This window comes from Tenacibaculum profundicola (assembly GCF_057220795.1).
Genome location: NZ_CM170137.1, coordinates 3,874,974 through 3,990,316, shown reverse-complemented (window position 1 = coordinate 3,990,316; position 115,343 = coordinate 3,874,974). Strand labels below are relative to the sequence as shown.

The window sequence follows — 115,343 nt, the reverse complement described above, 5'->3', positions numbered from 1 at the left end:
TTTATGAACGCTACTGTGTATCATCATAGTTACAAAAAGCTCTTAGCTCATATCGACACGAAGCATACCGATGTATTAGACGTAGCCTATGGCTCCGGAAATATAACTCGCTATTTATTGCACAGTAGGAAAGATCTTTCAATTGTTGGTGTAGACACTTCTGAAAAGATGATTGAGTTCGCTCGAAATAACAACCAGATGGGTACCCTTAAAACTCTTGACTGTAGAGATATTAAAACCTTACGTCAAAAATTTGATGTTATCCTTTTTGGTTTTTGCTTTCCCTATATTTCTAAAGAGGATGCTCTTCAACTAATTGATGATTCGTATGAGCTACTTTATAAAAATGGTGTACTTTTCACAAGTACAATGACGGGGAACTATCAAAAAGATACTGATTTTAGGTATAGCTCTGATGGGAATAGTACAATGTTTATCCATTATCACCATGTTGATTATTTAGTAAAAGGGCTATATAACAACAATTTCAAAGTATTAGAAAATTACACAAAACAATATCAAGAAGGATCTGAAACCTCAGATATCGACTTGTTTTTAATTGGAAAAAAATGAATTCTATAAAAATATTTGCTCCTGCTACGGTAGCTAACGTTTCTTGTGGTTTTGATTCTATGGGATTTGCTATTGACACCATGGGAGATGAAATGACGTTTACAAAAACTGCTGATAAATCCGTTACCATTACACAGATTACAGGAGCGACTGGTTTAACCTTAGATCCTACCAAAAATGCAGCTGGGGTAGTCGCCTTAGCTATGTTAGAAAAACATACTGTTGATTTCGGTATTGACATTACGATGCATAAAGGTTTTGCTCCCGGAAGTGGTTTAGGTAGTAGCGCTGCCAGTGCTGGAGGTGCCGCTTTTGGTGTGAACGAGTTACTTAACAAACCTTTTTCTGCACTCGAACTAACAAAATTCGCTATGCTAGGTGAAGAGGCTGCTTGTGGCACTCCAATCGCTGATAATGTCGCTGCCGCTATTTTCGGTGGGTTCGTACTCATTAGAAATTACGATCCTTTGGACGTTGTGAGCCTTCCTGTTCCTGATGAGCTCAGACTGGTTGCGATTCATCCGCAGATAGAGGTAAAAACAAAAGACGCTCGTGAGGTGCTACCAACACATATACCTTTACAAAGTGCTATTACGCAATGGGCCAATGTTGGTGGCTTAGTAAGTGGTTTATTTACGAATGATTATCAATTAATTGCCAACTCTTTAACCGATGTTATTGTAGAGCCTGCCCGTAAACACTTAATTCCACATTTTGATATGGTGAAAAGTGAAGCGCTTAAAGCGGGGGCCTTAGGTGCTGGAATTTCTGGTTCTGGTCCTACCATTTTTGCTTTATGTAAAGGAGATAAAGTTGCCCAAAAGGTGCACCAAGCCATAGAAAATGCCTATACTGGTAAGAATATCAAATTTCATGTTTTTTCATCAAAAATAAATACGCAAGGTGTTCGCATTATAGCTTCATCATAAAAAACAACACACAAAATGAATTATTATAGTTTACATAAAAAATCACCTAAGGTTAGCTTCCAAGAAGCGGTAGTTAATGGTCTAGCTCCTGACAGAGGTTTGTATTTTCCAGAGAACATTACACCTCTTCCTAAAGAGTTTATCGACACTATTAGTGAGTACTCACATCAAGAAATCGCTTACCAGGTGATTAAACAGTTTGTGGGTGATGAAATTCCTACAAGTGTTTTACAAGATATCATTAATGAAACCTTGTCTTTTGACTTTCCATTGGTTAGTATTGAAGAAAATATACGTACACTAGAGCTTTTTCATGGGCCTACCATGGCTTTTAAAGATGTTGGCGCGCGTTTTATGGCTCGATGTTTAGGGTATTTTAATAGAAATAACAACAATAAAGTAACGGTATTGGTGGCTACTTCAGGTGATACAGGAGGTGCTGTTGCTCATGGTTTCTTGGGGGTGAAAGGTGTTGATGTTGTTATCTTATATCCCAATGGTAAAGTAAGTGATATTCAAGAAAAACAGCTAACGACTTTAGGACAAAATATTACTGCCTTAAAAGTAGACGGCGTTTTCGACGATTGTCAAGACATGGTTAAAACGGCATTTTTAGATCGTGATATCGACCGTGTTTTAACCTCTGCTAATTCAATAAATATTGCTCGTTGGTTGCCACAAATGTTCTACTTTTTCTTTGCTTATAAACAGGTTCATAAGCAACAAAAAGAAGTTGTTTTTTCGGTACCTAGCGGTAATTTCGGGAATATTTGCGCAGGGATTTTGGCGCAAAAGTTAGGCTTACCTATTAAGCATTTTGTCGCCGCAACGAATAGCAATGATACCGTTCCTAATTATTTAGAAAGCGGTGTGTACGCTCCTAAACCTTCAAAAGCGACAATTTCAAATGCCATGGATGTAGGAAACCCAAGTAATTTTATTCGTATTCAAGAACTATACAACCACGACATAGCAACGCTAAAAAATTCTTTTTCTTCTTATTCTTATACTGATGATGAAACTCGTGAAGCCATGAAAACCATTTACGACAAAAGTGGTTATATCGCTGATCCACATGGAGCTGTAGGTTATTTGGGAGTCAAAGAATACCAAAAAAACAATCCAACTGCACTTGGTATATTTTTAGAAACAGCTCACCCTATAAAGTTTTTAGATATTGTAGAAACGGTATTAGAGGTTGATATAGCCATTCCTGAGCAAATTAAATCGGTATTAGAAAAGGAAAAGAAGGCTACTGATATCAAATCATATGACGACTTAAAAGCGTTTTTAAATTTTCAAAAAATACCCTTGTAATAGGTTTCTGATTTGAAATTCCTGTATCAGAAAAATGATGATTTTTTCTTTACGAAAATTAAACATAGCTTTAGTTTATGGTTTCTATTTCTAATGAAGAAGAAGAAGAAGAAGAAAGGAAAAAAGGGTGTTTTACACCATCTTTAGGTTTAGTTACACAAGCATTTCTTTACAGTCATGTTTGTGTTTTATGCCGATTGGAATTTGAAGTCACTTCTTAATTTCTTTTCACTTATTAAAAGGCTTCATAATGACCTGTTCAACATTTTATGTTATTTTATTTCGAAATCAGGTTATTGTGTATTAATCATCCAGTAAAGTAAATAGTAATTCTGTATTATACACTTTTGCTTGTCGCAATAATGAAAGTCCTTCAATTTTTATTTGACAAGGAATATTTTCTAGTTGCCCGTTACCTTCAAAAAAATTAATATCATAATTCTGAACTTGTTGGTATTGTATACCACCCACAGTTGTATTACTATAATTACTACTACCAGATCCTGTTCTACGGATATATACTTTTAGGTTACTATCCCATTCAAAATCTGTCTTTTTTATATCAATATGCCATGAACGATAGATAGAATTCTGTACGTTATTTGGCAGGAAATTGATCGAAATTAAAACTGCATCGGCAGACGATATTATTTCAAATTGCATATCTTCTCCTGCTATCAAACTTTCACTATTACTTCCTGAAAATCCAAATCCATTTGTTTCAACCAGCATTTGAGATTGCATGCTCATTACCAAAAAGAAACTTAAAAAAATAGGTGTATTTAGTAATCGTTTTTGCTTCATTATTTACTTTTTAATTCGAAATAAGCATCATTATTTTCACTAATCATCTGATAACGTAAAAATCACAGTTAATACAGTACTATCTTCAAAACTCAATAAATCATAATTCGTAATTTTTAAATTATATTCCAATTGATGGCCATTTCCTACGCCTACATTCGTGTAGGCACCACCAATATTAGTCAATATCGTTTGAGGATATGTTTTCAAGGAAATAGTACTATTTGGTGTACCATGCTGTCCTGCTCCAGACCCAATATAACTCCCTACCAGAAGTTCCACAATTGTACCTAAAGGCACGTTACCTGAGGTGATTTGCACAGATAAACTTCTCGACGAATTGGCATCAGCAATTGATGAAGAATAATTGATCCATTTACCATCATTTACTGAAGAAGCAACAGAAATAGCTCCACCAGCACTTGTAACGGTCTCTACATTTAAAATAATAGTTTCATTACTTGGTTCTATTGCTACCAATGCAATTTCAGGTACTTCTATAGATATGGGCAACGATTCTACTTGAGTAGTTTGTGCTTCTATGCTAAATAGTTCAACAAAAAAAATAAAAATTATCAATTGTTTCATTACTCCGATTTTAGTTTTATTCTTTTCTTTTTTATATTTATTTTTCTCTCTTTATCTCTAACCTCAAAATTTACCACTTGTTTTTCGCCACTTGTCAAAGAAAGTTGTTGTCTTTTTTTAGGAAAAAAAAACTTTTTCTCATACCCCTTAGTTACAATAATTACCTCCCAATTACCCGGTTTTATTTCACTGAATGAAAAATATCCTTTGTCATTAATCATAGTATACAATACTTCTTTTCCTCTTTGTAATTTTACAATTAATTGTGGAAATTTATTCTGAAATTCTTTTGATTGAATTTGTTGGGTTCGTTTATACGTTATTCTTCCTTCGATTTTAGCAGGTTGTATTATCGTAAGGTGTGCTTCTGCTTTTTTTTGAGTAATAATCATTACTTCTACTGGGAGGTCTTCTGCTACAATTTGATTAAATTTCAAACTGGATTGATCTATGGTTAAATAATGTTTTCCTGCTGCTATATCATTAAATTCAAAATTACCATTGCTATCTGTTATCACAGAATAACCATCAAGATTAACAATAACCCCTTCCATAATCTCTGATTTTATAGAATTTATTTTCCCTAATATTCCCCCCATGTTTTTATCCTTCGATAAATGAAGATCAAAATTAAATCGATAACCTATAGAAAAATTATAGTCTTTATAACTTTCCGTTCCAGAGGGCGTGTTATAATTTCCTAAAACCTTAATAGAGTGTACCGAATTTATTCTATATCGTGCATTGAGATGTAAGAGACTCTTTTTTTTATACCTATCTTCTAGAACATAATTATTTCGAAAGCCTAAATTTATACTAAGTCTATTTTTTAATTTGTAAGTAAATTGACCACCATAAAAAAAATAACCTACACTTCCCATAGAATACCTATTAGTTTTAAAATATTCAAGAGTTCCACTAACATGAAGATTATTAAAAACATCATACTTACCATATAAAGAGGTTTCATAAGAAATACCTTTCTGGTTTTCTCTTGTTACTAGTTGGTTTGTAGAATACGATAAGGCTCCAGAAACCCATAAAAACAAGGCGTTTGTTTTATGCCTATAATTATAACGTGCAATATTTTCTTTAAAATGAAATTTTTGAATACTACTTCTATCTTTTCTATAACGATAACCTACTTTTAAACTATGTTTTTGTCTAGATTTTCTAAAATAATGTAATGTCGTATAATAGTTTTGTTGAAAGGGAGCCACTTGTAAAATTATTTCATCGGTTCCTGGATTAATAAAGCTATAGTTAGCTGAGCTAGAAACAACTAGCTTCTTACCTAGCCTAAGCAATATAGAAGACTTCAAATAGGTACTGTTACTAAAATATCCTTCAAACCCCGCTTCTGTAAATATAAAATCACTGTAAACCTCATATTTCGGTTTCTTATATAAACCATTTAACATTACTCCAATTCCTCTTTCGGCTCCTTTAAAACTTATTGCCGACTCTCCATTTAAAAACAAATACCTCTGCTTATAGTTTGCCGAGATACTACTTGCCATTGAGTTTTCACTGGAGATTACATATTCTCTATAAATAACTCCAAACTTAGTGTTCAAATAATCGGAGAATTTGTATCCTATAGCTGCCCCAAATTGACTCTTTGTTTTAGGAAAAAAAATAGGATTGTTGTAAAATGATTCGATTTTAAGACGCCCCAATTTTCTTTTATAGTAAACCCCTTTACCTAAGCGGTTCTGTTCCAGTAGTCTCGAAAACCTGAGTGCAAAATCCCCCAAACAAACTTCATTTTTCCCATACCTATAACGAATGGAGTGTCTCTTATAATTTTCAAACCTTATTAAATCAGGTTTATTGGTTCCTTTTGCTACTATTTCGATAAAGTGTTTTTCATATTTATCAATATAGCCTGTACTTGTGAAGTCGTACTGAATTACATTAAATGATTCTACACTATTGTTAAATGAAGCATAGGATATACCACCCTCAACAGGATATTTATGATATAAATTAGATCGTTTGGTAGTGCTGGGGTATACCATGATAGGTGTACTTTTAGTATAACTAATTTCTATTTCTTCTACGGTAACGACAAGATCATTAACCACTAATTTTGGCTTAATTAACTTTTCAGAAACATATTGCTCTACAGTTACGATGGATATAGAATCTATTGGTATAGTAAACTCTACTTTTCCTAAAACAATTCCTTCTCTTGATGACAACAATATGGTTTCATCAACATTCCCTCTATTATTTATTAGGTATTTACATGTAAAAGTGCTTCCAGCTCTTAAATATTTTGGTTTTTTATACAATTTCACATGAATATCATGAATTTTTTTTATAGTAACCTCATATGTTTTCGTGATCAAATTTTCCCCTAAATCGTAAACACTTATCTTCATATTTTTTTTTCCATATGTTGCTTTTAACGGCAAGGAGACCGTAAATATCATTCGTGATGCTTTTCTACTCGATAAAACAACAATAGGAGGCTTGGTAACTAGCCTCCATCCTTCAGGTAAGTCAATTTTTAACTTTGGTTTAATAGGGTACGCGTTTTTATTGGTTACTTTAAGGATAATTATATGGTGCTTTCCCGGAATAAATTCTTCGGGCATTTTTAAAATCTCTAAGCCAATATTTGTTTGCCAAAAATTAACAAATAACAACAAGCATAATAATTCTAAGAACATACAAAAATTTTATACCGCTAGTTATCTTTTACATCAACAGTTATATTAATTCCATATATATCACCTCCATAATCGGCTACCAATATACCTTCATAAGATCCTGTAGGAATATTGGTAAATTCAATTATAAAATCTTTACAACTGTGAGGATATACTTTTTTGAATACAGCTTCTGTTTTTAAAACCCTTTCTCCTTCGTCGTCAAACAACTCTAGTATAAGGGCTGGTCTCACCATGAAAATACCTTTATTCTCAAGTATTATGTTTATGACATAGCTCTTATCTTTCCATTTCTTTAATGATATCATCTTAAATTCAATTTCTGGGTTTATACGCTGACCAACGTTGGCAATAAGCTGAATACCATATCGTATTTTTGAATTAATTTGCACACCTAGCTGCTTTTCTTCACTAATTGGCTTAACCACTTCAATCATAATTACTCCCCAGAACGATCCACTATCTTCACTTATTTCATCCAAAACTTCTGGGACTTCTATTCTATAACTAAGTGTAAATTTTTCTTCAGGATCTAACACCTTTTCAGCGGTGTTGAAAGTAACCCATTTCCCAAGAGACCTGGCTAACTTTCCAATTTCCATATAGCCTGATTTTCCATCACAATTTTGAAGTAAATCCTTAAGATATATGACAATCCGTTCTTGATTATCTTTCCCTGTATTTTTTATAATGATTTCGCCAGTAATAATGGTTCCTTTATCCACGTTATGTATATGTGTTAGACCATTTAAGATACTAACACCTGCTCGACTTACATGTATGGTTAACAGCAAAACAACGGCTACAACCATGAATCTCTTAAAAATCATATGATGTGTTTTTTGGATAGTTAAATGTTTCAAAAAAAGAGTTAAATATTAATTCTGATTTGAAATTACTATAAAAGAAAATCATGTTTTTTCTTTATTCAAATTTTAAAAATTAAGCATAGCCTTAGTTGATACTTTCTTTTTCTAATTAGAAAGAAAGGGAAAAAGGGCATTTTATTACGGTAATTTTAATTTGTAAATGGTATACGTTTAATTTTAAATCAACAACTGATGTATTTCGCCCTTGTTTTGTCAGCAAAACAATGTAGTTTTCTGATATTATGAAAAAAATACTAGGAAAAAAAATAGAGACCTAAACTGACTGCCTTCAAGGTCTCTTTTCTCATTTACTTCATTCTGTTTAATTTTAATTGTCAGTAAAAGTATAGGTAATCACAAGGGTATTACTGGCATCAAAATCTAACAGTGCATACGACCCTGCAGCTGCCAAAAGCGCTAAGGTGTAGGTTAAATTATGACCTTTACTAACGCCATCACCAGTATATGAACTACCAATTCCTGTGATTAAATTCTGTGCAGATCCAGATAATGTAACTGCAGCTGTTGGCGCGCCCATTGTTCCATCTCCTGCTGCTGCATCAGATGAGGCTAATATGGTAATTGAAGTACCCGCAGGAACAGTCCCTGAAGTTATTTGAACAGTTATATCTCTCGATGGTTCTGTTGTAGTACCAACAATAGACGAATAGTTCAACCAAATAGTACTATCAGCGTCATCAGTTACCGCTGCTACCCCTGCTTCTGTAGGTGCTGTTGCTGCTAAAGCAATTGCAGTTCCTGTGGTGGATTCTAAGTCTAACAATGCAACTTCTGGAATAGTAACTGCAATGTTATGTGTGTCAACGTTATCTTCTTGGGCTTGAGTGTGCTCTATAGACCCAAAAAAGACAAACAAAAATGCTACTAATAATTTAATGTTTTTCATAATGCTCTATAATTATAGTTAATATGTTCTTCCAATATCCACTATAATACACCTTAATCCCATAAGTATTAGTCTAAGCACGATTTAACTATGTTGAATCACTTCTATTCACTGTTAATCTGAACCACATCAATAAAACACTATTTCACAGGTTTTTTATAACTTTAAATTAATCTAATCAGAAACTCAAAAACTACGCTTCATACCGATTTTAAAATAAAGTTACACAAGCATTTCCTTGCAGTCATGATCATATATCACCTATAGATCGGCATTTACGATAAACAATTATGGTCGGTAAATTAACATGAGAAATGGTATAAGTTTCTTAGCTACTTTACTTTTTCATACTTCAATGTATTACCTCTACCTACATATGAGAGTTCTAGTTGATGTTCGTTTACAGAAATAAGGTACCAACACATTTCAGATTTTGGACATGAAATATAGCGTCCGTTTTTGTTTATCATAGTCTGAGCTTGTTGAGATGCTGCAACGCAATTATCGGATACTATAAATTCTTCCTTGTTCCAGCTTACCATTCCGTTAGCATACTCTTTTCTCTGATTTCCATCAAACCACAAAATAACTGATTGATCACTCACAGATCGCCACTTTCCTTGCAATAAATCATACAGTGTTGTTTCTTCCTTTTTCTTTCTGACTTCCCTATTTCGTAACAACCATACATTCAATTTTTCAAGCGCTGTTAACTGAATATTCTTGCTTTTCGCATTGGGTGTATACCAGTTCTTAGCTCCAAAATGAGATTGAAGGTCTTTACTTTTAAATGAATGCCCGTATCTTGCAAAGATTTCATTTCTTATTAATCTCAGTTCTTTGGAGGTGTAATACGCCAAAATATTATCTAGCAAAGGTACCGTCGACGCAAAGGTATAATCGCCTTGAAGGTTTGTACTTGTGATTGGGTAGGCTTCAACTAACAAAAGTTCTAATTGCGTGCCTATATTTGAATCTGTAGTTAGCTCTTTTTCATAGAAAGTAAGGCTACGTGTTCCTTTTTTATAAGCATATCGTTTCTTTCCGATAGTTAGAACGTCTATCGGGTATTCGTATTCAAACTCAAATGCATAGGTGTTTCCTCCTTCTAAACCTGTCACATTTGGGGTGTTAGCCGCGAAAGAAATCGTGTTATTTGTTCCTTTTACCTGGTACTTTCCAGCTAGTTGATGATTAATTTTGTTTGTTACATGCATTTTATAAAGATCTGTACTCTTTTGAAGCACTCCTTTAATAGTATTATTTCTGTCTTTTAAAATAAGTAGCTCGAATCCATCCATATTCTTATATTCAAGTACATCTCCTACCTTACCAAAAGTAGGCGGAAAGTTAGTGTTTGGTGAGCTTCCTATGATCCTTGCTTTATTTTTTGTGATCCGTTTGGTGTAAAACATGGCTCCTCCTTCGTGAAGTGATCCTCCTTCAAACTGAATAGTTTCATTTGTGGTAAAACGCGATGCAAATATTTGATCTCCATCTGTCCAAGTACCTTTGAAAACTTGCGCAGATCCTAACGAAAAACAGCTAGCAAACACCATCAATAAAAGTTTTCTCATGTTTTTATTAAAATTTTGGTTATGCTTACAAGATACTAATTTTAAGGAAATATCACCTATTTTTCAAGAGGACCAACTCATCATAGCAGGACATTATTTACTATAATCAATAGATAACGAAACACATCCTTTGGTGTTTTATGTAGTAAGAAATGGCTTTTACTATAGGTATTGATCAAAACATTTGCTTTTCATATTTTTACATCATAAGAAATTCCATCTCATTAAACGATATAAAAATGAATAGGTTAACATCTTCTCTGCTCTCGACCCCAAATAGTATTTTCAAAAATAATGGCCTGTTTACATTGGTTGTTTGCTGTTTATTATTGTCGTGTGCTAAAGACAGTGCAACAAGTTTAGAATCTTCGACACCTAATACCCCTGGGTTATATACGCAAACATTAAGTTATGGTGGCGTAACTAGAGAATATCTGTTATACCTACCTACATCATATCAGCAAAACGATAGTAGCTTATATCCCCTAATGTTGAATTTTCACGGTTTTGGCTCTAGTGCGAAAGATCATCTTACCAATGCCGATATGCGTTCGTTAGCCGATTCTGAGAATTTTTTACTTGTATACCCTCAAGGAACTCTTTTAGATGGCTATCCTCATTGGAATGCAGGTCTAGATACTCCCGATAACAAGAGTAATGCCGATGATTTTGGTTTTATAGAAGCTCTCTTAAACAAGCTATCCGATGCATATACTGTAGATTCAAAAAGGATTTATGCATGTGGCTATTCAAATGGTGCTTTTTTTAGCTATGCGCTCGCCTGCTATCACAGTCATAAAATAGCAGCGATAGGTTCCGTTTCAGGAACAATGCTTGATGAGACACTCAGCAACTGTAACCCTACCCACCCTACTCCCATGGTTAACATTCACGGAACTTCTGACTTTGTGGTTCCGTACAATGGAGGTACCGGTTTAAAAGCCATTCCTGATGTTTTGAACTACTGGATAAATTATAACAATACAGCAACCGTTCCTATACTAAATACTGTGAATACTACTGGTACTACCATTGAAGAATACAAATACGGTAATGGCAATAACGGAACTAGTGTTATTCATTATAAAGTGATGAACGGAGGTCATGATTGGTTTGACCTGAATTTTAATGGCTCAAATACGAATAGTTTAATTTGGGACTTCGTTTCACAATACACAATAGACGGGCTTATTCCTTAATAATATTGTAAGCATAGCAAGATTCGAACTCTTAGGTAACTCTTGGTACCATCTATTTTTAATATGAGATCGAGTGCAGTTAAGACTTTATGGTCATTGATGATTTATACGATATATAAATAAATATTTCGCATATCTATTATTTCTTTTGTAGCTATTTTTGCGTTATAAAACTTAACCATAGCTTGGCTATGCTAAAGTTTTATGCCTTAAACTAACTTAAAATAATTCAATACCTGTATACGAAATATTTATTTATAAATCGTATTAGGCATAAACAACCTATTATTCAAAGCGATAGTATTTATTATTCTAAAATCCTTTTATTTACTCTTATTTTATCATTGGTTTACTTAATTTTTGACACTATAAACCACCTTTAAAAAAGATGGTTTTTGATAAGATTAATTACGTTGTTTTGATTTATGCCAACAATTACTAGAACGTTTTTAATCCAGGCCTTCAGCAACTATACTTGCGATTTTTCTAGTAATACTAGTAGGTGAGTTACACCAACAATTGGTTAAAGCTATCACATATATATCTTCATCAGGAAGATAAATCCCCATAGATTTAAAACCAAATATAGCTCCCCCATGCTGATAACTGAGATTCTCATTTAATCTTTTAATGTGCCACCCATACCCATAATTTATATGGTCTCCATTGTTTACATTATAATTTGTGAATGCTTTTTTTGTAGTTTTTTCATTAATCAAAGCGTGATCCTTTATCCCCTCTTGCCATTTAAACATATCGTCAACCGATGACATTAGTGAACCTGAAGAGAAAGGAATAGAGAAACTTATGTGTCGATTATTTAAATATTGGTCATTTTTTTGATTATAACCATATGCTCTATTTGGTATAATGTTTCGATGACTTGCATAAAATGAATTGCTCATATTTAACTTGTTGAAAATATGCTGTGTTACAAATTCACTATAGCTTTTTTCTGATACCAACTCAATAATATAACCAAGCAGAATGTAACCCGCATTGTTATATTCAAACTTTTCTCCAGGTTGAAAACTCACGGGTTCGTTCTTGAAAAAATTCACCATTTCTTTGGCTGTTAATTCCTTTTTCGCAATTTCATTTAATCCTTTTACTCTCGTAAAGTCTTTTATTCCAGAAGTGTGAGTTAACAAATGATGAAGAGTAATTTTATCCCCATTTGGATAATCTGGAATATATGTACTTATAGTATCGTCTACTTTAATTTTTCCTTGTTCTTCGAGTATTAAAATAGAGATAGCCGTAAACTGTTTGGTGATAGAACCTATTTCAAATATATTTTCAACTTTCATTGGTGTATTTAATTCTAGGTTTGATAATCCAAAAGCTTTTTTATAGATTGGTTTTCCTTTCCTTGAAACAAAATACACACCTCCTGTAGAATTATTAGAGTATTTTTTATTGAGTAAACTGTCAATTTTAATCTCTATTGATTGAGCATAAAATTTCGATTGTAAAATCATAGCAGCACATACAATTATTAGCTTGCTGTTTTTTAATGAATATAGTTTTTGTATCATCTTATAAAATTTGTTTACAAGACAGCTATACTGAAAATAATGTTACACAAATGGGCAAAATTTTACAATGTTGTATATGCTATACAAAGTGTATTTATATACCAAATGCATCGTTACAGGCTCAAAAAAAAACCACATAATCAACACATTATAATCAAATTTGCATTTCCAAAAAGCATATTCTTCATCTAGTTTAAAATCACAGATACAAGACTATTTTCTATTTAGTTATACAATTTACAAATTAAAATTACTGTAATAAAACGCCCTTTTCTCCTTTCTTCAACATTAGAAAAAAACTAACTATTTTGATCTCTATAAACTAAGACTGCGCTTAATTTCTATTAAGGGAAGGCTATACATTGGAAATAAAAAAAACACCTTGAAAAAAGTGTTTTTTGGTAAATGTCTATTATATACTTTATTCCTTATGTGTACAACAATCATATAGCGTTGCCCTATCGGCATGCGATATGCTTATTTATTAATTTTTTATAAGATCATAGATTATATATTTTTTGTTTTTGAGGTCAAAATTCACAAATCTAATCTTATTTTTTTGAGGTATTAGAAAATGTTTGGCTAACTTAAAATATTTTTCTAACCTTACTGTATAACCTTTAGAATCAAAATTATAGTATTTTAATTCTTTAATTTTATTTATAGGTTTTAATTCAGAATTTAGGTGCAATTCAAAAAAATTGCCCCTTCTTTTATTCTTTGACGCAGCATTAAAAAATAACATTGCCGTACCTGATAAATTAAATCCACCTGTAAAATTACCATTACTAATATTATAATTTAAATTAAACGGATTAGTATTCCACCAAAAATGACCTGAATTAGAGTTCCTAAATGTATTTTTATCAACATGTCCTATTTGTAAGACATAATCATTGTCAATAGTTTTATTCACGCCAATATATAGTTCAGCATTATAAGTTGAACCGATTACTTGAGGAAAAAAACTTTTGAAAAATTTTTTAGGCTTAAAACTACTTGTTTTATTAAATCCGTTTTGTACTACTTTGTTAACCATTCCAAAGTCAACAGTATTATATTTAAAATTTTTTATGATTTTAAAAGTTTTTAAATCATAAATATTTAAATCAGCTGTTTTGCTTTCCATGCTATATACAAATAGCAAATTATCCTTAATAAAGGAATTTAATTTTTTTATTTTTTTTTTGTTTTTTAAGTTAATTTGTTTAATCGTTGCATAGGAGTCAGGGTCAATTTTATATAACGTTATTGTTTTTCTAATTTTATTTTCTTTTACGAACATTAAATTATTATCTACATAATAAGCTCTAATTTTATTAATAAACCCTTTCTTAATGAAATTTGTATTGTCTACAAAATCTGTGTTTTTATTGTTTAAGTTATAGAGAAATTGCTTATCTTCTTCTGATAAAAACTTATAGCTGTTTATTTTAAAATTATTAGATGATTTAACGAAAGCTATTTCTAATATATTAGTGTTTTTGTTCAAAACAATAAATGTCATTTTATTATGAGAGAATATTGATTTAGGTGAGGAATCTAAAGTATTTGAAACAACTTTTTCACTAAAATAGTTAATGTCTTGTATTAATGTTTTATTTCTCCTTCGACTTATTAATGTAATTACATCATTATTTGTATGAAAAGCCAAATAGTTTGGTTTTTTTTTGGTGTTTTCTATTTTAAAACTTTTAGTAAATTTCTTCTCATTAAAAAAGTAAATGTTAGTTTGGTAAGCTTTTTCATGTATGTTTTTTTTATTAATAATTAAATGGAAAGTAATAGAATCGTTTAATGCTCCAGATAAATTAGTAATGTTCTTATAATTTTCCTCAATTTTAATTTCTCCAATTTTTTCTTGACTATTAATAGTTTTTAGATTAAAAAATAGAAATAAAAAAAATAAAAATTTTATTATAATATTGTTCTTCATAGTTTGTTAATTACTGTGTAAATTAGAGCCTAATGGGCTTCTCTATATTTTTGTTTTTCTTGTTTTACCAAATATACAAAAACACACCCCGCTTAGTCGTCTTAACTTTTTTAATAACAAACAATTTTGCGTTTTCATTCCCATAGAGTCCTCAAAATGAATGCCTTTTAAAACATTAAATCGACAATAAAACAAGATAAACCGGGTGTTAATTTCATAAAACAGTCAATTATAGATGTTACCCGTATTTGTAAACCCTACTACTTTAACACAAAAAAAGTAATTGTTCTCGGACCAAACCAGGTAACTCTTACTTCCTAGGTTGGTATAATAACAGACTTGTATTTGAAAAACGAAATCATAGCTACTGGTGATCCAAATAGACCTATGGAGTTCAATACTAGTTTAGTTATTGCTCTAATCATATTTATTCTATTGTCTTTCTTTATTAGAAAAATCGATTCTTAACCTGAATGATTACATCAATTGATTCCATTTACCATAATAAAACGTCCTTTTTCCCTTTCTATTTCAATATAAAAGATAGAGGTCAGTAGTTAGTTATTTATTAATTTTTCTATCTTATATAAAGAAAAAAACACTCATTTTCTTTTACAGTAAATTCAAACAACAACTGGTATTAGATTCTAATATTGATATGTTTATTCGTGGTTTTTGATTTAATTGTTGCCAACTTGAGTCTACGTAAAAACTCTATTTTTATTCATAACTAGAGCACATAGGGTCTAATGCGATTTACAACTAAATATTTCGCATATCTATTATTTCTTTTGTAGCTATTTTTGCGTTATAAAACTTAACCATAGCTTGGTTATGCTAAAGTTTTATGCCTTAAACTAACTTAAAATAATTCAATACCTGAATACGAAATATTTATCTGTAAATCGTATACTTACTATTTATAATTTAAAATTATAAACGATATAAATATGCGAAACTACTCTAGGCAATTGAAAATGAGATTGTGATAACTTGTAGTTTTTATTTTCAATATAAGTAAGTTTTAAAAACGATAAAAATGACAATCTTATAATATCGTTTCTGGTGTTAATTCATCGACTATACTTGGTATGATAAATGCCGATCTATAGGAAAGACATAAGCATGTCTTCAAGGAAATGATTGAATAATTTTACCCATGAATCGGCATAACAACCAACGCAAAAGCAAGATCTATTTGTAGCCTTCCCTACACCTTACTAATTCAGGATCTAGCAACACGACATATATACTTTACCTATCCGAAGTCTATATGATTAGATATTACTTGCAGTTACAAAATTGATTATTCTGTTCAATTTTCTTACCGCTATTAATTTTTAACGTACTTTTTTTCAATTTAAAACTTTCAAAATCAACTTCAAAGGTTTGATCAAGTTCCTTATCTCCGTCCCAAACAGGTGAATAATATATATCATTATGATAATACCAACCTCCCAGATATACATCTAATTCATCTTTGTATCTAATTTGTTTATTCTCTAAATCATAAATAGTCAAACCACTAATATCAGAACTCCAATCCGATATTAAATATTTCCCATTATTTGTAACAAAATATTGCCCGCCTTCGAAGCTTGAAACATTTCCTTCTGAATCAATTATTATAATTTCTCCATTATAATCTCCAAATTTTGATGCAATAAATAAATCAGGATGATTTTGTTTTTTAGAAAATGTAATTCCATAATGACTCCCAACTGGTTCAATTTCTTCATAATATATTTTATCAAAAAGTTTATTAAATTTGATAGTTCTTATTAAACCCTTACAACTAAAATCATAATTATTATCTTCAGCTTTTAATTGAAAAATAACAATTGAAATTTCTTTTAAATCATGTTTGTAAAATGATAGATTTATATTTCTATCCAAAAGTTGCCCTTTATGGAAATAGCCTTTCTTTATAAAAGAGATTCGACCTTTATGGACATAACCAATTAAACCCGATTTTAATTCTACTGTCCACCAATTTGAAACGTTGTCTTCAAAATAATTAAAATACTCTTTCTCAAAGATTTTACTTATTATTTGACTTTTAATTGATTTTTCTATACGTACATTTACAAAACCATCTTTATCATTAATTACACCTATTCTTGATTGTGAAAAACAAAATAAAGAGTTTAGCAATAGCGTTAGAAGTAATCTTTGATTTAACTTTTTCATATTACTTTTTTTACCAAATATACAAAAACAACTATTTCAACACAGATTAAAACTTTAACAACAAACAATTTAACACCTTCTTGAATTTACTCACCACAATTATGTCAAAGAACTTTTCCGTTTTTTAGGTATTGGAGAATCTACTGTTTTACTTTATTTTGTTTACTATATTTGCTCCATGATTAAGAAAATTCTAAAAATTATCTCCGGATTAATTGCCTTTATAATTTTAATAGTAAATTTAGGTCAACTCCCCAAAACCCTTATCATCTTATCTTCGCCTAATGGAATTGGTTACAAAGCAGGTTATCTTTCCGTTGCTGTATTTTTTTTTGCCCTATGTTTTTTCCTTTTTAAATTTAGTTTCAGCTCAAAGGAGTAACTACTCTTATTTTATAATTCGTTTATTAAATCTTGAACATAAAAAAACACCTTGAAAAAGGTGTTTGTGGTAAGTATATTATATGTTTTATTCCTTATGTGCCCAACAAATCATATAGCGTTAGTCTATCGGCACTCCATATACTTAGTTATTGTATACTATACTTAATAGTTTCTATTCCAGATTCCTGCGTACAATTTCTCTTCCTACTTCTCCAAAATATTCGGAGATGATTTTCTGCCATAGAACCATTCCATTTTCAGAATTAGAAAACAAAACCAATGCTCTTTTTGTTTTAGGAAGAGCTATTGCAATAGCTTTTGTTCCAAAATCACCCCCCGTATGCATAATCGCAATTTCATTATTTGGTAAGCTCGATAATAATTGCATTCCTAGATTACGGTCAATTCCTTTTTTTTCATTCACCTGAGTCTTTAAAAATTCTGAATATAAGTTGTCAGATAAACCCGCACCATTTATAATATGAATCAACAATTTTGAATAGTCATTAACCGTAGTCATAAGGTTTGCCGCAGTATTTGTCGTATAATATTTTTCAAGTTGAATACCTTTTCCATTTTCATCATGCTCAAACGCATAATCATTCTCGTTTATTTCTGGAGTCCAGTAAAAATGTGTGTCATTCATTCCAAGAGGTCTGAACAAAAGTTCTATAGCAATTTGTTTAAAAGGCTTTTTTAATTTGGTTTCAATTATTTTTCTTAAATACTCAAATCCTTCTCCCGAATACTGGAACTTAGTTCCTGGCTCAAATTCAAACGTCAATTTGCTTGATTCAGTTAGATACCTCCAATTTGGAAATCCAGATTGTTGGGATAAAATATGTCTTGTAGTAAGTTTGTTTAAAAAACGATGATTTTTAATATCTGGGTCTATGTAGTATTTTGAGATAGGCTCATCTAATTGTAAATCTCCATTTTCAATTAATTTTAAAGCTACGATTGCTGTCACTGGTTTTGTAAGAGATGCAACCTTGTAAATACTATTAGTAGAGGCAGGAACGCTTTGTTTTTGAACACCAAATGAACGCACTTGTTTTAATTTTCCTTCTTGAATATAACCAATAGAAATTGAAGGTATTTTATGTTGCTTGAGTAGGTTTTCTATTTTGATATCCTTGTCAAATAATGCCAATGGGTAATTTGCATCAAATTTTTGACCATAATCTTTATTCGGTTCTTTATGGTCGTAGCTTAAAACTCTAGATAGTTGCCACTTACCGTTGTCTAAATTCCAGAGAGATGTAAACTTAGCAATGTTTGTTAAGTATAATTCTTTGTTTGGTTCTTTGATATAAAATAAGTGAATTCCTTTTTGTATAGCTCCATAAATTTCGCCATTGTTTTTTAATGGATACACCTCTAAACTTTCTTCTACTACTTTTCTAATGGGTTTTCTATTTATATTGGAGCAAAGACTTTCTTTAAATGAGGTAAAAAATTGTTTTCTGTTTTGAATGCCATTTATATCGTGATAAAATTCAAAGTCATTAGGTATATAGGTTTCTAACAATTGAAAATTACATTTATTAAAACACTCCTCAAAAAACAAACTATCTGTTTTTTTTAATTGAATAAAAAGATCTGAATCTTTAGAAATTTGGGCATTACTAATATTAGAAAAAAGAACAAGAACGAGTGTACAAAGTAAATTTATTTGTTTCATTATTATTAATTATAATTAAGTATTAAATAATGATGCAATACTCTGAAAGTATTTGAGAATAGCGAGTGTAAATTACCTGACAATTAAGTGACAATATCCCGACACAATTATAAGAAACTGAAATTCAATTTTATACGCAAATTAGCTTTTTGGTCTAATGAAATTGTATTGAGTAGTATCATAAAAATGTTTACCAAAATAGAAGCTATTAAAACTAGCAATGTCAATTTGTTTTGTAATGAAAATAATCTACCAACAAACGGACTTAAAAGAAAAAAAACTGTGGATACGATTGTCCACAAAATTTGAACAGAAACAACTTGTTTGGTTAATGAATTAACTTCTTTTTTGTAATACATTATAAGAAGTGGTATCGCAATATTTGCAAGCGGAATAACAACAAAAGGCAAAGATGAGAGGTTTATCAATTTTATGAGTTTATAATTAAAAGAAGGTTCATCTATCTCATTTATTAACTGTTCTTTGCTCAAATTTAAAGCTTGTGCAAGCACATTTAAACTATGTCCTTTTGGTTTTGAACCAGCTTCAATTCGTTGAATTGTTCTAACCGAGAGACCTGTTTTGTTAGCTAACTCATCTTGAGTTAAATTCAATTTTGTTCTATATTTCGTTAGTTTAGACATTATTCGGTTAAAGAATAAATTTGGTAATTGATTTTCTTGTACTGCATTGTGGAATAGCCCCTAATAACCATCTCTATATTTTTGTGTTCTTTGTTCTATCAAATATACAAAAACAAAATAGCTATCAGTGCCTCCTTCATCAAACCGTACGTAAAGTTTTCCTGAATACGACTTACCCAATAGAGTTCTTCTTTGCTTTTCAAAAGTTAAAAAGGTAATTAAAGGATGCTTTTTACAAACCTAAACTCCATATAAAACAACATAAAAAGTCCGTAAAACAGATCATTACGGAGTTTTTGAGGCTGAAGTAATCATTTCATGTACAGAAACTACCACAAAAACTCCATTTCCTACAATTCTGATGTAAATCACCGATTATAATTGTTTATGGCAAATGCCGGTCTATAGATAAGCAGAACTTCAAGGAAATGGTATAACTATACCTAAGATACGGTAGGATTGAATAATTTCACTTAAGAATAGGCATAGCAACCAATGCAAAAGCAAGATCTATTTGTAGTCTTCCTTTCACCACTTACTAATTCCAGATCTAGCAACACCACATATAGCATTGACCTATCCGAAGTCTATATGATTAGATATTAGCTACCGTTTTTTTATTAATTCTTTCTTATATAAATATAGTGCTATACATAGCAATGAAATAAATATTAATACCAATGGTATCCAAGGTAACTCTACCCATAACCAACGGACTTCATTTTCATTACCGCTAAATGGAATACAAATGATTATTAAAAACATTGCGAAGTATAATAAATTACTTTTCATCTTAATATAGTTTTGATTAAAATGTGTTGTTAGCAATTTCACTATAAGTATCAGTTTGAGCAAGTAATTTAGGGTTGATAAAAGGTTGATTTTACAACCAAGCACTGACTATCAACTCTATATTTCTGATTTTAAGTCACTCCTACTTTTAATATCTAGCTTTCTATATATTTGATTAATGTGTGATTTCAGAGTGCTTTGTTCGATAAATAGTTCGGCTCTTATTTCTTTATTAGTCTTTCCCGAAATTATTAAATCATAAACTTCTTTTTGTCTCACAGTCAATCCATTTAGTAGAGAGCTAATTTCTTTACTTTCAATTTTAGACTGACTATTAATTTGATTAGAAAGTTTTGTGATTTTTCTTTTATTTATTTGAATATAGATCACAATTAAGAATGAACTAATTACTACCATTAAAAAAATAACTATCGGGTAATTGTGTAAGATTAAATTAACTTTTTCATCACTTGACCTTATTGAAACTGCTATAGATGATAATACAATAGCAGTTCCAAGAAAATAATTTTGATATTTTGATAGTATGTCTTTTAACTTCATCGCTATGACTGCGTAGAGCGGCCCCTAATAGCCATCTCTATATTTTTGTGTGTCTTGTTTTACCAAATATACAAAAACAACTATTTCAACACAGGTTAAAAATTTAACAACAAACAATTTTACACCTTCTTGAATTTACTTACCACAATTATGTCAAAGAACTTTTCCGTTTTAAGGTTTCGAAAACATAGTGATTTTCAGGTTGCTCATGGGCGTTGTACATATTTATTAAAATCTAATTTCTCATGTGAATATTTTCATCACAAGTAAATAGTGAATAATTTAGCCCCCAATAAGTTCGGAGTGTTCTTTTAAATTTCAAACTAATATATTTGAGATATGAAATACAAGAAATGGAGTTTAGCTCAGAAGTTGGAAATACTATCTAGTTCAGAAGAGATAGGTATAGTAGAAGCTTGTCGAAAGTATGGAGTTAGTACAGGTACTTTTTATAGTTGGAGAAAGAAGTTTGACCACCAAGGAGAAGCAGGTTTAAAAGTTACTTATGAGACTAAGAGTAAAGAATTAAGAGCTGCAGAAGAAGAGAATCGAGTACTCCGTAAATTACTTAGCGATAGAGAGATTGAACTAGAAGTGCAACGAGAACTTTTAAAAAAAAAGTTTGGGACGTCAGATCCAAGAAAGATTTAGTAGATCTTACTTATAAAAAGCATAAGTGTAGTAAAACTAAAATCATTAAAATGGTTGGTATGGTAGAGAGTAGTTATTATAGAGCATCTAGTGGTGGTAAGAAAGGAAATAAACCTTCTAAACTTACTTATCATAACACTAAAGGGCTGGTAGACCAAGCAGACGTTATAACTTCAATTAAAAATATTTTAAGTCATGAATTTATAGACTGTGGATATCGATTAATGTGTTCTTATTTAAAGAAAGAAGGCTATATAATAAATCATAAAAAGCTGTATCGAATAATGAAACAAGCTAATATGTTAAAATTAGAACACAGAATAAACAGAAGTGGTTCTGGTCGGAAGTTTGTGAAATATAGAAAAGTAATGACCTCACGTCCAATGGAGTGTTTAGAAATGGATATAAAGATGGTATGGATTCCTAGTGTAGGTAAAAATGCTTATTTACTCTCGATAATTGATGTACATACTCGTAGAATCTTAAAAGACTATTTTTCTTTTTCTATAAAACAACAACAAGTAATAACACTCCTTTCCCTTATGCTTGAGCAACACCAATATCCTGAAAATATTGTTATTAGAAGTGATAATGGAAGTCAATTTATAGCTAAAAGTGTTCGTGAGTACTTAGAATTAATAGGTGTGAGCCAGGAGTTTACTCATGTAGCTACACCAGAAGAAAATGCACATGTAGAAGCGTATCATGGAATACTGAAAAAAGAAGTCTTTCAACGATTTGAGTATAGAACTTTCGGAGAAATAGAACAAATACTAAAAAGGTACGTGATTTTCTATAACAACACAAGGCACCATGGGTTATTAGGAAGAATAACTCCTATGGAAAAATGGAACCAAGACAAACGCTTAATTTTAATGCAAAAAACAGTAGCTTAATTAATAATCGAAATTTAAAAGATTACTCTTGTTTTATAGGGGTCAAAACACTTACCTTTAAATCTATCCGGGGGGTTCTTATGTGGGGAATTACTGGCAACGGTTTGTGTATGGTTAGTTGCGTGTTTAAATGTACAATTTTTTCAGCTAAACAATAGCTTTATAAAAAATCACTTACCTTTGATTTAGCAAGGAATAGCAATTAACTATACGCTTTGTTACCACACGTATTTTAATTCAGTCCTATTAGTTTTTTCGTGAAATATGATTTTCAATATTTTATCGTCTAATGGCATATATAGAAATTCAATTTTCTTTTCAATAACTTCGTATTCAAATCCACCTTTAGCTTGTCCATCTCGTATTTCGCAGAGCAATTCCTCACAATTTTCCAAGGAATCACAGTTTTTTCGAATTTTTGATACTGCAATGGAATAAATATTCGGACTCATAGCGCTTCTACAAATTTCATTTATGTGATTTTCAACATTGTCTTTTTTGAGTAATATTCCTGTTTCGCCTAAAGTTCCTAGATATATATCATTTTCGTCCTTTTTAGAAATCTCAAATATTATATCTCTACTCAATTTGCCTTTATTTTCCTTACGCACATTAAATCCACCACAACAAGTATTGTATTCAAACGAAAATTTACTAGCTTCTGATATATTACAAATTATTAAATCATATTTTGAATTCGAACTATTACGAAAGAGAATGGTGTCAATCTTTTTTTCATTAGGAATAACTTTAATTGGTTTAGAACCGAAAAATAGTTTTTTTCCGTTTATAATCCATTCCATTTCCAGAGCCTTTTTATAAACTTTCTCATTATTTCCAGTTCTTTTTTTTAGGCTTGTAGTATCAGCTCTAAATTCAGCTGTTTGACTAAACAACGAAATTGAAAATAGTAGATTGAATATTATTAAAAGACTTTTTTTCATATGTGTGCTAACGGTCTAGTATAACCGTCAGTTACGGGTTTATATGCGTTAATTTTCGGTTTGGCACGGACTTTTGCAATTCCGAGTGGATTCGAACGAAGTCTAATCCGCCGTAATTGCGGTTATACATTGTTGTACATAGTGCTTTTTTCATTTTTCAAATTCCCAATACGAAGGGTTTTTTCCCTTTTGTCGCAGTTTTTAATTCCGCAGGTATTTCCCAAATATCCAATTCCGTTTTCCAATCAGTTTTATATCCTTCTCCTATTGGATCAAATTTTAGTTTTTTATTCTTAAATCCGTTTTCCTTAAATTTTTTCACAATCTTTTGCAATAAATTCCAAACAGGTTTTTCATAATCTTCGATTGTTTTCGCTGTATAGTCAAAATAGAAGTCAGGTTCCGCTCTCCAGAATATTAATGAAGCAGTTCCTTTGTCACATTTTGGGCTGTCAATTATCCAGTCCAATACAATTGTTCCATCGTCCCAGTTATAATTGTCAGCAAGGAAATATTGTTCTGCTGAATTCAGAGTTTTAAATTTCTCAAAATCAGGCATTACTTCTACATCATCATCTTCGCTCTCATTGAATGAGAATTCGATGAAATTTTTCTTAATCAGCAATATTTTATGTGGTCGGACTATCATTTTTTCCGCATTATGTACAACTAGTGTATATGCACAATTGCGCATATCTACCTTTCAAATATAAGTAAATAGGGCTGAGATTAAAATTGTTTTTAGGGTTGATTGTATATCTAGGTTTAAGTTTAACATCTAATTACTAAAATTTCATTGATTTCCCCTGTGTTTATACTTCTATATGAAATAAGTATGAATATCATCTCAAAGAATGTATCATGTTAAAAGATAATAATATGTTTACAAATAACCGTTTTATAAACGTTTATAGACGTTTATTGTAATTTACTTACCACAATTATGTCCAAGAACTTTTCCGCTTTTAAGGTATCGGAGAACCTGCTCTTTATTTATAATTTGTTTACGTGAATCTTGGACATAAAAAAACACCTCGAAAAAGGTGTTTTGTGGTAAGTGTAATTATATGTTTTATTCCTTATGTGTCCAACAATCATATAGCATTAGCCTATCGGCACGCCATATGCATAGTTATTGGGCATAGTTACTTTGATTCAAATAGTTTATTATTAGTAAATATAGATATTGATTGAATTAAAAGCTCGATTTCTTTTTGTTTTGGCTTATCAAATTGGTTTTTATACTTTTCAAATTTCTTTTGAATTTCTAAAAAAAACCGTTTTAATTCTAACATATTTTTAAACTGATATTCAGCTATAAAATCTCCAAATGGATTTTTAATTATACCGTCTAATTGTTGTTCAGCATAATACTTAGCGCCCTGAGAAAGAGTTCTATCTCTTACATTGTAGAAAATACTTGTGTGTGGTTTTGTGAATTTTCTTATGCTATCATAGTTATCATATAATTTAGGAGGTAATTCTATTATTCGATTACCTGCTTTAAGAAAAATCTTTTTCTTTACTTCCTTTACTATAAAAGGGGCTCTATATGGGGTTTTAAGTATGGAATATAGAATTTCAGTATTATTTTTTTTACTCTGAAAAGGAAGTGTTCCCTTGGTAAAAGGAGTTGTAAATCTAGCGTTTGATACTAAAGTACTATCAATTAAAATATCAATTTTTTTATTCAAATTTTTTGTTGAGAGTATTTCTAATTGCTCTTTATTCTTAAATTTAATATTAATTTGAGGGCCTAAAAAACCGTTATCCAAAAAGAATCCTTCAATAAAATCATTTTTGAAGTAGTTAGCTTCATCAAGAATAGTTATTTTTCCTTTAGTAAATAGTAATTCATCCAATTCGTTATTTTTTAGAACAAAAGGTAATTTAACTGTAAAAATGTTTTTGTCTTCTGACGTGTTAAGTTCGAATGATTTTGTTTTAGCGTAAGTTTCTAGTCTAGACTTTAATTTTTTTAATAAGCTCCCATCTTTCGGAGCTAATTTCAAACTAATAATTATTCCTCCGTTTTCATCAAACATTGTTTTAGGAGCAGGTTGAGAACAAGAGTGTAAAGTTGATAAAATAAAGAGAAATATAGTAATTTTAATAGTCATTTTTTAATTTTGTGTTTCAAATTGGTAAACTTAACTGTTTTGACCCTTATAAAACAAGAGTAATCTTTTAAATTTCGATTATTAATTAAGCTACTGTTTTTTGCATTAAAATTAAGCGTTTGTCTTGGTGCCATTTTTCCATAGGAGCTATTCTTTCTAATAGCCCATGGTGCCTTGTATTGTTATAGAAAATCATATACCTTTTTAGTATTTGGTCTATTTCTCCGAAAGTTCTATACTCAAATCGTTGAAAGACTTCTTTTATCAGTATTCCATGATACGCTTCTACATATGCATTTTCTTCTGGTGTAGCTACATGAGTAAACTCCTGATCTAAACTCCATTTCTTGTATTTCATATCTCAAATATATTAGTTTGAAATTTAAAAGAACACTCGGAACTTATTGGGGGCTAAACTAATTAGTACGTTATCAACAATCTAGATAAACAACATAAAACTGACATGTAAAATGATTTGATTTTTTCATAGTTTAAACAGTCTTAGCAATTAATTTTATACGCTGTGATGTATGTAAAGCCACACGTTCCAATTTGCACCAAAGACATACCTTACTTTCTTTTTATTCACAATTAAACCCTACATTAAAGCAAAGCTAAAGCACTTCAAAACAAGATCTTAACACCTAAAATATAGGGGACTATTTTTATTATACCGATTCCAAGGGAAAGGTGCTCGATCATACCGTATCTTAGATAAAATTGCCCTCCATAATTATATATCGGCATTTATCATAAATCATTATGATGCGTAAATTAACATCAGAAATCGTATTACCCTAAAAAACTCTGAAAAAAAGACTTAACCTGCATCTTTTTAAATCAAATCTCAATATTTCTAAGACTTCTGTGGAAATAAAATAAATCGAACTCAGAGTATTAGTTTATACCTGTTTTTTCTTTTTGGATGTAAGTACTTTCTTTATCTTAGAAAATGTGTAGTAAAATATACCTATTACAATTCCTATACAAAAATCATCCAACATCATTTGATAAGCGTCATCTCTTCCAATAATATCACTAAAGAAAATCAAGTCAAACCCTGTGTGAATAACTCCAACAGCAACCATTATTATTATAGCTAATGCTAAGCTATTTAAAAAACTTACTTTTATATTATGTTTTATAAAAAATTGATGAAATAGATAAAAAATTATGGGGATTAACATAGTACCAAAAATATTACCATACCATTGATTTTCCAATAAAGCTTTCATTGAATCAGAGATAGTATAAAAAATCCCTAGAATGATAATGATTTTAACGAAATGTCTGTTTTTTTTGCTCATGATATATATTCTTTTCCATTAGACGAAGCAAAAAGAGTTTTGTTACTGATTATGTTTTAATTAGCTGTTAAATTAATTCATTTTTTGTGCAATTTTCATCATTTTTCATGTTTAACCCGCATTATTCAATAGAAAATCCATTACAAGATGAAAACACCTTAAAATCAAGTGCTTCGATCTACTTTTTTCGTTTACCTCTCTCATAACGACGTTCTATTGCATACTTCCGGTTTACACTACTTTATCTGCACAAGATGAACTTGCAAACGCATAAGGTTTAGCTTTAAATTCAAAGCCCATACCCAAAATATACCCCATAGCTTCTTTAAGCGCTACATTTGATTGAAACTTAGGATCTGTATTAATATCCGCATGAACCTCTAAAGCCACATCGTACTTATCTAGTATATTACAGATTGCGTATGCTACTTCAACAGACATCGTAACTTCCTTTAACATACGCTCTTTAATGCGTATGTTTTTTGTTCCCTTGTAAGTTCTAATAAACATAAAACCACCTTTACCCTCTCTTAGAAACACAATAACCGTAGCATAGGCTATATAAGATTTATAAGCTTGAGAGTCTGAACCTACACAAACTTTTAATCGATAACCTAATTTTTGCTCTTTTTTAATAGCGTTTTCTATGACTTTCGTAATTGGCTGATCAAATACTTTACCGCCAAAACTCTTCCATTTTTGTTGTGCAATTTTCATCATTTTCTCTTATGTAATTAATTATTAATGCTCAAGAATAAGACATTGATGTTATATCTTCAAGGCTTCAACCTATCATATTAAACAGCTTTACCTGTATTCCTTAATTTGGGTGACTTCGGGGATCGAACCCTGTTCTCCTTATCCACAATAAGGTGTTTTACCAAATAAACTAAAGCCACCATACACACTCCTTTCTAAACATTGTCTGGAAAGCAGGATTCGAACCTACAAATTTTCCGATATTCGGAATAAACAACCAATCGTTATCTTCCCAGTTTTGCAGTACTGACGGGATTCGAACCCGCAACCTTCCGAGAGACAGTCGGACGCGCTAGCCGTTGCGCTACAGTACTATTTCTACGCCATCTTAGATTCAAATTAAGAATCATCATGATTTAAACACCTACTTCGTTCGTGCTTTCGCAAAAACAATGCTTTTGTTACCCCATCTTTGTTAATTGGGTTCGCGGCGCATTCGTGGAAGTGATAGGACTCGAACCTACATGCTTATGAAGACCAGATTTACAGTCTGGCGAGCCAACCAATTGCTCAACACTTCCTTATATCATTATTTCATTCATTAGACAAGGATGAGATCGCTGCACTTTCTTATCTAGCCTAGAATATGGATTTGCGTAATTTTCAAACAAGTTTGATTTACGCCAATCATCGAGACAAGGATGAGAATCGAACTCATAAAAAACGGATTTGCAATCCGTTGCCTTCACCTTTCAGCCACCTTGTCTTTTTTGCGGAACATAAAGGAATCAAATCATTATCATTGTTTCATGAACTTCTTCAGTCCTAAAACCTATCATACCTCTATCTACCTTTACTCCTTTCTTTAATTTGAATCATAAAAAAAGCATCTCGTTGTTAAGGAGATGCTTTTAAGCTTTTACTATGAGTTTATAATTAACTTATATCTACATATATCTCCTTTTTAAAAATGAATTGCTCATCACTACATAACAGTACATCATTTTTCGGCGAACGAAATTCGAAATGATAAGCTATAATATAGTGTGAATACTGTTTCATCTTTATTCTTTTTAAATATCTATTCTTGTGTTGTTTTAACATGGCAAAGATGACATATATTTTTTAGCTACACAAGAAATTATTTACTTTATTTCACTAAAAATCAGGTGGTTATCTTGTTTTTAAACACTAAAAACCCTGTCCGTTTTTTAACGGATTTTAAACATAATTACAAAAGTCTGTCTCTCAATTGTTTTCAGTTTTTATGGCTTTATTTTAGGTGTTTTTAGTTCAGCATTTTTAGTTACATTTTTTCATAAAAAAAGCGTCCAATGTATATTGGACGCTTGTATTTGTATTTAATTTAGTTATAATTTATTTAAAATCATTGTTGAAATTGATATACATAGCATCCTTTTCGCTTAAAATTCGGGCGAAGATCATACGAACAAAGTTCTAACTGCTTACTATGTGTGCTTTGTAAAATCATTTTTACAATTATAATTTAAATAATTTAATTTTTCTCAAAAATTCTTGTAAAACTATCTTTTTCCAATATTTCTAGTGAAAAATCATGTGTAGCTTCACCTGGTTCTTCAACAATTTCAGCACCTAATAATTCAATAATCATTTTGAATGATAATGGATTCCTCCATTGTTGATATAAAGCTCTTGTAGCCAAATTCGATATCTCTGAGTTTCCTGAAACTCTGGTGTGACCAGCTCCGAAATTTAACAATACAAACGATTGTTTTTTTCCGTCAGGTAAAAGCATTCCTAAAATTGTTTGTTTTTGAACCGATTTACATTGTATTTCGGCAAATACCTTGTTTGGGTTCATCATAAATTTCTTATCGATATCACTTCCTTTACCTATGTTTATTTTGTATTCACAGTCAGCCGATCCAAAATACACATTATTGCTCACTAAAGTAGGTACGTTTAAACCTTTACTCACATGTAAATACTCAACAGCACCAGATGGTGCCGCCGTTACATCTCCTGAATACATCAAACTCCCTTCTTCCTGTGCATAACTAGCGTTCCATCCAACTTTACCGCCAATATTTACTGCTGAAAGATCTAAATCGGTAGCTCCCCAAGAATTCTTCCAGTATATTCCCACAGCCAGTTGTTCTCCAAAGAATTTTGTTCCAGTAGGTATATTTCCTATATACATTTTCTCCGAAGTGGGTAAAGCATAATCTACATCTTCTGGTATGAATACTTTTTTATCAGACAAATCAAACCTTTGCTTTAAATAATCTAATAAAAAAAAGAAATTCATTTCATTTACATACGAAGCATCACTTTTCTTTACCCATGACTTTCCGTTTCTAACTCTATACAAAAATGCATCTTGACCATTTTTCCTTATATAACACGCATTTAATGCTTTGAATAAAGCAAATGGAGTTGCATTATTTAACCAATATATATCACCATTAGTTAACATAGTAAATGTAACTTCATTTAATGCATTTGATATCATTGGTTTGTGGTGTACTTTAGATAGCTTACTTATTTTATTAATGGTTTTTGATGCTCTATTCTTATAAGCTAAAAACAAGGGTTTAAATCTATTAAAAACTTGAGCCAATTTTTCTAATCCATATTGATTGAAAGCTTTCGATGGATTATAAGAACTGTTTTTTATTGTTTCAATTAACTCATCATTCTTTATCAGTAAAGTTGTATCTGTAGTTTTGTATAGTATGTATCTAAAAAACTCAACTACATTTTCTGGATAAACATTATATAAATCAGCAATTTTAACTATTGCTTCTTTATTTTTAATATGTGCCTTACCTGTAAAATGGTACCCGAGTTCTTCAACCAATATGGATAATACATCATCAATAGTTTCTTCTTTTAGAGCTATCCCTGACTGCAATAATGCTAAACATTTTTTTAGCATGGCATCTTTCGTATATGCCTTAATTACTTTATACGTTAACTTTATATCTGTAATAGTCAAAACCTCTGAAGGTATATAGATTTCATTCTTAAAATCACTACCATAGGTAGAGATATAATGCTTTATTTGTTCCTGAATTAAATCAAATCTTGAACTATTTTTAATTATACTCCATGACTTATGAAATGTTTTATTCAAATCATTACCATTAAGTTTATCTCTTTCGTAATAAACGCTGATTAAATCTTTTGCCCAAAGTGCATTTTTCTCTATAATAAAACCAGTTTTTGATATATAGGGTGCCGATTGTGTTTCTTTTGCTATTACTGCATTGAATAGTTTTAATGTTTTCATTTTTCATAGTTTTTGTAATTAAGGTGTTTTTTATAGCATAGGAACACCATTTACCTATTTAATTTTTAAAAGACGAAGAGTAAATAACCCATCGAGTTTGGAGTCGAACCAAAAATAGGAACTCTTTTTGTCTTTTTTACCAACGGAAAGTATGTTCGCAAGATGAATTGTATAGGAACTTTCTTTGTCGGTTATATTAGTACTTCTATTTACAAATTGAAATTCCCTCAATAAAATGCCCTTTTGCCCTTTCAACTTCCTTAGAAAAAGAAACCTTAAGCTAAGACTTATGCTGAATTCGTATAAATCATCATTTTCCTTTACATCAACTTCAAATCATAAATAATATAATAGTTCGGACAGGATTCGAACCTGCGACACACAGCTTGGACGCCTATAGGAACCATTTGTGCTCTTTAATTGCGAATAGTAATTTCTGTTGCTCTACCCACTGAGCTACCGCACTATTATGTATTTTATTAATGAACTTTTTAATATTGCCTCATCATACTCCACGTTATAATGAGGCTTTTTCTTATCATAATTTCCCCACGCAACTACTACCATTTACAAATTAACATTGTCGTAATAAAACCTCTTTTTTTTCATTTCTTCTTCATTAGAAAAAGAAACCATAAACTAAGGCTATCCTTGCTTTGTATAAAGAATAAAATGATTCTCCTTTACCGTAATTTCAAGTGATAATTAAATATAATGTCTCTTTCATAACTACACTGCAAATATTCCACAGTATTGCGCAGTCTTTTTGCGCAGTTGAAATTATTTAGACTTTTTCTTACTTTTTTCGCTTTTCTTTTTTGATACTGCCTTCTTTTTAGGCAATTTTCTTTTAATACGCTTCTCTTCTTCATCTAGGTTGTACATAAAGTCATTATTGTATACGTGCAAACGAGCTTTAGCAATATTTTTTAATGCCTTTTTATATTTCTTTTTTTGTTCGTATAAAATTGCTTTTTTTAAATATAATAAGGCTTTATCAGCTCCTTTTAAACCCAAGCCAAAATCAATTAGTTTTTCTGCTTGAATATAGTCTTCGTTCCATAGTAATACATTAATGTAATTTGGATAGATAGTAAAAGCATGGATGTTTTCTGCTAAGGCTTCTTCGTAGTATCCTTTTGCTTTTTCATAATCGCATAATTGTTCAGCATAAATACGTCCCATTAAACCCAAGGCTATTGTGTTCTTTTCATCATAGGCTAAAGCATAGGTCAATGCTTCTATCGCTTCTTCTAAATCATACGGATAAGCATCTAATGCTTTGAATATGTAATTGTTTGCTAATGTTCCCATTTTATTTTAATTGTTTCCGTAAGTCGTTTTTTAAGTGACTCCGTTTTGTTTTATACTTTTTATTTTTCTTTTCAAGTTTAAAGTCTGTTCCAGTGAACAGTTGTACTGGATGCCCTCTCTCTAAATTCAAATGATTTTTCCATCCTTGTTTCATTGTGTTTTGTAATTCCACTAAATTAAAACTTGCTACTTGCTCTTTCAGTCGTTTAACGGCAATCTTCTTGTTTTGATGCTGTGATCGACTTTCTGAAACTAACACCTGAACACTAGTGGGTATATGTTTAGCTCGTATTGCTGAGCTTACTTTATTCACATGCTGCCCACCTGGCCCTGAGCTTCTAATGGCTTGAAACTCGATGTCTTTTTCATAGATGACTAGCTCATTACTCAAAGGCAATTCAAAACAACCGATAAACCAGTTTTTTCGTTTATGGTATTTTCTAAATGTTGATTTTCCAATCCATTGGATAGTGCCTAACCAATTCTTTAAAAACAAGGATACATTTTTTCCTTTCAGTTGAATGGTGACAGATTCAATAGTACCATTTTCAATACCATTTTCTTTGTGAATTATCGTATAATCTATCTTTTCTTCAACACTTTTATGAATGAATTTATTGAGTACTTTTGCTACTACCCAAGCACATTCTGCAGGACCACGACCTGCGGTAAATTGAATTATTTTTGTTTCCATTTATTTTTTATTCCTATCATTACAAGTAAAACGAAACACTGTTTTCTCTGTGGTATATAATACCCATTTAACTCTAATGACGTATCATTAAATTAAATTGTTACTACTTCTTCCTTTCATTGCGTTTCATTCATCATAATGACAACTACTATTTTATCAATTGTACTCGATACAATTTTTATTTGTTTCTCTTTAAAAATCCACGCTGAACATATTTTGCGTTAAGGATTGAAACGACATCCTTTTTTGGCTCTTCTAAAAGAGGGGCATTACCACTATTTACAAAAAAGTAACCTTCGCAATGACCGCCAAAAAAGATATAGTGTAAAGCCTGACCCTTTGGGGAACGCCCAAGAAATACTATCTATCCATTCTTACAATTTTCGGAGTAAATGTTCCGACAACCTCCACCAGTTCTTGTTGATTACCCATCACTTTCTTAATGTTTTTATACGCCATTGGAGCTTCATCTACTCCACCGCCAATAAGATGTACTCCATTCATGTTTAATTGATGTTTAATATCACTTTTCGTAAACTTTTCTTTACATTTTCTACGTGAATGTTTTCTTCCTGCCCCGTGAGAAGCCGACTGTAAACTTTCATTATTCCCTAATCCTCTAACAATATATCCTGCGGCTGTCATAGAACCAGGAATAATTCCTAGTTCACCTTTACTGGCTGGTGTTGCACCTTTTCTATGGACAATTCGCTCTATACCATTTACCTGTTCTTTCCAAGCAAAATTGTGATGATTTTCAATTTTTGTAATCGCTTTTACTCCTAATAACTTTCCAATTCGTTTATGAATATTATCGTGACACGCCTTTGCATAATCACCCGCTAAATTCATTGCTAACCAATATTCTTGTCCGTCATGCGTATTCAAATCTAACCATGCTAAATGTTGAACATTTTTTGGCAACGGACATTGCTTGGTTGCTAAATAGGTATAGTGTTTGGCAATATTTGCCCCTAATCCGCGACTTCCGCTATGTGTTAATAAACCAATATACTCACCAATAGGTAGCTTAAATTCATTGTTTTCATCAGTTATGTTTACAATTCCGAATTCTACAAAGTGATTGCCACCCCCTGAGGTTCCTAATTGATTATATGCTTTCATTTTTAAGCGTTTTAACAATGGAATATCTTGAAACTCGCTACGTTCAAATATTTCATGATCTTGCTTTTTAGCATGTGTTTCATACATTCCGAATTTGGTATGCTCAGACAGTATATTTACCATTTGATGTTGTTTACCTTTCATATAAGATACTTTCATTGGAAATATACTAAGGGCCATTCTACAGCCAATATCTAATCCTACTCCATACGGAATTACGGCATTCTCTGTGGCTAAAACACCCCCTATGGGCAAACCATACCCTGAATGTGCATCTGGCATTAATGCGCCTTGCACTGCTATTGGTAATTTTAAAGCATCATACAATTGATATTTTGCTAAATCATCAATTTCATTTTCTCCATAAATACAAAACGGAGCTCTGGTATTACGCAATTGATGCATTTTAACTTCTACAGGTTTTACCAAACCTTCTGCAACTTTCCCCCAAATCGCATTTCCTTTGTATTTCTCAGGATGAAGCAATACGTCTTTTGCTTCTTCTAAAATGCGTTCTTTATTTTCTCTTTTCCTATATCGGTTAATTTGCCCTAAGGCGATGTTTATGCTATTGTTTTTGGGAAATCCTACATTGATTAGGTCTTTTCCCTTTAATTTTTTTCCCATATTATTTAAATTTAGTCAGTACGTTTTTTAATACCATTAACAAATTAGAAATGGTATGGCTGTAATTTTCGCATACAGCACAAGACTTAAAGTATATAACTTTATTGATAGCTCCAGAAATTGAAAACTAAACGGGAATGAATAGCATAAAAAAATCCGAAACTTTTTGGCTTCGGACTTTTCATATATAAGATCGTTATTTTTCTATGTATGAAGTAAGTCTCGAAGCATGTGTACATAAGAACCTGGTTCTATTCCTGTACTTATGTTTACTTGGTATTTGAACATGTTACTTCGGTTTAAAATGGTTTTGTTGCATAATTGCGGTGCAAACTTAGAATGTATTTTTGAATTACACAAATAAAATTTACATTTATTTAATTGACTATCAATATTTTAATTTAGAAATAAGCAATAGTAAACCTGTCCACTTTTTGTAGATGTATTAATTAACTCATACTTTGTTATGTACATTTTGCACTACACGATTCAAAGTGGGTTTCAGGTTTTATTTTTTTTATAAAAAAAAGCGTCCAAAAATTAATTTTTGGACGCTTTTACTTTTTATACTGTGAATTTCTACCTAAAAAACAACTCACGAAGTCGCTTACTTGCGTCCTGATATGTGAATTTCAGTATTGTCATAGGTTTAAATTTTGTTTTATTCTTGTATTTATAAAATATAATTGAGCGTTTTAGCTCATTGTAATCTTGTTCTTATTAGGAATGCCTATGGCATTGTAAGTATTTCTACTACTATTCCATACACATTTTTAGTCCATCCGTTAATTCTATCATGATTATTACCAATCAATAGCCCTCTTTTATCGTTTTTACCTTTTACAAGGTGTGTAAAGCAGTTTCCACGAACTTTACAATATACAATATCTCCAACTTTACATGCTGACCAATGTATTGGTTTTAGCTTTACTGGTTGTTTAGATTTTAAAAGAGGTAACATAGAATTACCTGGTTCTTTAGAAATAATGGTTTCTCCATTAGTCAATTTTTGAATTTTCCAATTCATATTACTATATTTTATAAATTATGTAACGCATTATTGTGTTACATATCTTATAAATTGATAGAAGAACCTGTCAATGAACTACTGCAAAGATGCATGAAATTTCACTAAACTTCCAAATTTTGATGATAAAACTTAGTTCTTATCGCAACTAATAACTTGTTTACCTCCTGTAAATTGGGTTGTTCTTGTAAATCGGAAGTTTCATAAACAACGTCTAAATTGGTTTTTATTTCTTCTGCTTTACGCACTAAAGTATCATATTCATGTTCAGCCTTTTTTATTGAAAGTAAAAACTCCCTGTCTTTTCGCTCAACATTTATGGTTCTTGTTTCACCTATTTCTTTTGCCATTAACAATAATCGAAAAGTATGCATCATATTTTTTGTATCGTAATTTTTATCATGTGATATATTGTTTTGATAACGTTCATCATTTCGTTTAGCTACCCAATTCCAATATTCTTTATACTTTTTGCAGTAAGATGAATATCCCTCTGCATTAAAATATAATAAGCCTATCGGTTTTTCTTCTTTAGGAATAGAACTCATGCATACTTCATTAGCATTTGATCTTGCTATTCCTTGATAAGCTAACGTTTCGTTATAAAACAAGTTATAACAGTTTTTCATTTTTGGAATTTTAGCCAATCCGCATTGGGTTTTGTCTATTGACTTTTTTGCTAAAAACGATGTTAAACTAATAGACTCTTTATCTATTCGAACAATACAAAAGTCTTCCACTGTTTTACGCTCTTTATCAACCGGGTTTACAATTTTTTTATTTAAACCTCTAGCCTTTTTTATTTGCGTAAATGCATAATTGGCAAAAGTATTTTTACATAATTTAGATAAAAAAATCTCTTTTGTCACCTCATCAAATAAGGAATGCTTATACAAAACACAATCTTCAGGAACATTCAACAACTCTAATATATTCGGATTGTTCTTTACACATAATTCAATAAATTTACGCAATTCGTAATACACAATATCATTAGTTTCATTGTTAATTTGACCTATATAATCCAATGAATAGAATTGCTCTTTAGGTAAAATAAACACCCCTCTGATATCGGTATCTGAAGTAGGTGTTTGTAAGCCATAAGCTCGACTACCACTAATACATTCAAAAATAATATGATCTGATTTTTTTAATGCTTCTAGTGTCATTTTTAAATATGTTTTAAGAAAAAGGTATTAAATTCTTCTTGATTTGCTTTGTTATTCTCTAATTCGTGCTTCAAATCGTTATTTTCTTCAATAATATATTTTACGAGCTGAATTAATTGACCACTTACTTCTTCTGTACTTTTTTCAATTTGCTTACTCTTTACTTGAATCAAATCATTAATTATATCATAATACTCAACATCAATTAACGGATACAATTCTTTAAAATATACAGGCGGTATCGTTTTCTTTTTAAGAATCCAATTTGCACACATCGCGGTACGAATTGTATAAAAAAAACTCTTAAGGGTCATTTCTTTAGTTCCCAAAGTTTCTTCAAACCCCTTGTTCATAGAATGAAAATGGTGAAATCCTGCAATAGGATTGAAGTTGTCATTCGCTAAGGTTTTCATTCCGTTTAAAAACTCTTTATCTGCTCTGTATATTTTAGGTGAGAATAACCAACCTGTGAAAGATGCATTTGACTTAGCTAATAGTCGTAAAGCCTTTCTGATATCCCAACCTGAACCGTCTAAATCATCTTGCGTCATAAATTCAATAGTATCTTTAGTTTCCCATAGATTTAGATACCAATCTCTTTTATGCTTGTATACAAAACGTATGTCATAATCGGAGTCTGGAGATGCAAAGCCCCAAGCTCTGCTCCCCGATTCCACGGCGAATAAGATATCGATATCTTTTTCACGCTCTAGGTTTAATAAGTATTCCAAAATTTTTCTTTTCATTATTTTTAATTTTAATATTCCCACCAAAGTGTTTTTCTATAGAGTGGAAACTCTATTTTATAGTTTTCAACTTGTTTTATTAAAACAGTTTTACATTTTATTATGTATTATTATCTTAAAAACCCTCTGTGCTCCCAACTATTACTTTTCCAATAAATTTTAACTGATTTTGTGCGTGTTTCTCTTACTAGATTTTGTGAAACTATAATACTTCTTGTTTGTGTATCATTTCATTTTATATTAAGTTTTTTGTTTGTTTTTAATGTATCCCTGAAGTATTTTTAATGAGTTAATCACTTTACTACATAAACTTTTATGTTGTTGTATTGGAATATGACTAGATTTTATAACTTGACTTCTATCTTCCTCTTTTTCAATTATACAATTTAAAAACCCATACCAATCTTCATTTTCTTTATAAAAATTAAATTTTGATATAACTTTTTCTGAATATATTTTAGCTTTAGTTATTACTTCTTCTTCTGTTAGATTATAATAATGGTAACTATCTGAAAGCATTCCTTCATTCAACATATAAAAATTATATAATAAATCGTATTGATAGTCCGTTTTGACATTTAGCTTAGAAATCAATTCAATTAATTGTAAAACAACTATATTGTTTTCATTTTTTAATATATTCTTTGAAGTCGAGTATATCTCTAAACAAAGTAGCTCATCATCAGAACAATTATCTTCCAATAAATCAACGATTTCCTTACTATAACCAGCTGATTTATAATCGACATTCACTAAGTCAAACAAAAGTGAATCACTTTTGAAGTCAGTCTTTTCAACCAATGCATATAGATATTTCTCAAAAGTAGCCACGTCAATTCCGTCTGTTAAAACTTGATATGCTTTTTGTTTTAGTTCTTGGTTCATTTTTAGTAGTTTCTACACGATTTACTTTCTAACTTAGGGTTATGTTTTCTACACATTACTTCTTGTTCATGTTTGAGAATACTATTTTCTTTATATATCGCTTCAATAGAACACGATAAAGGTATTATTTCATAATTTTCATTAATGGTTCTATACTTCTGTTTAATAAAAATATTTACACTTGAAATATCTGCTTCAGATAAACCTGAATTCTCTATTTTACTTGTCAATTTTTTGCTGTAATCATTAATTAAAACACTAAAACCAAAACTTTCTGGTTTTAGTGTTTTTTCTAATAAGTTTATTCTTACTTCTAAACAATTATTATCTATCATTAAAGCGTATAACCTACCAATACCCCAGTATCCATCAACATCATTGTTTCTACTAATAAAGGAATTTAACAATCCTGAAATTATGTTTTTAAATTGCCTTTTCATTTTAATTTTTTATTCCTTCTTTTATTCTTCCAAGGCGCATTCTTTTGCCAGTCACCTGCCATGATACACCCATACGGTAGTACCTCATCAATAACTTCTCCTAAATCAAACTCTTCCATTTGCCTTCTTACCGTTGCTGCATTTTTATAAGCAGAAGGCAGCTCAGTAATATCAATTTCATTAGAAAAAAAACGTATATCTAAGCCTTGAGTTTCTTCAACAAAAATTTCTTCAGTAGTTCCTGTTTTACGCTTTCTATGTTGAGTTCTACTTATATTTCTTCCTGCTCCATGTGGGGCAAACCCTAAATTGGTTTCCGTTGTTTTTCCTTCAACGATCAATACAGGTTCGCTCATGTTTAATGGAATTAAACGAGGGCCCGTAATATCAGGCATAAACTTCGGATCTAATGGAGTAGCTCCTTTCGCATGGTAAAATAAATCGCCGTCTTTAAATACAAAATTATGTTCATTCCAAAACCTATTTTCTTTTTCAACACCTAATTTTTCTAAGGTAGCATCATGTAAAACTTCATGATTCTTTTTGGTCCATTTTCTAATAATTTGTAAGGCTTCCCAATAGGCTTGTCCTTCTTCCGTATCAAACGGAATCCAAGCATTCTGTTTTAAGGTTTGTGGTGATAATTCTTTTCTAAAACGCTCCGCAACATACATGCCTCTAGTATATAAATTGGCGCCAAAACCTCTGCTTCCATGATGTGTAACCAACATGGTATTTCCGGTTTTTTTCGAAGTTCCTACAAACAAAAAATGATTTCCATCTCCTTGTGTTCCTAAATGTGATCGTGCTGATGCTATTGCTTTTTGATTGTTCAAATAGGGATTTGCTTCTATTTCTGACAGTAAATCCATCGGAAATCGAAATTGCGTATTCCTATCTCTTCCTCCTGGTCCAAAATGTGTAATGCTATGTGCCGCATCTAATACGTCTTTCGGATTGGCTTTTCCAAAATCAGTTAGCATTACCGAGCAGCAAATATCGGCACTATGCATACCTGGATGAATGGCATTTTTAGCCACTACTACGCCACCTACAGGGATAATTCCTACTGGTCCTGTAGGACAAGCATCTGGCATAATCGCGCCATTTACTAAGGTTGGTGTTTTCATTAACACTTCCATAGTTTCAATTACGGTATTCACATTGGTTTCTTCTAATTCATTTTCAGCTTTAATATTAATACTAAAATTGGCTGGATTCTCTGCTAAAGGAATTTCAGGTGCTGGTCTGAATGATTCTAAATATTCCAATACTTCTTGCTTGGTCAATTCTCTTGAATTTACATATTCAATAGCTTCTGGAAACCATTTTCCTGATTTGAAACCCATTTCGATTAGCATTTTCCCGTTGATTTTCATTTTCTTTAATTTTTAAATTGTTATACTTTTCTTTTTCTACATTTCCCCACATAAACGACGCCTTTTTCTTAATCACACTGCAAATATTTCATGCTATTGCGCAATGTTTTTGCGTAATAGAAAATATTTCCTCATTTTTATACAAAAAGATTATGGCTGCAAATAAAAACGCATTAATACGCTATAAAACTATTGATCAATGTTTACGAAATACCATGCGAAAATGGACATTAGGTGACTTAATAGATGCCTGTTCTGATGCTTTGTATGAATATGAGGACAAAGATATCTATGTTAGTAAAAGAACGGTACAGTTGGATATTCAAATGATGCGTAGTGATAAATTAGGATATAATGCTCCCATCGAAGTGTATGAGCGTAAATATTATCGGTATGCCGAAGAAGGTTATTCTATTATGAATATTCCTGTTACCGAAAATGACGTAAAAATAATGAATGATGCTATTCAAGTGTTGCGTCAGTTTAAAGATTTTTCACTGTTTAAAGAAATGGATGGGGTTTTACAGCGTTTAGAAGATTCAGTGTATTCTTCTCAAAAAAATAAACGTGCTATTATTCATTTGGATAAAAACGAGCGGTTAAAAGGATTGCATTTTATTGATCAATTATACGCTGCCATTCAACAAAAAAAAGTGCTCGACATTACCTATAAATCATTCAAGGCTCGGCAAGAGAGTCATTTTCTGGTGCATCCTCAACTACTAAAAGAATTCAATAACAGATGGTTCTTAATCGTTTATCATAAAAACGATTACATGAACTTGGCTTTGGATAGAATTATTGATATTGTAGTAAAAGAGGATGTAATTTATCTTGATAAAGATGTAGATGGTGATGAATATTTTAAAAATGTTATTGGGGTTACCGTGTCTAATTCTCGCCCCAAAAGAGTGGAGTTTTGGATCGAAAAACGTTTAGCTCCCTATGTTATTACGAAGCCTTTTCATCATACACAGCGTTTGATAAGAGAAACTGAAGACGGTGTTATTTTTAATGTTTTGGTGCAAATAAATTTTGAATTAGAACGTGTTTTGTTGGGTTATGGTGAATCTATTGAAGTATTAAAGCCTGAAAAACTAAGAATGCAGATGCATAAAAAGTTATCGGTTGCATATTCAAGATATTGTCGTACCGATTCTTAGGTAACGTACACAATCATTTCCTTCCAGTCATGCTTGTTTATATACCATCAATGGGAATAGAGAAAAGTCAGTATTAAAAATACTCTCACCTATAGATGCATTGGCATTTACCATAAACAATTATGGTCGGTGAATTAACATCAGAATTCATATTACAAATGGTTAATTCCAGAAACTGTTGAATGACAAACTTAAATTTATAATCCAGTTTAGCAAGACAGACTGTGGTTCTTTTTTAATATTATCAACTGTACAACTGTTAATTAGAGCTACTTACTCATACTCCCCTCTCATGAGGACACGATCGGTAGCCGTTACTTTGGTATTCGCTAGGGATCAAAGGCTCGTAAACCACCTTAGAAATAATATTAATTCAAAAAAAAGACTGTCTAAAAAGACAGCCTATACTTTATTTAATATTTTGGTATGGTCTATGCATATTCAAAAACACCATGTTCACTTTTGATAGTAAGCTTTTTAGTTTCCGAAGCCTCTACTTTTCCAATAATTTGAGCATCTACATGATATGATTTAGAAATTGCTATAATGTCTTCTGCCACTTCTGGCGACACATACAACTCCATTCTGTGACCACAATTAAACACCTGGTACATTTCCTTCCAATCCGTTTTTGATTGTTCTTGTATCAGTTTAAACAATGGTGGTACAGCAAACATATCATCTTTTACAATATGGTTTTTATCGATAAAGTGCAACACTTTAGTTTGTGCGCCTCCTGAGCAATGTACCATTCCATGTATAGTGTCTGATTGGTACTTTGATAAAATTTCCTTTATAATTGGCGCATAGGTTCGGGTTGGTGATAGCACCAGTTTACCAGCATCGATAGATACATTTTCAACACGGTCGGTTAACTTTGTATTTCCAGAATACACTAATTCTGATGGTACCGAAGCATCAAAACTCTCCGGGTATTTTTCTGCTAAATATTTAGCAAATACATCATGACGCGCAGAGGTCAACCCGTTACTACCCATTCCGCCATTGTATTCTTTTTCATAAGTAGCTTGTCCGAAAGAAGCCAAACCAACAATCACATCTCCTGCCTGTATATTGGCATTGTCAATAACATCTTTTCGTTTCATTCTGGCAGTTACGGTAGAATCTACTATAATGGTACGAACTAAATCACCTACATCAGCTGTTTCTCCACCAGTAGCATGAATGGTAACTCCAAATTCTTTTAATTCTTTAATTAATTCTTCTGTTCCATTAATGATATTGGAAATTACTTCCCCCGGAATCACATTTTTATTACGTCCAATTGTAGAAGACAACATGATATTATCGGTGGCTCCAACACATAGAAGATCGTCAATATTCATAATTAACGCATCTTGTGCTATTCCTTTCCAAACAGAAGCATCGCCTGTTTCCTTCCAATACATATAGGCTAAAGAACTTTTTGTTCCAGCACCATCGGCATGCATGATTAAGCAATAGTCTTCATCCTGGGTTAAATAATCTGGTACTATTTTACAAAATGCTTTTGGAAATAAGCCTTTATCAATGTTTTTAATAGCATTGTGTACATCTTCTTTAGATGCCGAAACTCCACGTTGCTCGTATCTTTTAGAAACTTCTTGACTCATGTAGTGTGTTGTTGTTTTATTGGTTGCGAAATTACTTTAAAAACAGGAAACTATCAAAGCAATTAGAATTTTAATATTTCACGGTCCTTACTCCAAAAATATTCATGAGATTCAAATAATAACTGGTAGAAGGTTATCATTACACCTCTACATGGTTTCTTTTCAGTTTTCGTGTAAAATCTTTGTAAAACATATACTTGAATCAACATCTTTATATGGCTCGTAATTCGAAATAACAGTGTACTTGTTTTTTCTATAAAGGTGAATGGCAGGGCGCATTGTTGTACTTGTTTCTAAGACAATATGATTAAACCCTAGTTCTTTAGCCCATTTTTCGAGTTCTTTTAGTATGTGTGTGGCTATATTGTTTCCTCTATATTCAGGTGTCACATACATACGTTTTATTTCTACGGTGTCTTCTGAAACGATTTTTAAAGCGCCGCAGCCTATGGGAGCTGTACCAGCATAGCATACAATTACATAGGGTAGTTTTTCTACTTTGTTAAATTGCCTAAAAAAAGCATCATCGTCGCCATTAACTCCAGAAAGGTAGGCATCGAGGTTTTTCACCAAACTAACAAAATTCTCATCAAGTGCATTGGTTCTTAAAAGTTGTATTTGGGTTGCCATCACCTGATAAATAACAATTCTCTATACTTGGTTAATGGCCATAAATTATCATCTACAAGGAGCTCTAATTTATCAGCATGGTAACGTATTTCCTCAAAATAAGGTTTTACTTTATAACAGTAGGCATCTGCGTTTTTTTGCCCGATTTGCGTATTGGCTTTTTTACGTTCTTCGGTCATTTCTTCAATTTTCGAATTGATTTCCGCAATATGATTCGATATTTTTTTGATCAAATCTATTTGTTCTTTTGCGTAAGCTTCGTAATGCTCTTCAAAAATTTCTTTGAGCCCTTTCACATTTTTAATCAACGTGTTTTGATATTGTATAGCCGTCGGTATCACATGATTTCTAGCAATATCTGCCAATACTCTACTTTCAATTTGAATACGTTTTACATACTCTTCCAGTTCTATTTCATGGCGCGCCTCTACTTCTACCCTGTTCATTACTTTCATTTCTTCAAAAAGAGAAACATTCTTTGCTGCTATTTTTGCTTTTAAGGCTTCAGGCGTTACTTTATTATTGCTCAAACCTCGCTTTTTGGCTTCTTTTTCCCAAGATTCACCATAGCCATCTCCTTCAAAACGTATTTTTTTAGATGCTTTAATGTATTCACGTAATACGTTAAACACCGCCTCATCTTTCTTTAGTTTTTTAGTTTCAACGAGTTTATCTACCTCGTTTTTAAAGTCTTTTAATTGCTTTGCTATAATCGTATTCAAAACCGTCATAGGACCTGCACAATTAGACCATGAGCCAACTGCTCTTAATTCAAATTTATTTCCGGTAAAAGCAAAAGGAGAGGTTCTATTTCTATCGGTGTTATCTAACAAGATTTCAGGAATTTTCCCAACTATATTGAGTTTTAAATCTGTTTTTTCTTGTGGTGATAGCTTTCCTTTTGTTACATTTTCTAGCTCATCAAGTACCTGCGAAAGTTGCGATCCAATAAATACCGATATAATTGCTGGAGGTGCTTCATTAGCCCCTAATCTATGATCATTACTAGCACTTGCTATAGAAGCTCTTACGAGTTCTTCGTAATCATGAACGGCTTTAATTGTGTTCACAAAAAATGTTAGGAATTGTAAATTTTTCGTAGGTGTTTTTCCAGGGCTTAAAAGGTTAACACCGGTATTGGTAGCTAGGCTCCAATTGTTGTGTTTTCCTGAACCATTAATTCCCTCAAAAGGTTTCTCATGAAATAATACCTTAAAGTGATGACGTTGCGATACCTTCTCCATAACATCCATCAATAAAGAATTGTGATCTACTGCTAGATTAGCTTCTTCAAAAATAGGTGCCAGTTCAAATTGATTGGGTGCTACTTCGTTGTGTCTGGTTTTTACAGGAATCCCCAATAACATACACTCTTGCTCTAAATCACGCATAAAGTTCATTACTCTTGATGGAATAGTTCCAAAATAATGATCATCGAGTTGTTGGCCTTTAGCCGATGAATGGCCTAAGAGGGTTCTTCCCGTCATCATGATATCGGGCCGAGTGGCTGCCAAGGCTTTGTCTATTAAAAAATATTCTTGCTCCCAACCTAAGGTTGCGTTCACCTTGGTTACGTTTTTATCAAAATACTTACATACAGCAGTAGCTGCCTCATCAACAGCCTGTAACGCTCTTAGCAATGGTGCTTTATTATCTAAAGCTTCTCCTGTGTAAGCTACAAATACCGTAGGAATACATAAAGTGGTACCATAAATAAAAGCAGGTGATGTTGGATCCCAAGCTGTATACCCTCTGGCTTCAAAGGTATTTCTAATGCCTCCATGAGGAAATGAAGAAGCATCCGGTTCTTGCTGTACTAACTGCCCTCCGTCAAATCGTTCCATAGCTCCACCACCGTCAATGGTTTCAAAAAAAGCATCGTGCTTCTCCGCGGTCGCTCCTGTTAAAGGTTGAAACCAGTGCGTATAATGAGTAGCTCCTTTAGAAAGTGCCCAATCTTTCATGCTTGTTGCAATTTGATCCGCCACTTTTCTGTCTATTTTAACACCAAATTCAATAGCATCCATCACACTTACATAGGCCTCTTTTGTCATATACTGACGCATTGTTTGCCCATTAAATACATTTTGTGCGAAAAGCTCTGAACGCCTTTTCTTTTCTTCTATAGCAATTGAACTTCTATTAAGTGCTTCCTGCAAAGCATTAAAACGAATAGCCGACATAATAATAGATTTATTTCTGAGTTCAAAAATAACAATTAAAAACAAACACCCCCTAAAAAAACACCCTTAAAACACGTTTTAACTATTTTTTTAAAAATTTACCCCTTAAAAATTTGGGGGTCATTAAAAAAATAGTGATTTTTGTACCAGATAACAACACAATACGATTATAAAAAACATATAAATCATGAATAGATCTAAATTAGAGTACATATGGCTAGATGGCTACTATCCAACTCAAAACATGAGAAGTAAAACAAAAGTTGTGGCCGACTTTAGTGGAAAATTAGAAGATTGCCCAATTTGGTCTTTCGACGGTTCTTCTACTAAACAAGCTGAAGGTGGTGATTCTGACTGCCTATTAAAGCCTGTAGCTATTTATCCAGATCCTGCTCGCGAAAATGGTTTCTTAGTAATGACGGAGGTTTTAAATGTTGACGGTGCTCCTCACCCAACAAACGCACGTGCAAAGATTGACGATAATGATAATGATTTCTGGTTTGGTTTTGAACAAGAATATTTTATCATGGATACAGATACGCAATTACCTCTAGGATTTCCTATCGGTGGATACCCAGGACCACAAGGTATGTATTACTGTTCTGTAGGGGGTAGAAATACTCATGGTAGAGATTTCGTTGAAGAGCATGCCGATTTATGTATCTCTGCAGGATTAACTTTTGAAGGAATCAACCAAGAGGTTGCTTCAGGTCAATGGGAATTCCAATTGTTCGCCAAAGGTGCTAAAAAAGCAGGTGATGAAATTTGGATTGCTCGTTACTTATTAGATCGATTGACTGAAAAATATGGTTATTATATTGAATACCACCCAAAACCAGTAAAAGGTGATTGGAATGGTTCTGGTATGCATGCGAACTTTTCAAATACTTTATTAAGAACTTGTGGTAGTAGAGAGGTTTATGAAAAAGTTTGTGAAGCTTTCCGCCCGGTAACAAAAGAACATATAGAAGTTTATGGCCAATTCAACGACCAACGTTTAACTGGTTTGCATGAAACTGCTTCAATTCACGACTTTAGTTATGGTATTTCTGATCGTGGTGCTTCAATACGTATTCCTATTATTACGGTTGAGCAAGGATGGAAAGGTTGGTTAGAAGACAGAAGACCTGCTTCTAATGCTGATCCTTATAAAGTAGCTGGTATAATTGTAGAAACGGTAAAAAAAGCTGAAGTATATAGTGAAAACACAAATGCATAACGCATGTAAACTAAGTATAACTTAGGCTTTTTTAAAGTATAAAAAATGAATCTGAATTATGCATTAGAAAATCTGTTATTTCTAAAAATAATTTGAAATTCCAATACATAACTCGGGTTAAAAAGAGACTGTGCACTGTACAGTCTTTTTTCTATTTGGCTTTATTTGTAATGATGGCACTATTCCAAAACCTGTACCTGTTCTGATGTAAAACAACACCAATGTAAAGCATGTATATTTTGTTTAGACCCCAAAGAAAAGTAAGACGTAATATACGGTATAATACGATTTATAGATAAATATTTCGTGTATAGGTATTGAATTATTTTAAGTTAGTTTAAGGCATAAAACTTTAGCATAGCCAAGCTATGGTTAAGTTTTATAACGCAAAAATAGCTACAAAAGAAATAATAGATATGCGAAATATTTATTTGTAAATCGTATAACTCCTCTTTACCTTGGAGCATACGTGAAAAACAATCGTTTTTAGTAGATACGTTTATGTTGACAAGAAATACATCAACCCTACATTGAAGACACCAGTAGCATATTCAGTGATTCATATCTGCAAAACAACATCACCTATTCAAAGGTTTCAAATCAGCATTCGTTATATAAAGTAATAGACGAAATTTAAGTTTAAACAACCGTCTAGACATAACACCTATCTCTTTAGATTACAGTATCGCAAAATATATAAATACGATATACGAAGCTAATAACAAAATACCATTAGCTCTCCCCAAACGCATTCTTTTAGGAATAAATACTAAAGGTAATATAACAAATGAGATCGCTAGCATCCAATAAATATCTTTATGTATGAGACTATACGATTCTGGTAACAATTCTACCGGAGTAATCATTGCCGTGATGCCTAATACCGCTAAAATATTAAACACATTTGACCCAATTAAATTCCCTAAAGAAATTGCTTTCTCTTTCTTTAAAACCGCTATAATAGATGCTGCTAACTCAGGTATACTGGTTCCTATTGACACCACAGTAACTCCAATAACCGCATCACTAACCCCTAGGCTTTTTGCCAAGGTTTTGGCGCCTTCAATCAACAACTCCGAACCTCCCCATAATCCAACACCTCCAATGACTAAAAACAAGATGATTTTATACACTGATAGACCATCATCTTCTTCAGGAATATCTTCTACCTCTGTGTGCTTTTGAAAACGTAATAAATAAACCAAAAAAACCACTAGTGTCACAAAAAACAATAAGCCTTCATAGAATTCTATTACTTGATCATTCACCACAAAAAAATACAGCATTACCGATGCGAGCATCATTACAGGCCAATCTGTTTTATAAAAACTCTTTTCTACATCTATAGGTGATAAAATGATGGTAATCCCTAATACCAATGCTAGGTTGGCAATATTAGACCCTATCACATTTCCTAATGCCAAGCCTGTTGCACCATCTAGCGCTGCATTCACACTTACGATTAATTCAGGAGTAGAGGTGGCAAATGAAACCACTGTCATACCAATCACAATTTTAGGAATGTTTAGTTTTAATGACAATCCTACTGCTGCCTTTAAAAGCCAGTTTCCTCCTAAAACCAGTAACACCAACCCTATAATGATATACAGAATACTCATAAATGATTATTTTTTTGCGAAGATAGGGTTTTGATACGTAAATTTATAGCTCTATTTTGTCTTAAAAGCGCATCGTTTGTTTTACTTTTTCAGCACTAATTCATCTATTTATTTTTTAGCATAAAAAATCAAAAGTGTCTTTAGACAGGCATTTTTTAACGCTATTTCCTTTACTTTTCCTAAACGCCAAAAAACCGCCCATTACTTCATTACATTTTAAAACAATAAACCAAAATAACACTAACAAAAACAAACCAAATTTAAGCAAAGAAGGTTACACTTTAAAACAAATTCCACTACATAACCTATATTTCTAAATTCAATCACATTAAATCCATTCAAAACTTTTGGTACTAATATTCCCTTTATCATATATTGAAAAAACAATTCTAGAATTCATCAATTATTATAACCAAAAACACCAGAAAAACGAATGATCACAATCATACTAAATTTAATAATACTTGCTGTAAAACTAACAACTACTATTATTAATTATCTTTTTTAATCAACTATTTAAAACCCTATTGTTATGTTAACATTTATTGGAATTTTGTTCATTATTATCGGTATCGCCACCACTATTGCCAACACTGTGATAAAAAACAATATCTATCTCAACTGGTTTACTAGAACGAGAAGTATTCAATTCACAATTATAGGCGTTATCATGAGTATTTTTACAGGTATTTTCTTTTACGCAGAACCCGGTACAGCATATGCTGTTCAATATCCTTGGGGCGACCAAAAAGCGGTTTTCAGACAAGGTATAAACACCAAAATATGGGGGCGTTTAATTCCTATTCAGTTTGAGATGCCTATCAAATATGTCATTCCTAATGACGATGGAAATCTAGGAGATCAAAGTAAATATGCTTATGTCGATAGCGCTCGTCAATGGGAATTTAACGATGCGGTAAAGGGAGAAATTGCTACTTCAATTGTTATTAGTATAGACATTTCGGATGAGACGCAATTTTTATCCGTTGCCGACAGAAATAAAACAGAAAAAAACCTGATCCGTTCTCGTATTATTCCCAATATAGACCAGTCTATAAAAAACACCTGTAAACTGATGGCCGCTCAAGATTATATTTCAGGTCAAGCGGCTGATTTTGATAGATATTTTCAAGATCAATTAGAAAACGGGATGTATGTTTTGGAAGAGTATAGAGAGAGTGAAAATCCTGAAATAATTGGCGATAGTACCGTTGTTAGAACGATACGCAACAAAGATTCTCGACAAAAACGATTCAGAATCAAGAAAAAGAATGGTGAACCCGTACGAGTACGAGGCAATTCATTAAAATCGTATGGTTTAACGGTGGTACAAGCCGTAGTTACAGAAATAGACTGGGAAGAGACTTTTGACAATCGTTTGCAATTGCAAAAGGAAGAGGTTGCGCAAACCCAGCTAGAAAAACAACAAGCCGAACGTGAATTTTACAGAGCTCAAAAAGAAAAAGCAAAAGGAGAAGCTGAAAAAGCAAAAGAACGCGCAAGGTTAGAAAAAGCACAAATACAACAAACCATTGCCGCTGAAACAGAAGCAAAAGTTGCAGAGTTTAATTTAACTAAAGAGAAAAAACAATTTGAGGTTGAGCAATACAAAGCGAAGAGTAAAAAAGTAGCTGCTGACGCTCAATACTATGAAAATGCCAAGTTAGTTAGCGCTGGATTAACCCCTCAGGAACGTGCTGAGTGGGAATATAAAACTGCCGTGGGAGTTGCTAAAGAATTGAAAGATTTAAAATTACCTTCAACATATATTGAAGGGAGTAAAACCGGAAACAGTGGGAATTTGCTACAATCATTAATTGGCGCTGAATTAGCGAAGAAAATGATGGAAAAGAAAAAATAAAAAGAGAAAGGTTTATTGCAAATGACAGAGTGATTAATTCACTCTGTTATTTATACGTTTTTTTTCGTTATTTTTGATTATAAACCAAGATTATAATGACAAGACCATTTTTTAAATTACTGGCTAAACTTAACAAAGCTCTTTTACCATCTTTCACCAAAAGAAAGCTGGATATCGCGAAAGCTTCCAAAACACAATTGGCCCTTATCGGCTGGAAAGCTTTTATTACTAAAAATTCATTAAAATAATTAAAACTGTTCCTCATGGAAGATTATATAAAAATATTTACCGGATCGGCTATTTTAGTTGATAGACTTTCTTTCTTATTAAAAGAACAAAATATCCCTTTTCTTGTTAAGAATGAAAAAGAATCAGGGCGCTTGGCTGGTTTTGGCACCACAGGTGACGCTGTAGAACTTCATATTTTTAACACTGATATAGAGCCTTCTAAATCGATCGTTGAAAATTTTAAAAAAGAAATTGAAAAATAATTTTTCAAAATTGAAAAATAGACATATATTTGCACCCGCAAAACAATGGCCTCGTAGCATAACTGAATAGTGCACTTGATTACGGCTCAAGAGGTTGCAGGTTTGAATCCTGCCGAGGTCACAAAAAACCCTTTAAAACACTGATTTTAAAGGGTTTTTATTTTTTTACTCTGCTAATATGCCGACGGAAATATCCAATATTGAATCCTAATTTTGTGTAATACATTTGTAAGTCAACACTTTTCTAACACTACGTTATGATTAGTTTGCTCTTTTCCAAACGTCTTTACCTGGGCTGACACCCCCAAACCCTCCGTTCAGATCATCGTCTGTTTATCTAAACGCCATTTCTTGTATTCCATATCTAAAATATATTAGTTTGAAATTTAAAAGAACACTCCGAACTTATTGGAGCCTACCCTTACTTTATATTTAGGTACTCGGGTGAGAGCAGGGATCTGAAATCCTATTACTCTGCAACGTCAATTATATCAAAGGTTTCAATATAAATAAAATTAGATTTAAAATTCAACATACTACTTCCACGCCTCACTTCTTAAAGCACCGATTTTAAAAGGTTTCTTTTTTTGGGTTAACACAATTATTGCTATTCTGTTTTAGATAGTACTACCTTAAAATTTTGCATAGACCTCCCCAAGTGATCCACTACTATTACATCCTCACACTTTTTTAAGATATCTTGTTCTTTTTTCTTTTTGTTTTTTACTTGTCGTTCGCTATTTCTCTAAACACATTAAGCATCGTTTCTTTTTTATCTGGCTTAGAATTTCTTAAACCTAATCTTGCAATAAAAAACATTTGTTCTCTTAGTTTCGTTATACGATCTTTATTATACTTGGTAAAAATCCCTATCCCAACAGTTAATAATGAAGCTGAAAATATTGTAGCCAAGAAATATTCAAAATCACTCAAATCTTGAAATGTATTCAAAGCCCAATAGAGATTAAATATTCCAACAGATAAAACAGATGTATGGAACACCTTAATCGATATATTTTTACGCTCATAATGAAAAGAACGAACTAAATTAAACAACGAAGGTATTACCAATAAAAATGTTACCCCTAAATGTGCTAAGTAATGCTGAAACGTTCTAAACCCCATAAACTTAAGATTACTTCTTTCTTTTTTAAATTCAGACCAAACCATCTCAGTCTGCTCCTTAATTTTAATATAAACTAAAGCAGATTCAAGGTCACTAGGAGTTTCTTTAAAAACTCCATAAGCTAAATTTCTTTTCTTTTTTAGTTCTGTATGTTCCTTTTTCAACTTGTAATATTCGCTACTATAGGACTTAGCAAATTTATGGACATAAAAAGTCAACCCACATATCAAAGAAATTAAGTAAATAAAAACAGTTTTAATATTCGTCGTCCGAATCCTCTTCATCTTCTCCTCTAAGAGTATTGTTACCTTTGTCAATTGATTGTGTATTTGCTTTAAGTAATTCTTCATGTTCTGCTGTATTATCGGTACAAGAAACAAAAGCGAAGTTCACCACGAATAATAATAAAAGTAATTTTTTCATTTTTAATGAGTTTTTAAATTAGCTCATAAAAATAAGAAAGCTATTCTTTTGTTTATGTTAATTTCATGTGTTATTTTACTTTTTACACTTAAAAACCAATAACTTAGCTAGCTCTACATTACTATTCACTCCTAATTTATCACGTATCCTAGCAAAAGTATTAACTACTGTTTTGTATGCTATTTCTTTGTTTTCAGAAATTTCCGTAAAAGTATATTCTGAAAATAAAAGGATCAAGGCCTTCTCTGCTTCCGTTAATTTTTCTTCAATCATTTTCTGCTTAATATACAGAGTCTCCATATTTTCCAAAATCGGCATTTGACTAAAATAAGTACCTCCTCCAAATATTTCAATTACCCCTTCTGTTAATTCTAAGTGACAATAAGCCTTCGTTATAAAGCCTTTAATATTTAGTTTATTCTTACAAGCTTCGATAAACGAATGTGTGTAGTGAGCTGAGACAACTAATATTTTATAATCCATATTGTTTCTAACAAAATACTTCGCTACCTCTATACCATCCATTTTCGACATCTCAATATCCAACACTATTACGTCTACATCGTTATATTTTAACCATTCGATTAGCTCCACACCATCACTTACAATTCCAACAACAGACAAACCGTCCGTTTCCAAATTTCTTTTATATGCTTCCGCTGAAACCTGATGGTCTTCTGCAATTACCACTTTAATTTCCTCCATGCTACAAATATATTTTAATAGTTTAACAGTTCCGTAGTCCAAACCCTGAGTTAAAATGTTAAAAAACAGGATATTCACCACTCTTTCTAGATCAATTACAATTATCTGTCTATGAAAATCAAATGAAGTACTTTTTTCAGGGTACATATTCACCATACCCAATCGGGTACCTATTATTTTGTCGGAGGTACTACCATTTACCATTTGAATTTACTTTAGAAAAAAATACTCGTTTTTTCTAAAGTAAATTCAAACAATAACTAATATCAATTATTAAAAAGTTAATCAAACATCCTACCGAAAATACTCGCTAATTTTAAAGGTATAGCTACTTTGTAAGATAATACATAACTAATACTCTTTTAATGACACATGTGTCATATTCTGACAGCATTGAATTAGATAACTTTGGAAAGCTTAAGAATTTACCCTCTTAAGTTCTTTTTGATAGCAATTTTCCCGTTCAATCTTTGAGCGGTTTTTTTTATTATATTAGGAAAATGACTGAATACTGTAAAAATTGCGCACCCAAATACAGTATGAACCCTTAATTACCTCTCCTACTTTGACAAGGTTGTGAAAAAAAATTTAAAAAAACATCATTCTTAAAAACTTTAAACAGAATGCTATCAACTGTAGCAAGGAGTAACTGACGCTCTTGTTAATTTTGCAACATGTACCTTAAATATTTCGCCCAAGTCCTAAAGAACGTAGGAGTGCCACATTTGAATAATGACCAATGGCGCAGATTTCAGAATATATCAGCTATAGAGTATCATATTAGTAAGATCGAGACATTAAAACATCTTAGCTCTACTGTGTTTATAGAATACAATAAAGAAAGGTCTAAACTAGATAAGCTAACTAAAAAGCTACCTCCTGAAGAATTACTCCAAGAAATGATTGAGCTTTCAAATAGTTAAGCGCCTAACAATTGCAACCTACTCTTATTTTATAATTCGTTTATTAAATCTTGAACATAAAAAAACACCTTGAAAAAGGGGTTTGTGGTAAGTATATTATATGTTTTATTCCTTATGTGCCCAACAAATCATATAGCGTTAGCCTATCGGCACGTCATATGCTTAGTTATTGTAGGTTGTTTTCTATATTAATCCTAGCTGAATAGATTCAAATACAATCTATCTCATCTCCATTTTCATCCCAACATTTTTCAGAGATAACTTTATTATTTTTCCAACTATTTTCTCTGCGCAATTGTCCATTCTCATGATATGTTTTCAAGACTCCCAACTGTTCACCCATTTTAAAATATACTTCTGCGTATAAATTTCCATCCTCAACACCGTAAACTTTCCACACCCCATGTCTTTTATCCTCTTTCATGGGTCCTTCTCCAGCTAAATGTCCTTTGGCATGATACCATTTCATTAATCCATTTGCTTTGCTATTCTTATAATATCCCTCAGTAATTAATAGATTGTTTTCATCAAACTCCCTCCATAATCCATCTTTTTTACCATCGATATATTTATTATAAACTACACTATCTTTTTGGGTTGAATTATTTACTAAAAAATTTGTATCAACAATGTCCATTTTAAAACTGGAGGTTTCTTCAGTTTTTACAACTTCAAGCAATTTTGATGACTCATTCTCTGTAGAATCTATTTGCCCTCCGCAACCAAAACAATTCATTATAACTATTGTCAAGATTTTGAAAGTATTCAGCTGACCTTTATTCATACTTAGTTTATTAATTACCGAGTAGAGCCTGATAGCTATCTCTATATTTTTGTATTACTTGTTTTACCAAATATACAAAAACAGCACAAACTTATCGTTTACCCCCTTATTATCAAATGATCAGTCAACAGGGCATATAGGGTTAGCCTATTGGGACGCCATATGCTTAGTTACCACTAAACGTTATTTAGTCACGATATATCATTATTCTTACTAATCTCATTTCATTATTTTTCATTGGCTTTATGTCAGATTCAGAGGTTTTTAGAAACAGAGGCAAAATACCATATGTTGTTGTAACTGGTTTTCCAAAATAGTATAGATCGAACTCCGTATTAATAGCAACGGGTTTTATATTCATCTTTGAGGCATCAATTTTATTTTTAGCATAAACTAATTGTTGTGATATTTCCCTGTTGATATTTCCTTTTGGATCAATTTCTTGTATCCAAACTACTTTTCCGTTATTCTTCTTTTTAGTTGTATAAAGTTTTATAAATCCAAATCCAGTTTCACTAACTTTAAACTGTTTAGGTTTATCTAAAAGAAAAGGATCTAAAAGAACTACAGTTAATACCTCTCCAGTTTTAAAATCATTATATTGAACGATTCCGTTGGATAAGTAGGAGTTTACGGCTTGTTTTTTGGGATAATCAAGTGCAAAACCTTTTTTACCATATGGATATATTTGAATTACTCTATTCTCCTCCACTTTTATTAAGCAAGGCACCTCGGTAACAAGTTCTTGATCTCTTGAAAAAGAATATTTTTTTCTAACAAAAAGATGAGCTTGAAAAAGACCATTAATAATTTTTTTAAAGTTTACATCAGGTATTTGATTATATAAACTATCAATCTGTTTAACACGTTTATTATTTCTTTTATGAAAATTTTCGGCAACTATTCTCCTTCTTTGTATTTCGTTTATAATATCATACTTCGTGATTTTTGGAAGAGATCCTGATGCCCTATCTAACTTATTAGTTTCTTTTGAATTCATTTGAAACATAGTTAGCTGCCCATTAGAATTGCTTCTAGAGCTATTTGAAGTCATGTTCTGGTTTGAATATACACTTTCCGTTCTTTCGCTTTTGTTCAACAAATATCTAGAAGTTAACTTGGTATAATCACTTACGATACCTTTTGGGTTTTGAGAATAAATAGCAGAACAAACTAGAAGTATCAAAAAAAAATAAAGTATTCTCATAGCTGTATTTAATATTTTCATAGAGTAGAACCTGATAGCCATCTCTATATTTTTTGTATTACTTGTTTTACCAAATATACAAAAAACAACCTCGTAAACACACCATAAAACCCTAAAAGCAAACATTTTAACATCTAAGTTATTTTACATAACACAATTACATTAAAAACTTTCCTGTTATTTAGGTATCCGGGTACCAACTCTTACTTTATAATTCGTTTACTTAAATCTATGACATAAAAACACACCTTGATTAAGGTGTTTGTGGTAAGTTTAATTATATGTTTAATTCCTTATGTGCCCTACAATCATATAAAGTTAGCCTATTGGAACGCCATATGCTTAGTTATTGGCTGCTGTTATTTGTCATACTATTTTTTCTACAATAATTCCTAATAATACAATCACTATCATAAAAGTTATCATACCTAAAAAGTAACTCAAAATACCTTTTAAATAATTCAATTTTTTCTTACCATTAAAAAACTGTCCGATTGTCCAAGCAGTATATATTATGGCAATGTTCGCACCATATTGTAAAACAGGATAATTACTTACCGCTTCTATAATACCAAATAATGAAAATATTAACATTGAAATCCCCATTGTGAAACATAGTAGAATGAAAATTTCATAGTAATTGTATTCGTACTTTCTAAAAAATATTTTAATCCACATAGTTATGAAAACAGCCATTAAAATATTGGCATAACCATAATTTTTTGAAATCCAATTAAACAGTTTTCCAATGACTCTATCATTCCAGTCATCAAAACGCATGTTGATATAGCCGTCCTCAAAATTCAAAAACTGTTGAGCTATTGTGTATACTACTGAGCATACAATTAAAAAAAGTATTGGTTTGACTAGCCTTTTTCTATCCTCAAGAATGAACGCCTTAACAGCACTACCTGGTCTTAAAAGTAGTTCCTTAATTGTATAAAAGATTCCTTTATCAAAATTGATAACACTACTGATTTCATTAAAAAGATATTCTCTGTCAATCCTTTTCAGTTTTCTAGGAAATCCACAGTTTGAACAAAAATCTCCATTTAATTCAGTATTACAGTGCTTACAAAGACTCACAATTCTTATTTTAAGTTTCGTTCTTTAAGAAGATTCTCAATTTCTGATTTTTTGTATTTGTCCTTGTTTACCAATTTATAAATCGCATACAAAAGAATTATTCCAAAAAAGTAACTAAAGTTACCAGCTGTAATACTGTAAATAAAAATACCTATCAAAATTCCAATTAAAGTTGCATCAATAATCTGGGTCGATTTTATTTTTTTAGATTCCTTTAATAACTCCTCGTCAGTTAATTTATTTAATTGTTTTTTATTCATTCAAATTTTGTTTGTTCTAATAGCAGCTAACTAGTATATATGTGCAATTGCGTATATTTACCTTTCAAATATATAAAAAACAGGACTGAGATTAAAAGTATTTTTAAGGTTGGCGGTATATCTAGTTTTAAGTATAATACGATTTAAGATCAAACCTTAAAAAGTTTTGTTTAATTACTTAAAACCCTATTGTCTCACAATCGTAATTATATCAACGGTTTTATCTTCCTAATCTAAAGTAAATAATATCTGAACCAGCAACGCAGTACCTATACCCTATTCGAATATGATTTGCTGTTGGAAACTGAAAAGGATTGTTTGCTCTTCGCTTAAAACAATTAAAAAAAAGAATTGTACTATTTATTTACTTGAGCATCTCCAAAAGTTTTACATCCAACGGTAAATCCTGAATACATCTTACAAATACGCAAGTATTGAAACGAACCAAGGCTTTCTATTTAACGGTTAACAGATGTTGACACTATACTATAAGGCAGAATGGTGAATATGATTAAAAAGACAAAAGCAAACAGTTCAAAAACACTTAATATACCTGAAAAACATCAAGGAGTTGATCGGTAATCGATAATTTTACCCTAAAACTATTGTGAAATTAAGGAATATATTTAAATTTGACTTCAGAAGATTTCTATTTGGAAAGTACTAAAAAACATATTGCTGTATGCTACTTGATATTTTTTATCAGTATAAAAACTATTGGTTTACATACATTTACTCATTATGAAAACAATCAGGATACTGATTGTGAACTTTGTGAATATGTTATTACGGCCAACAAAATTTCTTTTGTAACGAATGAATCTACTTTTGTTGAGTTAGCACTTCATCTTTATTCTAAAGAACAGTTGTTTTATACGTACCCTTATCAATTTGAACCAAACCAAATAGACAGTGTTCTTTTTTGCAGGCCCCCTCCAATTGGATAAAAACTACAATCTCATTTTTTAAAATACAGCTATCGAAACTTGACCCTTTTGATGGCATTAATATACATAGCATTTTTACAATGGATGTCTATTATTAATTTGTAAACCATCAACTATACTATGATAACAACGAAAAACATCACCAAAAAATATGGTGATTTTACAGCGGTAAACAACCTGTCTTTTACTGTAAAAGAAGGAGAAGTATTATGTTTACTAGGAGCAAATGGTGCAGGAAAGTCAACTACCATAAATATGTTATTGAACTTTATTCAACCAACCTCAGGAATTGCAGAAATAAACAAACTAGATGTTGTTAAAAACCCCATTAAAACAAAGAGTTTTTTAACCTATATTCCTGAAAATTTGATGTTATATCCGACATTGAGTGCGATTGAAAATTTAGATTATTTCACCAAGCTCTCAGGAAAAAAATTCGATCCGAAAGAATTGGGCTTGTATTTATCGGAAGCAGGCCTAGAAGAAGAAGCACACAAAAGACATGTAAACACCTTTTCAAAAGGTATGCGCCAAAAGGTTGGAATTGCTTTAGCCATTGCAAAAGAGTCTAAAATTTTATTGTTAGATGAGCCTACCTCTGGATTAGACCCAAAATCGAGTAACGAGTTTATCACATTACTTAGCAAAATGAAAAATGATGGAGTAGCAATACTCATGACAACGCACGATTTATTTAGAGCGAAAGAAGTAAGTACACACATAGGCATTATGCGTTCGGGCGTAATGGAAAACTACTCAAACTCTTCCGAACTTTCATTAAAAGAGTTAGAAACCATTTACCTTGATATTATGAACTTTAAAAATGTAAGTTAATTATGATAAACATAATTTTTAAAGAACTGAAAGAGCTAACGAGAGACGGTCGTTTTAAAATAACGGTGGGTATTTCTATGCTTTTATTGGTAATTGCTGCCATTACAAGCATAAATCAATATCAAAAAAACAATCGGCAATATATAGAGTCGGTTTCCAAAGAACGTACCGTTTGGGAAACACAAGGTGCGAAAAACCCACATTCGGCAGCACACTACGGAACGTATGCTTTCAAACCCCAATTTGCCTTATCATTATTTGATTATGGTGTTACCAAATACACAGGAAATTCTATTTTTTTAGAAGCCCATAACAGAAATGAAGCCTCGTTTAGTGAAGCGAGTGATCAAACCAGTTTAGCGCGTTTCGGTACCCTTTCTATCAACTTTGTACTGATTTATCTATTTCCGCTAATCATTATTTTAATGGGGTATAATTCATACACCAAAGAAGTAGAACACCAAACATTTATACTGCTAAAAAGTCAAGGTGTGCATCCCGTAAAATTGGCTTTAGGAAAGTGGTTAGCTATCTTTATTCCTATTAAAATTTTAGTTTTAATTATCTTTTTAATTATCGGCATTGTACTATCAAGTTTAGAAAATTTGGCATTTTTTAGCTGGAGTAGCTTACTTACACTTTTCATTTTGTATGTACTGTATTACTTAATCATTACAACCATTACAGTATTGATTTCTATGTGGTGTAAATCTTCTGGAATCTCATTGGTAAGTAGTTTAGTAATTTGGATTTTATTTAGTTTTATTACGCCTAAAATCGCCACAAATTTTGCAAACGAAAGCCATCCTTACCCATCTAAATCAGAATTTAACGCACGGATTGCCAAAGACAAGAAAAATGGATTAGATGGTCATAACCCCTGGAATAAAGCCGCTAAACAATTAGAATTAGCAACCTTACAGGAATACGGAGTAGACAATATTCGTCAATTACCATTTAACTATGCAGGTTATCGAATGCAAAAAGGCGAAGAACATGAGGCAAATATTTATAAAAAACACTATACTATTTTAAATGAAATAGCTACCAAACAAAATGATACCTATAAAAAATTATCGTTTTTATCGCCATTTATTCCTGTTCGATTTTTATCAATGGATATTGCCAATACAAGTGATAACTTGCACTGGAAGTTTACCAAATCTGCCGAAAAGTATCGTATTAAAAAGCAGCAGTTTTTAAATTATGATATTAAAGATAATTCAAAATTTGGTGAACGCGGTTACAAAATGAGTGCAGAAAAATTTAAAAATCTACCCAAATTTAATTTTACTCCTCCTACTCTTTCAGAAATACTAAAAGAGAACATGCAAAACGTAGTGGTTTTAATGCTTTGGTTAGTAATTCCGTTTGTAACTTTAATAATCTCTTCAAAAAGAACATAAGATATGTTTTCTAACAATTTAATATACGAAATAAAATTACTAGTAAGAAGCAATTGGCTGTTGGTTTTGCTTATCAGTATTGGTTTATTATTTGCATTTGCTACTTTCAACGGAAGGAAAAATGTAGAAAAAAGGCTTCATGACATCGCTAAAATGCAAGAAGAATTGCATAAAAAAGACAGCACAATGTTAGTGAACCTCACCAAAATTAAAGAAGGTGAAAAAGTAAATATTCCATATTGGCAATTACCATCTGAACCCATGACCATAGGTTATCGTCATCCTCGTTTGGCAATAATGCAACCTGAACCTTTATCGTTTTTAGCTACTGGACAAAGCGATATGTATACGCATTTTAAAAGCCCAACTGTTTATGGAAATAACTTTGCTTTAGATTATTCCGAAATGGTAAATCCTGTACAATTATTGTTCGGGACTTTCGATTTAGCTTTTGCTATTATCTACATTCTTCCCTTACTTATTATTGCCTTTACTTTTAATGTTTTATCTAAAGAAAAAGAATTAGGAACCTTACGATTATTGAGTGCACACCCTATTTCTGTAATTGCTTGGTTTTTGCAAAAAATGACTATTCGTTATCTTATTTTCACAGTAATTACTGTACTTACATTACTCATTAGTATTACCGTTTTTTCTTCAGATGCTTTTATGGCTACCCGTAATTTGATAAGCCTGTTTTTTTTAATTGCTGGCTATAGTTTGTTTTGGTTTGTACTAGTGTGTATTGTAAACATAAAAATTAACAACTCTTCAAAAAATGCCTTAACGTTAATTGGTCTTTGGTTACTTATCGTATTGGTACTACCTGCTACCATTAATCAAATTGGGAATTCTTTATACCCAACGCCATCACGTTTAAAAATGATTAATGAAATTCGTTTGATCAAAAAAGAAAATGAAGAAAAACAAAACGAAATTATGAGTGCGTATTTGCGAAATCATCCTGAGTTAGCACACGAAAACGACAAAGAAAAGTATGGCTTTTGGCATAATTACTTTGCGTCTCAAAAAGTGATGGAAGAAAAAACCAAGCCTTTATTGGCAGAATATGACTTACAATTGAAAAAACAACAAGAATTAGTTACCATCTTTGAGTTTTTATCACCTGCAATACTAATGCAACAATCATTGAACAAGATTGCAGGTACCTCTGAAAAACATTATAACGATTATAAAAAGCAAGTATTTGAATTTTCTGATCAATGGCGAAACTACTTAGTACCCATGTTATTTAAGCAACAAAAGTTTACGGTTAAAAACTATAAAGAGCTGCCAAAATTCATATATAAAAATAGAATTGAAAACGATGTTTGGTTAAGTATGTCCGTGATTGTTTTGATCAGTGGAGCGATATTCTTTTTATTTACAGGTAAAAAATTAAAAGATAGATCTGTACAAAAATTTGTAAGCTAAAAAATATAAGAACCATTGAATAATGAGTCGTAGCCAGTTTCATATTTCCCTTGAATTAATATTTATGAAACTGCTACCTCTTAATTAGAATGGGTATAGTTGTAGCTAAGCAAGCTTCTTTACAATAATTAACACACTGAAAACAACTACACAAATATATTATACGATTTACAAATGTTTACTTCCATAAATGAATGCAAAACTACATCGTATTCAAGTATATCTAATACCAGTTATTGTTTGAATTTAATGTCAAAGAAAATGGCAAATGGTATAAGTCTCATTAAATAGTAGTATTATAAAGCTTTAAATTTGGGGATTTCATTCTCTCTCCTATAAAAATTCATTTAGCCCTTTTTTTAGGTTCATGCAATTATACCGATTCTTAGGTAAAGTTACATAACCATTTCCTTTCAGTCATGCTTATATCTTATCTATGACTCGGCATTTACCATAAACAATTATCCTCGGCAAATTAACATCAGACGGTATTATCCCTCAACAAAAGATCCTCTTCATATACTTCTCATAGCAGAAAATTATTACAACTGAGTTGCAATAAAATTAAAATATCTATATTTGCAACTCAGTTGCATTAATAAAAGTAAATAATGACGTTGATTTTTAACAAACCTGATACTTTTAGAACATTAATTAGTGTATTATGTATGCTACCGTGTATTGTAATTCCATTACTTTCTTTGGCTATAGCAAACGAGGCATTAAAGTGGGTTTTATTACCTGTATACTTCATATTTGCATCAGCTATAGCACACATAATCATACATCAAAATTATGATCAATGCAACACCGATAAATCATGCATCAATTATGAATAAAGAACACATAGATTTTATAGGAGATAACCATATCTCTACTGACATAGAAACGCCACTAGTTCCGGATGCTTTTAAAAAATCTGATGATGAAAAAATCAAAACTATTCAACATCATTTTGGAAAAATAATGGAAGAGCTTGGTCTTGATATAACCGATGATAGTTTATCTGGCACCCCTTATCGTTTTGCTAAAATGTATGTGAAAGAATTATTTTATGGTTTAAACCCAAAGCATAAACCTAAACTCTCAACCTTCGAAAACAAGTATGGGTACCAGAAAATGCTAGTTGAACAGAATATCAATATTGACTCTGCTTGCGAGCATCATTTTTTACCTATAACAGGGCACGCTCATATCGCTTATATCCCTAAACATAAAGTAATTGGGCTTTCAAAAATAAATCGCTTGGTAGATTATTATTCTCATCGTCCTCAAGTGCAGGAAAGATTATCATTACAAATTTTTAAAGACTTACAAAATACATTAGACACAGAAGATGTCATTGTAATGATTTCTGCTAAACATTTGTGTGTTTCTTCAAGAGGAATAAAAGATAAAAATAGTTTTACTACCACAATAGAATATGGAGGGTGCTTTAATGATGAACAAATTCGAGGTGAATTTATAAACATAATTAATAATCAAAAATTAGAAAAATGATCACAAAAGAACAAGTAGTAAATGCACAAAACACGTGGGGAGAAGGCGTGGTAAAAATCGGGTCTCTAAAAAACAACAGACCTGAATGTGAAGAGTTTGCTAACGAATTTCTAGACAGACTCTATTCTTTTGAAGCTGGCACGGTTTTATTTAAACCAACCAAATGTGAAATAGAACAATTTAGACCTACCAAACTAGAGGCGTTGTCTTATTTTATAGCAGGTGAAGATAGAGCTTGTGCAGAAGACAAAGGTTTTGCCATACAACCTTGGACAAAAGTTCGATTTGAAAATGCAGGGATAATTTTAGAGGAAAATCGTGCTATTGCCATGGGAAATTACTTTTTTACCGATGTAGAAGGTAACGACGCTAAAGTAGAATACACTTTTGGTTACAAATTAATGGACGGAAAATTAAAAATTGACTTGCATCATTCTTCATTTCCGTTTACCAATCCAAATGCTGTGGTATAATGCGTAAGGCTCTTTTTCTTTTATGCCCAACAGACTGTTTAGAAGTAACTGTTAATCGCGCTTTCGAGTGTGAAAACTATTTTTATACCTCTCTTGGTAATTCATTTGTGTCTGATATGAAAACAGTAGGGTGCTTAAAAGAATTAATTATAGACCATAATATCAAGAACATCTATTTTGTCCTTTCCAATGATAACAAAATTATTTTAGATGCACTGGGAGGACAAATGTTCTCTGACATTAGAGGCTTAAAAGGAGTGTATAGAGAAATATCTAAGCAAAAGAGGCATTCCGAAATAATGTGGTTAGCAACGAATAATCAGGATTCAATCATCTCCTATTTCCTTAACCATAAAATAAAAGAATTACAGCTTCAATTAGCTAATCTACAAAACCGTTCTATAAAAATAAGAGGTGTCATTTACAACAGACCTGAAAACACCTTTAAAGATATCTATTCGAGTTTAACCTGTCTCGAGAAGCATTGCTTAAATTAAAATAGTAGAGAATAACGTCAAAAAACGTTTATTCTCTTTTAAGAAAAATTAAGTTTACACAGTTGGGTTTAACCAATTCTTAGGTAATATAAATCAATCATTTACTAACATTCATGTTTGTTTTTACCTAGAATTGGTTTTTTAAACAAAAAAGCTCTGATCGGTGAATTAACGTCCGAAATAGTATAGCATTCAATATTTTAGAAGCTTTTTTAAAATAGGATTCACTTAGTTTTATCTGATCTTTTAAATCGTAATCTAGTTTTTGATATAAGGTCATGCCCTCCCTGTTCTTGTCCAAATAAATAAGAAAACCCGTCAAAGGGATTTAACCTCAAAATAGTTCGAAGAGCTATTCTTCCTATACTCGGTTTTAAATTATTTATATCAACAACTGTCGTTCGTGTAATTAGTTTTCCAATTGTCTGACCTTTATAAGATTCTAATATAAAATAGTAGGTTAAGTAAACAGAATAATAAACAGTGTAAAAACCAACATTTAAAAAAATCAAAAAAAACAGAGTGTTAATAATGTGAGATATGATACTGACGACTATAATATCAACTATAAAATTTATAATTCTAATTCCTTTATTGATTTCACTCATAGCTTTATTTTACAGTGTATTTAAAAACCTCGCCTGAAGTTACATTTATGATGTCGTAACAACCCTAATAAATAACTATACATTTATTAAGTATATAGTTGCAAATTTTAAACAATACTCGAAACATATTATTGGCTAAACCAAGTACAAGTACTTAGTAAAACAAAGATATGGGAAACTATTACTTTATAAAAAATATTTTTTTCTGACTATTGTAAATCATCCACTTATTCCATTTAAAATTTAAAATCACCCTAATAAAACACCCTTTTTCCTTTCTTCTTCTTCATTAGAAAAAGAAACCTTAAACTAAGACTATGCTTAATTTTTAAAAAGATAAAACAATCATTTTCTTTTACAGTAATTTAAAAACATAAATGCCATTACCTATTTTGTAAAAAGTGTTTTTGAACCAAGGTTAAATAGGGTGAAAGATCAACAAGAATTGATAAAAATCTTGGATTTAAACGAGTATAATTATCATCTAATCTCTACGTTAACTCCAGAAACCCAAGTTTTAAACTCATCTCCGTAATACAAATAAGTTGTGCTAGCTGGAGCCTGATAACTCCCAGAAATATCTGCCTTTAAATCTAAGCGTATAGTCTTGACTTCTTGAGGCTTGAAAGACCTCCAATAAAAGACTACATAGTTATCTAGTATTTCATAGAAAGCAATCCTGTTTTGCTCAACAAGTTCTTTTAGTTGCCAAGGTTGTGGAGTCGTGCCTGATGGGATTCCTATTACAGAAGTAACCATTCCTAAATTTTCATTCTTTTTATTGCTTACATTAACCGTCATACTAACATTGTCACCAACTTTATAGGCTTTATCAATTATTAATGTTTCTAACCCTAAAAGAGACTTTGAAGAAGACTCTGGTAAAAAACTATCATAGGTAATATTTAATGAATACGGGAACGTAATTTCAGGATTAGAAAATTTGACCGCTAAGCGTTGGTTACCTTCGGTTATGTATGATTCTAAATTTTCTAGTAAGATTTTTCCATTTTCAGAAATACTTAATTCTTTATTCAAATTCTTACCATTAATTGTTAACTCTATAGAAGTACCTTTAGCTAATAATTTAGTTTTCTGAATTTTTGTGTATTCAATGAGCGCTTTAAGAGCCATTGATGTAGCTTGCGTAGCACCAAACCTATTATGTTTTCGCTTACCTACTAAATATTCAACGCCTTGTGATACTAAAAATTCATCAGAGTTGTTGTCTTTAATTAATGCTAATAAAGTAAAAGCAACGGTTTCTATATTCTTTGAGTCTCCATAGGAACGTGTAATAGTGTTATTCACAGGTAAATTTGAAAAGCTATACTCTTCAATATTTTCCTTTATTTTACCCATTAGTTTTTGAGCATTATCCTTTTTACCAAAATTAAAACTAGCACAAGCCATAAGAGCCATTTTATAGGTATCATTACTCATTAAAGCATCCTTAAAGGAATGTTTGTACTCTTTTTCAATATCTACATGTATTCCTGATTCACTGATAGCATATACAATATAAGCATTGGCTACATCATTCGGTGAACTGGCAAAACTATCATACCCCTTAGTACTTCTATGAAAGCCACCTTTTCCATTTCGTCTACTCAATAACCAATCCATAGTTCTGTCAATCATTTTTTGATCAACACCATTATATACGTCCTTCATCTCAGTAAACTCCAAAAGCCCATAAGCTGTTAGAGTTTCGTGAGGAGGTATGTGCCCAAACCATTCAAAACCTCCTTTTTTTGTTTCAAAACCAATCAATCTTTTATACCCTTCTTTAATGAAATTCAATGCTCTTTTTTCAATCTCAGGATTACTTCTATTAGTTTCTTTAAGGTATTTTAAAACCATAATATTAGGGTAAGTAGCTGATGACGTTTGCTCAAAACAACCGTATGGCTGTCTTATCATTCCTTCTATCCCATCCATAACATCTCCAATTATATCCGTATATATCGTAAAACCTGCTTTAATACTTCCTTTAACAGGATGGTCTATTGAAAATTCATGCGACTGTGATTTTGATCCGGATACTGAAACCTCTATGGGAAAATAAGGACTTAAAACAGTAGCTTCTCTTTCTACAAAATCATTTAATGTAGTAGACGTTAAACCAAGTCTAATTACTATCTTTTCCGCTTTCTTAATAGGTACTACTTTTATGTTCTGAACAATGGAACTATTGGCTTTTACAAAAAGTTCTTTACTGTAAGGCTCCTGTAATTTCAGTTCTTCCGGGAGTACTATATGTAACCTAGAGTTAATACTCTGATTAGTTTCATTGCTAACGGTAACTGGTAAGGTGATTGTATCATTTAGCACCATATAATTTGGCGACTTAAAATCAACATTCAATAGTTTTTTTGTTGCATATTCCTTTTTTTGTCGGCCTATCAAACCATTATATCCTATTCCTTCAGCAATAATTTGAAAAGAGGTAATGGCATCAGAATTGTAAAAATCTAACACTACTTTTCCATTCTCATCCGTTTGCACTATGGGATTCCAATAAATGGTTTGTCTAAAATCACTGCGCTCTTCGGGCAACTCCTTACCTTCATACTTCGGCAAATAAAACTGTTTTGCATAATACAGGTTAGTAGGATTATAACTGTAAAATGTCTCCATAGCATAATTATTATACTTTGCATTGTTCAATTTCTTTTTACCCCAATTGTTGTAGAAACTTTGATTTTTTGTAGTAATGATGATAACACCATAAGAGGCTGCACTACCATATAATGTCGTGGCTGCCGCATTTTTCAAAACAGTAACTTCATCTACTTCGTTAGTATTTAAATTGGAAAGTATTCTTCGGTCATAAGGTACGCCATCAACAATTATCAAAGGTTGGTTGTTCCCTGATATTGAACTTGACCCCCTGATTGAAATATTTTCTCCATTACCATAAATCGAATTACTTTTAACAACTTTTACTCCCGCCACCCTACCTAGTAATAGTTGATTAACTGACTCATTACCAACAATTTTTTGTGATTTAATTATTGCAACTGAAGTACCAACTAATTTTCTTTTAGCCATACTGCCATATGCAATAACAACAACTTCCTCTAAATTTGTACCATTATCAGATAATGAAACAGAAGCTCTTGCTTTCTTTTTAATACTTTGCTGTGTAGGATTATTAAATTTAGAAGGCGTATTGTTTGTTAATCTTTGATTTCGATATTTATTTGTCGCACTATTATTAATAAATCCATTAATCCTAGCTCTTTTAATAATTTTAATTTTTCTTCCATCCTCAGCATATGCAATTAAAGTAAGACTTTTAGCCTTGTCAAACTTAAAAGAGAAATTACCATTTTTATCACTTTTAAAAACCAATACTCTATTTCCATTTTGGTCAAATAGCAATACTATTGCTTCTACAGGATTCCCTTTTTTGTCAACAATTGTACCTGATTGAGTTGCTAATTGCTCAGGTTTGTATTGTGCTTCTTTGGTTGAGATGTATTTTAAAAGATAATCTCTCCAACCGTGTGTAAGCATTACATAATCTAGTGCTTCATACGATTTTTTTTCTTCAGGGTTGAAATAAAAATTAGGTTCGTGTATTTTACCTTTGAGTTCAGATGACAATAACAAATAAGATAGAATATGATCTTGTTTGTCATCTGCAAATGACAACAATTTATTGTCTGCAACCGCTACGGATAAGTTGGAAGGAACAGGATTATTATCTTTATCTTTTGTAGTTATGGTTACCTTTACTTTTTCGCGGGTTTGATAAATTTCTTTATCCAGTTTTACATCAATAACAAGCTGTTTGTGAGCATTTATAAAGACTAATCTTTCAGCCAATGGTATTCGATTTAGAGTTGTTATTCTAAATTTTGTTAAACCAATAGGGAATTTTCTGGTATCTATATTGATCGTATTTTGATTTGTATCGATACTTTGTTTTAACACTGTTTTTTGAGCATTCAAAACTTCCAAATACAGTGGTTTATGAATTGAAGAATACCACTTGATTTTTGCAGATAAACTATCCACTTCTACGCTAAAAACCACACCTTCTTCATGTGTCTTTGGCAGTAATATTTTTTTCTCTGAATGAAAAGGAATTTTTATTGTGGCATAATATTTTTTACGGGAAACAGGATCTAAATTAAAACTCCCCATACCATCATGAAAACTACTAAAAGAGGTAATTAATCTTCCGCTTTCATCTATAATTTCACCTTGAACATCGACTGGTTTACCGAATTCATCAATAGCTTTAAAGGCAACTCGGTTTTCTACTCCTTCTAATAGTTTTCCGCTTTCTGGAAAAAACTGCAGATCTATAGTATCCAAAACCACAGGAACACTTCTAGAAATAGATTCGGTTGTACCTTTATGTGATATTAATACATTAAGCACTACATCACGTGTAGTTAAATTGTTAGGAAGTTGAAACTTTAAATCAGCGTTTCCTTCTGCATCAGTTTTACCTTTTTTAGTTATCACAATTTCTCCTTTAATTGAAACTTCGTAAGAAATCTCAGTACCACTAATAGGCTTGTTTTTTAAATTTTTTACTTTAAAGTTGGCAGTGACCAAAGACAATTTCCCATAGCCCTCTTTTTCATATTTCAAGGATAATAACACATTAGGTTTTACAATCTTTTGAATTGTAATTTTCTTTGTAAAAGAAGCTTCGTCACCATAATTACGCATCCAATTTGTAAACATTTTTATTTTATAAACACCGCCAACCCAATCTTTATCTATGGTAAAATCACCATAAGCACAACCTTGATTAATAGCTAATTTTATGGTCTTTACAGTACTACCTTGGGGAGAAATTAATTCAGCATGCACAATATCACTTAATGTCGAAATAGTGTTATTTGCATTTACAATATAAGATTTGAACCAAATGGTTTCTCCAGGAAAATAAAATGGTCTGTCTGTCTGGGTATAGATTTTTTCTAAGGTATCATTTGCCGCTTGAGCATGTAACTTTATAGATACAAAAACTGTTAGAAACACTATAAATACTAATTTCAAATGATTGTCTTTTAATTCTCTCATAGCTTATATTTTTATATTTAATGTCAACCCTACTTCGCTTAAAAGCGGTCTATTAAAGAAGTTAAGTTCTTGTCCTGAACTATTCCCGTATAATGCTCCATATGGAGAGTTTCCTCTAAATTCAGACCAAGTGAATATATTTTTAGCGTATACACCTAATTTACATTCTCTAAAAAAAGTTTTATTGTTATAATCATTTATAAAGGAATATGAAATATCAATAGATTTAATATTGATGTAGCTTGCATCTTCTATGGCATCTTCAGCAACGCCTTCAAAGCCATAACGGACAAATCTATTTTCTAAAATAGAATTATTAGGATTGTAAAAATCAACAGGAATAGTATTTGTGTTTCCTTCTTGATTTATACCGTTAAAAACAAAATTGGTAATATCTCTTTCTATAGCAGATTGTTGAGAAGCCCCTAAATAGTTAAGAACATTTTGAGTTCCGTTCCAAATATCGCCGCCCTTTTGAATATCTATTACAATATTTAACTCAAGGTTATTCCATTCAAAACTATTACTTAAACCAATAGTATAATCGGGTATAGGATTACCAATAATTTGTGGAGTTTCATTAACTAGAGGAAAACCATCTTCTCCAATAACAGTATTATTCTGTTCATCTTTTAAATAGGCTGAACCGACAATTACACCAGCTGGTTGCCCTGCTATTAAATTCTTAGAGGTAGTTGAAAATCCAGCAATTGGAACTTGTTCTTCATCATTTAAAAGTTTTAACACCTCTGTCTTATAAGTAGAGAAAGATATACTTGGTTTATAATAAAATTCATCAGCTACTCTGACTCTTGAGTCCATACTAAATTCAAAACCTGAATTCCCTATATCCGCAACATTATTCAACACAAAAACTCCATCATTAATGATAGGAAAAACACTTCCTCTAGTTGTTGAATTGTAGTATGTACAGTTGAAATTGGTAGTACCTCCAAGTAAATACAGTTCTAAAGAAGTATTTATTTCACAGTTCTCTATTTCCTCAAGTTCAATAGAAGAGTTAATAAACAAATCATTATTAGCAGTATAATGTAAACTTTCTTGAGGCGACAATACTAAACTATTATGATTTAAATTATTATAATACAGCGGTACATCATTGACATCTAAAGAAAAACTTGATGATACCGTAAACTTGTTTATTGCCCCATAAACATCAAATAGTTTCTGCAAATTTACTTTCGCATATAAAGATGGCAACAACCATTTATCATTCTGAATAGATGAATAATAAGAATTATTTGTGAGCTTTAATTCTAAACGATTATCGAATTCGTAGTTGAATTGATTACGTAATCGTAAAACACTTCTCAATCTTGACTGACTTCTTTCTGAATTATTTAGAGCATTAACAAATGAAAACTGAGAAAACCCAGAAGATTCTTTCAATGAAAAATCTAAATCACTATGTGTATAATTCACTACTGACTTTACTCCTATCTTGTTTTCTCTTTTGCGTTTAGTATATTCAAGGTTTAAAACACCGTTTATATGATTTCCTTTACTATTTTTATCACTTACATAACCCTCTTCAAAACCAGCGGTACCGCTTATTAATCCAAACTTCTGTTGATTGTCATTATATCTATAACTGAACTTACCTTTTAATTCCATATAATCAGTAATATCAATCTCATATTGAGCACTCGCTACAAAGGATTTCGTTTTAATCGAATTTCTATTATTGTGTAGTAACCATTCTGGATTATTAAATTGTGAGCTGAAACGCCTTTGAGTATTATCTGGTAAAACGGTTCCTTGTTGATTGCTGAATGAAATAGGTGTCGCCCAAAGATTGAGGAGTAAATTATTTTGAAAACCATTAATATTAGGTTGATTATCTTTTTCTATTTGGTAAATCATAAATGCCTTCCATCCTAATTTATTACCTCGTTTATTTTTCTTATAATTTACGGTAAACTTGTTGTTAAAACTTCGTTCTCTATGGTATATATCTTGGTGATTTTGATTAAAAAAATCAAAACCAAATAACTCTAAGTCGGTTGAAATATTAAAATAAAGGTAATTAGAATTGACTATCACATTTTCAAATAGCGTATTGTTATAAATAGTAGCTGCAACGCCATTACCGTTCCCTTGAGTTACTAATTGTCCATTGACATCATAAACATAATTGTTACCATCAAATTCAAGAGAGCTTAGTGCGGGTCCATAAGAATATATATTTCCTGTTTCTGCTCCCTGAAAAGTTAGTTCACCAGAAACTGGAAGCCCTTGACTGAAGGAGTTCTGGAGTGCTGGTAGATTTTCATCTCTGAAAAACTGAATCCCCAGACTTGAATTATACCCAGCCTCAACATATATATCTGGACTAAAATAGCTTAGCTTAACTCTATTTTCCTGAACTTCTATTTCTTTAATCCTATTGTATTGAAAATAGGTGTTGTTTTTATTATATGTTCTTTTTGCTGTTCCAAAGTTTATAACGGAATCCACTTTCTTTTTGAGCCCTTTTATCCCTTTGGTATAGGCATCTGAACGTATTACTTTTACAGGAATATACTCAATATTTTTACCTGAATATTGTCCGAACATTTCAGAAGTAACAAGTACCTCTTTTGTTTCCATTCCTACAAATGTAAATACTAGAACATCTCCAACATTGCATGATATACTATAATTGCCATCAAAATCAGTTTCAGTTCCATTAGAAGTTCCCTTGACTACAATAGTAACACCTGGTAAAGGAATCTCGGCATTATCAGATAAAACTCCTGTAACAACTCCTTGCTGTGCGAGTGATACTGATGATATTGATAGACTTATCAATAATATTATTATTTCCTTCTTCATAGGTATGGTTACTTTAATGCTATTCAAATTTCTCAACTGATTTGTCAAATATATCAACACATTTTAACTCTATAAATCGAGAATTAGTTAACGAGGCTGTTTATTGAGTAAAGTATACCAGATTGTAAATTATAGAAAATATAATGGGGTCAAAACACAACATTCCAACCTCTCCAATTTAATTTCCATTCCGAACTTCTACTAAAAGGTTGTGAGTGGTAGTTCATTCACATTAGTCTAAAACATAAAAGAATCCCAATAGCTTTTTTTATTTTTAGGCAACCTGAAGGATGCAATAGAACTTCGTCATGAGAGAGGTAAGCGCAATAAAAGAAAGAGCTTTCTCAATTCAAGGATAGCATCGTTTAAATTTAAAAACACAACGAAGTGATTGATCTTACAGTAGTTTCATCTTGTAATGAGTTTTCTATTGCATAATTCAGGTTAAAGCTTGCGCACCAAAGAATGTTAACATTTATTGGGTGTTATAAATACCAAATTTAACCCATAAATCCCCCAATAAAAAATCCTTTCCGATTTTCACTAGTAAGCTTTTATGAGCAGTGCATTCACAAAATAGTTAACATCTTATTTTTTATGCCTTCGCCATTTCTTGTTCTACCGATATTATTATAAATTCAGCAGGACGTACAACGGCTACTTTTACGGATACCCTCAAAATTCCATTCAAGATATCCTCAGCCGTCATAGTAGACCCCAAGCCGCATGCTACTGCAAAAGCATCTTCCGCCGTAGTTCCTTGCAATCCTCCTTCTTTCCACAAAGAGTTTAAAAAACTAGCAACCATACTCATAACTCCTTCCCATGTATTACGATCATTGGGTTCAAATAGATATGGTTTTATGGCTTGTTTCACTGATTGTTCTATAAAATTCACTGTTCTTCTTACAGAGAGATACTCCCAATCTTCACTATTTCCGTCAAGTGTATTAGCGCCCCATATCAATATTCCCTGTCCGTTGAAAAACCGAATTGCATTAATTGATTTTCCGGAAGTGGCATTATCGCCTAAATAGGCCAGCTGAGCAGTAGATAATCGTATCGGAAGTGATGACGCTCCAATGATTCCAATATTGGTAGGAGCACACCAAACCCCCTCTGTAGCATCATTAGTTACCATTACTCCTGCAATGGCGCCACTTGGAGGAAGTGTATTTGCATCATTAAAAACATGTTGCATTATCGTGCTATATATTTTACTAGCATTCATTAATGCTGCATTGTATTGAGCTACAGTTAAAGGCTTTGCTGGTGGTTCTTCAATGATTGATATAATCTCAGCGGCAGCCGGATTAGGAGCTTCTGGAGAACTCAATAATGGCAGTAATTGTTTGATATCTCCACCAAAAAGATTCGTGTAATCAAGGTCCATAGTTTGCATTATCGTAGTGGTAATAAATGGATAATAGGCCGTTGCGAACTCTAGTCCTTGCACCCCTACATTACTCCTAAATACATCAATATCATTTGTATACGTTTTTTGACTTGGTTTTCTCCCTCCAATAATATCCAAGATACATATCGTAGTCGTCATTTTTTTACTTTGTAGAAGCATAGACTCCATTAGCGTACTATTGTTAGCTTCTGACATTAATGTCGCTTCCGGACAAATATACATAGTTGGTTCTTCTTCACTTTCTAACATTGCCAGCCCTTTCTGTAAATCTGCCAGTTGTACATTGGTATTTATAATGTGACCTGGTGCCGTCATTGGTTTTCCTGATGCTGCTCCGTATGTACCTACTGATACGATGTAAGCATCCCCTCCTCCATTGTTATAAAATAATCGAATGCTATTGTATAGGTAATAAATGGTATTTGGATCTGGTACAATGGTATAAAAACTTTCATCTATTTGTACATAATCCCCATTTTCTGGTTTACTTTTCTCTTTTATCAAATAATACTCTGGGGAATATTGTTTAGTAGGCGCTGCTGGTGATGGTGGATTTGGTAAGCAAAAGATAGCTTCAAATTCTGCAAACGAACGTATTTTTATAGGTTTATTATAATACGACTTCCCTTCATAAGAGGCTTGCGGAGTATACCCAATAAAGGCAGGTATAGCTGTTGCCACAGGCACTACTGAATTTGGAAAAGTATTATTTTTTTCAATATTATCTTCTGATGTTTGCGTAATTGATAAATTCATATCTTAGTTTTTAGTTAGGTTTTACTCGGTTGCTTATTACTAGCCACAATTTAATAAATTAAAGCTTAATTCTTGGAGCTATCAAAATTCTCTTCTCAAAGAAACACCTTCTGGCACTAAATTCTTTGTTCTATTTGACCTCTAAATTTTTTGTTGCTTTTAATTTCTGCACCTTTCTATGCATAGCCTAATTATTTACCTACTAGTACATCATTCGGGTAAACAAATCGTCCAATAACCTCACCATAGCTCAATACTCAATTTTAAAATGATATTTGTGCTCCAATGACAATTCCTATACTATTAGCTTCTCTTACGCTATGAGTTTCGCCAGGCGGGAATGGTTCAAAGTCACTACTTCCGCTAATAAAGCTTAAAGGAACATAACCTTCAGTTCGGAATACTTCTACAAACAGCTTTGCCGATTGTTTGATTAGACTTGCAAATCCGAATACTAGTTGGTTTTGTCGTTCCCATGGCGCTCCATCAGCTCCTGCTCTAAAATTTGAAAACTCTCCAGAAACAGTATATTTTATATTATCACTTCTATTCAAATCATATTTAGCGCCCAAATCTAAAGAGCTTACTTTGACTGCGCCAAAAACATCTAATGGAGGGGTTGGATTAAAGGTTCCTTTCCATACTTCTATTGTTTTTGCAAAGCCTCCTTTAACCATCAAACGTTTATTAATATGTAAGGCTCCGTAATATGTATAGGCCGGATTATTTTCTTGACATGAAGCAAAATGAGTAACAGGAAAATCTTGACAATATGCGCTACCCTTCAAGTACGATGCTCCAACTAATAATGATAGATTATCTAGTATATTGAAGGTGTAATTTAGATCTAATACATAATTATTGATCTTTGAAGGAACATTGGTTCCGTCTCCCACCGGTGTGTGCATTGCGCGGAATTGTGCTCCGCCTTGCACAGCCATAAATTTAGCGTGTAAACCTCCTTTTTTAAATCCAATTTGTGCACCATACCCTAAACCACCAAATGCATGCCACATGGTTGTATTTGTATACGGACTAACACTTCCTATTTGCCCAAAAGGCGCATCCATTTTTCCGAGTGCTCCATACACTGGAAACTGGTTTAAATCTCCAATCAGCACAAAACCTTTTCTTAGTTGAAGTTGATTTCTACCTAATGCAGTAATGGTTCCAACCCCAAAACTTTGCTCAGGATTATACAATATTTCCGCATGGGTACTTAACCAACTGTTCACTGTTGCCGTAATGGATATTTGGAAAGAATGAATAACCGCTTCACTAACCTCTTTTCCGATTTGATTGCTTGATGTTGGATGCCTCATAAGATATGCAAACTTAGAATCGGTATTTGAACGCTGATAATCAAAAATAGAAATCAATGAAGTGCCTATAATTAGACTATTATTCTTTATCGTACCATTGTTCTTTTCTTCCAGAAGAATATTGACTTTTCGTAAATCTTGATTTTGATCGAGCATTTTGTACGTAAACTCAGAATTAAAACCAACTGTTTTAATGGTTATTATGTCGTTTTGAGAGAATGCATAATTTCCAATTAGAAGTAAAGCAAAATATATTTTGTTCATAGTTAGTAGCGATGTTATGGCCGATTATTTATAGATTCCTATGCCTATACTTCATTAGGTAATACCATTTTGAATTTACCGCAATAAAAAGTTGTATGAATAGGATTCTTACCTTTGATATTGTTGTAACGTTAACGTTTGCTCGATAATAAAATATTAGTCTACTATTTATTTTTTAGCAACTAATACGATTTACAAATAAATATTTCGCATAGCCTTAGTTTATGATTTCTTTTTTATGAAGAGGAAAGGATAAAAGAGCGTTTTACTACGGTAATTTTAGTTTGGCATTATCATACGAAAACTTCCATGAACTACCCCAAAACCTCGTGGAGGTTTCTGGTAAATACTAATGTAATATACAAAATACCATAAACCATCTAGTGTGAAGTAAACGTTTAACTCTCTAATTTAAGCTGTAAAGAATCTTTTATCATTCTTATCTACTTTTATAATATTTACTTTATTGGGGGTTATTGACTTTTCCATATAATTTCTTTCTTTTAAAAACTCCAACAATTTAGTAAGAATTTTAAATGAATCAGCGCTTTTCTCATCAATCTCTATACATGTTTCTTGAGTTCGTCTTTTTCTTTTTTCTTCAGTTTTATCTGGTGAATACCAAAGTTCATTGATAGAATGGAGTACCGTAGAAGCCTGATCATCAAAACTATCTAAACTAATTTGCAATGATTCTATATGAGTATTTAACTCTTGATCTGACATTTTATACTCTAGTAAACGTGATTTATTACAAAAATCAATAATTCGATGCATAGCGGTTTTTTCATAACCATACCAAGAATTTCGTTCAACAATTTGCCCTTGAAAAAGCGTTACGTCTAAGGTATCTAAAAGGTCTTTAATTCTAACTTTATCGCTTTCTTTTGGAATTATAATCAAAAGATCATTCACTTTTTGTAGCTTCCATAATTCATATGATAATATTGAAACGGATATCAATAAAGTTGCAATAATCGTATAATTCCAATCTTGGAATACCATTGGTAAGTCTAATATAATGGCTGTTATAATCATTAATGTTGGAGTTATAACTAATCCAGCATACAATAAGTTGGTTACTTTTTTCATTATTATATTTTTAGTATTATATATTAATAGTAGTGGTGGTAGTAGTAGTAGTAGTAGTAGGAATAAATTCCTATGTATTTAAAAGAGTCTATTTACCAGTGAAAAGTTTCTAATTCGTTGATTAAAAAAAAGTAATTGCCAACTAGATGAAGTCTACGGCATACCCTAAAAGTTTATTGGGTATCTAATACAGTATCAACGTTTTGATAAATTGTAGCTATGTTTTTGTACTAAAGCTTTTAAAAATCAAAATTACTGAAACTACATTCGAAACACCAATAAAACACGCTAAGAGCTGTGTATTTGGGTATAGGCGTACGGAAATAGAGTATATACGTAATTCACACAGAGACTCAAAAAGAAACATCCCTTAAAACTCCATTGTAACGTGCTTACCAATATGATTATTTAACTCTAAAAAAAGCTTCACCTAAACAACCTAAACCACTTATTATAAACTTTTTAAACAGATTCTACCTACTTGACATTTATGGCATATTTATATCAGTTGTTGTTTGAATTTACTGTAAAAGAAAATGGTAAATGGTAAATGGTATTAACTTCAACAAATCCACTAAAAAATCTCCTCTAAGCACCATGAAAAAACCAATTTAAATACCCTAGGAAATAAAAGTTTTAATCCCTGATACGATATAAATTTAGGACTCAAACTTGTGGGCTAGATTTAAATATTTTCTTTAAGTTCTTACCTAATTTTAGAATACGTCTCTTGTTTTTTAGTTTCATACCCTTCATATAATTTCTCTCATCTAAAAACATCAATAGCTTAATGAGAATTTTAAATGAATCAGCACTTTTTTTATTTATTTCAGTGCATATCTCTTGTGTTCTTTTTACTTTGTTTTCGTCAGATCTATCTGGTGCGTACCAAAGCTGATTGATAGAACGAAGCACTGTGGATGCTTCATCATCTAATATATCTAAACTAATTCGCAATGCTTCTATATGATTATTCAGTTCTTCATCTGCCATTTTATATTCTATTAAACGTGATTTATTACAAAAATCAATAATTCGATGTATGGCTGATTTTTCATAACCATACCAAGAATTCCGTTCAACAATTTGCCCTTGGAACAACGTTACGTCCAAGGTTTCTAAAAGATCTTTAATTCTAATTTTATCGCTTTCTTTTGGAATTATAATCAATAGCTCATTTACTCTTTCTAGTTTACGCAATTCATACATAAGTATGAAACTGGTTATTGACAGCAATGCCATAATAGTATAATTCCAATCTTGGAATGCCATTGGTAAATCTAATATACGGGCTGATATATTCATTAATACTGGGACTATAATGAATGTAGCGTACCATATGTTGACTATATTTTTCATTATTTTATTTTTAGTATTGTATAGTAGTAGTAGTAAATTCCTTTGTATTTAAAAGTTTCGAATTCGTTGATTTAAAAAGTAATCACCAACTAGATGAAGCCTCCGGCACGCCCTAAAAGCTCATTAAATACGCATCACATTATCAAGGCTTTAGAAAATCGTAGTAGTATTTTTATACTAAAGCTTTTAAAAAAGAAAGCTAGTAAAACTATACACGAAACACCTATAAAACACGCTAAAAGCCGTGTATTTTGACATAAGTGCATGAAAACAGGGTATAACCGCAGGTGTTTTCGTAAAAACAATAAAAAAACCTCTTAAAACCCTAGTATAAAGCACATATTTATGTCATTTTTTAACGCTAAAAGATTTAACTGAATAATATCCTGAAATCCCAAACATAATAGAGCAGAAAAGAAGTACGAAAACATGGCTGTTTTTTCTAATATCATTATGAGTTAAAAACAAGAGGTGAATTAATTAGTAAAAAGAACTAATAACACCTGTTACAGGTATAAACTGATATTTAAAAGAACCTCCTTTCAGCACATCAGTATACAAAGATTTATAACTAAAAAAAGCAATGCACTAACCAAGCCAAAAAGAAACAACCAAAAATGAATGTTCTTTGTTCCTCTAAAGGAATATTGTTTTTCCAAAATTTTCTTTTTCTTCGCATATAATCTGAGTATATATCTAGATAACCTATAATGTTCTTTGTAATCAGTTACTAATTGATTCGATAAAATTAATACTGAATCTCTATTAGTGTTGTTGTTTAATGCCATATTTAAATAACTAAATAATTTAATAGTATTGGAATCGCGTTTCTTAATAATTACTTTATAGGTTTTTCTATGAGCTAAATATTCCTTTGAATAAGGTGAAAAAAAATAGATAAAAAAGTGACATTGTTACCATCAAAAAAAGCAATGACGATAAAGAGACCTTCTTTTAATTTGAATTTCATTAACATAGTATTGAGGGAGCGTTTAGAAGGGGTTAATAAAGTGAAGGGCATTTAAGAATTTTGAGTTAATTTACTGTTCGAAATATATCGTATTAAAAATATTTACCTAGTGCTTTCCATGACTAATAATGGTCTAAATTTTACAATTATCGCCTTAGCTACTATTAGCATTCGTATTCAGCACTTTACAAAGTTGGATCCGAAGTATTCTAAAAATAGTTAAAACCCGTTTATAACACCCAAGTAACAAGAGATGTCTTTTATTATTCCACCTGTACCATCTTATTGGATTCAAATAAGCCATATAGTTTAGTTTAGCTACTGTAGATTGCTTATAAACGATCTCTTTTATTGAATTTTATACTAAAACAATTAGAAAAAATGGAAATACTAACATTTGTAGAGCAAAAAATTAACAAGTACTCTAAAGCACTGGCAAACAACAATGATGAATTTAGTGAATATGCCTATGGTGAACTGCGTTTTTATGTGGCATTAAGAAGATTTCTTATCAACGAAGAAACCATAGATGACATCGGGTTTATGGATGCCATAAATGACGTTTTACAGGAAGTAAATATTATCGACGAAAAGGAAACTTTTTTACAAAAGCTGCGATAAACATCATTAATACCGATTCTTAGGTAAAGTTACACAACCATTTCCTTGCTGTCATGCTTGTGTGTTACCTATAGATCGGTATTGACCATAACAATTACGGACCGTAAATTAACAATCAGAATCGTATAAAGCTACAAACATGCTACTAAAGCAATTACCATAGCATTGATTAATCAAAACATCTCTTATACCATTTACCATTTGAATTTACTGTAAAAGAAAATGGCAACTGGTAAAGGCATGGTCGTATCTATGCAAAAGTTGGTATATCCCTATTAAAATTTTTTTTTTATATTAGCTAAGTCAGAACAAAACTCTCGCACATATCCCTCCCCACCAGTACTTTAAGAAAATATTGGTTCTAAATCAATTAAATCAACGGGGGAAGCCGAAAACCGATTTAGAGTAGGCATAAAATCATATTTTATAACATGAGCGAACAGTTAGCTAAAATTACAAAAACACATTGTGAACACCCACCCGCGAAGTACAACGATTTAAAGGTGTTGTTCCTCAATTGTACACTAAACAGAACACCGGTTCTTTCGCATACCGAAGGATTGATAAAAGTTGCTCAAAAAATATTTGAAGCCAATGGAGCTTCTACAAAAATCATCAGACCCGTAGATTATGACATCCCTGCAGGTCTAGGATTAGACATGTCTAAAACACCTGAATGGGAAAAAGATGATTGGCCTATCATTCAAAAAGAGGTAGACGCTTGTGATATTCTTATTCTTTGCACCTCAGTTTGGTTGGGTGAAAAATCATCTGTTTGCAACCGTACTCTCGAAAGAATGTATGGCTATACCCATCAATTCAATCAAAAAGGTCAATACCGCGATTACGGTAAAGTGGGTGCCACTTTAATTACGGGTAACGAAGATGGTGTAAAGCACTGCGCCATGAACATCCTCTTTTCTTTATCTCACATAGGCTATACCGTTCCTCCACAAGCCGATGCAGGTTGGATGGGAGAAGCCGGTCCGGGTCCATCTTATATGGATGAAAACTCTGGTGGCCCCGAAAATGATTTTACCAACCGTAACACCACTTTTTTGGTTTGGAATTGTTTGCATCTAGCCAGAATGCTTAAAGATAACGGAGGAGTGCCTGCTTATGGTAATTTACCTGACGAATGGCAAGCTGGATGTAAAGCAGGATTTGATAGTCCTGAGCACAAAAGATAACTTACTAAAATCACAAAAAATATGTTTAATTTTTGTGAAAGAGGAATACAAAACAGGAGGTAAAACCTTTTAAAAACCTTATCTCCTGTTTAAACAATCAATCTCCAAATACACCCATGGTAATCAAAAATATATTTACAGTTATTGCAGATGGTATAGACATCATAGGTATTATCATATTAGTTTATGGATTTACAAAACTACTGATTACCTATTTTTTTAGTGAATTTATCCATAAACCCTTCAAAACCTCCATAAGGCGAATACAAGAAATCCGATGCCAACTAGGATTGTATGTTCTTTTAGCATTAGATTTTTTAATCGCTTCTGATATCATTAACACCATAATGAACATCAGCACGAAACAACTCTTTGAGTTATCCGTAGTAATCGTGCTACGAACCGGTATAAGCTATTTTCTAGGAAAGGAAATTGAAGATATCCATTCAAAAAAATCAAATTCCAACACCGGAAAAGACAAAAACATTAGAAGCAATTAACAGCTCCTAGTAGCAAGAATAAATGTTTTTTGTACCTTTGTAATTGTATATGAGAGACCTATTTCACAAAATAGCGGCATTTATGATGGCTTTCGTAGTGCTATTATCTACGATGTCAATTCCTATTGACATGCATTTTTGTGGAAACACACTGATAGACACCGCACTTTTTAAAAAGGCAGAGACTTGTGGAATGGAAAAAGCTCAATCAAACACTTTACAAGAGTGCTCTTTTACCAAGAAGAATTGCTGTACCGATATACAAATTGTTGTTGAAGGGCAAGATGAGCTCATCACAGCTTTAGATCAATTACCAAGTAATCAGCTTCTATTTTTTGCTTCATTTGTTTACACGTATCATAATTTATTAGAAGAATTATACGATACCGTAATTCCTTTTGAGCACTACTCACCTCCTCTAATCGTCAAAAACATCCAAGTATTAGACGAAGTATTTTTAATTTGATTTTAGATACTAAACAGTAATATATCCTTTACCCAAAGTATTGGACATATGTATTCTGTATATGTACTTTAAAAAGTACCATACACCACGTTTAATTATTTAAAATCATATGAATATGCTCAATAAAAGCATTCAGTTTTTAATAGAGAATAAGTTTATAGCTGTTTTGACGATCTCACTTTTTATAGGATGGGGTATCATAACCGCTCCTTTTAACTGGGATAACGGATTTCTCCCTAGTAACCCTGTTCCTGTAGATGCCATTCCTGATATTGGAGAAAATCAACAGATTGTTTTTACCCAATGGAATGGGAAATCTCCGCAAGACATTGAAGATCAAATAACCTATCCTCTTACCTCTGCCCTACTCGGAATTCCCGGTGTAAAAACCATACGCAGTAGTTCAATGTTCGGTTTCTCGAGTATATACATCATTTTTGAAGAAAATATCGAGTTCTATTGGAGTCGTTCTCGCATTCTAGAAAAATTGAACTCACTTCCAAGAAATTTACTACCCGATGGCGTAAACCCAACACTTGGTCCAGACGCTACCGGCTTGGGACAAATATTTTGGTACACATTAGAAGGAAGAGACGAACAAGGAAATGTCACAGGAGGTTGGGACCTACATGAACTGCGTAGTATACAAGATTATTATGTTAAGTACGCATTATCGTCAGCAAGTGGTGTATCAGAAGTCGCGTCAATTGGCGGCTATGTTCAAGAGTATCAAATAGACGTGAATCCAGAATTACTTCGACAATACAACATAAGCCTACAACAAGTTGTGACTGCTGTAAAACAAAGCAATCAAGACATCGGAGCTCAAACCATAGAAATTAATCAAGCAGAATACTTAGTTCGTGGCTTGGGCTATATAAAATCTATAGCTGATATTGAAAACTCGGTAGTTACTTCAGAAAAATATAGCTCCATAAAAATTAAAGATATTGCAAAAGTTACCATCGGAGCCATGGCTCGTAGAGGAATTTTAGACAAAGAAGGTGCCGAAGTGGTTGGTGGAGTTGTTGTTGCTCGTTACGGAGCAAACCCTTTAGAAGTTATTACCAATGTGAAACAAAAAATTAGTGAAATAGCCTCTGGACTTCCAAGTAAAACCCTAAAAGATGGACGCGTTTCTCAACTAACACTTATTCCATTTTATGATCGTACCGAATTAATTAATGAAACCTTAGGAACACTTAATAAAGCGCTATCCTTAGAAATTCTAATTACTATTTTAGTTATTGTAGTCATGGTATTTAACTTAAGAGCTTCGGCATTAATAGCAGGCTTATTACCTGCCGCGGTTCTCATGGTGTTTATCGCCATGAAAACTTTCGGAGTCGATGCGAATATAGTGGCCCTGTCTGGTATTGCGATTGCCATAGGCACCATGGTAGATGTAGGTGTGATTTTGTCAGAAAACATCATTCGTCATTTAGAACGTAACAAAGGTACATTAGCTATTAATGATTTAGTGTACAAGGCAACTTCAGAAGTATCAGGAGCCATTCTAACAGCGGTAATGACCACCATTATAAGTTTTATTCCAGTATTCACCATGATCGGTGCTGAAGGGAAATTATTTCGTCCATTAGCCTTTACCAAAACCTTTGCTCTCATTGCTTCTATCATCATAGCACTATTTATCATCCCTCCATTCGCTGCCTATATTTTCAAAAGAAAATCTATGACAGAACACGTAAAATATACAATCCATGGAGCACTTGTTTTGATGGGGCTTTTCGGACTGTTTTATGCCAATTGGTTGTCTGTTATACTTATCAGTTTTGGTACTGTTGGCTTGCTCGTACAATTGAATATAGTAACTTTGAAAAAAGGAAAGCTAGTCAATATCATTATAGTTGCCCTCGTCATTGTAGGTTTGCTAACTGAACACTGGCGTCCTTTAGGAGTTGATAGCAGTATTTTTGTAAACCTACTATTTGTAGGAGCTATTTGTTTTGGAATCTTAGGCATTTTTAGTTTATTTCAAAAGTATTACACGCCTATTTTACATTGGGCATTACACAATAAATTACTTTTTTTAAGCATTCCTCTTACCATTTTAGTTTGTGGAACACTCATTTTTAAAAATATAGGTAAGGAATTTATGCCTTCATTAAATGAGGGTGCCTTTTTACTAATGCCAACCTCTATGCCGCATTCGGGTGTTGAAGAAAACAAACGGGTACTACAACAATTAGACATGGCAGTAGCCAATATCCCGGAAATAAAAACAGTAGTAGGAAAAGCAGGACGAACGGATTCAGCTCTTGATCCAGCTCCTATGTCTATGTATGAAAACATAATTTTATACAAAACAGAATATGCTTTAAACGCTGAGGGAAAACGCCAAACATATCGTGTAAATGACCAAGGTTTGTTCGTTCTCAAAAACGGAAAAACAGTAGCTAACCCCAATAACAAAGGAACTGAATCATCATCTCTGGCATTCTCTCAACTATCACCTGATCAATTAATAGAAGATACTCGAGGTGAATTTTACAGAAACTGGCGCCCTAGTATTACATCTCCTGATGATATATGGAATGAAATTGTAAGGGTTACCCAATTACCTGGTGTTACTTCAGCCCCAAAATTACAACCTATTGAAACTAGATTGGTCATGCTACAAACAGGCATGCGATCACCTATGGGTATCAAAGTAAAAGGTCAGAACTTAAAAGATATCGAAGCTTTTGGAATAGAATTAGAACATGTGTTAAAAGAAGTTGAAGGAGTAAAAAAGGAAACTGTTTTTGCAGATAGAATTGTAGGTAAACCTTATTTATTAATTGACATTGATAGAGTCAAAATTGCTCGATATGGTGTATCTATTCAGGAAGTACAAAATGTATTAAAGGTTGCTGTTGGAGGAATACAACTTACGCAAACAGTTGAAGGAAGAGAACGTTATGGTATTCGAGTACGGTATCCAAGATCGTTGCGCTCAAGCCCCAGCGATTTGGAAAACATCTATATTCCTGTTTCCCATGGAAATCCAATTCCCTTAAGTGAATTGGCTTCCATTCGTTACGAACGTGGACCACAAGTCATCAAAAGTGAAGATACCTTTTTAATAGGGTATGTACTATTTGATAAGCTTGTTGATTTTGCTGAAGTAACTGTCGTTGAAACCGCTCAAAAAGCAATTCAACATAAAATTAATACAGGAGAATTAGTAGTTCCGAAGGGAGTATCTTACCAATTTACTGGTACCTATGAAAATCAATTAAGAGCAGAAAAAACCCTTACTGTAATCGTACCCTTAGCTTTGTTACTTATATTTCTAATATTGTATCTTCAATTTCGTTCGGTTATGACCTCTTTCATGGTATTTACTGGTATTGCTGTAGCCTTTGCTGGTGGTTTTATTATGATTTGGTTATACGGCCAAGAGTGGTTTTTAAATTTTAGTGTTTTTGGTAAAAATTTCAGAGAGCTATTTCAAATGCATCCCATAAATTTAAGTGTCGCCGTTTGGGTAGGTTTTATTGCCCTGTTTGGAATTGCTACAGACGATGGTGTTGTAATGGCAACCTACTTGAAACAATCTTTTGATAAACAACAACCACAAACGATACAAGCGATTAGACAATCAGCTCTGCATGCAGGTAAGAAACGTATTCGAGCCTGTTTAATGACCACCGCTACTACTATTTTAGCACTACTTCCGATATTAACCTCAACAGGTAGAGGAAGTGATATCATGATTCCTATGGCCATACCCTGTTTTGGAGGCATGATTATAGACATTACATCCTACTTTATTGTACCTGTGTTGTATAGCTGGCGAGAAGAATTTCGATTACATAAAAAGCAACATAGAGAATTAAAAATTGAAACCCAATGAGCATGAACATAAATTATACGGTTATATTGATATGTGGTTTTTTGTTTTTTATGCAACCTACAAAAGCACAGAAATTACAAGTGCTTATAGAAGAGGGCTTACAAAACAACCCTAAAATACAAGAATATAACACGAGGTACACGCGAATTTCAGAGCGAAAAAACGAAGTAAATACGTTACCAAACACAGCATTCGCTTTTGGTGTTTTTACGAGTGAACCTGAAACTAGAACAGGAGCACAACGTTTTAAAATATCCGTTAAGCAAATGATTCCTTGGTTTGGTACAATCACAGCAAAAGAAAATTACATCACATCATTAGCAACTATTAATTATCAGGATATCATTATCGCTAAACGTGAATTGATACGCTCTGTATCACAGTCGTATTATAGACTGTATGAAATCACTCATAAACAACAAGTTCTGAACAAAAATATTCAATTATTAAAAGTGTATGAAAAATTAGCCTTGACCTCTCTAGAAGTTGGCAAAGCATCGTCTGTAGATGTGCTTAAAATACAAATTAGACAAAATGAAATCACACAACAAAAAAGAGGATTTGAAGAACAACTTTTAGCGGAGCAAACCACCTTGAATAAATTATTAAATAGAGATGCTAATACCCCTATTTCCTTAGAAGATCAATTAGTAATTCCAAAAGAAGTAGTTACTGTAAAAACAGGTCGTTTGGAGATCCATCCAGAGTTGATAAAATATGATAAACTATACCACTCGGTAGTACAATTAGAACGCGTAAATCGAAAAGAAGAAAAACCTTCCTTAGGCTTGGGTATTGATTATATTAATGTTGGCGAAAGACCAGACATGAATTTTAACGATAATGGAAAAGATATTGTAATGCCCATGATATCATTGTCTATCCCTCTTTTCAATACAAAACACACATCACTAAGTAAACAGCATGCACTAAAACAAAAAGAAATTTTATCTCAAAAACAACAACGATTAAATCTACTCGAAACACTATTGAAAAAAACCATTGCCAATCGAAATACTTCTATTATAATGCACCAAACACAACTGAAAAATATGCAACATATAGCAAGTGCAACACAGATAATGCTAAAAACTTATGAAACAGGAACTGTAGATTTTAATGATGTCTTAGCGATTCATGAACTACAACTAAAATTTGAATTGAATATGATTACATCAGTGGTCAATTATTATACAGAAAGTACCACTATTAATTATTTAATTAAATAAGATGAAACACGTATATACCATACATGGGATGAGTTGCAACGGATGTCGAAATCATGTAACGCAACTGTTATCAAAAGTAGCAGGCGTTTCTAAAGTGGCAGTCAATTTAGAAAAGGCAGAAGCAACTATAGAAATGAAAACTCCCATCCAAATTAAAGAATTTCAAGAGATTTTACAAAACAATGGGAACTCATATACTATTCATAAACTAGGAGAACATCCTCCCATCACTTCCCAAGAAAAAACACCAAAAGAGAAAGGTACTGGTATATTTTATTGCCCAATGCACTGTGAAGGCAACACAACGTATCCTCAGGCAAGAGACTGCCCAGTTTGTGGAATGGATTTGGTAGAAGAACAAAACCTATTCGCCACGGATACACAATTTACCTGTCCGATGCATCCTGAGATCATAACAGACGAACCTGGTTCTTGTTCTATCTGCGGAATGGATTTAATCCCTATACAAACAACGCTTTTAGAAGAAGATAAGACCTATAAAAAGCTATTAAAAAAATTCTGGGTTGCAGTAGTTTTTACCATCCCCATTTTTTTAATAGCCATGTCTGAGATGATTCCTAAAAACCCCTTATTCCAAGTGGCAGATCAAACAACATGGAATTGGATTCAATTTGTGCTCTCTATTCCGGTTGTGTTTTATGCAACGTGGATCTATTTTAAACGTGCTTGGACCTCCATTAAAACCGCCCAGTTAAACATGTTTACTTTAATCGGTATTGGAGCGGGTATCGCTTGGGTTTTTAGTGTATTCGCCTTGCTTTACCCTACTGTTTTTCCTAGCGATTTTAAAACAGCTGAAGGAACTGTATTCCTATATTTTGAGGCTGCAACAGTTATTCTAACACTCGTTTTATTGGGCCAGTTATTAGAAGCAAAAGCCCATAGCAAAACGAATGGGGCTATTAAAGAATTATTAAAATTAGCACCGGCAACTGCAACATTATTCAACAATGGTGAAGACAGTGTTATCTCCATTGATAAGATTAAAAAAGGAGATTTACTAAGAGTAAAACCAGGCGAAAAAATACCCGTTGACGGAAGTATTGTTCAAGGTCATAGTAGCATAGACGAATCTATGATTACAGGAGAGTCTATTCCTGTCGATAAAGAAGTTAATAGCAAAGTGAGCGCTGGAACCATTAACGGAACTACTTCTTTTATCATGAAAGCTGAGAAAGTAGGTTCAGAAACTTTGTTGTCTCAAATTATTCAAATGGTAAACAATGCGAGTCGTTCTAAAGCACCCATTCAAAAGTTAGCCGATAAAATAGCCAAATATTTTGTTCCAATAGTCTTGCTTGTTTCCGGAATAACATTCGCCATTTGGGCAATTTTTGGACCCGAACCCACTTTTGTATATGCTTTTGTCAATGCCATTTCGGTATTAATTATCGCATGCCCTTGTGCTTTAGGTTTAGCTACCCCTATGTCAGTTATGGTGGGTGTAGGTCGAGGCGCACAATCAGGTATCCTTATTAAAAATGCCAAAGCTTTAGAACAAATGAATACGGTTGATACCCTTATTATAGATAAAACGGGCACTATAACAGAAGGAAAACCATCTGTTGAAGAAATGGTAACAATCAGTGATCTTGATAAAATGATCCTATTACACTATACTACTTCTCTTAGTTTACAGAGCGAACACCCGCTAGCTGAAGCTATAGTTCGTTATGGAAAACTCCAAAACGCATCCATATCAAAAGTTGATGATTTTGTATCAATTACTGGCAAAGGAGTTACAGGGTGTATTGATGGTAAAAAAATAGCTGTAGGTAATACCAAACTATTAGCGCAACTGGGTATTTCTGTTTCTCCGAAATTACAAGAAACAGTGCATGCCATACAAGAAAAAGGAAGAACGGTTTCTTATATTGCAGTAGATGATAAAACTGCAGGGTTTGTGACTATTTTCGATGCCATAAAAACTACAAGTTATAAAGCAATTGCAGACTTGCAACGAAGTGGCATAGAGGTAATCATGTTAACAGGTGATACTAAGGCTACTGCGAAAGCTGTTGCCGAACAATTAAATCTACCACGATTTAAAGCCGAATGCTTGCCTGAAGACAAGCTCAGCGAAGTGACCATACTACAACAAAAAAACAAGGTAGTAGCCATGGCAGGTGATGGCATTAACGATGCTCCAAGCTTAGCGCAAGCAGATATAGGTATTGCTATGGGAACCGGCACAGACGTGGCAATAGAAAGTGCTTCAATAACTTTAGTCAAAGGAGATTTACAAGGAATTCTAAAGGCTAAAAAACTAAGTAATCGTGTCGTAAAAAACATCAAACAAAACTTACTTTTTGCTTTTATTTATAATGTGTTGGGTATCCCTATAGCCGCCGGTATTCTATACCCAATATTCGGTATGCTATTGTCTCCTATGATCGCAGCTTTAGCCATGAGTTTTAGCTCTGTTTCTGTAATAACAAATTCATTACGATTAAGAAATATAAAATTATAAAAAATGAAAAAATATATCCTTTATGTGCTATTATTAGCTACTGGGCTACTTTTAGGATGGTTCTTGTTTGGTGATAGTTCTGCCAAAGACAACCATACACATAAAACCGAAACATCGTTGCAAAAACAATCATGGACATGTTCTATGCATCCACAAATACAGCAAACTGAATTTGGTGACTGCCCTATATGTGGTATGGATTTGATTCCAGCTAAAATGACGATAGATGGTCTTTCAGCTGATCAATTTAAACTAACAAAAAATGCCATCGCATTAGCGAATATTCAAACGACCGCTGTAGGTACTTCAAACAACCTAGATAATACCATTACTGTTTCAGGAAAAATTGCAGAAAATGAAGAAACAAAAAGTGTCCAGACAAGCTATTTTACAGGTAGAATAGAACGACTACATATTACATTTACAGGAGAAACTATTAAAAAAGGACAATTACTAGCGACCCTATATTCGCCAGAATTAATAAAAGCTCAACAAGAGCTTATCACGACTTTTCCTTTAAAAGAGACACAGCCAATGTTGTACAAAGCTGTTCAGAACAAACTCAAATTATGGAAGATTTCTGAGCTTCAAATCACCCAAATTGAAACTTCAAAAACGGTAAACGAATATTTTCCGATATATGCAACAACTTCAGGAACTGTATCTGAGAAATTAGTGACCCAAGGAGATTATGTAACCCAAGGCCAAGCCTTATTTAAAATAGCGAAACTTAGTTCTGTCTGGGCACATTTCGATATCTATGAAAATCAAATTCCTTATTTTAAAAAAGGACAGGTTATAACCATTAGCTCAAACGCATACCCCACTGATATTTTTGAGGCAAAGGTTTCATTTATAGATCCAGTATTAAATCCACAAACCCGAATCGTTACTATGCGCGCAGTTTTAGAAAATCGCAATAAAAAATTAAAACCGGGTATGTTTGTACGTGGAAAAATAAAGAGTGATTTACAAAGCGAACAGCAAGAATTAACGATACCTGCTTCTGCAATCTTATGGACAGGCAAACGCTCAATTGTTTATGTTAAAGCACAAACAAATGAATCTGTTTTTGAAATGAGAGAGGTGCTTTTAGGAAAGCAATTTGGCAACAAATATCAAATCATGGGAGGGTTAAAAGCAGGCGAAGAAATTGTAACGAATGGTGTATTTACGATCGATGCATCAGCGCAACTACAAGGTAAAAAGTCCATGATGAACTCCACTAAAAGTGATGTTTTTATCGTTCCAGAAAAATTCAAAGAACAACTCCAAAAAGCTTATAATGGTTATATCAGTTTAAAAAACACATTGGTCGAAACAAATGCTACTAAAGCAAAAAAACAGGCCGAGTTATTGAGTGATCTGCTACAGCAAATCAACATCAAACTTTTGCATGAAGATGCCGCTCATAAGCAATGGATGCCCCTTTCGAAAACATTAAATTTAGCCAGTAATGCCATTGCCAACACGTCAAACATAGTACAACAACGAAAAGAGTTCAAAACTCTATCTAACCACCTTATAGTAGCGGTGCAATCATTTGGGATTTTAGAAAAAACCTATATGCAATTCTGCCCCATGGTCGATAACAACAAAGGAGCATATTGGCTGAGCAAAGAAAAACAAATAGTAAACCCATACTATGGAGACAAGATGTTAAGATGTGGAAAGGTCAAACAAGAAATAATTAATCAATAAATTTTAAATCATGAAAAATTTGATACGTTACATAAGTATCCTAACCATCGTTGGGTTGATCAGTTGTAAGCATACAATAAATCAAGAAACCACATCGAACGATACCCCTACACAAAAAGAAATCGCAATGACAAATACAATCTTTGGTGTTCGAGGTAATTGCGGAATGTGCAAAAACACCATTGAAAGAGCCGTAAATACCCTAGAAGGTGTTTCAGAAGCAGATTGGAACCAAGAAAAAAAACAAATCCATATTTCTTACGATAGCTCAAAAACAGCGTTGGAAGATCTTCATAAAGCAATTGCCACTTCAGGGTATGACACTGATAAATTTTCCGGAAATGAAGAAATGTATAAAAAACTACCTATATGCTGTCAATATGATCACACTATGAAAATGGGTATTCAGGAATTCGGTAATTAATCTTGACTATCATGTTGTCATGGTAGTTTCAATTTATTTGAGATAATGCATACGATATTACCAACTATTATTTTAAGGTAGTACTCTTTATAGCTCGAATTTATACCATTTACATCATCCTGAAGTTAATTTACCGACCATAATTATTCATGGTAAATGCCCATCTATAAGTAAAACACAGGCATGACTGGAAAGCAATGATTCTGTTTTACTTATAGATCGATATTACAAATTTAAATTACCGTAATAAAACGCTCTTTTATCCTTTTTTCCTATTTTGTAAGTATCCCAAAACGAAAACTATTTAACCAAACAATTGTAGAAGACATACCTATTGAGTTAAAACACTTCACTAGCAATTGCTTTAATATTACTCGATTTACCCATTGAATAATAGTGAACAACTGGAACCCCTGCCTGCACTAATTCTTTACTTTGCTGAATTCCCCATTCAATTCCTACTTGTCTTATCTCCTTATTGTTTTTACAACTCTCTACTGCATTAATAAGGTCTTGCGGTAAATCTAAGCGGAAAATTTGAGGCAAAATTTTCAAGTGTCTTTTAACTGCCAAAGGTTTTATTCCTGGTATAATAGGCACATTGATTCCTATCTCTCTTGCGCATTTAACAAAATTAAAATACTTACTATTATCAAAAAACATCTGAGTCACCACATAATCTGCCCCTGCATCTACTTTTTCTTTTAACCGTTTTAAATCACTCTCTAAGCTAGGTGATTCAAGATGTTTTTCTGGATATCCAGCAACACCAATACAGAAATTTGACTTGTTGGGTGTTTCTATAATTTCATGTAGGTATTTGCCTTTATTTAAATCACTAATTTGTTTGACCAAATCAGAAGCATAATGATTGCCTCCATTAGACGCTGTAAAATACTGTTGATCTTTTCTTGCATCTCCTCGTAAGGCCATCACATTATCCAAGCCCAGATAATGGCAATCTACCAATACATATTCGGTTTCCTCTTTGGTAAACCCCCCACATAGAACATGCGGTATTGCATCAATATTATATTTATACTTTAACGAAGCACAAATCCCTACTGTTCCCGGGCGCATACGTGTTATCTTTTTTTCTAACAAACCCTTTTCTTTAGGGATATAAATATACTCTTCTCTGGAAGTTGTTACATCAATAAATGGCGGATTAAACTCCATTAATGGATCAATATTATTGTACAATTCTAGTATGTTCTGCCCTTTTTGAGGCGGTATAATCTCAAACGAAAATAAGGTTTTTCCTTTGGCGTTTTGTATGTGTTCTGTTACTTTCATTCGTCTATTTCTATAAAAGAATTAATCATTTAATACTCTTTTTTCAATATGTATTTTAGTATAGGTAGTCCCTGTCTATTTTCCGAATACCTATTAATTATCGGCTATATTAGGGTGCAACCATTTTCTTGCTTTTTCTAAAAGTATGTTCTTTCTAGCGGCATAATCTCTTACTTGATCATCTGTTATTTTTCCTAAACCAAAATATTTAGCTTCTTCATTAGCAAAATAATAGCCAGAAACTGCGGCTGAAGGCCACATAGCCATACTTTCTGTAAGTGTTACCCCTATATTCTTTTCTACTTCTAATAACTGCCAAATAGTTTCTTTTTCTAAATGATCAGGACATGCTGGATACCCTGGTGCCGGCCGTATTCCTTTATAGCTTTCCATAATCAATTCATCATTGGTTAAATTCTCTTTAACCGCGTATCCCCAATGCTTGGTTCTAATTCGATAATGTACATATTCCGCAAAAGCCTCTGCAAAACGATCAGCAATTGCCTGAACCATAATAGCGTTATAATCGTCATGTGTATCCTTGTATTTTTGCGCAAGCTCATCTGCTCCAAAAATAGCCGTACAAAAACACCCCATATAATCTTGTTTTCCTGTTGTTTCCGGCGCTATAAAATCTGCTAAAGCAAAACTTGCTTTACCCTCACGTTTTTTTAATTGTTGGCGCAGTGTTCTAAACACAGCTACTTCCTTCCCTTTTCTCTGAATAGAAATATCATCGTCATTAATGGTATTCGCTTCAAACAATCCAAATATTGCTTTCGGTTTCAACCATTGTTTTTCTATAATTTGTTGCAGTATTTTTTGAGCATCTGTATATAAACTATGGGCTTGTTCACCAACGATTTCATCATCTAAAATGTTTGGAAACTTTCCATGCAAATCCCAAGATCTAAAAAATGGACTCCAATCAAAAAATGGCACTAAATCTTTCAAACTAACCTGCTCTAGTTTTTGAACGCCTAGTTCTTTCGGTTTCATTATTTTTGTAGTATTCCAATCTATTTTAAATTTGCGATTTCGTGCTTGATCAATCGTTATATACCTTTTTTCTTTGCCCCTTTTTAAAAACTTATCTCGAAACTCTTCATAATCTTTTTTAAGTTTAGCTACGTATTCATTTTTAGTATTTCTATTTAACAAATCTCCCACTACTGTTACCGCCCTAGATGCATCATTCACGTGCACCACTGCATTTTTGTATTGTGTATCTATTTTTACCGCTGTGTGCGCTTTAGAAGTTGTAGCTCCACCGATTAACAATGGAATTTCAAAATTCTGACGCTCCATTTCTTTGGCCAGATATACCATTTCATCTAAAGAAGGCGTAATCAGTCCGCTTAAGCCAATAGCATCAACATTTTTTTCTTTCGCTATTTGAATGATTTTCTCTGGAGGTACCATCACTCCTAAATCGATAATTTCATAGTTATTACATCCTAAAACAACACTTACAATGTTTTTACCTATATCATGCACATCACCTTTCACGGTTGCCATTAATATCCTTCCAAGCGCCCTTTGCGCTTCACTCTTTTCAGCTTCTATAAACGGATTTAAATACGCTACTGCTTTTTTCATAACACGAGCAGATTTTACTACTTGTGGTAAAAACATTTTTCCTTCTCCAAATAAATCACCTACAACATTCATTCCTGCCATTAAATGCCCTTCTATCACCTCAATTGGGCTTTTTACACTTACTCTAGCCTCTTCTGCGTCATTTTCAATAAAGGCATCTATTCCCTTTACCAATGAATGGGTTATACGTTCTTGCAACGGCAAATTTCTCCATTCTAACACCTTTTCATCATCTTCTTTTTTCTTTCCTTTTACGGTATCTGCAAACTCTAACAAACGTTCTGTAGCATCATCCTTCCTATCTAATACTACGTCTTCTATACGCTCTAAAAGGTCTTTAGGAATATCATCATACACTTCTAACATAGCAGGGTTTACTATTCCTATATTCATTCCTGCTTGAATAGCATAATATAAAAACACCGAATGCATGGCTTCTCGCACTACATTGTTTCCTCTAAACGAAAAAGAAACATTACTAACGCCTCCACTAACACTTACATGTGGCAGGTTTTTACGAACCCATCGTGTTGCCTCAATAAAGTCTATGGCATTTTTACGGTGTTCTTCCATTCCTGTTGCCACCGGAAATATATTTAGGTCAAAAATGATGTCTTCTGGAGGAAATTCTACTTTATCTACTAAAACCCGATACGAGCGTTCTGCTATTTCTATTCTTCTCTTATATGTATCTGCTTGCCCCGTTTCATCAAAAGCCATGACGATCACAGCTGCCCCATATCTCTTTATTTGCGTAGCTTCCCAAATAAATTTTTCTTCACCTTCCTTTAGGGAGATAGAATTAACGACGGATTTACCTTGAACCACTTGCAAGCCCGCCTCAATAATTTCCCATTTTGAGCTGTCAATCATAATAGGGACTCTTGCTATATCAGGTTCGGCCGCTATCAAGTTTAAAAAACGAATCATGGCTTCTTTTCCATCAATTAAACCATCATCCATATTTATATCGATAATCTGAGCCCCTCCATCAACTTGGTGCCTTGCAATTGCCAGTGCTTCGTCAAATTCCTCTTCTTTTATTAATCGAAGAAATTTTCTAGAGCCTGCTACATTCGTACGCTCACCTACATTGATAAAATTACTTTCTGGTGTTATAATCAACGGTTCTAACCCAGCTAATTTCATGTATTTTCTTTCTTCATTCATTTGTTCCTGTATTAATTCTCAAAGGGCTCAAATTAATTTTTCTTGGCTGATACCTACCTGCTACCTCAGCAATTGCTTTAATATGCGCCGGTCTTGTGCCGCAGCAGCCTCCTACTATATTAATGAGGTTCTTTTTTAAATACTCTTCTATTTGAGAAGCCGTTTCATCAGGTGTTTCATCATATTCACCAAAAGCATTTGGCAACCCGGCATTGGGATGCGCAGAAATGGCAAATTTTGTTCTAGAGGCAATTGCTTCTAAATGCGGCTGTAATAGGTTTGCTCCTAGAGCACAATTAAAGCCAACTGATAATAAGGAAATATGTGAGATAGAAATTAAAAAAGCTTCTGCTGTTTGGCCCGATAATGTTCTCCCTGAAGCATCGGTTATGGTACCAGAAACCATGACGGGAACACTTATCTTTCGTTCCTCTTTAACCTCCTCAATAGCAAATAAGGCTGCTTTTGCGTTCAACGTATCAAATACTGTTTCAACTAATAGCAAATCAACACCGCCATCTAATAAGGCCTCTACTTGTTCTTTATACGCTATACGCAACTCATCAAATGTCACTGCTCTATACCCTGGATCATTTACATCAGGAGACATACTTGCTGTACGATTGGTTGGCCCAATAGACCCTGCTACAAACCTTGGTTTGTGGGGCTCTTTTAGGGTAAATTCATCCGCTGCTTCTTTGGCTATTTTTGCCGATTGATAATTTAGTTCATATACCAAATTTTCCATTTGGTAATCTGCCATAGCAATGGTGGTACCAGAAAACGTATTTGTTTCTACAATATCTGCGCCTGCTGCAAAATATTTTCGATGTACTTCTTTTACCGCTTCTGGTTGTGTAATCGATAATAAATCGTTATTTCCTTGTAATGAGCTTGGGTAGTTTTTAAACCGTTCTCCACGAAAATCCTCTTCCGAAAATTTGTATTCCTGAAGCATGGTACCCATAGCACCGTCTAGTACTAATATTCTCTTTTGTATTTCTGTGTATATGTTGTGCATTCCTGACAATTAAAATGGTTTTGTTATCAGGAAAAGAGGAAGTAAAATTCTTTTCGTTATCTCTCTGTATTACAGTAGAACGTAGCACCTTCTTTGTTTTTACAAACAAAGGGTTGCCAAGGTTTCAAAGGGTCTATTCCCTCCACCTTTCTTGATAACATCAATTAAGTTAATGAACTATGGTGCAAAGTTATTAGATTATTTATTAATCTACAATGTTTATATCCTTTAATTTTGATATAATATATTTACCATTTGAATTTATAGTACTAAAACGTCCTTTTTCCCTTTCTATTTCAATAAAAAAAGAAATCATAGCTACTGCTAGTATTGATTTTTCTATCTTATATAAAGAAAAAAACACTCATTTTCTTTTACAGTAAATTCAAACAATAACTGGTATAATTCTATGGGTATCATTAAGAACTTGATATCACAGATGGTATCATTATGGCAAATGAACACACGATATCGCATTACTCTTATCTATACAACAGACATCTATAGCTCAGGAATATCGGTATTCAGTGTTATTGGAGCTGTATAGTTTTTTATGAATTTCTCGAATCTTAATTTCTTTTACCCCGTATCCAGCAGTAGATATTTTTATTTTATTTTGGTCGTCATTCACGGTAAAACAATTAGATAATGCAAAGGAAGAAAAAGGTATAAACTTTAATTCCGAAACCTTTAATTCGTTCAATCTAAAAATTGTTTTTGTTGACGCTTTGAAAATTCTAAACTGGATGATAATTATTTTTTTTTCGTCTTCATCAAAACTAATACTTTCCAAATGTTTTCTAGAAACAAGTACTATTATTTTAATTATCATAATAATTTCAAAAAACAAAATGTACCTGAATATTTCATTCAATTCTGGTTCTGTCCAAGTAATTAAACTTAACCATAAACCCCATAAAATAGCTGTAATTGGCACAATTACAAATACACTCCTTATTATATCATTGCAATTAATCCTCCGTTTTTTATTTTCAAATAATATTTCCATCAAAATTACACGTAACTTATTTATATGAATGTAAAACACATTATTATACTGCTAAAGTAAATCAAATACAAACATCATCAAAAGTTTAGTCCCTATAAGTACGGAGTGCTTTTTTAAATTTCAACCCTGTGTTTATATTGACTCCTCGATAAAATTATCCTATCATTTCCTTGCATTCACGTCTGAGTTATGATCGATTAACTAATACATTTACCATTTGATTTTATAGTACTAAAACGTCGTTTTTCCCTTTCTATTTCAATAAAAAAAGAAATCATAGCTACTGCTAGTATTGATTTTTCTATCTTATATAAAGAAAAAACACTCATTTTCTTTTACAGTAAATTCAAACAATAACTGGCATTACATCCGGAATGGTATAATATCAGAGATGGCATTTCTTTTTCGTTTGTATAAATTTTTGACATAAAAAACACCTTATAAAAGGGGCTTGTGATAAGTTCAATTATATGTTTTATCCATATGTGTACAACAGAGATATAACCTTAACTTATCGACATACCGTATAGTTAGCAAGACGTAGTTTTTTATATCAATATTTCTTTCTGTTTTTCCATGTGTACTTTTCTTTCATTGACAAATTCGATACTTCCAAATCTGAAAGCATTTTATCAATTTTTTCTCTATCACACCAAATTCCATTAACAAATACACCATTGATAGCTCTTGTATTTTTTATGTCTTCAAGAGGGTTCGCTTCTAATAAAATAAGGTCTGCATATTTATCTACTTCGATAGTTCCGACATTGTTCTCAATTTCTAACCATTGAGCAGGTAATCGTGTTGCGGAAATTAAAGCCTCTTCATTTGTTAAACCAGCTTCAACCAATAACTCTAACTCGTCGTGAAGTGAGAAACCGGTTACTATACCAGAAGTACCTGCATCAGTTCCAGCAAGCATAGGCACTCCGGCATTTTTAAAAGCCACGACTATTTCTTTATGAAATGTAATTATGCTGTCTAAATAATTGATAAATTTTGGACTTGCATCTTTATGATAATTGTTCGATGTTACCCATTTATCTTGTAAAAGTGGATGTACGTACTTTAACGTTTTCATTAATCGAATCGAATCGAGCGATTGAACTTGATCTCTTATCTTAACGATAGCTATCAAATTAGGGATTAACCAGGTATTATTTTCTTTTGCTAATTGGGCAAAATATTGAGCATCTTTTTTTGTCTTAGTTTGTTTTCTTATCTGTTTAGAAAACTCCTCTGCGTGGGCAACTAATCCAAAATGAGGAATAAAAGCTTCTTCTGTTTGCCCCTTAAAGGCATCTGGAATATGTCCGACTACTTTTAGTTCTTGTTTTTTAGCTTCATCTACAAGTGCTTTGAAAGACTCTATAGTTAAATGAGAATACGTTTTTATAAAATTGTACCCTTCTGCTTTTGCACTTCTAACAGCTTGTCGTGCATCTGCGGCTGTGTTAACGATTCTTCTACCATTATTGGATTCGCCTCCGTTTATAATCGGTGCTATTGCCATCCGAGGCCCTATGACTTTTCCTTTTGCAATTTCATTTCTTTGTCCAAAATGTTCAACTCGTCCTCCAAGTTCAAATATAGTTGTAACACCATTGGTTATATATGTTGTCATCACCTCTTGTGTATCCATAAAAAAAGTAGCACCTTGAGTAGGCGCGTTTTCTCTGAAGTTTAAATCTGCATTGGTGTGAACGTGCATATCAATGAGCCCTGGGATTAACCATTTTCCAGTTCCATCTATTGTTTTTCCATTCGTTGGAATGGTATCATTAATGGCTATAATCTTTTTGTTTTTAATGACAATAGTAGCATTTTCTATAACTTCATTTTTCAGTGTCATAGGTATTAAATTCACATTTTGAATTATATAAGTACTATTTCTATATTGCTTGTTTTCTGGTTGTGAACTGTTCTTTCTATTTTCTTTGCAGCTATAGATTATTGCTATAAAAGTCAATAGAATGATTACAAATTCTCTTTTCATAGTTCCTGTATTTAATAATTGTATTAAAGTACGCCTTACTCTCACTTGCTTGGTTCTTTATGCAAATTCCTATTGTTGGTTGTTTTTAATTTCTTTCTCACTCTTAGTAGGTTTACACATAGTTAAGTCTGGCATAACTCCGTTGTAAACCTTACTACTTTCGTTCTTATTTTATAACTCCTTTATTTTTTTCATTCGGTTCAATCAAGTCCCACATATTTCCATATAAATCTTCAAACACAGCAACCATTCCATATTCAAATTCGGTTGGAGGTCTTACAAAGTTTATCTTTCTATCACTCATTTTATTATAATCTCTCCAAAAATCATCTGTAAAAAGGAAAAAGCCAACTCTTCCTCCTGTTTGGTTTCCTATACTTTTATTTTGTTTGTCGTTAGCCGCTTTCGCAAGTAGCAAACAACATTCTTTTGCGCCAGGAGGCGCCACCATCACCCATCTCTTGTTTTTATCAATTATTGTATCTTCAAGAAGTGTGAAATCCAATTTTTTAGTATAAAATTCAATTGCCTCATCGTAATCTTTAACTACTAGAGCAATATGAGCTATTCGCTGATACATTAATTTTTCGTTCGTTTTAATTTAATACCATTTACTAATTAAAATTACCGTAATAAAACGTCCTTTTTTCGTTTTTACTTACTAGTAAATTAAATCATAAAACACACAATTACAACGCTTTGCATATAACCCCATTTCCGAATGACTTGTGAGAATATCATCCCGTAATTAACGATCATAGTTGCTATCTTTACTAGCCTATAAAAGTACGAATAATCCAAAAACAAAACCTGATGAACTAAAATTAAATATAAAGGAATTTGTTTTATGACTGCCTTTACCATCAGATTCTAGTGAAGTATAATCATAACCAAGAGCACCAAAATTGGCTTGAAGCACTCTATTTTTAGACAAACTATAATTAATGCCAGATCTCATTCCAATAAAAAATGATTTCGTTCTAGATTCCTTTTTCTATTGAAAATTTATCACGGTTATCTTCTCCAAAAAATAAACTTATAACTGAAATTGATAATAAGATAAACGACTATTTCACCTTAGTTAATTTTAACCCGAATTGCATAGTATAATTTATAATACAGTAAAGACAGCGGATAAATAATTCATCATAGACTGATTCATTTTGATGTAATACGATTTACAAATAAATATTTCGTATCCAGGTATTGAATTATTTTAAGTTAGTTTAAGGCATAAAACTTTAGCATAGCCAAGCTATAGTTAAGTTTTATAACGCAAAAATAGCCACAAAAGAAACAATAGATATGCGAAATATTTATTTGTAAATCGTATAATATGACTACAAAAATATATTCATCTTAAAATGAACGTTTTTTGCCTTTTTAGTCATATTCAAATGGGTTATTTTTTGAATTTATAGGCTGTTAGAAAAACAAAAGTAAGGTTGAACCTTACTAAAAGTAGGGCTCATACTTACCTGTTTTGGTTTTTAGTGACTTATTTTTACCAGACTTTACAAAGAAGTACGGCAAATACATTCTAGAGAGTTGTTTATCTGACCTTTTAAAGTTATTATTTCGATAAATTTTAAATATATAAATTGGGGATAGCTATATGGCAATTAATTCAAATAGGAATACTCTTTTTATAGATTTTATCCTAGTCAAAATTTATCAAAAAATTAAAAGTAAAGAGTAATATCATTTACCATTTGAATTGACCGTAATAATTACCATCAATAAATTAACATCAGCAATGGTGTTGTTCCTTTTGTGATTTGAAAACATTATGTGTTCCGTAATGAACAGCTCTGTTTTTCATAACACAAAAAAGTTTTTATCGGTTTATCTGTTATAAATCAAATAACTCCGATGACAAGTACCTATCCCCTCGATCGCAAACAATGGCTACAATAACACCTTTATCTATTTCTTTAGCTACTTGTAGTGCTACTTGCAAAGCCCCACCACTGCTCATACCTGCCATTATTCCCTCTTCTTTCGCCAGTCTGCGTGTCATTTCTGTAGCTTCGTCTTTACTTACCTCATAGGTTTTATCTACTTTATTTTTATCAAAAATTTTAGGTAGGTATTCAGGTGACCATCTTCTTATCCCTGGAATACTAGACCCTTCTTTAGGTTGCGCTCCTATAATTTGAATAGCTGGATTCTTTTCTTTTAAATAGGTAGAGACTCCCATTATTGTTCCAGTAGTGCCCATTGCCGACACAAAGTGCGTTACTTCTCCTTCCGTATCTTTCCATATTTCAGGACCGGTAGTTTTATAATGAGCCTTCCAATTATCATTATTTTCAAACTGGTTCAACATAAAATACCCTTTTTTATAACGAAGTTCCATTGCTTTATCACGTGACCCTTCAATTCCTTTACTTGCTGGTGTTAAAATGACTTCTGCTCCGTACGATTTCATTGTTTTGACACGTTCTTCTGTCGCATTCTCAGGCATAATCAAAACCATATTCACCCCTAACACTTTTGCCATCAAGGCTAAAGCTATCCCTGTATTTCCACTAGTTGCTTCAACCAGATAATCTCCAGGTCTTATATTTTTTCTTTTGATTGCGGCGGCAATCATGTTATAAGCAGCTCTATCTTTAACACTTCCTCCCGGATTGTTCCCCTCGAGTTTCAGCAATAATCGTACTCCTTTTTTATTTAATATTGATGATATTTCTATCAGCGGAGTATTCCCTATGCTATCAGTTATTGTCATAGTTTTCATTAGTTCCTTGTTTAAAGAAAATCATCTTGCATATGATTTCCTATGAGTTATTTTATTTTCAGATTCATACATAACAATAGATCCTTCTGAAACGGATTCAGTTACACACACATTGGCTCCAATAATAGTATCTCTGCCTATGACTACTCTCCCTCCAAGGATGGTTGCATTGGCATAAATCGTTACATTATTTTCTATGGTTGGGTGTCTTTTAGTGGATGCTAATTCTTTCTTTACTTGGATTCCACCTAGAGTAACTCCTTGATAGATTTTAACATTGTTCTTTATAACCGTAGTTTCTCCAATTACAATTCCCGTAGCATGATCTATAAAAAATGATTCTCCAATTATTGCACCTGGATGTATATCTGTTCCTGTCAATCCATGAGCGTACTCACTCATCATTCTAGGTAAAATAGGAATGTTCATTATATACAATGTATGACTTAACCTATGTACTGCGATTGCATGAAAACCAGGATATGCCAAATACACTTCTTTTAAGCTTTTACAAGCCGGATCAGCATTTTCAAATGCCCGTGCATCTAAATCTAGCATCGCTCTTGTAGCCTGAAAAGATTCTTGAAATAATTTCCAAACATTATTTCCTCCTTCCACATGTAGGTCCTTTAAAATATGAGAAAACCTCTCCCTTAGTTGCTTGTTATTTCCTTGACATGCATTGTTAAACAACGCATATAACAGGTGCTTTGTAAATAGCTCTACATCGTCTTTTAATGATAAATTGTAGCTTTTGAATTGCATTGTACTGTTCCCTGTTTTTTATAAATAATACCGTTTTAACTTTAAATTTCCTTCTACTACAGCGATGGTATAATCCCGATGATTTGAAACCTTTTAATGAATGAACCGAACTCAAAGGATACTTTCAAGATTCAGTCGATATCATTAACTTTCCGGTGCTAACTCAACTTCCAACCCCTCTAATTGGTGAGTGATTTGAATTTGACATCCTAAGCGACTGTTCTCCTGTACGTCAAATGCCTCAGCTAACATCGCGTCTTCATCATCAGACATATCAGGTAAGTCATGTTCCGAATTTACATAACACTGACATGAAGCACACATGGCCATGCCTCCACAAATACCAATCGTTCCTTCTGGGGCTAATTCATAAGAACGAACCACCTCCATCAAGTTCATTGCCATATCCGTAGGCGCTATAATTTCATGTAACACACCTTCACGGTCCGTTATTTTTATTGTAACATCTTGTTCCATTATTCAATTGCCTTTACTACAGCTTTAGGTGCTTCTTTTTTTGTACCATCAAACCCTTCAACACCACCTACCGTGGTGTATTTCATCACGTACTTTTTATCTGGGTGAATACGTTGGTACGCACTTTGACACATTAACGTTGCTTCATGGAACCCACATAGAATTAATTTTAATTTTCCTGGATATGTGTTGACATCTCCAATAGCATAAATTCCGGGGATATTTGTCTGGTAATCTAGCGCATTATTTACTTTGATCGCATTCTTCTCTATCGCTAAACCCCAATTAGCAATGGGACCTAGTTTGGGTGCTAATCCGAATAAGGGAATAAAATGATCGGCATCCACAATAAAAGGTTCTTTATTTTTTTGTTCTACCGCAACCCCTGTCACGTGATCTTCTCCTAAAATACCTTTAACCTCAGCAGGAGTTATTAGGGTAATTTTACCAATATTTTTTAATTCTTGAACTTTTTCAACAGAGTCTAAAGCACCACGAAATTCATTTCTTCTGTGAATTAAAGTAACCGATTTAGCTATATCCGCTAAATAAATAGACCAGTCTAGAGCAGAGTCTCCTCCACCAGCAATTACTATTTCTTTGTCGCGATATAATTCAGGTTCTTTTATCATGTATTCTACCCCGTGATCTTCAAATTTTACTATATTTTCAATTTGAGGTTTTCGTGGTTCAAAACTTCCCAAACCACCGGCAATCGCCACCACTGGTGCCTGATGTTTTGTTCCTTTATTGGTAATTACAACAAAGGTTCCGTCATCTTGTTTCTCAATAGTCTCAGCTCTTTCCCCTAGGGTAAACCCAGGTTCAAACTGTTTTATTTGCTCCATCAAATTCCTTGTTAGATCTCCCGCCAATATTTCAGGGTATGCTGGTATATCATAAATTGGTTTTTTAGGATATATTTCTGAGCATTGCCCCCCTGGTTGTGGTAAAGCATCAATAAGGTGACAACGTAATTTTAATAATCCTGCTTCAAATACGGTAAATAACCCTGTTGGTCCTGCTCCTATAATTAATATGTCTGTCTTTATCATTTTTTATAGTTTAACTAAACTTTCAGTTAGTTTATTCAATGTTTGTACTTTTTTCGCAAAGTTTCCTTTAATTGTTTGCCTGTAACTATGTAGGTTTTGAACTAATTGATTGATATCTTCTGGCACTACTTCTTCAAAAAATTGACGTAATCGCTTAGCCGTAGTTGGCGATTTTCCATTTGTAGAAATAGCCACTTTCACATTTCCTTTGGTTACGATACCTCCCATGAAAAAATCACAATATGGTGGGTTATCAGCTACATTTATCAATTTGCTCTGCTTTCTACAATCTTTATAAATTTCTCTATTTACTGCTGAGTTATCAGTCGTTGCAATGACCATATGCTTCCTCTTTAAATAGTCACTTTTATACACATCAGTAATCATGAGTACATTTGCTTTTTCAGCTTCTTTTATAGTTCCTTTTCTGAATAATGGAGACACCATAGTTACTTTTGCATTAGGACTAGATTTTAGTAAAAAAGCTAGCTTTTCTTCTGCCACATAACCGCCTCCAACAATTAAAATCTCCAGTTCTTTTACTTTTAAAAATACAGGGTACAGATTATTTCTTTCTTCCGTCATCATAAACTACTATTTCTGATATTAATTTATCGATCTTTTTATTTATTTGAATACTAATCTATAGCTAAAACACAAGCATCTGCTCTAGTAAATGATTGTGTACTTCTAACTAAATATCGGTATCACTTCTTTTTGTACTGCTTCTCTTTGTAACTCCAATAATTCATTGCGATGATTCACCACAGTTCCCAAAACGATTATGGCTGGATTACTTAATGATTTTTCATCAACAATTCGTTCTATTGTATTCACAGTTCCTATTCCCACCTTTTCTTCTGGTGTCGTTCCATTTTGGATAATCGCTACGGGTACATCATTTTTATTCTCCTTTTTAAATAATCCTATGATCTCTGATAATTTACCCATACCCATTAAAATTACTACGGTCGCAGTAGATTTTGCTGCTAGTGCTACATCATTAGATAGTACATGCTCTTTTGTCGTTCCTGTAATTACCCAAAAACTTTCTGAACTCCCTCTTTTGGTTAGAGGTATGTTTTGGTATGCTGGTACGGCAAAAGAAGATGAAATTCCTGGGACAACGGCTACTTCTAACCCCTGTTTGGCTGCATATTCCATTTCTTCAGCTCCTCTTCCAAAAATAAAAGGATCCCCTCCTTTTAAGCGTACAACATGACCATGAGAATGACCGCGAGCCACAATTAATTCATTTATTTGTTCTTGTTGATACCGATAACAACCTTTTCGTTTACCTACAAAAATCACCTCTGCCTCAGGCTGTATATAGGTTAAAAGTTCTGGAGCTACCAAAGCATCGTATAAAACAACATCCGCGCACTTTAACGTTTTTATAGCTTTCAGAGTGATTAACTCTACGTCACCTGGTCCGGCTCCTACCACTGTTAATTTAGGTTGCTTATTCATGTTCGTTTTTTTTAGTTTTCAACAATGACTTTTCTAAAAGCATCTATGGTTTTATAAAATGTTTTTGCTTCTTGAAGGTATTTCTCTGCAAACACTTCCGTGGGGTCGTTTCTATTTATTTGATGTACGAATTCTGAAAATGTCGTGGGTAGCACTATTTTGTTCGTGTTAATAAAGGCTTCATCAAAATTTTTAATAATTCCTGCTTGTGTATTTGTTTTTGCACCTTCTGAGGTTAATAATGCCTTTGCGGTATTTATGATGGCAGCGTATGCATAATAAATACTATCTGCCCATTGTTTTTCTTTGAAAGCCTCCTCTGCAGCGTTCAACTTTTCTTCACTTTCAAACAGTAAGGTTGCAATTAAGTCAATGACTACTCCTGCACATTCCCCTACTCCAATAGCCTTTACATAGTTTTTATCGTGCCCCCAATCAATGAAATCGTCTTCCTTTAAATTAGACGTATCAGATAAGTGCTTTAAAATACCATAAAAGTACGCCTTCCCCTTTGTATCATAATAGCTCAAAAAAGTATCCTTTTCCTCTTTATGAGTTTCGTAATCCTGTAATAAAGTTCGCAGCGCTTCTGGTCCTTTTTTACTCGGTATTTTCACTAACTTATCTGAGAACCGTCCTTGTCCGTTTCCTACAACTCCACCTCCAATTAATACCTGTAAAGCCGGCGCTAAAAGGTTTCCTACTTTAATAGACATCCCTTGAAACCCAATATGAGCCATATTGTGTTGTCCACAGGCATTCATACAACCACTAATTTTAATTGCTATTTCCTTATTGTGTATATATTGCGGATACTCAGTTTTTAGCACACGCTCTAACTCTGTGGCTATCCCTGTACTACTGGCTATTCCTAAATTACAGGTATCTGTTCCTGGGCAAGCTGTGATATCAACAGTACTGTTATACCCTAATTCTGTAAACCCAAGCTTTTCTAGCGCTGTGTAAAACAACGGTAAAAATTCTTCACGAACATGACGGATCAGTATGTTTTGACGTAACGTAAATCGCAATTCATTTGCGGCATATTTTTTTATTAAATCTGCCAGAAGCCTCGCTTTATCCGTATAAAAATCTCCCAAATGAACCTTTATCCCCACCGCATAAAGGCCTTCTTGTTTTTGTTGAATTACATTTGTTTTTTTCCAGTTTAGGTAAGATTCTTCGTCTTTAATTAGTACCGATGGCACCGTTGTTGTTTCGAATTTAATTTCTTGTTCAAATACTGATGCGTCAATGGGATATGACTGATATGCCAATGCTTTTCTTTCTTCGTTAACTAACGTCAAAAATCCATCTAACTTTATATCTTTAACTAAAAATTTCAGTCTTGCCTTTGCTCTTTTAGCACGCTCTCCATATCGATCAAATACTCGTAAAACCCCCTCTATTGTAGGAATCAACAAATCAGCTTCTAAAAACTCATACATTACATCTGCTTGGCGAGGTTGCGATCCAAGTCCACCAGCTAATAACACCTTAAACCCTTTTATTTGTTTGCCATTTACCACTTTGATTTTGGCGATAAATCCTAAATCATGCATAAAACTTAATGCCGTATCATCATCTGTTGAAGAGAATGATATTTTAAACTTTCTTCCCATTTCTTGACATACTGGATTACGCAAAAAGAATTCAAAGGTTGTATGTGCATATGGAGTCACGTCAAAAGGTTCTTTGGGGTCAATTCCTGCGGTTTCTGAAGCTGTCACATTACGAACGGCATTACCACATGCTTCACGTAAGGTAATATCATCTTTCTCTAACTGTGCCCATAACTCAGGAGTTCTATCTAAACTCACATGGTGAATCTGAATATCTTGACGAGTGGTAATATGTAAACGTCCTCGTGAGTACTCATCAGAAACATCTGCTATTCTATGCAATTGCTGGCTTGTAATTTTACCATAGGGCAACTTAATACGTATCATTTGCACACCAAACTGACGCTGACCGTATACTCCTCTGGCCAAACGCAAGCTTCTAAAACGCTCTTCGTCTATTTTTCCTTCTTTAAATAAACGTATTTTACGTTCTAATTCTAGAATATCTTTTTCTACAACTGGGTTTTCTATTTCTGATCTAAAACTTTGCATGATTTCTCCTAATTTGCTTTTAAAAGCATTAATACTAATTGTGCAAGAGCACCTGTTTTGCTAGTAACTCTTCTTCACTTTCTTCATGGTCATCATCTGGAATACAACAATCTACAGGACACACTGCTGCACATTGTGGTTCTTCATGAAATCCTTTACATTCTGTACACTTGTCCGGTACGATAAAATAATACTCGTCTGATATAGGTTCTTGAGATACATCTGCATCAATACTATGACCATTCGGTAACTCTAGCACTCCTTCAAGAGAAGTTCCCTCACTATACTTCCAATCATCAGCTCCTTCATAAATTGCTGTATTTGGGCATTCTGGTTCGCATGCTCCACAGTTTATACACTCGTCTGTTATTATAATTGCCATTGTGTCCTCTTTTTTAACCCGAATTATCCATTAGGAAATCTATGTTACCATGAAAAAACCTCAACTTCAAAAACTTCATTGTGTTTTTTCATTTTACCATAAATGCTATTAACAAGAAACTAATCGTTTTTTTACTCTTTTAAACCTTATTTCTAAGCTCCATGACATTATTCGGAATTCATTACTTTATAAAACCAATTCCTGCTGTATTATTTGTTTTTGGATTGATTAATATGAATACTCCATTCGCTTTGTTTTTCTGATAACTATCTACAAATAATGGTTTACTTACTTTTAGAGAAGCCTCTCCTATTTCGTTTAATGCTAATTGAGAAGGGTCTTCATCTTTTCCAGAAAAATCTGTATGTATTAATGATGTTATGCTGGTTATTTTAACCTGTGCATCATTGACACCATGTTTGATATGGTACTTTTGTGACACTTGCAAAGGAGTCTTATCCATCCAACAGATCGTCGCTTCAATCTGCTTACGTACTTGAGGTTCCTCTCCCTTTTTCACCAACATATCTCCTCTACTAATATCAACATCGTCTGCAAGCGTAAGACTGATAGAACTTCCTCTTTTCGCTTCTTGATAATTTTTATCGAAAAAATGAATACTTTTTATGGTAGAATTTCGAGTAGAAGGAAGAATCGTTACGTCATCTCCTACCGACAAATCTCCGCCATACAACTTACCTGCATAGCCTCTGAAATCGTGATACTCGGCGGTTTTAGGTCGTATTACATTTTGAATTGGAAAACGGACTTGTGAAATTTCTTGTACATCTTCTGACTCTAAGCTCTCTAAGTGACTTAGTAAGCTCTCTCCTTTATACCAAGTAATCCTCTCTGATTTTTTGACCACGTTATCTCCGTGTAATGCAGAGATGGGAATATATGTTATCTGTTGATTATGATACCCGCTCTTTTGCGCTAAATGTTCAATTTCTCCTTTAATTTGACGAAATTTTTCCTCAGAATAATTCACCAAATCCATTTTGTTTACGGCAATAACTATGTCTTTTACTCTTAATAAATTATTAATAAAGAAATGACGATATGTTTGTTCTACAACCCCGTTTCTTGCATCTACTAAAACTATTGACGCCTGCGAATTTGATGCGCCAGTAACCATGTTTCTAGTGTATTCAATATGACCTGGTGTATCAGCAATGATAAAACTAGTTTTGGACGTTGAAAAGTAAATATGGGCTACGTCAATAGTAATTCCTTGTTCACGTTCGGCCACTAAGCCATCCGTTGCTAATGAAAAGTCCAAGTAGTCAAAGCCACGTTGCTTACTTTTTTCTTCTATCGCTTGTAATTTATCTTCGGTTAGTGATTTCGTGTCGTATAAAATACGTCCTATTAAAGTACTCTTTCCATCATCTACACTTCCCGCTGTTGCTATTTTTAGTACGTTCATCTTCGTATATTGTTTTTACCATGAGTCTTATACCACCCAATGGTTTATTGTTTATGTGTATTCTTATCTAGAAATATCCCTGCTGCTTTCTCTTTTCCATGGCTGCTTCCGATCTCTTATCATCTATCCTTGCGCCTCTTTCTGATATAGTAGCTACCCTAATTTCATCTACAACCGTATCAATGTCAGTAGCTTTTGATAAAACTGCCGCTGTACAACTCATATCGCCAACGGTTCGAAAACGAACTGTTCTCTCTGTTACTTCTTCATCATCTTCTCGGTATACAACCTCGTCATTTACCGACCAAATAAGACCATCACGAATAAACGTTTCTCTTTTGTGTGCAAAATATATAGATGGAATTTCTATCTCTTCTTGTTGAATATATGACCAAACATCAAGCTCTGTCCAGTTAGAAATCGGAAAAACCCGTACATTCTGCCCTAAATCTATTCGTCCGTTTAACATATCAAACAACTCTGGTCGTTGATTTTTTTCGTCCCATTGGCCAAAATCATCTCTTACAGAAAAAATACGTTCTTTAGCTCTTGCTTTTTCTTCATCTCTTCGTGCTCCTCCGATGCAAGCATCAAAACCAAACTCTTCTATGGCATCTAATAAGGTTTCTGTTTGCAGCATATTTCTACTTGCATACTTTCCTGTTTCTTCTCTTACCTTACCTGCATCTATATTGTCTTGTACCTTACGTACAATTAATTCAACGCCTAACTCTTTTACCAACAGATCTCTGAATTCTATCGTTTCTATAAAATTATGCCCAGTATCAATATGCATTAACGGAAATGGAATTTTTGCTGGATAAAATGCTTTTTGAGCAAGTCGTACCAAGGTTATACTATCTTTCCCTCCCGAAAACAACAGTACTGGTTTCTCAAATTGTGAGACTACTTCTCTTAAAATATAGATAGCTTCGCTTTCTAGGGCACCCACTTTTATAATGTTCGTATTCATAATCATGTTTTTTAAATATGTAAACCACATTCTCTAGTACTTTCCACTTTTGTTGGATCGAAGTATTTATGTTCATTTGGCAAACCATATTCTTCCAAATACTCGTTTAATTCCTCATCTGACCAATGATAAAAAGGGCTTACTTTCAGTATTCCGTCTTTACTTCTTGACACAATATCTATGCTATTTCTAAAGGCAGTTTGCCCTTTACGCAGATTCGTAAACCAAACATCTGGCTGATGCTCATTCATCGCTCTTTTGAATGGTTCTAATTTTACCTGCTCTGTAAATACCGAATGACTAGGGTCATCAACTGTTGGTAAACCTAAGATTGAATTTCGGTGCGCCACGGTTTGTTTTGGAACATATAAATGCACATTTAGCTTCAGTTCATGAATCAATTGTTCCGCATGCTTATAGGTTTGTGTTGTATTGTAACCTGTATCGCACCAAATAACACTAATTTCCTTATCTGAGGAAGTTATCAAGTGTAAAATAGCACTCTCATAAGGTCTAAAATTAGTGGTAACTACAGGGTTACTGGCAATATCAAGCGCCCACATTACAATATCTTGTGGGCTTTTATTCTTTAACTTCTTATTTACTTCTTTTAAATCAATCATTTCTAAATTCATTTTTACCCCATTTTATATTGTTCCATGCTCTTTCGTGAAAAAAATACAACACCATTTTTGTAACCAACTCAATTGCGCCTATAGAAAAGGCTGTTCTTACTTGTCCTGTAATTACCCAAGAAATGAGAATTGTATCGATAGTACCAACTACCCTCCAACTTATAGATTTCGCAATGCTTCTAATTGGTTTTTCAGCATGCTTATCTATTTTATAATTTGTTTTATTTTCTAGTATCTGCTCTATAATCATTTTTAAAACACATTTACCCTATCGGATTAGTAGGTTTTAGAATGCGCAAATATAAACACTCTTTATTCATATGAAAGAAAAAATTAAAAAATTAACAATAAAACATCAATCTGTTGAATTAAACTAGGTCTGCTAACGTAGTATTTCTGAGGACTTTCAAGGTATTATCTCTCACTTGAATCATTAACTTGTGAACCGAGCAGGCCTCTTCATCTGGGCAGTCATCACATTTTTCATAAAAATTCAAACTAACACAAGGCACCATGGCTATTGGTCCTTCAAGCGTTCTAATAACTTCCGTCATTTTAATCTCACTGGACTCTTTAAGTAAATAATAACCTCCTCCTTTTCCTTTCTTCGCTCCTAACAAGCCTGCTTTGCGCAATGTAAGTAGTATACTCTCCAAAAACTTATGTGATATATTTTCTCGTTCGGAAATTGTTGCTATTTGCACTTTGGTTCCTTTATCTTGTTTCGCTATAAAGGTTAGTGCTTTAATTCCATATTTAGTTTTTTTCGAAAGCATATCACAAATATATGGGTTTTCCCTTTTAAAGGTTTCATATTAATTCATTGAATACTCTCACTTTCTATTTGATCACTTCCTATTACCGACAACATATGCAGTTTGCATATTTAGAATTTCACTTAGGCAACGTCATACTCTACGCTCAACATTACTAAACTAAAATATCTATATATTTGTGTATTAGACAAACATTGCAACTGTATAAAAACAGATATGGGATTTGGATTTAACCTAGGAATGATTTTTATCATACTTCCTTTAACATTACTACTATTTCTACTAGGAAGCTTTACTAAAAAAGATGTATTCTTTAAAGCTATAGGTTGCATTTGGGTCCCTATATTTATTCTGATTGGACTTTCATTAATCGCGAGCTTAATTCCTGACAATGTTCTTAAAAAAGAAGATTATTATGGTGAGTACATCATTGATCGAAATTTTTTTAAAGGAAAGCAAGCTGATTGGCAATACAATCATTATAAAATAAAAATAACCGACAATGACTCCATATTTCTCTATACCATGGAAAACGGAAATGTAGTATCTATCAACAAAGGAATCATAACCACCGTAAAGCCATACAATTCTGAAAGATTAGTGTTAAAAATGACTAGCCCAAATCATCATATTACGGAAACGAATCCAACAACTTATAGAGAATCTTGGTGGAACTTCTATTTAGTTTTTACATCTAAAAAATTCCATAATATGTATTTTAGAAAAGGTAAATGGAAACCAATACAAAACCAATAAAAGTGCTTTACAGTAGTAAAGGCTTGTTTTAGCATCTTATCAAAAACCTCGTGAAAATCTAGATAGAAAACAGGTCATCTATCAATATTGACGATCTCTAAAACCTGTTCGTAAATAACAACCTTAATCTACTCTTTTATTTTTTCTTATTTATACTTAAATCTATACAATGTAAACTAAAACCATATATACCATTTATACCGATTCTTAAGTGAAATTACGCAATCATTTCCATGCAGTCATGCTTGTTGTTTTATACCCTCCAATTCAATGTACAATAGCATCACCTATAGACGGTATTTACCATAACAACTATGGTCGGTACATTAACATCTCAAATGGTACAAAAAGCACAACTACCTTAAAAACAAACATGTAATTTCAACTTTATGCTACTTACTTCTCTCATAACGAAATTAAATTCCATGATTCAGCTTAAGTGTGCCATTCACTACTAACCTGAAATCAATTTATCTTATAATCTGCAGTTAATCTTGAGTTTCTTAGGCTAGGTATGTTTTGAAGGACTATATATACCTCAAAAAATTATAACAACGCATAAGAAGACACAAAGTTTATGCATACAAAGCGTTTATGTCAGTTGAAGTTATTAGATTGATTGCATTTTCATATTGTATACGATCAAATTCAAAAGTCAAAGCCTCGTAATTAA

The 115,343-nt window shown here is 32.5% G+C and carries 97 protein-coding genes, 6 tRNA genes and 1 riboswitch (2 of these 104 cut by a window edge); of the genes, 31 read left to right on the top strand and 72 right to left on the bottom strand.

Annotation, left to right across the window (positions count from 1 at the left end; all coding sequences use genetic code 11):
• The 4 genes from AC2TDS_RS16340 to AC2TDS_RS16325 form a co-directional block, all read left to right on the top strand.
• A protein-coding gene (locus AC2TDS_RS16340) for a class I SAM-dependent methyltransferase (protein WP_484736643.1) crosses the window boundary here: on the top strand, positions 1 to 573 show its 3' portion. It extends 63 nt beyond the left edge of the window; only the last 573 of its 636 coding nucleotides appear in the window; the start codon falls outside the window, past its left edge; the stop codon is at positions 571 to 573.
• Entirely contained in the window at positions 570 to 1,502 is a 933-nt protein-coding gene (locus AC2TDS_RS16335) for a homoserine kinase (RefSeq protein ID WP_484736642.1), read from the top strand. The genes AC2TDS_RS16340 and AC2TDS_RS16335 overlap by 4 nt, the downstream gene beginning before the upstream one ends.
• 15 nt (positions 1,503 to 1,517) lie before the next feature.
• Positions 1,518 to 2,819, top strand: a complete 1,302-nt coding sequence (gene thrC / locus AC2TDS_RS16330; protein ID WP_484736641.1) for a threonine synthase — start codon at positions 1,518 to 1,520, stop codon at positions 2,817 to 2,819.
• A 77-nt stretch (positions 2,820 to 2,896) separates the two neighbouring features.
• Positions 2,897 to 3,040 carry a hypothetical protein gene (locus tag AC2TDS_RS16325; RefSeq protein ID WP_484736640.1) on the top strand — a complete coding sequence of 48 codons (144 nt, stop codon included), beginning with the start codon at positions 2,897 to 2,899 and terminating at the stop codon, positions 3,038 to 3,040.
• An 82-nt stretch (positions 3,041 to 3,122) separates the two neighbouring features.
• Here the strand turns inward: AC2TDS_RS16325 and AC2TDS_RS16320 are convergent, their stop codons facing one another.
• The 6 genes from AC2TDS_RS16320 to AC2TDS_RS16295 all read right to left on the bottom strand — a co-directional run bounded on the left by AC2TDS_RS16320 (position 3,123) and on the right by AC2TDS_RS16295 (position 10,242).
• Positions 3,123 to 3,623, bottom strand: a complete 501-nt coding sequence (locus AC2TDS_RS16320; RefSeq protein WP_484736639.1) for a hypothetical protein — start codon at positions 3,621 to 3,623, stop codon at positions 3,123 to 3,125.
• Positions 3,624 to 3,662: 39 nt separating this feature from the next.
• Positions 3,663 to 4,211, bottom strand: a complete 549-nt coding sequence (locus tag AC2TDS_RS16315; RefSeq protein ID WP_484736638.1) for a hypothetical protein — start codon at positions 4,209 to 4,211, stop codon at positions 3,663 to 3,665.
• Positions 4,211 to 6,889, bottom strand: coding sequence for a TonB-dependent receptor (locus AC2TDS_RS16310; RefSeq protein WP_484736637.1), 2,679 nt, complete (start codon positions 6,887 to 6,889; stop codon positions 4,211 to 4,213). Before AC2TDS_RS16310 ends, AC2TDS_RS16315 begins: the two co-directional genes overlap by 1 nt.
• A gap of 17 nt (positions 6,890 to 6,906) precedes the next feature.
• The gene (locus tag AC2TDS_RS16305; RefSeq protein WP_484736636.1) at positions 6,907 to 7,719 is read right to left on the bottom strand and encodes a hypothetical protein; all 813 of its coding nucleotides are present in this window, start codon (positions 7,717 to 7,719) and stop codon (positions 6,907 to 6,909) included.
• A 367-nt stretch (positions 7,720 to 8,086) separates the two neighbouring features.
• Positions 8,087 to 8,665 (bottom strand): hypothetical protein, encoded by a 579-nt coding sequence (locus AC2TDS_RS16300; RefSeq protein WP_484736635.1) that lies wholly within the window; start codon positions 8,663 to 8,665, stop codon positions 8,087 to 8,089.
• Between the two features lie 332 nt (positions 8,666 to 8,997).
• Positions 8,998 to 10,242, bottom strand: coding sequence for a YARHG domain-containing protein (locus tag AC2TDS_RS16295; RefSeq protein WP_484736634.1), 1,245 nt, complete (start codon positions 10,240 to 10,242; stop codon positions 8,998 to 9,000).
• Between the two features lie 239 nt (positions 10,243 to 10,481).
• On the opposite strand from AC2TDS_RS16295, the gene AC2TDS_RS16290 reads away from it, so the two are divergent.
• Positions 10,482 to 11,441: a CE1 family esterase gene (locus AC2TDS_RS16290; protein WP_484736633.1), complete on the top strand. Its 960-nt coding sequence runs from the start codon at positions 10,482 to 10,484 to the stop codon at positions 11,439 to 11,441.
• Positions 11,442 to 11,890: 449 nt separating this feature from the next.
• Here AC2TDS_RS16290 and AC2TDS_RS16285 read toward each other — a convergent pair whose 3' ends face one another.
• Positions 11,891 to 12,979, bottom strand: coding sequence for a serine hydrolase domain-containing protein (locus AC2TDS_RS16285; protein ID WP_484736632.1), 1,089 nt, complete (start codon positions 12,977 to 12,979; stop codon positions 11,891 to 11,893).
• Between the two features lie 484 nt (positions 12,980 to 13,463).
• On the bottom strand, positions 13,464 to 14,915 hold the full coding sequence (locus tag AC2TDS_RS16280; protein ID WP_484736631.1) for a hypothetical protein: 1,452 nt from the start codon (positions 14,913 to 14,915) through the stop codon (positions 13,464 to 13,466).
• A 345-nt stretch (positions 14,916 to 15,260) separates the two neighbouring features.
• Here AC2TDS_RS16280 and AC2TDS_RS16275 point away from each other — a divergent pair, with 345 nt between their 5' ends.
• Positions 15,261 to 15,383 carry a hypothetical protein gene (locus AC2TDS_RS16275; RefSeq protein ID WP_484736630.1) on the top strand — a complete coding sequence of 41 codons (123 nt, stop codon included), beginning with the start codon at positions 15,261 to 15,263 and terminating at the stop codon, positions 15,381 to 15,383.
• A gap of 816 nt (positions 15,384 to 16,199) precedes the next feature.
• Here AC2TDS_RS16275 and AC2TDS_RS16270 read toward each other — a convergent pair.
• The 4 genes from AC2TDS_RS16270 to AC2TDS_RS16255 form a co-directional block, all read right to left on the bottom strand.
• Positions 16,200 to 17,105: an SH3 domain-containing protein gene (locus tag AC2TDS_RS16270; RefSeq protein WP_484736629.1), complete on the bottom strand. Its 906-nt coding sequence runs from the start codon at positions 17,103 to 17,105 to the stop codon at positions 16,200 to 16,202.
• 556 nt (positions 17,106 to 17,661) lie between these two features.
• The gene (locus tag AC2TDS_RS16265) at positions 17,662 to 19,173 is read right to left on the bottom strand and encodes a serine hydrolase domain-containing protein (RefSeq protein ID WP_484736628.1); all 1,512 of its coding nucleotides are present in this window, start codon (positions 19,171 to 19,173) and stop codon (positions 17,662 to 17,664) included.
• A gap of 107 nt (positions 19,174 to 19,280) precedes the next feature.
• Positions 19,281 to 19,817 carry a helix-turn-helix domain-containing protein gene (locus tag AC2TDS_RS16260; protein WP_484736627.1) on the bottom strand — a complete coding sequence of 179 codons (537 nt, stop codon included), beginning with the start codon at positions 19,815 to 19,817 and terminating at the stop codon, positions 19,281 to 19,283.
• Positions 19,818 to 20,726: 909 nt separating this feature from the next.
• Positions 20,727 to 21,170 carry a response regulator transcription factor gene (locus AC2TDS_RS16255; protein WP_484736626.1) on the bottom strand — a complete coding sequence of 148 codons (444 nt, stop codon included), beginning with the start codon at positions 21,168 to 21,170 and terminating at the stop codon, positions 20,727 to 20,729.
• A 339-nt stretch (positions 21,171 to 21,509) separates the two neighbouring features.
• Between AC2TDS_RS16255 and AC2TDS_RS16250 the strand changes: the two genes are divergently transcribed.
• Both AC2TDS_RS16250 and AC2TDS_RS16245 read left to right on the top strand, forming a co-directional pair.
• Positions 21,510 to 21,821, top strand: a complete 312-nt coding sequence (locus tag AC2TDS_RS16250) for a transposase (RefSeq protein WP_484735911.1) — start codon at positions 21,510 to 21,512, stop codon at positions 21,819 to 21,821.
• Positions 21,822 to 21,862: 41 nt separating this feature from the next.
• Entirely contained in the window at positions 21,863 to 22,717 is an 855-nt protein-coding gene (locus tag AC2TDS_RS16245) for an IS3 family transposase (RefSeq protein WP_484738915.1), read from the top strand.
• A gap of 218 nt (positions 22,718 to 22,935) precedes the next feature.
• On the opposite strand, the gene AC2TDS_RS16240 is transcribed toward AC2TDS_RS16245, so the two are convergent.
• The 21 genes from AC2TDS_RS16240 to AC2TDS_RS16140 all read right to left on the bottom strand — a co-directional run bounded on the left by AC2TDS_RS16240 (position 22,936) and on the right by AC2TDS_RS16140 (position 40,467).
• Positions 22,936 to 23,661, bottom strand: coding sequence for a hypothetical protein (locus AC2TDS_RS16240; RefSeq protein ID WP_484736625.1), 726 nt, complete (start codon positions 23,659 to 23,661; stop codon positions 22,936 to 22,938).
• Between the two features lie 157 nt (positions 23,662 to 23,818).
• Entirely contained in the window at positions 23,819 to 24,310 is a 492-nt protein-coding gene (locus AC2TDS_RS16235; protein ID WP_484736624.1) for a DUF4274 domain-containing protein, read from the bottom strand.
• 496 nt (positions 24,311 to 24,806) lie between these two features.
• On the bottom strand, positions 24,807 to 25,781 hold the full coding sequence (locus AC2TDS_RS16230) for a hypothetical protein (protein ID WP_484736623.1): 975 nt from the start codon (positions 25,779 to 25,781) through the stop codon (positions 24,807 to 24,809).
• An 85-nt stretch (positions 25,782 to 25,866) separates the two neighbouring features.
• Positions 25,867 to 26,139, bottom strand: coding sequence for an integrase core domain-containing protein (locus AC2TDS_RS16225; protein ID WP_484736622.1), 273 nt, complete (start codon positions 26,137 to 26,139; stop codon positions 25,867 to 25,869).
• A gap of 544 nt (positions 26,140 to 26,683) precedes the next feature.
• On the bottom strand, positions 26,684 to 27,088 hold the full coding sequence (locus AC2TDS_RS16220) for a hypothetical protein (RefSeq protein ID WP_484736621.1): 405 nt from the start codon (positions 27,086 to 27,088) through the stop codon (positions 26,684 to 26,686).
• A 231-nt stretch (positions 27,089 to 27,319) separates the two neighbouring features.
• Complete coding sequence (locus tag AC2TDS_RS16215) at positions 27,320 to 27,808, bottom strand: ribonuclease H-like YkuK family protein (protein ID WP_484736620.1); 489 nt, start codon at positions 27,806 to 27,808, stop codon at positions 27,320 to 27,322.
• A 108-nt stretch (positions 27,809 to 27,916) separates the two neighbouring features.
• Positions 27,917 to 27,987: transfer RNA gene (locus tag AC2TDS_RS16210), tRNA-His, on the bottom strand.
• A gap of 101 nt (positions 27,988 to 28,088) precedes the next feature.
• Positions 28,089 to 28,161 (bottom strand) — tRNA-Asp (locus AC2TDS_RS16205).
• A 125-nt stretch (positions 28,162 to 28,286) separates the two neighbouring features.
• Positions 28,287 to 28,368 (bottom strand) — tRNA-Tyr (locus AC2TDS_RS16200).
• A 112-nt stretch (positions 28,369 to 28,480) separates the two neighbouring features.
• Positions 28,481 to 28,553 (bottom strand) — tRNA-Cys (locus tag AC2TDS_RS16195).
• Between the two features lie 750 nt (positions 28,554 to 29,303).
• Positions 29,304 to 31,061: a hypothetical protein gene (locus tag AC2TDS_RS16190; RefSeq protein ID WP_484736619.1), complete on the bottom strand. Its 1,758-nt coding sequence runs from the start codon at positions 31,059 to 31,061 to the stop codon at positions 29,304 to 29,306.
• A gap of 350 nt (positions 31,062 to 31,411) precedes the next feature.
• Positions 31,412 to 31,528 (bottom strand) — tRNA-OTHER (locus AC2TDS_RS16185).
• 313 nt (positions 31,529 to 31,841) lie between these two features.
• The gene (locus tag AC2TDS_RS16180; RefSeq protein WP_484736618.1) at positions 31,842 to 32,375 is read right to left on the bottom strand and encodes a tetratricopeptide repeat protein; all 534 of its coding nucleotides are present in this window, start codon (positions 32,373 to 32,375) and stop codon (positions 31,842 to 31,844) included.
• 1 nt (position 32,376) lies between these two features.
• Positions 32,377 to 33,069: a peptide chain release factor H gene (gene prfH / locus AC2TDS_RS16175; RefSeq protein ID WP_484736617.1), complete on the bottom strand. Its 693-nt coding sequence runs from the start codon at positions 33,067 to 33,069 to the stop codon at positions 32,377 to 32,379.
• A 360-nt stretch (positions 33,070 to 33,429) separates the two neighbouring features.
• A complete protein-coding gene (locus AC2TDS_RS16170) occupies positions 33,430 to 34,821 on the bottom strand; it encodes an RtcB family protein (RefSeq protein ID WP_484736616.1) in 1,392 nt (463 codons plus the stop codon).
• 730 nt (positions 34,822 to 35,551) lie between these two features.
• Complete coding sequence (locus AC2TDS_RS16165; protein ID WP_484736615.1) at positions 35,552 to 35,848, bottom strand: hypothetical protein; 297 nt, start codon at positions 35,846 to 35,848, stop codon at positions 35,552 to 35,554.
• A 104-nt stretch (positions 35,849 to 35,952) separates the two neighbouring features.
• On the bottom strand, positions 35,953 to 37,017 hold the full coding sequence (locus AC2TDS_RS16160; RefSeq protein WP_484736614.1) for a nucleotidyltransferase domain-containing protein: 1,065 nt from the start codon (positions 37,015 to 37,017) through the stop codon (positions 35,953 to 35,955).
• A gap of 2 nt (positions 37,018 to 37,019) precedes the next feature.
• Positions 37,020 to 37,763 carry a nucleotidyltransferase domain-containing protein gene (locus tag AC2TDS_RS16155; protein ID WP_484736613.1) on the bottom strand — a complete coding sequence of 248 codons (744 nt, stop codon included), beginning with the start codon at positions 37,761 to 37,763 and terminating at the stop codon, positions 37,020 to 37,022.
• Positions 37,764 to 38,003: 240 nt separating this feature from the next.
• Entirely contained in the window at positions 38,004 to 38,648 is a 645-nt protein-coding gene (locus AC2TDS_RS16150; protein WP_484736612.1) for a hypothetical protein, read from the bottom strand.
• Between the two features lie 2 nt (positions 38,649 to 38,650).
• Positions 38,651 to 39,088 carry a hypothetical protein gene (locus AC2TDS_RS16145; RefSeq protein ID WP_484736611.1) on the bottom strand — a complete coding sequence of 146 codons (438 nt, stop codon included), beginning with the start codon at positions 39,086 to 39,088 and terminating at the stop codon, positions 38,651 to 38,653.
• On the bottom strand, positions 39,085 to 40,467 hold the full coding sequence (locus AC2TDS_RS16140) for an RtcB family protein (protein ID WP_484736610.1): 1,383 nt from the start codon (positions 40,465 to 40,467) through the stop codon (positions 39,085 to 39,087). Before AC2TDS_RS16140 ends, AC2TDS_RS16145 begins: the two co-directional genes overlap by 4 nt.
• A 152-nt stretch (positions 40,468 to 40,619) precedes the next feature.
• Here AC2TDS_RS16140 and AC2TDS_RS16135 point away from each other — a divergent pair, with 152 nt between their 5' ends.
• The gene (locus AC2TDS_RS16135) at positions 40,620 to 41,630 is read left to right on the top strand and encodes a helix-turn-helix transcriptional regulator (protein WP_484736609.1); all 1,011 of its coding nucleotides are present in this window, start codon (positions 40,620 to 40,622) and stop codon (positions 41,628 to 41,630) included.
• A gap of 431 nt (positions 41,631 to 42,061) precedes the next feature.
• Here AC2TDS_RS16135 and AC2TDS_RS16130 read toward each other — a convergent pair whose 3' ends face one another.
• From AC2TDS_RS16130 to AC2TDS_RS16120, 3 genes are all read right to left on the bottom strand, one after another.
• Complete coding sequence (locus AC2TDS_RS16130) at positions 42,062 to 43,243, bottom strand: AIR synthase related protein (RefSeq protein ID WP_484736608.1); 1,182 nt, start codon at positions 43,241 to 43,243, stop codon at positions 42,062 to 42,064.
• 162 nt (positions 43,244 to 43,405) lie between these two features.
• Positions 43,406 to 43,873, bottom strand: a complete 468-nt coding sequence (locus tag AC2TDS_RS16125; protein WP_484736607.1) for a GNAT family N-acetyltransferase — start codon at positions 43,871 to 43,873, stop codon at positions 43,406 to 43,408.
• On the bottom strand, positions 43,873 to 46,056 hold the full coding sequence (locus AC2TDS_RS16120; RefSeq protein ID WP_484736606.1) for a glutamine synthetase III family protein: 2,184 nt from the start codon (positions 46,054 to 46,056) through the stop codon (positions 43,873 to 43,875). The genes AC2TDS_RS16125 and AC2TDS_RS16120 overlap by 1 nt, the downstream gene beginning before the upstream one ends.
• 187 nt (positions 46,057 to 46,243) lie before the next feature.
• Between AC2TDS_RS16120 and AC2TDS_RS16115 the strand changes: the two genes are divergently transcribed.
• Positions 46,244 to 47,275, top strand: coding sequence for a glutamine synthetase beta-grasp domain-containing protein (locus AC2TDS_RS16115; RefSeq protein WP_484736605.1), 1,032 nt, complete (start codon positions 46,244 to 46,246; stop codon positions 47,273 to 47,275).
• A 677-nt stretch (positions 47,276 to 47,952) separates the two neighbouring features.
• Here AC2TDS_RS16115 and AC2TDS_RS16110 read toward each other — a convergent pair.
• Positions 47,953 to 48,894, bottom strand: a complete 942-nt coding sequence (locus AC2TDS_RS16110; protein WP_484736604.1) for a calcium/sodium antiporter — start codon at positions 48,892 to 48,894, stop codon at positions 47,953 to 47,955.
• A 532-nt stretch (positions 48,895 to 49,426) separates the two neighbouring features.
• Between AC2TDS_RS16110 and AC2TDS_RS16105 the strand changes: the two genes are divergently transcribed.
• From AC2TDS_RS16105 to AC2TDS_RS16095, 3 genes are all read left to right on the top strand, one after another.
• Positions 49,427 to 50,755, top strand: coding sequence for a cell envelope integrity TolA family protein (locus AC2TDS_RS16105; RefSeq protein ID WP_484736603.1), 1,329 nt, complete (start codon positions 49,427 to 49,429; stop codon positions 50,753 to 50,755).
• Positions 50,756 to 51,018: 263 nt separating this feature from the next.
• A complete protein-coding gene (locus AC2TDS_RS16100) occupies positions 51,019 to 51,246 on the top strand; it encodes a putative signal transducing protein (RefSeq protein ID WP_484736602.1) in 228 nt (75 codons plus the stop codon).
• A 47-nt stretch (positions 51,247 to 51,293) separates the two neighbouring features.
• Positions 51,294 to 51,367: transfer RNA gene (locus AC2TDS_RS16095), tRNA-Arg, on the top strand.
• A 602-nt stretch (positions 51,368 to 51,969) separates the two neighbouring features.
• On the opposite strand, the gene AC2TDS_RS16090 is transcribed toward AC2TDS_RS16095, so the two are convergent.
• From AC2TDS_RS16090 to AC2TDS_RS16080, 3 genes are all read right to left on the bottom strand, one after another.
• Positions 51,970 to 52,536 carry a hypothetical protein gene (locus tag AC2TDS_RS16090; RefSeq protein WP_484736601.1) on the bottom strand — a complete coding sequence of 189 codons (567 nt, stop codon included), beginning with the start codon at positions 52,534 to 52,536 and terminating at the stop codon, positions 51,970 to 51,972.
• A 91-nt stretch (positions 52,537 to 52,627) separates the two neighbouring features.
• A complete protein-coding gene (locus tag AC2TDS_RS16085; protein ID WP_484736600.1) occupies positions 52,628 to 52,795 on the bottom strand; it encodes a hypothetical protein in 168 nt (55 codons plus the stop codon).
• Between the two features lie 75 nt (positions 52,796 to 52,870).
• Positions 52,871 to 53,500 (bottom strand): response regulator, encoded by a 630-nt coding sequence (locus AC2TDS_RS16080; protein WP_484736599.1) that lies wholly within the window; start codon positions 53,498 to 53,500, stop codon positions 52,871 to 52,873.
• 716 nt (positions 53,501 to 54,216) lie between these two features.
• On the opposite strand from AC2TDS_RS16080, the gene AC2TDS_RS16075 reads away from it, so the two are divergent.
• Positions 54,217 to 54,423, top strand: a complete 207-nt coding sequence (locus tag AC2TDS_RS16075; protein ID WP_484736598.1) for a hypothetical protein — start codon at positions 54,217 to 54,219, stop codon at positions 54,421 to 54,423.
• Positions 54,424 to 54,631: 208 nt separating this feature from the next.
• Here the strand turns inward: AC2TDS_RS16075 and AC2TDS_RS16070 are convergent, their stop codons facing one another.
• The 4 genes from AC2TDS_RS16070 to AC2TDS_RS16055 all read right to left on the bottom strand — a co-directional run bounded on the left by AC2TDS_RS16070 (position 54,632) and on the right by AC2TDS_RS16055 (position 57,760).
• The gene (locus AC2TDS_RS16070) at positions 54,632 to 55,159 is read right to left on the bottom strand and encodes a toxin-antitoxin system YwqK family antitoxin (protein WP_484736597.1); all 528 of its coding nucleotides are present in this window, start codon (positions 55,157 to 55,159) and stop codon (positions 54,632 to 54,634) included.
• A 235-nt stretch (positions 55,160 to 55,394) separates the two neighbouring features.
• Positions 55,395 to 56,207 (bottom strand): hypothetical protein, encoded by an 813-nt coding sequence (locus AC2TDS_RS16065; protein WP_484736596.1) that lies wholly within the window; start codon positions 56,205 to 56,207, stop codon positions 55,395 to 55,397.
• Positions 56,208 to 56,780: 573 nt separating this feature from the next.
• Positions 56,781 to 57,500, bottom strand: coding sequence for a DUF3667 domain-containing protein (locus tag AC2TDS_RS16060; RefSeq protein ID WP_484736595.1), 720 nt, complete (start codon positions 57,498 to 57,500; stop codon positions 56,781 to 56,783).
• 5 nt (positions 57,501 to 57,505) lie between these two features.
• Positions 57,506 to 57,760 carry an FUSC family protein gene (locus tag AC2TDS_RS16055; protein ID WP_484736594.1) on the bottom strand — a complete coding sequence of 85 codons (255 nt, stop codon included), beginning with the start codon at positions 57,758 to 57,760 and terminating at the stop codon, positions 57,506 to 57,508.
• Positions 57,761 to 58,392: 632 nt separating this feature from the next.
• On the opposite strand from AC2TDS_RS16055, the gene AC2TDS_RS16050 reads away from it, so the two are divergent.
• From AC2TDS_RS16050 to AC2TDS_RS16020, 7 genes are all read left to right on the top strand, one after another.
• Entirely contained in the window at positions 58,393 to 58,707 is a 315-nt protein-coding gene (locus AC2TDS_RS16050; RefSeq protein ID WP_484736593.1) for a hypothetical protein, read from the top strand.
• A 120-nt stretch (positions 58,708 to 58,827) separates the two neighbouring features.
• Positions 58,828 to 59,541 carry an ABC transporter ATP-binding protein gene (locus AC2TDS_RS16045; RefSeq protein WP_484736592.1) on the top strand — a complete coding sequence of 238 codons (714 nt, stop codon included), beginning with the start codon at positions 58,828 to 58,830 and terminating at the stop codon, positions 59,539 to 59,541.
• A 2-nt stretch (positions 59,542 to 59,543) separates the two neighbouring features.
• Positions 59,544 to 60,947 (top strand): DUF3526 domain-containing protein, encoded by a 1,404-nt coding sequence (locus AC2TDS_RS16040; RefSeq protein ID WP_484736591.1) that lies wholly within the window; start codon positions 59,544 to 59,546, stop codon positions 60,945 to 60,947.
• A gap of 3 nt (positions 60,948 to 60,950) precedes the next feature.
• The gene (locus AC2TDS_RS16035) at positions 60,951 to 62,381 is read left to right on the top strand and encodes a DUF3526 domain-containing protein (protein WP_484736590.1); all 1,431 of its coding nucleotides are present in this window, start codon (positions 60,951 to 60,953) and stop codon (positions 62,379 to 62,381) included.
• Positions 62,382 to 63,212: 831 nt separating this feature from the next.
• Complete coding sequence (gene folE, locus AC2TDS_RS16030; RefSeq protein ID WP_484738968.1) at positions 63,213 to 63,881, top strand: GTP cyclohydrolase I FolE; 669 nt, start codon at positions 63,213 to 63,215, stop codon at positions 63,879 to 63,881.
• Positions 63,878 to 64,354 (top strand): metal-independent carbonic anhydrase family protein, encoded by a 477-nt coding sequence (locus tag AC2TDS_RS16025; protein ID WP_484736589.1) that lies wholly within the window; start codon positions 63,878 to 63,880, stop codon positions 64,352 to 64,354. Before folE ends, AC2TDS_RS16025 begins: the two co-directional genes overlap by 4 nt.
• Positions 64,354 to 64,851, top strand: coding sequence for a hypothetical protein (locus AC2TDS_RS16020; protein WP_484736588.1), 498 nt, complete (start codon positions 64,354 to 64,356; stop codon positions 64,849 to 64,851). Before AC2TDS_RS16025 ends, AC2TDS_RS16020 begins: the two co-directional genes overlap by 1 nt.
• A 224-nt stretch (positions 64,852 to 65,075) precedes the next feature.
• Here AC2TDS_RS16020 and AC2TDS_RS16015 read toward each other — a convergent pair whose 3' ends face one another.
• From AC2TDS_RS16015 to AC2TDS_RS15985, 7 genes are all read right to left on the bottom strand, one after another.
• Positions 65,076 to 65,459 (bottom strand): RDD family protein, encoded by a 384-nt coding sequence (locus AC2TDS_RS16015; RefSeq protein ID WP_484736587.1) that lies wholly within the window; start codon positions 65,457 to 65,459, stop codon positions 65,076 to 65,078.
• A 480-nt stretch (positions 65,460 to 65,939) separates the two neighbouring features.
• A complete protein-coding gene (locus AC2TDS_RS16010) occupies positions 65,940 to 70,508 on the bottom strand; it encodes a TonB-dependent receptor plug domain-containing protein (RefSeq protein ID WP_484736586.1) in 4,569 nt (1,522 codons plus the stop codon).
• Between the two features lie 3 nt (positions 70,509 to 70,511).
• Positions 70,512 to 73,343: a carboxypeptidase-like regulatory domain-containing protein gene (locus AC2TDS_RS16005; RefSeq protein ID WP_484736585.1), complete on the bottom strand. Its 2,832-nt coding sequence runs from the start codon at positions 73,341 to 73,343 to the stop codon at positions 70,512 to 70,514.
• Positions 73,344 to 73,938: 595 nt separating this feature from the next.
• The gene (locus AC2TDS_RS16000; RefSeq protein WP_484736584.1) at positions 73,939 to 75,516 is read right to left on the bottom strand and encodes a contractile injection system sheath protein; all 1,578 of its coding nucleotides are present in this window, start codon (positions 75,514 to 75,516) and stop codon (positions 73,939 to 73,941) included.
• 263 nt (positions 75,517 to 75,779) lie between these two features.
• A complete protein-coding gene (locus AC2TDS_RS15995) occupies positions 75,780 to 77,102 on the bottom strand; it encodes a hypothetical protein (protein WP_484736583.1) in 1,323 nt (440 codons plus the stop codon).
• A gap of 411 nt (positions 77,103 to 77,513) precedes the next feature.
• Complete coding sequence (locus AC2TDS_RS15990; protein ID WP_484736582.1) at positions 77,514 to 78,194, bottom strand: hypothetical protein; 681 nt, start codon at positions 78,192 to 78,194, stop codon at positions 77,514 to 77,516.
• A gap of 666 nt (positions 78,195 to 78,860) precedes the next feature.
• A complete protein-coding gene (locus AC2TDS_RS15985) occupies positions 78,861 to 79,553 on the bottom strand; it encodes a hypothetical protein (RefSeq protein WP_484736581.1) in 693 nt (230 codons plus the stop codon).
• A gap of 1,351 nt (positions 79,554 to 80,904) precedes the next feature.
• Here AC2TDS_RS15985 and AC2TDS_RS15980 point away from each other — a divergent pair.
• The 9 genes from AC2TDS_RS15980 (at position 80,905) to AC2TDS_RS15940 (ending at position 93,004) form a co-directional block, all read left to right on the top strand.
• Positions 80,905 to 81,144, top strand: a complete 240-nt coding sequence (locus AC2TDS_RS15980) for a hypothetical protein (RefSeq protein ID WP_484736580.1) — start codon at positions 80,905 to 80,907, stop codon at positions 81,142 to 81,144.
• 431 nt (positions 81,145 to 81,575) lie between these two features.
• Complete coding sequence (locus AC2TDS_RS15975; protein ID WP_484736579.1) at positions 81,576 to 82,334, top strand: flavodoxin family protein; 759 nt, start codon at positions 81,576 to 81,578, stop codon at positions 82,332 to 82,334.
• A 116-nt stretch (positions 82,335 to 82,450) separates the two neighbouring features.
• Entirely contained in the window at positions 82,451 to 82,834 is a 384-nt protein-coding gene (locus tag AC2TDS_RS15970; RefSeq protein WP_484736578.1) for a DUF1622 domain-containing protein, read from the top strand.
• Positions 82,835 to 82,883: 49 nt separating this feature from the next.
• Complete coding sequence (locus AC2TDS_RS15965; protein ID WP_484736577.1) at positions 82,884 to 83,300, top strand: HYC_CC_PP family protein; 417 nt, start codon at positions 82,884 to 82,886, stop codon at positions 83,298 to 83,300.
• A gap of 115 nt (positions 83,301 to 83,415) precedes the next feature.
• Complete coding sequence (locus AC2TDS_RS15960) at positions 83,416 to 87,159, top strand: efflux RND transporter permease subunit (RefSeq protein ID WP_484736576.1); 3,744 nt, start codon at positions 83,416 to 83,418, stop codon at positions 87,157 to 87,159.
• A gap of 2 nt (positions 87,160 to 87,161) precedes the next feature.
• Positions 87,162 to 88,388, top strand: coding sequence for a TolC family protein (locus AC2TDS_RS15955; protein ID WP_484738967.1), 1,227 nt, complete (start codon positions 87,162 to 87,164; stop codon positions 88,386 to 88,388).
• Between the two features lies 1 nt (position 88,389).
• Positions 88,390 to 90,879 (top strand): heavy metal translocating P-type ATPase, encoded by a 2,490-nt coding sequence (locus AC2TDS_RS15950; protein WP_484736575.1) that lies wholly within the window; start codon positions 88,390 to 88,392, stop codon positions 90,877 to 90,879.
• 3 nt (positions 90,880 to 90,882) lie between these two features.
• Positions 90,883 to 92,580 carry an efflux RND transporter periplasmic adaptor subunit gene (locus tag AC2TDS_RS15945; protein WP_484736574.1) on the top strand — a complete coding sequence of 566 codons (1,698 nt, stop codon included), beginning with the start codon at positions 90,883 to 90,885 and terminating at the stop codon, positions 92,578 to 92,580.
• 10 nt (positions 92,581 to 92,590) lie between these two features.
• A complete protein-coding gene (locus AC2TDS_RS15940) occupies positions 92,591 to 93,004 on the top strand; it encodes a heavy-metal-associated domain-containing protein (protein ID WP_484736573.1) in 414 nt (137 codons plus the stop codon).
• 339 nt (positions 93,005 to 93,343) lie between these two features.
• On the opposite strand, the gene metF is transcribed toward AC2TDS_RS15940, so the two are convergent.
• The 20 genes from metF to AC2TDS_RS15840 form a co-directional block, all read right to left on the bottom strand.
• A complete protein-coding gene (gene metF, locus AC2TDS_RS15935) occupies positions 93,344 to 94,300 on the bottom strand; it encodes a methylenetetrahydrofolate reductase [NAD(P)H] (protein ID WP_484736572.1) in 957 nt (318 codons plus the stop codon).
• 93 nt (positions 94,301 to 94,393) lie between these two features.
• A complete protein-coding gene (metH, locus tag AC2TDS_RS15930) occupies positions 94,394 to 97,069 on the bottom strand; it encodes a methionine synthase (protein WP_484736571.1) in 2,676 nt (891 codons plus the stop codon).
• Positions 97,062 to 98,090, bottom strand: coding sequence for a homocysteine S-methyltransferase family protein (locus tag AC2TDS_RS15925; RefSeq protein ID WP_484736570.1), 1,029 nt, complete (start codon positions 98,088 to 98,090; stop codon positions 97,062 to 97,064). The genes metH and AC2TDS_RS15925 overlap by 8 nt, the downstream gene beginning before the upstream one ends.
• A 53-nt stretch (positions 98,091 to 98,143) precedes the next feature.
• Positions 98,144 to 98,251: riboswitch (SAM riboswitch) on the bottom strand.
• Positions 98,252 to 98,295: 44 nt separating this feature from the next.
• Positions 98,296 to 98,454, bottom strand: coding sequence for a hypothetical protein (locus AC2TDS_RS15920; RefSeq protein WP_484736569.1), 159 nt, complete (start codon positions 98,452 to 98,454; stop codon positions 98,296 to 98,298).
• Between the two features lie 144 nt (positions 98,455 to 98,598).
• Positions 98,599 to 99,099 carry a hypothetical protein gene (locus tag AC2TDS_RS15915; protein ID WP_484736568.1) on the bottom strand — a complete coding sequence of 167 codons (501 nt, stop codon included), beginning with the start codon at positions 99,097 to 99,099 and terminating at the stop codon, positions 98,599 to 98,601.
• Positions 99,100 to 99,652: 553 nt separating this feature from the next.
• Positions 99,653 to 101,095: an amidohydrolase family protein gene (locus AC2TDS_RS15910; RefSeq protein ID WP_484736567.1), complete on the bottom strand. Its 1,443-nt coding sequence runs from the start codon at positions 101,093 to 101,095 to the stop codon at positions 99,653 to 99,655.
• 166 nt (positions 101,096 to 101,261) lie between these two features.
• Positions 101,262 to 101,675 carry a VOC family protein gene (locus AC2TDS_RS15905; RefSeq protein WP_484736566.1) on the bottom strand — a complete coding sequence of 138 codons (414 nt, stop codon included), beginning with the start codon at positions 101,673 to 101,675 and terminating at the stop codon, positions 101,262 to 101,264.
• 1,272 nt (positions 101,676 to 102,947) lie between these two features.
• The gene (gene cysM, locus AC2TDS_RS15900; protein ID WP_484736565.1) at positions 102,948 to 103,838 is read right to left on the bottom strand and encodes a cysteine synthase CysM; all 891 of its coding nucleotides are present in this window, start codon (positions 103,836 to 103,838) and stop codon (positions 102,948 to 102,950) included.
• A 21-nt stretch (positions 103,839 to 103,859) separates the two neighbouring features.
• Positions 103,860 to 104,603, bottom strand: coding sequence for a serine O-acetyltransferase EpsC (gene epsC / locus AC2TDS_RS15895; RefSeq protein WP_484736564.1), 744 nt, complete (start codon positions 104,601 to 104,603; stop codon positions 103,860 to 103,862).
• A 144-nt stretch (positions 104,604 to 104,747) separates the two neighbouring features.
• Positions 104,748 to 105,080 (bottom strand): 2Fe-2S iron-sulfur cluster-binding family protein, encoded by a 333-nt coding sequence (locus AC2TDS_RS15890; RefSeq protein WP_484736563.1) that lies wholly within the window; start codon positions 105,078 to 105,080, stop codon positions 104,748 to 104,750.
• On the bottom strand, positions 105,080 to 106,135 hold the full coding sequence (locus AC2TDS_RS15885; RefSeq protein WP_484736562.1) for an NAD(P)/FAD-dependent oxidoreductase: 1,056 nt from the start codon (positions 106,133 to 106,135) through the stop codon (positions 105,080 to 105,082). The genes AC2TDS_RS15890 and AC2TDS_RS15885 overlap by 1 nt, the downstream gene beginning before the upstream one ends.
• Positions 106,136 to 106,138: 3 nt before the next feature.
• Positions 106,139 to 106,723, bottom strand: a complete 585-nt coding sequence (locus AC2TDS_RS15880; protein ID WP_484736561.1) for a precorrin-2 dehydrogenase/sirohydrochlorin ferrochelatase family protein — start codon at positions 106,721 to 106,723, stop codon at positions 106,139 to 106,141.
• 102 nt (positions 106,724 to 106,825) lie between these two features.
• Positions 106,826 to 107,605 (bottom strand): uroporphyrinogen-III C-methyltransferase, encoded by a 780-nt coding sequence (gene cobA, locus AC2TDS_RS15875; RefSeq protein ID WP_484736560.1) that lies wholly within the window; start codon positions 107,603 to 107,605, stop codon positions 106,826 to 106,828.
• A gap of 11 nt (positions 107,606 to 107,616) precedes the next feature.
• The gene (locus tag AC2TDS_RS15870) at positions 107,617 to 109,719 is read right to left on the bottom strand and encodes a ferredoxin-like domain-containing protein (protein ID WP_484736559.1); all 2,103 of its coding nucleotides are present in this window, start codon (positions 109,717 to 109,719) and stop codon (positions 107,617 to 107,619) included.
• 34 nt (positions 109,720 to 109,753) lie between these two features.
• Positions 109,754 to 110,101, bottom strand: a complete 348-nt coding sequence (locus tag AC2TDS_RS15865) for a 4Fe-4S dicluster domain-containing protein (protein ID WP_484736558.1) — start codon at positions 110,099 to 110,101, stop codon at positions 109,754 to 109,756.
• 181 nt (positions 110,102 to 110,282) lie between these two features.
• Positions 110,283 to 111,530: a sulfate adenylyltransferase subunit CysN gene (cysN, locus tag AC2TDS_RS15860; RefSeq protein WP_484736557.1), complete on the bottom strand. Its 1,248-nt coding sequence runs from the start codon at positions 111,528 to 111,530 to the stop codon at positions 110,283 to 110,285.
• A 67-nt stretch (positions 111,531 to 111,597) separates the two neighbouring features.
• Entirely contained in the window at positions 111,598 to 112,503 is a 906-nt protein-coding gene (gene cysD, locus AC2TDS_RS15855) for a sulfate adenylyltransferase subunit CysD (RefSeq protein ID WP_484736556.1), read from the bottom strand.
• Between the two features lie 11 nt (positions 112,504 to 112,514).
• Positions 112,515 to 113,138 (bottom strand): phosphoadenosine phosphosulfate reductase domain-containing protein, encoded by a 624-nt coding sequence (locus tag AC2TDS_RS15850; protein ID WP_484736555.1) that lies wholly within the window; start codon positions 113,136 to 113,138, stop codon positions 112,515 to 112,517.
• On the bottom strand, positions 113,119 to 113,388 hold the full coding sequence (locus AC2TDS_RS15845) for a DUF2061 domain-containing protein (RefSeq protein ID WP_484736554.1): 270 nt from the start codon (positions 113,386 to 113,388) through the stop codon (positions 113,119 to 113,121). The genes AC2TDS_RS15850 and AC2TDS_RS15845 overlap by 20 nt, the downstream gene beginning before the upstream one ends.
• Positions 113,389 to 113,506: 118 nt before the next feature.
• A complete protein-coding gene (locus AC2TDS_RS15840; RefSeq protein ID WP_484736553.1) occupies positions 113,507 to 113,914 on the bottom strand; it encodes an RrF2 family transcriptional regulator in 408 nt (135 codons plus the stop codon).
• Between the two features lie 240 nt (positions 113,915 to 114,154).
• Here AC2TDS_RS15840 and AC2TDS_RS15835 point away from each other — a divergent pair, with 240 nt between their 5' ends.
• On the top strand, positions 114,155 to 114,670 hold the full coding sequence (locus tag AC2TDS_RS15835) for a hypothetical protein (RefSeq protein WP_484736552.1): 516 nt from the start codon (positions 114,155 to 114,157) through the stop codon (positions 114,668 to 114,670).
• A 575-nt stretch (positions 114,671 to 115,245) separates the two neighbouring features.
• Here AC2TDS_RS15835 and AC2TDS_RS15830 read toward each other — a convergent pair.
• Positions 115,246 to 115,343, bottom strand: the 3' end of a protein-coding gene (locus AC2TDS_RS15830) for a hypothetical protein (protein ID WP_484736551.1). The gene runs 373 nt beyond the window's last position; 98 of the gene's 471 nt are visible here — the last part of the coding sequence; its start codon lies off the right edge, out of view; its stop codon occupies positions 115,246 to 115,248.

Bases quoted from the DNA above. Each gene is read 5' to 3' on its own strand.
- AC2TDS_RS16335 (WP_484736642.1), top strand. From the start codon at position 570: ATGAATTCTATAAAAATATTTGCTCCTGCTACGGTAGCTAACGTTTCT.
- thrC (WP_484736641.1), top strand. From the start codon at position 1,518: ATGAATTATTATAGTTTACATAAAAAATCACCTAAGGTTAGCTTCCAA.
- AC2TDS_RS16325 (WP_484736640.1), top strand. From the start codon at position 2,897: ATGGTTTCTATTTCTAATGAAGAAGAAGAAGAAGAAGAAAGGAAAAAA.
- AC2TDS_RS16320 (WP_484736639.1), bottom strand. From the start codon at position 3,623: ATGAAGCAAAAACGATTACTAAATACACCTATTTTTTTAAGTTTCTTT.
- AC2TDS_RS16315 (WP_484736638.1), bottom strand. From the start codon at position 4,211: ATGAAACAATTGATAATTTTTATTTTTTTTGTTGAACTATTTAGCATA.
- AC2TDS_RS16310 (WP_484736637.1), bottom strand. From the start codon at position 6,889: ATGTTCTTAGAATTATTATGCTTGTTGTTATTTGTTAATTTTTGGCAA.
- AC2TDS_RS16305 (WP_484736636.1), bottom strand. From the start codon at position 7,719: ATGATTTTTAAGAGATTCATGGTTGTAGCCGTTGTTTTGCTGTTAACC.
- AC2TDS_RS16300 (WP_484736635.1), bottom strand. From the start codon at position 8,665: ATGAAAAACATTAAATTATTAGTAGCATTTTTGTTTGTCTTTTTTGGG.
- AC2TDS_RS16295 (WP_484736634.1), bottom strand. From the start codon at position 10,242: ATGAGAAAACTTTTATTGATGGTGTTTGCTAGCTGTTTTTCGTTAGGA.
- AC2TDS_RS16290 (WP_484736633.1), top strand. From the start codon at position 10,482: ATGAATAGGTTAACATCTTCTCTGCTCTCGACCCCAAATAGTATTTTC.
- AC2TDS_RS16285 (WP_484736632.1), bottom strand. From the start codon at position 12,979: ATGATACAAAAACTATATTCATTAAAAAACAGCAAGCTAATAATTGTA.
- AC2TDS_RS16280 (WP_484736631.1), bottom strand. From the start codon at position 14,915: ATGAAGAACAATATTATAATAAAATTTTTATTTTTTTTATTTCTATTT.
- AC2TDS_RS16270 (WP_484736629.1), bottom strand. From the start codon at position 17,105: ATGAAAAAGTTAAATCAAAGATTACTTCTAACGCTATTGCTAAACTCT.
- AC2TDS_RS16265 (WP_484736628.1), bottom strand. From the start codon at position 19,173: ATGAAACAAATAAATTTACTTTGTACACTCGTTCTTGTTCTTTTTTCT.
- AC2TDS_RS16260 (WP_484736627.1), bottom strand. From the start codon at position 19,817: ATGTCTAAACTAACGAAATATAGAACAAAATTGAATTTAACTCAAGAT.
- AC2TDS_RS16255 (WP_484736626.1), bottom strand. From the start codon at position 21,170: ATGAAGTTAAAAGACATACTATCAAAATATCAAAATTATTTTCTTGGA.
- AC2TDS_RS16250 (WP_484735911.1), top strand. From the start codon at position 21,510: ATGAAATACAAGAAATGGAGTTTAGCTCAGAAGTTGGAAATACTATCT.
- AC2TDS_RS16240 (WP_484736625.1), bottom strand. From the start codon at position 23,661: ATGAAAAAAAGTCTTTTAATAATATTCAATCTACTATTTTCAATTTCG.
- AC2TDS_RS16235 (WP_484736624.1), bottom strand. From the start codon at position 24,310: ATGATAGTCCGACCACATAAAATATTGCTGATTAAGAAAAATTTCATC.
- AC2TDS_RS16230 (WP_484736623.1), bottom strand. From the start codon at position 25,781: ATGACTATTAAAATTACTATATTTCTCTTTATTTTATCAACTTTACAC.
- AC2TDS_RS16225 (WP_484736622.1), bottom strand. From the start codon at position 26,139: ATGAAATACAAGAAATGGAGTTTAGATCAGGAGTTTACTCATGTAGCT.
- AC2TDS_RS16220 (WP_484736621.1), bottom strand. From the start codon at position 27,088: ATGAGCAAAAAAAACAGACATTTCGTTAAAATCATTATCATTCTAGGG.
- AC2TDS_RS16215 (WP_484736620.1), bottom strand. From the start codon at position 27,808: ATGATGAAAATTGCACAACAAAAATGGAAGAGTTTTGGCGGTAAAGTA.
- AC2TDS_RS16190 (WP_484736619.1), bottom strand. From the start codon at position 31,061: ATGAAAACATTAAAACTATTCAATGCAGTAATAGCAAAAGAAACACAA.
- AC2TDS_RS16180 (WP_484736618.1), bottom strand. From the start codon at position 32,375: ATGGGAACATTAGCAAACAATTACATATTCAAAGCATTAGATGCTTAT.
- prfH (WP_484736617.1), bottom strand. From the start codon at position 33,069: ATGGAAACAAAAATAATTCAATTTACCGCAGGTCGTGGTCCTGCAGAA.
- AC2TDS_RS16170 (WP_484736616.1), bottom strand. From the start codon at position 34,821: ATGGGAAAAAAATTAAAGGGAAAAGACCTAATCAATGTAGGATTTCCC.
- AC2TDS_RS16165 (WP_484736615.1), bottom strand. From the start codon at position 35,848: ATGAATTGGAAAATTCAAAAATTGACTAATGGAGAAACCATTATTTCT.
- AC2TDS_RS16160 (WP_484736614.1), bottom strand. From the start codon at position 37,017: ATGACACTAGAAGCATTAAAAAAATCAGATCATATTATTTTTGAATGT.
- AC2TDS_RS16155 (WP_484736613.1), bottom strand. From the start codon at position 37,763: ATGAAAAGAAAAATTTTGGAATACTTATTAAACCTAGAGCGTGAAAAA.
- AC2TDS_RS16150 (WP_484736612.1), bottom strand. From the start codon at position 38,648: ATGAACCAAGAACTAAAACAAAAAGCATATCAAGTTTTAACAGACGGA.
- AC2TDS_RS16145 (WP_484736611.1), bottom strand. From the start codon at position 39,088: ATGAAAAGGCAATTTAAAAACATAATTTCAGGATTGTTAAATTCCTTT.
- AC2TDS_RS16140 (WP_484736610.1), bottom strand. From the start codon at position 40,467: ATGAAAATCAACGGGAAAATGCTAATCGAAATGGGTTTCAAATCAGGA.
- AC2TDS_RS16135 (WP_484736609.1), top strand. From the start codon at position 40,620: ATGGCTGCAAATAAAAACGCATTAATACGCTATAAAACTATTGATCAA.
- AC2TDS_RS16130 (WP_484736608.1), bottom strand. From the start codon at position 43,243: ATGAGTCAAGAAGTTTCTAAAAGATACGAGCAACGTGGAGTTTCGGCA.
- AC2TDS_RS16125 (WP_484736607.1), bottom strand. From the start codon at position 43,873: ATGGCAACCCAAATACAACTTTTAAGAACCAATGCACTTGATGAGAAT.
- AC2TDS_RS16120 (WP_484736606.1), bottom strand. From the start codon at position 46,056: ATGTCGGCTATTCGTTTTAATGCTTTGCAGGAAGCACTTAATAGAAGT.
- AC2TDS_RS16115 (WP_484736605.1), top strand. From the start codon at position 46,244: ATGAATAGATCTAAATTAGAGTACATATGGCTAGATGGCTACTATCCA.
- AC2TDS_RS16110 (WP_484736604.1), bottom strand. From the start codon at position 48,894: ATGAGTATTCTGTATATCATTATAGGGTTGGTGTTACTGGTTTTAGGA.
- AC2TDS_RS16105 (WP_484736603.1), top strand. From the start codon at position 49,427: ATGTTAACATTTATTGGAATTTTGTTCATTATTATCGGTATCGCCACC.
- AC2TDS_RS16100 (WP_484736602.1), top strand. From the start codon at position 51,019: ATGGAAGATTATATAAAAATATTTACCGGATCGGCTATTTTAGTTGAT.
- AC2TDS_RS16085 (WP_484736600.1), bottom strand. From the start codon at position 52,795: ATGAAAAAATTACTTTTATTATTATTCGTGGTGAACTTCGCTTTTGTT.
- AC2TDS_RS16080 (WP_484736599.1), bottom strand. From the start codon at position 53,500: ATGGAGGAAATTAAAGTGGTAATTGCAGAAGACCATCAGGTTTCAGCG.
- AC2TDS_RS16070 (WP_484736597.1), bottom strand. From the start codon at position 55,159: ATGAATTGTTTTGGTTGCGGAGGGCAAATAGATTCTACAGAGAATGAG.
- AC2TDS_RS16065 (WP_484736596.1), bottom strand. From the start codon at position 56,207: ATGAATTCAAAAGAAACTAATAAGTTAGATAGGGCATCAGGATCTCTT.
- AC2TDS_RS16055 (WP_484736594.1), bottom strand. From the start codon at position 57,760: ATGAATAAAAAACAATTAAATAAATTAACTGACGAGGAGTTATTAAAG.
- AC2TDS_RS16045 (WP_484736592.1), top strand. From the start codon at position 58,828: ATGATAACAACGAAAAACATCACCAAAAAATATGGTGATTTTACAGCG.
- AC2TDS_RS16040 (WP_484736591.1), top strand. From the start codon at position 59,544: ATGATAAACATAATTTTTAAAGAACTGAAAGAGCTAACGAGAGACGGT.
- AC2TDS_RS16035 (WP_484736590.1), top strand. From the start codon at position 60,951: ATGTTTTCTAACAATTTAATATACGAAATAAAATTACTAGTAAGAAGC.
- folE (WP_484738968.1), top strand. From the start codon at position 63,213: ATGAATAAAGAACACATAGATTTTATAGGAGATAACCATATCTCTACT.
- AC2TDS_RS16025 (WP_484736589.1), top strand. From the start codon at position 63,878: ATGATCACAAAAGAACAAGTAGTAAATGCACAAAACACGTGGGGAGAA.
- AC2TDS_RS16020 (WP_484736588.1), top strand. From the start codon at position 64,354: ATGCGTAAGGCTCTTTTTCTTTTATGCCCAACAGACTGTTTAGAAGTA.
- AC2TDS_RS16015 (WP_484736587.1), bottom strand. From the start codon at position 65,459: ATGAGTGAAATCAATAAAGGAATTAGAATTATAAATTTTATAGTTGAT.
- AC2TDS_RS16010 (WP_484736586.1), bottom strand. From the start codon at position 70,508: ATGAGAGAATTAAAAGACAATCATTTGAAATTAGTATTTATAGTGTTT.
- AC2TDS_RS16005 (WP_484736585.1), bottom strand. From the start codon at position 73,343: ATGAAGAAGGAAATAATAATATTATTGATAAGTCTATCAATATCATCA.
- AC2TDS_RS16000 (WP_484736584.1), bottom strand. From the start codon at position 75,516: ATGAATTTATCAATTACGCAAACATCAGAAGATAATATTGAAAAAAAT.
- AC2TDS_RS15995 (WP_484736583.1), bottom strand. From the start codon at position 77,102: ATGAACAAAATATATTTTGCTTTACTTCTAATTGGAAATTATGCATTC.
- AC2TDS_RS15990 (WP_484736582.1), bottom strand. From the start codon at position 78,194: ATGAAAAAAGTAACCAACTTATTGTATGCTGGATTAGTTATAACTCCA.
- AC2TDS_RS15985 (WP_484736581.1), bottom strand. From the start codon at position 79,553: ATGAAAAATATAGTCAACATATGGTACGCTACATTCATTATAGTCCCA.
- AC2TDS_RS15980 (WP_484736580.1), top strand. From the start codon at position 80,905: ATGGAAATACTAACATTTGTAGAGCAAAAAATTAACAAGTACTCTAAA.
- AC2TDS_RS15975 (WP_484736579.1), top strand. From the start codon at position 81,576: ATGAGCGAACAGTTAGCTAAAATTACAAAAACACATTGTGAACACCCA.
- AC2TDS_RS15970 (WP_484736578.1), top strand. From the start codon at position 82,451: ATGGTAATCAAAAATATATTTACAGTTATTGCAGATGGTATAGACATC.
- AC2TDS_RS15965 (WP_484736577.1), top strand. From the start codon at position 82,884: ATGAGAGACCTATTTCACAAAATAGCGGCATTTATGATGGCTTTCGTA.
- AC2TDS_RS15960 (WP_484736576.1), top strand. From the start codon at position 83,416: ATGCTCAATAAAAGCATTCAGTTTTTAATAGAGAATAAGTTTATAGCT.
- AC2TDS_RS15955 (WP_484738967.1), top strand. From the start codon at position 87,162: ATGAACATAAATTATACGGTTATATTGATATGTGGTTTTTTGTTTTTT.
- AC2TDS_RS15950 (WP_484736575.1), top strand. From the start codon at position 88,390: ATGAAACACGTATATACCATACATGGGATGAGTTGCAACGGATGTCGA.
- AC2TDS_RS15945 (WP_484736574.1), top strand. From the start codon at position 90,883: ATGAAAAAATATATCCTTTATGTGCTATTATTAGCTACTGGGCTACTT.
- AC2TDS_RS15940 (WP_484736573.1), top strand. From the start codon at position 92,591: ATGAAAAATTTGATACGTTACATAAGTATCCTAACCATCGTTGGGTTG.
- metF (WP_484736572.1), bottom strand. From the start codon at position 94,300: ATGAAAGTAACAGAACACATACAAAACGCCAAAGGAAAAACCTTATTT.
- metH (WP_484736571.1), bottom strand. From the start codon at position 97,069: ATGAATGAAGAAAGAAAATACATGAAATTAGCTGGGTTAGAACCGTTG.
- AC2TDS_RS15925 (WP_484736570.1), bottom strand. From the start codon at position 98,090: ATGCACAACATATACACAGAAATACAAAAGAGAATATTAGTACTAGAC.
- AC2TDS_RS15915 (WP_484736568.1), bottom strand. From the start codon at position 99,099: ATGGAAATATTATTTGAAAATAAAAAACGGAGGATTAATTGCAATGAT.
- AC2TDS_RS15910 (WP_484736567.1), bottom strand. From the start codon at position 101,095: ATGAAAAGAGAATTTGTAATCATTCTATTGACTTTTATAGCAATAATC.
- AC2TDS_RS15905 (WP_484736566.1), bottom strand. From the start codon at position 101,675: ATGTATCAGCGAATAGCTCATATTGCTCTAGTAGTTAAAGATTACGAT.
- cysM (WP_484736565.1), bottom strand. From the start codon at position 103,838: ATGAAAACTATGACAATAACTGATAGCATAGGGAATACTCCGCTGATA.
- epsC (WP_484736564.1), bottom strand. From the start codon at position 104,603: ATGCAATTCAAAAGCTACAATTTATCATTAAAAGACGATGTAGAGCTA.
- AC2TDS_RS15890 (WP_484736563.1), bottom strand. From the start codon at position 105,080: ATGGAACAAGATGTTACAATAAAAATAACGGACCGTGAAGGTGTGTTA.
- AC2TDS_RS15885 (WP_484736562.1), bottom strand. From the start codon at position 106,135: ATGATAAAGACAGACATATTAATTATAGGAGCAGGACCAACAGGGTTA.
- AC2TDS_RS15880 (WP_484736561.1), bottom strand. From the start codon at position 106,723: ATGATGACGGAAGAAAGAAATAATCTGTACCCTGTATTTTTAAAAGTA.
- cobA (WP_484736560.1), bottom strand. From the start codon at position 107,605: ATGAATAAGCAACCTAAATTAACAGTGGTAGGAGCCGGACCAGGTGAC.
- AC2TDS_RS15870 (WP_484736559.1), bottom strand. From the start codon at position 109,719: ATGCAAAGTTTTAGATCAGAAATAGAAAACCCAGTTGTAGAAAAAGAT.
- AC2TDS_RS15865 (WP_484736558.1), bottom strand. From the start codon at position 110,101: ATGGCAATTATAATAACAGACGAGTGTATAAACTGTGGAGCATGCGAA.
- cysN (WP_484736557.1), bottom strand. From the start codon at position 111,530: ATGAACGTACTAAAAATAGCAACAGCGGGAAGTGTAGATGATGGAAAG.
- cysD (WP_484736556.1), bottom strand. From the start codon at position 112,503: ATGAATACGAACATTATAAAAGTGGGTGCCCTAGAAAGCGAAGCTATC.
- AC2TDS_RS15850 (WP_484736555.1), bottom strand. From the start codon at position 113,138: ATGAATTTAGAAATGATTGATTTAAAAGAAGTAAATAAGAAGTTAAAG.
- AC2TDS_RS15845 (WP_484736554.1), bottom strand. From the start codon at position 113,388: ATGATTATAGAGCAGATACTAGAAAATAAAACAAATTATAAAATAGAT.
- AC2TDS_RS15840 (WP_484736553.1), bottom strand. From the start codon at position 113,914: ATGCTTTCGAAAAAAACTAAATATGGAATTAAAGCACTAACCTTTATA.
- AC2TDS_RS15835 (WP_484736552.1), top strand. From the start codon at position 114,155: ATGATTTTTATCATACTTCCTTTAACATTACTACTATTTCTACTAGGA.